Here is a 115,343-nt window from a genome sequence, read left to right as displayed (position 1 = left end):
AAAAAAACCACCAATTAATCCACTAATCCAAAACTCAGAATCTTCAATACTCCAAGGGATTACAATTATTCCTATAACAATGTAATACCATCTATTTATTTGCTCTTTTTTTTCCAATATTGGCTTCATTTCACCTTCTATTAATAATTGAATTTTATTAGAAATTTCTTCTTTGACTCTATTACATTCAGTATCATAAAATTTTTCTTCTTCAATTTTTCTTAATTGTTTTTTATAAATAGATTCTGCTAGATTTAATTCATGTTGTTTTTGGATATTTGCAATTTCAGCAGCCTGTTTAGGTGATTCTCCATGATTATGGATAAACCGGCTAATTTGTTCAGCAACTTGTTCGAGGGTTTGTCCTTTAAAATTAAATTGCTCGCTATATGGAAGGCGATATTGTGCGAAGTGTTGAAAAATCCGTTGTTCTAACCAATACCCATCTTCAACTTTCCATTGGTGGCCTACAAGCCATTTCCCAACGACACCAGTTCCTTGACTGATTTCATCGGCTCTTATTTGTGGAGTTCTAGTTGTCCAACCAATCTTATAGATATGAGTATTATATTCTTTATATAAAATTTCATTATAAAGTATATATACATACTGATTCGCTATACTAGAATATGTAGTTTGATTTTTAATATTATTATTTTCAGAAAAAAAAGATTCTGAGATTCTTGTATCAATTATTTGAGTTATAGCCTTACCTATAGCTTCTTCACTAAAATCGCCAAAGGTTGATTTGCTGAGATTAATAGCCTTAATCTTGTAATAAAATAAATGCTCTCGAAGTATTGTATCGATTAATCTATCAAATCCATTAATCAAACCTTCTTCGCTCATATCATCAAAAACTTTAATTGATAAGTTATTAAGTATATTGGGGTTCGCATATGGATTAAGTATTTTATGGAAATCCTTATATTGTGCTGTATAATATTGCAATAAAGAAAATGTCTTTTGTGTGATTAATTTACACATGCTATTGGTAAAAGAACTATTACTATACTTACCAAAAACATTTTTATTATTAGTCATACAACTTTCCGCTTACAAATAATTTTAACTTCTTCTTACTCGTTTAGGTCTTGATGCACCTAGCGGCCTAAATGCATCAATAACTAAACCAACGAGTTCCATACCATCTTCGAATTCAATTATATTTGGTTGGAAATTTGGATTAAGTGCTTGTAAATATTTACGTTCGTCACTTTCTATAATTAATTTTTTAAAAGTTGCATCAGTGTTATTTCTAACAACAATCAAATCCTCAGAGAGAAGATCACTTACTTGGAATTTAGGGTTTACTAAAATGTAGTCCCCATCTATGTAAGTAGGAAAATTACTTATACCAACAACTTTAAGATAAAAACAACCATCAGGATCATCATGACTTAATGGCGGTAACCATTCATTAATTTCTGAGAGATTAATTGCTTCTACAGATGTCATTGCACCTGCTTGAACCCAAGATAGAACTGGTAATAATTTAGCAGTAACAGGTGCAATATTATTATCTAGAGCACGTAAATCTGGATTTGATGAACCATTTGTAAAATTACCAGAATTATTTTGTTGGTCTAACTTTATTTCACCGTTTCCAGTTGCTAACCATACAGGATTAACATTTAGATGTTTCGAAGCACGTAAAAGATTTTCACCTTCCATTGTTTTAGATTTACCTGAAAGCCAATCACTCACAGAAGGTGGCTTAACACCAACAGCTCGCGCAAGCTCAACACCCTTAATTTTTTTGGGTGGTAAAACTTCCATAGCATATTTAAGTCTTTCAGCAAGTGTCTTCATAAATAACTCTCATATCATTAGGAAATCCTAACATGAATTAAATTAGGTGTGCCTATTGATTAATTATAAGGAATGCCTAATAATTGTTTTGTTATAGGAGAGCAACATGAATGACAACCAACTTATAGAAGCTTTAGGTGGATGTAATGCAGTTGCACGGCTATTAGGTATTACAGGACCTTCAGTTAGCGGCTGGAAAGCTATTCCTACTGATAGAAAAATTCGCCTAGCCGTGATAGCTGAGGATCGTGGTATCTGTACACGAAAAGACCTTTTCCCAAGGGATTATCAAGAAATTTGGATTGAGTTAAGAGAGACAGTTCAAAGTTAAGAGGAAAACTTATGCATACAGAAATAATGATCGTATTCAGTCGCAAACTGTTGGCGCCCATGTCAACACGCGTGCCACTTGAAGTACAAGAATTAATAGATTCGTTGGCTGAAAACCAAGGTAGTGATCGTGCGAAGTGGTTAAGAGATGCCATAGATAAAAAGATCGAAATAGAGACAGGTCAATCATCATCTGAGCATGTAGAAAAATCAAAGAATACAAAGTATTCCAGCGTATTCAGGAATGTATTCAACTTTTTCAAAGCATTAAAAAAGCCCGATGGATCAGATCGAGCTTCAAGCATTCATCATCTATCAGGAAAATGAACATGACTAATTTATTAGAACATACATGCGCAGGCAAATGCACTGAATTTAAAGAAGAACAGTGTAAGCATTGTTTGATTGCTCAAGTGGAAAAGCGCGAGTTTGATTTAGGTGTGGCACCTGATGCTGTTTACGTGAAAGGCAATGACGTAGAGAAATACCATAAACGAGCAATTGAATCAAAAGGTGAAGTGCCATGAGTTTTGAGGTCACTTTTATTCACTTTACAAGGCATATCTTATAACTCAATAAAAGGAGTTAGTTTTACATGAGCAGTTTCAACTTTGTTAAAGCTGTACGCCAAATCTCTATGCCACCAACGACTAAGTTGGTGGCAATAACACTTGCTTCATATGCTAATTATGAAACTGGTGAGTGCTTTCCATCTGTTCAAACTCTCATGGAAGATACTGGACTATCAAATCGGGTAGTTGGCTTACACATTAAGCACATCGAAAAATTAGGAATATTGGTTGTAGATCGCTCAAATGGTCGTCGATCATCTTATCGTTTTGATGTGGAAAATCTTAAAAAAGTAATAATGTTTAGTCACAAACTAGCAAATGCAAGCAGTGACTTTAAGGATAAAACCAGTGACTCTGACGACATTAAACCAGTGACTCTCATGCACCAACCAGTGACTTTGGTGCAAAAAGCAGTGACGCAGAGTCACACTAACTACCAAGAACAACCAATAGAACTACCAAAAGAACGTAGTAGTAATACGCACGAGGAAAAAATTTCACCACCTCCAATTCATTTTGTTCAGTACCACAATTTTGATCTTGCCAAAATCTCAGTGATTGAACTTGGTCAAAAATATCCAACACTGAAATCGGATTTTATCGAGTTGTCTAAACCAAGACATCCTGATCTTGAGCAACAGGATATTGAAAATTTGTTTGATGAATTTGGAGATTGGTTTGCTTCATCGAATGACTACGGTAAGCAAATATCCAAATCTGCTCAAAAGTGGGCGGTATCTTGGCTAACATGGGTAAACAACAACAAACACAAGGTCATTGCTCGCAAAACGAAAGTAACTGCGAATGAGCAAACGATTGTAAAACGACAGGTATCAACACAACCATCGGCATATCAAGCTAAACAGGAAAATGTAAATCGTTGGAAGAATTACGGTAAAAAAATCCGTGAAGAACGATATCAGGAATCATCAATTATCGATGTGGTACCAGTAGCTACAAAGAGCTTTCTGATTGATGAGGTGGGTCATGCGTGAGTTCACCCTTGATGAAGCGCGTCGCTTAATTGACAAAATGCGAATCCGATACGGTAAGAAATTTACTGATCAATGGGCAGCAGTTGATGAAGCTGAGCTTGAGCAAGCAATGATTGAGGATTTTTCAGGATTAACATCATGGCAGATTGAAAATGGGTACAACCGAATGCTTCAAGAACCATGGCCACCATGTATTCAAGATTTTAAGATTTGGTGTTTACAAGGTTCACATTGGCTGACTGAAAATGAAGCATGGCAACAAGCATTGGCATACGAGAAATCTGGACAAACCATTTCCATTAGCAAACAGGTTTTAAAGACGCTTAAAGAATTTAAGAAAGGATTTGATGAGATTAATCCACGTGCTGAATCACAGGCTAAGGCATTCAAAGATATGTATATACGCAATGTATCAAAAGCAAAATTGATGGGGGATATTCAGACATTTACTGATACAGTTGGAACATTAAAAACACCTAATGACGATGCTAGAAAGACTACAACTTGTCCACCTGAGTTGATGGCTCAGATGCAGGCTATTAATAAAAACACCAAGGCAGGTAGAGCATGAATTTATCTCCAACTCAAATCAAAAGACTTTTGCATCAACGCTACAATAAACCCAAAAAGCCAAAGTATGGGAATCATAAAGTTGTAATCGATGGGGAAAAGGTGGCTGACTCTAAACATGAATATCGTCGCTTAAATGATCTCATCGTCCTACAACGTGCTGGAGAAATTAAGGATTTACAGACTCAGGTTCGATACAAGCTGATACCAGCACAAAAAATATGTGGTGTGAAAGTACGTGGTACCGATTATGTTGCGGATTTTGCTTATTGGACCAGTGAAGGACAGTTTGTTTGTGAAGATGCCAAAGGTCATAAGACACCAGATTACATCATCAAACGTAAGCTGATGAAGATGATTCACAATATCGATGTTGTTGAAGTTTAATTGTAGAAATATGGAGTAAGGCTATGACTATGAAGTCTGATGATTTACGTACAAACGCTCAAATTGTTATGGAAGCAATAGAGGATCTACATTCTCAAGAACAGATTGTTACTCGAACAACACTGGCTGATCTTACAAATCTAAAATTATCAATTATCGATGACAGACTTTCATATTTGGTAGACACTGGACAGATTATAAGAGTACAGCGTGGTGTTTTTGTTCCTGCAATCAAGCATCGTACAGCGCGGTTGATGTCTAAAACAATATTGCCTGATGGTACTGTTAGTATTGAGATAGGCAGCGTTAATACTGCTGTTTTAACTCTCACTCCAAGAGAAGCACGCAATCTGGGCAACTTATTGATAGGCGAAGCAATGCAATACAGCAACATTGAGTTAGGCCATCATATGGCAATAATCCAAAGTGAAGTAGCTGGGCAAGTACGTAAATTATCAAAACAGGTAGGAGATTTATTGGATGTAGGGAAGCAGGGAGAGTTGATATAAATTTTAATAATTTTTTAAAGACAGTCTTTATTCATTACATTATTATAATTGGGTAAGACTTTCTTTCAAATGGGTTTGAGAAAGAAGTTTTACTTATTATATAGGATAAATAATTATGCTTGCTAACTTATTTCAAATTAAACAATTTCAGGAATTTTTTAACGATAAAGAGTTGATACTTGAAAAATACGGGAAAAATGAATTTCAGGAATTTTGTGAAAAATTCAGATCTAAAGAATTTCAGGTCGGTTTATCAATATGGCATCAAATTGCCAGTCGGCAATTGGAAAACGTTAACCCCTATGCTATTGCTAATTTTATTTCATCACCACCAGTTTCATTATGTGAAGAAATTAATAAAATTGTAGGTAAGGAAGTAATTAATGATATTTTATATTTTTATGGTCGAGTTAATGATAGTTCATTAGAATTCAATGATTTCGCAGAAATTCTATTAATTGTGACATCTAATAATGAATTATTAATTGGAGATATTGCTTTTTCTAATCCTTACCAAAGAATTGTAAATCCAAGGTATATATATCAAGAATTTAAAGGCTTAGGATTTTTGGGTGAGTTTATGGGTATTGTTGAAAACTATTGTAATGAACAAGGAATAAGAAGGTGTTTTTTAACAGCAGCAGCTTTAGACTTGGTTCCATTATTTGAGAAATATGGATACAAAGTACAAGAAGATCCAATGTCTCAATTTGCCTTAAAATCAGGGGCATCTATTCCAATGTATAAATTATTTGATTAAATAAATTTTAATTTACATTTTAGCCAAAAAAGCCCCTAAGATTAGACTTTCCTACCTAAAAACTTGATCAGTAAACCAATATGAGGTTTGGTGATCATCAATTTTAAATTATACTTTTTTAATTTTAAGGATAATTAATTTGAGAAATCGCAATAGTGTGCTAATGCATTATTTAGTTGCTCCTCAACTATTTAACGATAAAAATCAGTTAATAGATGAAGTAACCAAAGAATTCCATGAATGTGTTTTAAAAATGAATGTTACTTCAGATTTATTTATTATTGACCCTTATTTTTATTCATCAACATTAAACGAGGACTTAGATGAGAAAATTGGAAAAGCTAATTTTTTTATTTCTATGTTCAAGCCTTGCTTAGAGGGTGTAGAAAAAATGGTTATTATTTTTAGTAATAAAATTGATCAAGAATTTAAAACTTTATTACATACAGAAATTAATAAAATAAACCCAAATTTGAAAATCTCATGCTACAGATCTAATAAGTTTCATGATCGTTTTGTATTTAATCCATTATTGGTCAATGGGATATCATTGGGAGCATCATTCAATGGACTTCTTAAAAAAATAAATAAATTTGATAGTATGTCAACTGAAGAAGCAATCGTATTGGAAAAAACACTTCAGGTTGAAAAATTTCTTTAAGTTCCCCCTCTAAGGTTCGACACTCCAACCAAATAAAAAGAATATTGCCATATCAAGGGGTTTACATGATATGGCTGAAAAAAGACAAAAAATTGACTATGACCGCATTGAACGTGGATGGAGAGCTGGGATTCTCAGTCCGCGTCAATTAGCTGCTGTGTATGAGGAAGAAACTGGTCAGAAAGTTTCTCATGCTGCAATTATTAAGCATTTTACAAAGCTTGGAATACCACGGAACCTAGCAGAAAAGATTAAAGCCAAGTCTGATGCAATGGTTACGCAAGCAATGGTTACGGAAGAGGTTACACCTGTAACCATTAAACGTGACAAAGAAATTATTGAAGATGCGGCAATCCAGTTAACCCATGTCCGTATTAATCAACGCAAGGATATTCAACGTTCTAGACGAATTGCAATGAGTCTTTTTGATGAATTAGAGCAAATGGTTGGTGAAGATCATGTTGATTTACTGATTAGACTTGGTGATTTGATGTGGTGTCCTGATGACAAAGGGAAAGATACATTAAACGACATATATCAAAAAGTAATTTCAATGCCCGGTCGTGTGAAGTCCATGAAGGATTTAAGCGACACACTTAAAACCTTGATTGCTTTAGAGCGTCAAGCATTTGGACTTGATGATGAGAACAACAAACCAGTTGATGCATTAACTTCCTTACTTGAAAGAATTAGTACAGGAAACAGTTCTGCATTTAAGCCAATTGCTGATGATCCAGAATATGGAGCATCTACGTGAATAAAGCGAATAATCACCCACATCAATTTAATTTCATGCGCGTACACGCTTCAAAAATGCATAAATATTGTGCAAATTGGAGTGAAAATTGATATATAACACTAATTTACAGCCACTACCAACGAACAAGGAAGAGTTAGAACGCTGCCTTGCTGATCCCATTTGGCGTATTTTTAGTGGGTGTTTGTATAAAATCAAAATTAAAGGTGATGACTTCGTAAATGAGTTCGGGCAAGTCGAAGAAGCCCCTACATATGAGTTACCTTTTAAACCAAATGATGCACAGAAAAAATTTCTAAATCGCTTGTGGTACCGCAATATTATTTTAAAAGCGCGTCAGTTAGGTTTTACTACACTGATTTGTATATTGTGGCTTGACCACGCTTTATTTAATGCAAATCAGCATTGCGGTGTTATTGCCCAAAACCTTGAGACTGTCAGTGATATCTTTAGCGATAAGATTAAATTTGCGTATGACAATTTACCGCCTGAAATATTAGAACGCTTTCCGCTCAAAACAAATAATGGTACTGAGATGGAGTTCGCGCATAACGGCTCTAAAATCTCTGTGGCTACATCATTCCGTGGCGGTACTCTACATCGCTTACTTATTTCTGAATACGGTAAAATTTGTGCCCAATCGCCAGGTAAAGCAAAAGAAGTTCGTACAGGTTCATTACCTGCAGTACCAACAACAGGAATATGTGTAATTGAGTCAACTGCCGAAGGTCGAGGTGGTGACTTCTTTGATAAGGTTCAGATTGCTCAAAAGAACTTTGCATCACGTAAAAAGCTTACACCTAAAGACTTTAGGCTGCATTTTTATGGTTGGTGGGAAGAACCGAAATACCGTATCGATTCTTCAGAAGTGGTTATATCCAAAAAAGATCATAATATTTTTGATCATATTGAAATCGTTGTATCCAAAAACCTAGGTAAAAGGATCAATATTGATCCAGATCAACGTGCTTGGTATGTATCAACACGTGATAACGATTTATCTGGCGATCAAGCTTTAATGTGGCAAGAGTATCCGTCATTCCCAGATGAGGCTTTCCAAGTTTCCACAGAAGGGAACTACTATGCCAATGACATGCTTGAGCTGCGTAAACGCGGTGGTATTACTCAAGTTGAAGTCTTGGATATTCCTGTAAATACTTTTTGGGACATTGGTAATCATGATGGTTGTGCTATTTGGTACGAGCAGATACTAAATAATCAAGATCGTTTCATTGATTATGATGAAGATCATTTTAAAGACCTACGCTTTTACGCAAAACTGATCAAAGATAAACCATATCTCTACCACACCCATTTTTTACCACATGATGCAGCACATCAACGACTTGGCGACTACAACAAGTCAGTATTAGAAATGCTTGAAGAATTATTACCAGGTCATAATTTTGTGGTCATTCCACGCATTACCTTACTCACAACAGGTGTTCAGCAAACACGCAGGCTTTTGAAGAATGCTTGGTTTGATGAAGAACGATGCAAATTAGGTATTGAACGCATTGAAGGCTATAAGAAGAAATTTAATCACCAAGCCAATATGTATATCGATCAACCTGATAAATCAAATGGATGCTCAGAAGGTGCTGATGCACTTAGACAATGTGCGCAGGCTAAAGAAGCAGGGTTACTTGGTGACTACGTCTATACGTCTAGTCGTACTACTGATAATTCAAGTACAAATAACTATGAACAGCAATCAAGCTATAGAGAAGCACCACCAACAGATTGGCGAATGTAAGGATTTTAAATATGTTTGATCATGATACTACTGAGATTGAGCAAGCTAATCATGATGATGATGCTTTGAAGCTCGATGAACTTACTGAAATTATGTACGAAATTGAGGAACAACCTTACTGGCGTCATACTGCAGATAAAGAAATGGATTACGCGGATGGTAATCAGCTTGAAACTGAATTACTCAACCGTATGAAACAGATCGGTATTCCTCCAGCAGTAGAGGATATGATCGGCCCTGCATTGCAATCTGTAGAAGGTTTTGAGTTGCAAACACGCACAGATTGGCGTGTAAAAGCCAATGGTGATACAGGCAGTGATGATGTAGCAGATGCTCTAAATTTTAAATTGAATCAAGCTGAACGTTTATCTAAAGCGGATAAAGCCTGTAGTGATGCCTTCCGGCCTCAGATTGGTTGTGGTATTGGTTGGGTTGAAGTTAAGCGTGAACAGGATCCGTTTAAATTCCCATATCGCTGTACAAAAGTCCATCGCAATGAAATTCATTGGGATATGAAATCTACTGAAAATGATTTAAGTGATGCACGTTGGTTACGTCGTACTCGTTGGATTCACCCAAAGCGTTTAATGAATGCCTTTCCTCAACATGCTGAACTCATTCAAACTGTAGGTCGGTATGGTGGTTCATGGTGGCAAGAAGCTGGTGTATTGGATGGTGGCGATAGTACAGGTCTACAAAATGCATGGCTTGATTCTCGTTCATACACAATCAGTGAGCAGTATTGGTATAACCCAACATCAAAAGAAATCAATGTTGCTGAGGTTTGGTACCGACGTTGGGTGCGTGTACCAGTACTAAAATTCTCAGATGGTCGTGTAGTTGAATATGATTCTTCAAATATGAATCATGACATTGCCATTTTTCAGGGAATGGCGCACGTTGAACTTGCAAATATATCAAAGGTGAGACGCTCGTATTGGTTGGGACCTCATTTGCTATTTGATGGACCTACTCCATATTCACATCATTATTTCCCTTATGTACCATTTTGGGGAGCGCGTGAGGACAATACCAACATTCCTTACGGCTTTGTACGACGAATGAAGTTCAGCCAAGACAGCATAAATTCAGGCATTTCTAAATTACGTTGGGGTATGAGCGTTACACGTGTTGAACGTACTAAAGGCGCGGTTGATATGACAGATGAGCAGCTTCGTCGCCAAGTTGCTCGTCCTGACGCAGATATTGTATTGAATGCCAACCATATGGCAAAAAATGGCGCCCGTTTTGAAGTGAAACGTGACTTTGAATTATCACAACAACATTTTCAATTGATTAATGATAACCGTGCAGCAATCGAGCGAGTCAGCAATATAACATCTGGCTTCCAAGGTAAAAAAGGAAACGCGACATCGGGCAAACAAGAGCAGTTGCAGATTGAGCAATCCAATCAAACTTTGATGAAAATCATGGATAATTTTAGAGAAGCCAGAACACTGATAGGTGAAATGCTTCTTTCTATGATAGTTGAAGATATGGGAACCCGTGAGCAAACTGTGATTATTGAAGGTGATGCAATCCGTGAAGATCGTACTGTAGTAATCAACAAACCCGAAGTTGATGAAATGGGTTATCCATATGTTTCGAATGATGTGCAACGTATTCGCTTGAAAGTAGTACTCGATGATGTTCCAAGTTCTACAACATTCCGTGAACAACAATTGAATGCTTTATCTGAGATTACCAAGTCATTATCTGCTGAAATTCAAACAGCTGTATTGCCATATGTAATGGCATTGACTGATATTCCATTTAAGAAAGATATTATTGAATCAATTCGCGAAGCTACTCAGGCATCTACACCAGAACAAATCGAGCAACGTATTCGAGAAGAAGTTAAACAAGCACTAGCACAAGCTGGTAATGATATTAAATTACGTGAACTTGAACTTAAAGAGCGTAAAGCTGGTAGTGAGATCAAGGAAATAGATGCTCGTTCAGTAGAAATTGGAGTGAAAGCGGCATATGCAGCAATGCAAGCTGGTGCACAGGTAGCTCAAATGCCACAAATTGCGCCAATTGCAGATGAGGTCATGAAAGGTGCAGGTTATCAGCGTCCAAATCCAATGGGAGATGATCCAAACTTCCCAATTGCCGAGCAGACTGCAGCTAGTGATATTCGTAGCCCATATATTCAAGGTCAAGGGGCGGAAGTAGGGAGTGAAGGGCTTGCAGAGGTTCAACAGAATACCAGTCCAATGGATCCACCTGTGCCAAGTCAGGTGGGTACTGGAATGCAAGGGATCGAAACGGTAAGCATAGGGGATAATATTTGAAAACTAAGTTATTGAGCTTAGATATTTTTCAATTACCTGTATATTCATTAAGTCTTTTACTGCATAACCTACACCAGTAGCAGTTGGATACACAGATGCAGCATTTACATTATAAAGCTCACAGAGTTTCAAAAGCTTGTGAGCTTCAGAATAGGGTAAAGTCCATTTATGTAGATACTTTGAATAATTCAAATTTGTTGTATCAAGAGTTTTATCTTTTGAAAATTCAAGAGGTTTGCAAAACCACTCATCATCATTATCATTGATTTCTTTAGAGACATGACGAAAAATTGTAAAACAACCTTGTTGTGCTGCAATGTGAAAATTTACATTGCTAGGGATACTAATAATATCAAAGGGAATAAGACTTCTGTTCGAACTGTAATTGAATTGTGTATTGTGGTTGTATACTTTTTTAGACTCTAAAATCCAAATGGCTAATCTTTGTTTTAAATCCGGTTTAGTATTTTTAACTATAGCATCAGCAATGCCTTTAACAGCCTCACTTGAACTAAAGTAAGCAGCAATAAATGATCTTTTGCTCCAATCGAGTAATCTTGTTGAAACTCCGTAATGTTGAGCAAATGCTAAAATCTCATGATATTTATCAGTGGGCCATTCAAATAAATCTTTATCATTTGCCCCTGATAACATTTCATCTAATGATTTTTTAGTGCTTGCAATATGACCAGGGACTTGGATTCCCGTCTTATCGCAGTATTCCAAAAAGTGTACAAGCATTTGAACTTCAAATTTTACTTGATCCCTAATTGTTATATCTACAGCGGTTCTAGATGCGTTAGGAGATAGCTTCCAATCGGCATTTCCCTGACCTCGAAATATTGGGTTTAGATCATCTCCAATTTGATTATTAATTTCTTCAGGTCTTATTGCGTCCCAAATTTCTTGGGCAGTATCAAAGTGGCGTTGTTTGTAATTTAGCATATGTTATATTTAACCTTTTGAAAAATAATATTTTAAAATATAAAATTTTAATTATCAACTAATTGAAACTAGATAAATGAGTTCACCATCTAGGGCATGACCTATTCCATTCATGACTTAATAATTGAGACAGTCAAATCGACTGTCTTTTTTATTGTGGGCATAAAATGTTAAAGAAATTATTACCTTTCGCTATGTGTGTATACGTTGGCACTAAATCCGTATTGGCAACAACTATGACACGTGGTGAATATAATCATTATCGAAATTGGACCATATTCCAATATTGAAATTCGTCCTTAATTTGTATTGTGCATATTATTTTTAGTGATATTATTCAATAGATCAAAGGGTTGATGTAATACTTTATAAAATATAGGATTAAATTTGAGTATGAATTCACTAGGTATTAGGGTTGAACCTAAAAAAGTAACGTTTGTAGTTATTGATTATACAGATAGTGAGGCAGATATAGTCAACGTAGAAACTATAAAAATACCATTAGCTTTGGATTTTCCAGCTAAATTAAAATATGTCCGAAATACGGTTCTTGATATTATTCGAGAATACAATATTCAAGTAGCAGGTATAAGAATAGCTGAAACAGTCTCTGAAAATGTAAACATAAATCGTCTTCATATTGAGGGTGTTATTCAAGAAGCATTTTCTAGTAGTAGTGTAAATAGTTATTTTACAGGTCAGGTAATGTCTATTTCAAGAAAACTTAATATTAATAAAGAGTTATATAAAGATTTATTAAAAAGTAAATCGCAATATGCCAAAATTAATAGATGGGCTTTATGCACTAATTTAGAAAGCAAAGAAGCCGCACTGGTTGGCTATGGAGCATTACTATGATTTACCCATGTCAAAAAGCAATTGTATCTTTTCAAAAAACTAAAGAAATTGGTGCTGAAGGTAAGAATTCAAAGGTTTATATAGCACATGATAAGAATATTGATGGGGAATTAGTAATTAAAGAAATTGAATATCGAAAAGATGATAAGACAATTGTAGATATAAATGATTTTTATGATGAGGCGAGAAAATTATTTAAAAGTTCTCACCCGAATGTAGTACAGCTTTATTACGCTTGTGAAGATGATAGAAATATTTATATAGCTATGCCATTTTATAAAAATGGAACAATTAAAAGTCTATTAGCAAAAAGATATTTAACATCTAGAGAAGTGATTAAATATGCAGTTGAATTTTTAAGTGGTTTGCATAATATACATTCGAAGGGATTAATTCATTTTGATATTAAACCTGACAACATAATGCTTTCAAATAGAAATGAAGCAATGGTTTCTGATTTTGGATTAACTCAATTAGTAAATGATGATGGGCTTGCATGGGTATCATCAGTTTATACAAGAATTATCCCGCCTGAGTTTATAGATGGGTATTCGAAAGGGGATTTAAGCTTCGACAGGACTTTTGATATTTATCAAGTTGGAATAACGCTTTATAGAATGTGTTGTGGAGATACTGAATTTTATAAACAGTGGGATATGTTAGGTTCACAAGATAATTTCATTAAATCCTTAAAAAAAGGCACATTTCCTGACAGAACAAAATACCCTCTGCACATCCCAGAAAAGTTAAAAAAAGTTGTTAATAAGTGTATGCACATAGATTCAACTAAAAGATTTCAATCCGCTTTAGATGTTATCAATGCTATCGCTGATATCGACTCTAACCTTTTGGATTGGGAATATGAAATTGGTAGTGTTGATATAAAAAGATGGAAAAAAACAGATAAAAAGGGTAATTTATATGCATTAGAAGTTAGTACTGATGGCAAATCTACAGCTATGAAAACAACTCCTAATTCAAGTCAGAGAATCACTGACTTCTGTATTAAAAATATAAGTGATGAAGATATCGGTTCATTCTTAGACGGGATTGATTAATCATGAAAAATTTAAGTCATGAGCAGAAGGAGGCGGAGTTGTTGAGCCGAAACAAGTTATTACCGCCTTTAAAAATTGAAGGTAATACTAAAAAAAAATCAACTAAGCCTCCTTCGAATTGTCCTGGCTTAAAGAATATTGATCTTTATAGTGGCAGCTATATAAATTTAAAAGACTAGACTTCTAAAACCACCTTTGGGTGGTTTTTTTACACCCCCTGTAAGGCTAACGACATCATATCTAAATCCTAGACACTTGTCTCATGTTGAGCAATCGACAGCTAAACGCTAGTAACTCTAGCCATTCGCCTTAGCGGTCACAGCGATAAGTGATAGGAAAGACATGGAAATTACAGAGCAACAACAACAGTTGATTGATGAAAATGGTGGGAAACTTACACCTGAACTTGCAGGTCAATTGATAGATCAAGAGCTTCATGGCGATACCGCATCTAATCCTGCGGAAAATGGTAGTCAGCCAGCAACTACCCAAGAACAGGAACAAGCCAATACACCAAAAACTGAACCGACAGCACAACAGCAACCTGATGAAAGTCAGTTGAATGATGAAAATGCGGTGGTTCTTGCAAAAGATGGTAAGCACACTATTCCATTCGAGCGCCTTGCTAATGCACGCAAGGGTGAGCAAGAGTGGAAGCAAAAGTATGAAGATGCGCAAACAGAGCTTGCAAAGCTTCAAACAGATGCACAGCAACGTATTGATAAGGGTCAAGCACCTACAGCACAAGATAACCAAGTAGCTATTGCTCAAAAAGCCATTGATGAAGGTGTAAACCCTGCAATCTTTGGTGATTTTAGTGAAAAAGCTTTAGCTGAAGGTATTCAAAAAGTTGTAGATATGCGTGTTTCTGCAATGGTTGATCAACGTGTTAAAGACGCATTGGCACCATTTCAACAGCAACAAGCAGTTAGTGCTGAACAAGCACACTTTACTGAAATCTTTACGGCACACCCTGACGCGGAATCAATTGTTGAGTCTAAAGAGTTCAATGATTGGATGAGTGCTCAACCGGGTATTACGAAAAGTGCTTACGAAACAGTCTTAAATGGTGGTACAGCTTCACAGGTTGTAGAGCTCTTAGGATTGTACAAATCTGCAAATCAATCAACTGAACAAGCTGCAAAACCCGATGCGGTGAAAGCAGCAGCGCAAGAAGCTGTAAAAAACGCTCAAACACAAGTACCACATAGCCTTTCAGATTTGCCTGCTGGCTCTCCTGCTGGTGTTTCTCGTGATGAACGCATTGCCAATATGACACCTGCGCAAATGATCGAAGAAATGTCCACATGGACTGAAGAACAGCGTGAGCAATATCTGAATCGTCGTGTGTAATTTAAATTGTGGAGAGTCGACATGACGAATAAAACCAATGCCGCTTATGGTGATAAAACAAATATGGTGACACAGGCCGTTGGCTTGTTCGCTACCCATATGCAACGCAACAGTACTCTTAATCTTTTAGCAGGGAAAATGCAAAAGGGTGAAGCTGGTGCTGATGCAACTTTGCGTAAACAAACAACACAGCATATGCCAATTGTACGTGTACAAGATTTAGGTAAAGGCCGTGGAGATGAAGTAACGTTCCATTTACTTAACCCTGTTGGCGCATATCCAATCATGGGTAGTGCTCATGCCGAAGGTCGTGGTGTGGGAATGTCCTTGAATGAAGATCGTTTACGTGTAAACCAAGCACGTTTTCCAGTGGACTTGGGTAATGTGATGTCACAAATCCGTAGCCCAGCTGATTTACGAAAACTTGGTCGTCCAGTCGCTCAAAGCTTGATGGATCGTTATTGCGATCAATCCACTTTAGTTCATATGGCTGGTGCACGTGGTTTCCATGACAATATTGAATGGGCTATTCCAACAGATAACCATCCTGAATTTAAAGAAATCATGGTTAACCGTGTAAAAGCTCCAACAAAAAACCGTCATTTCCTTGTGGATGGTTCAGGCGTACAGCTATTCAAACAAACTGCAGATGAAGTTCAAATTGAAACAGGTGATCTATTTACGATGGATGCTGTGGATTCAATGAAATCTGTTTTAGATACGATTGCATTGCCACCACCGATTTGTAAATTTGAAGGTGATTCAAATGCTGACGATTCACCAATTCGAGTGTGGTTAGTTTCACCAGATCAATACAACAAATTTGCTTCACAACCTGGTTTCCGTTCATTTCAAGCAGCAGCTTGGGCACGTGCAAGCCAAGCTAAACAACACCCATTGTTTACTGGTGATGTAGGTATCTGGAATAACTTTATTATTCGCAAAATGCCACGTCCTATTCGCTTCTATGCAGGTGACATAATTAAATATTGTGCTGCGTATGATTCAGAAGTTGAGTCTAGCGCAATTGTGCCAGCAAGCTTTGGCGATAAATTTGCAGTAGATCGTTCAATCATCTTAGGTGGACAAGCATTAGCGGAAGCAATGGCTTCATCTGAGCATTCAGGCGCACCATTCTTCTGGTCTGAAAAAGAGCTGGATCATGGCGATAAGTGGGAACTACTTATTGGTGCTGTTCGTGGTGTATCTAAAATCCGCTTTGATGTGAACACAGGTGAGCGTCAAGAATTCACAGACTATGGTGTAACCGTAGTGGATACAGCCGTTCCGATCTTTGGTCGTGGCTTGTAAGTGTAAACAGGGTATGTCCAATCAGGGCATACCTTTTATATTTGGTTTATTGGAGTTTGCAGTTATGGCTACGATTAAGCGCAAGACAGCCCGTACTCGCCAATTTGGTGGGTTTAGTCCATTTGGTAATGCTACCAGTTTGGTTTATTCACTTTTAACAAATTCTACAGGTGCAGTAATTGATTCGGATTCTACTGCTGCAATCGCTGTAGGAGATGTAATTGATTTGGGTGAGTTACCAGAAGGCATGCAACTTGAAGATGCACAAGTCATTGTTTCAACGGGTATGACAGAAGCAATTAAGGGTAATTTAGGATTTAAATACACTGGCAGTGATTCAGCTGATGTACCTCAAGATGCATCTTATTTTCTAAAAGATGGTGACTTAGCAACAGTAGGTCGTGTTCGTGCAAATGGTTCAAAGTTGGTCACTTTACCAAAGCCCACACGATTAATTCTAACTGTATCGGGTGCAGCAAATGCAAAAGCATCTGAAATTCAGATCATTGTAACGGGCGAATTGAAAGGTCCCCGTTAATTTCAATCTGAGTTAAACCTTGGCGGTGTGAGTGGTTTGACTTGCATCGCCTTTTTTCAAGATAAAAGAAAAGGAAAATGAGATGAAAACTTTAGCTATTGCAATGATTTGTCACTCTATTAACGCTGCATATTGCCAGTCGTTAGGTGATGATAGTCAAGTCGCATGGGATGATACACCCGAAACACATAAGCAAAGTTTAATAGCTGGTGTAGAAATGCATTTAGCAAATCCACAAGCTACACCTGAACAATCACATGAAAGTTGGTATCAACAAAAAGAAGCGGAAGGCTGGACCTACGGTGAGTTTAAGAATTTAGAGAAAAAGGAGCATCCTTGTTTCTTACCCTATGAAGAATTGCCTCTTGAACAAAAGGCAAAAGATTATTTATTCCGTTCAACAGTTCATTTAATGAAAGATCTGCCTGATGTAGAAGAATATTTAGCATTGGCAGATGAAGTTAAAAATTTACGTGAAAAAGTTCAAAAGACTGCAGTTATCTCACCAGTAGCTATTCAACAAGCACAAATTGCACTAGAAGCTGCTAAATCAGTTGGTTCAAGTGGCATTGCTATTCAATATGTAGGACGAAAAGACCAACATATAGATTGCCTTTACGGCTCTAATTTAGTTTTTGCACACAGCCAAGTTCGTATTGTGCCTAGTAATATTGCGAGTAATTTGTTGAAGCATCCAGAATTTCAACGTTATGAACAAGCAGATTTGAATGCTTCGGACTCTGATACTCAACAATCAGATGATACATCGTTGATTTTAGATGAGTCCAAAAAGAAACAGGAAAAGGATGATGAAAACGAAGCATTGATCATGGATGAAATTGATATTGTTCAACGAATTACAGATAAAAAAAGTTTGGTTGAATACGCTAAGCATAAATATGATCAAAGTTTAAAATTAAATAGTAGTGTCAAGACATTACAGGATCAGGTAGTTGATTTAATTAAACGTTTTGGGGTGGTGTAATGCAACTAAGCCAATTGATTCAACGCTTTCGTACTTTAGCAAATGACAAGGTTGAGCCTTATTTCAATGATGATGAAAGCGTTATTGATTGGCTTAATGATGCTGTAAACGAAGCATGCATACGTGGACGTTTGTTGCATGAAAGTCAAAACAGAGATGTATGTACCATTGCTGTAAGTCCTTCTACTTCCGAATATCCAATACATCAATCATTATATGAATTAAGCAGAGTGTGGTTTGAACCGGCAAATGGCATTTATTGTTCATACTTAGCTTTAATGTCTGCTGAAAATTTAGATCAGCGATATAAATGTGATAATTGGAAACGCATGAAAGGCGTGCCACAGTTCGTGATTCAAGATGATACAAAGCTTCGGCTTGTACCAATTCCAACTATTGAAGGTGAATTACAGTTAGAAGGGTATCGAGTGCCATTAATAGTGATGGAAGATGATACAGATAAGCCAGAGATCAACCAAATTCACCATGTTCAGTTAATTCAGTGGGCATTACACAAAGCTTATAGTGTTCCGGATTCAGAGTTTTTCGATCCAAATCGTTCGGCTTTAGCAGAGCAAGCATTTACTGATTACTTTGGTCCACGTCCTGATAGTGACTTAAGGCGAATGACGCGAGAAGATATACCTCATGTTGTGCAACCGTTTTTCCCTTAAGTATCCAAAATTATTAAACCCCTGTAAGGCTCATAGCTTTCAGGGGTTTTCTACATAATGAGCTATGTTTATTTGAATATGCACAAGATGGGCAAACGAATTATTGATTTAAAGACAGAAGACATGCTTTTTATTGGCGATGCCAAAGTTCAATTGATCAAAAAATCAGGGCAGTTGGCGCGTCTTTGTGTTGAAGCAGATAACCACATTGAAATTACACATAAGCGCATGAGTGCTTCCGATTCAGATACGGAGAATCAAGCACATGGCAAACACACTCTATGAGAAAGGCCGTCAGCGCTTTTTGGAAGGTCAATTTAACTGGCTAACTGACACTATCAAAGTTTATTTAGTCAGCACAAGCGCTTATACAGTGAATGCTTCAACACATGAATTTATTTCTGATATTTCGAGTTCAGCGCGAATTGCGGGTCCTGTAACTTTAACAGCCAAATCTACAGCAGGTGGGGCAGCAGATGCCGCAGATGCAACATTCACAGCAGTATCAGGTGGTGCGATTGGTGCAATCGTGATTTATGCAGATACAGGAACAGAAGGTACAAGCCCCTTGATTGCCTATCTTGATACCGCAACAGGTTTACCCATCACACCAAATGGCGGTGACATCATCGTGACTTGGGACAATGGCGCAAACAAAATTTTCAAACTTTAATAGTGAGTGTTTCGCATGAGTGAAAACAATAAGCCTGAACAAATCATTATCCAAATGTCAGGTGTAGAACCTGAACAAGTGATGAATGGTGCATTAAACCTTCAATATGATTGGGGGAAGCTTTTAGGTCTACCTCCATTTCAGATGTATTGTTCTGAAATCAGCGACAATGACATTTTGTATGTGGAAAATTGGATTGAAGATTTAGTATTGGCAAAACTCAATGAGATTGGTGAAAATCCTTTTTTCACTCAGTACAGTGAATGGCATAAAAATAAAGGCTATTGGAATAATGAAGATGTTTTTGGAGGGCTGATTTCAGTTGATTGATTATGGAGTTATTAAAAACAGGGTTTTGTGATCCGAATAATCTCAGCCAAGCCTACGTACTTTATGATATGTCTGTAACCTTTACAGACATTACGCAAATGGTTGATTACATAAAAGCGAAGGGAGAGACGGTTTCGACATCGACAACTGGGAATGTTGGCGACCATTATATTTATTTTAATGCTCCAGGTAACTCTTTATCATTTTGGGGAAATTTCAATAGTTTTTTTGGTGTCAGTGGCGATGGTGGTGCGCTACTTTCACAAACTGCATTTGGTGGTGGAACATATAAATTACAGGTTCCCACAGGTGAGTTTCTTTTAAATAATTATTCTTATATTAGTCTAAATAATTCTGCCTCATTATATTTTCATCTTAATCCATCAACTGCAGATGTAGCTGGCAACTATACTTGTATTCGATACTCAAATGGTTGCTATATCAACTTTCATTCAGACAGTGGCGGTTCTGAAATGCATTGTTTTTTAGAAAATACAGGTGATCTTTATTTCGGATTTACCACCAACAATAGACCAATCGGGTTTATTCCACCAAATGGCACAGCATATAACCACATTGCAACACTAAAAAACTTAAAACTTTATTGTATACGTTCAAGTGCTTTAACCATGAATGGTAAAGTTTTAGATGCTTCTGGCCAACCAGCATCAAATTGTAAGGTTTATATTTACAACAGATTAACTGGAAACAAAGTTGGTCAAGCAATTTCTAAAGCGGATGGAACGTATAAATCATTATGCGCAGCTAAAATAGGTGAAATTTTATTTGCTGTATGTCTCGATGATGACGTCCTCCCTGATTTTGAAGGAATCGTAATAGACAGAATTAATGTGAGTTGATTCTATGCCTATGGAATTAGATTTTCGATCTAAGAAAAAAACGGCAGGGGTCAAGAAAGATCAACCTGTTGACTTCAATACTCAATATGAATCTATTGTTCCACAGATCAACGTCATTCAACCTAAATCAATACTTCCTCCTTATGAGCGAAGTATATTTAGTTACCATGCAGTTAAAGCAAACGCATTTACCACTAGATCAGTTGAAGTCAATTTAAACTTTAAAAAGAATAAAGACGCGTATTTTACTTTACCCCAAGATCAAATTAATTTTAAGTTTGGTACAGACAAACCGCCTGAAGATATCGTGATATATGCTGGAGGTATTCCACCTCTTGATTTATCTAACAACCATAAAGTATTTAATTACAATATTTATATTAAACCGAATGGATTAATTGCCATTAATTTTGGTATTGCGTCTCTAATTCTTTATCGCAAGTATATTCAAGCTTTAGGATTTAACTCACAACAGATAGGTTCTTTAGGAATCTATAATAAATATAAGTTTGTAAAGCCAAATGGATTAAATACACAGGTATTCGGTCAATTTACAGTTCAAAATCTCAAAAGGTTTTTAATACCAATAGGTTTAAATGCTGGCTTATTTGGTAGCCAAAAGATACAAAGCCTACGCTCATACATTAATTTAACTGGTACTAACTTCGCTAGATTTGGTGGATCGCGTATAAGTCACAAAGAGCAATTTGTGACAATGGCAGGGGCAATTGATTCATTTCAATCAGGCACGCAGTTAGTTGCATACTCTTTACTCTACGTGGAAATGAAAAGTAATGATATGCAACGGTTTGGTATTGCATGGGCTTCATTTTCACCAAGATATATTGAGCCACGCGGAATCTATGAACAATATCCTTCAAATCATTTAGTCAGCCCTAAGATTACAATTTATCCTGAAGGTTTGAATGCAACACTGTTTGGCACAAGAATAATTCCAGAAATCCAAAGTATCTATTGCCAAGGATTGGATACAATTTATGGATTGGCTGGGGTTAAAAACTATAATCAATATATAAGCCCTAAAGGGTTTTTAGGCTTTGGTGAAATAGTAGAGCAGCAATGGGGTCGTTCTAAAATTTGGAATAGAACACAGTTCATTATCCAAGAACATGCATCAGATGATGGTCTAAATCCTCCAATGCCATCAAAATTGGCAACAGTATTAAACCGAAATAGAACATTGCAAATGTTTGGGGTATTACATCAGCGTTTCGGTTATCAGCAAGTAGAAAATGGTGCCAGAGCCTTGCTACCATTAGGCATTCAATCACCAATTGAAAGTGAAAAGACCAATTCATTTATAGCCTTTAGGATTAGAAAACTTCCTTTACCTTCTATAGATCCTATAGCCATATCATCATGGACTAATGTTCGTTTAGGTGCGAAATTATTAAAACCATCAGGCATATCAGCATCAAGATTTGGCTCAGCGAGTGTTGAAAATACGCGACGTAATTTCAGATTTATTGGTTTAGGTGTTCAATCAATCTATGGCAATACAATGGTAAGTGAAGCCATTCGTACATTGAGTTTTGAGCAACGATTTACGATCGCACCGCCTATAATTTCGTTGCCCGAAGTGAAATATGCCCGTCGGTTTATTGAGTTTTTTGCTACTGATCCAATGTCCAAATATGGTCGTGCTGAGGTCGTAAGCAGATTTAATAAAATTTATCCAAAATATGATTATAAAAATTTAGTCGGTGAACCTATTGTCAGAAATCTGACCCCTGAATTACGTCATAGAGGATTAGACTTATCCGAATTTGGTAATGCTTATATAGGTCTGTATACACGTCATATCCTTTTTGAAGGTTTTAATTCATTGTTATTGGGTGGTCATACCATCGCAGATAGAAAGCAGTATATAAACGCTTCAGGCATTGCAAATCCTGAAATTACTAAATTTCATAAGTTAGAAAAAATTGGTGCTGGGAAATATATTACTCAGATTGTTGATTTAAATAATTTTGGAATTGAGACAGAAAATTTTGAAACTGATCCTAAGAAATGGCCTGTCATTCATCAAAATGTAATTCGCCCAAACTCTACCAAAGAAATGACAATATTTGGTACAGCCGATGTACACGCTAACTCAATAAGAGTAGAGCCGGGTTATTGGGAGAGATTGTTTGGTGTAGCAATCGTTACACATAAAAATCGAAGCATTAACGTTGCTGCATGGACTGAAAAATTAGATTTAGGCAAACCAAGAATTTCACCACATACAATTTATGCGGTTGTTGAAGCGCCTGAACAAGCAAAAATAAATCATCCTCCACAACGATTACATTATGTTGATGGATTGGATAGAGAACCAGGTGCAATTTTTGGGAATCCTGAAATCTCCCATTTTCATAGAAAAATAAATGTTGCAGGAAAGGATCTATCTTTATTTGGTAATTCAGAACTACGCCAAACCATGTTCGAAATTAAACCAAAAGGATTTAATAGCCTTAAATTCGGAATCATTGCACCAATTGGTAACCAAACCATTAGTTTTAGACGTGCGTTGGATATGAGTAGCTATGGTTCTTTCTCGATACAGCATATAGAACCTTTTAATAAAACGATTAAACCACTTGGATTGAACTCGTTATTGTTTAGTAAGAATGAAATTCAACTATTTCACCGCAATGTCATGATGGCTGCTTTAAGTTCACTTTCTATGGGAACACTGAAACAAGATGATAAGCCTTATATGTGGCAAGGCTTGCGAATTGGACCTCATATTCCAACCAACATTGGAGGAGGGGAGCAATCGACTTATGGCAAAGCTTGGATTTCAAATCGAGTTAGAGAGGTCGTACCTGTAGGCTTAGATTATTCCTTGGTCAATGTTTATGATTATGGAAACTTTGATCAACGTATGCGTGTAACGCTCAGAAAAGATGAACAAATCATACCAGCACAAGTAATTCATATGAGTGGTTTGGATGGTTTGAAAATTTCTGCCTCAGACATTAAAAATCGTGTCCATTTCATACGGCCAGATGGTAATTCTGAACAATATCGCAAAGGGGCATTTTAATGAAATTACTTCCAATAGCTGGAATTAACAATGTGGCAAATGAGGATGCTTTACAAATTGGTGGAGATAATCCACGATTGTTTGTGAAGGATGCAATCAACGTTGATATTTCAGAAACAGGCCGTATAAGTTTAAGAAAATCTGAAAGACAATTAACAGAATTAAAATATAAGAATATTTGGCAAAGCCCATTACATAGAGATGTATTTGCGACATTAGATCGGCAGCTGGTGAAGATAAATACTTTAGATTGGTCGAATGATGTATTACTCGATCACTTAAATCCTGAATATATTTGCTATGAAGTTTTGAATAATCTGATTTATATATCTACAGTTAGTGGCATATTTGTTTACAACGGTTTTCAACTTGAGCCTTTAACTGTAGATAACCCAGCAAGTCCATTGTTAGAAAGCCGAATTGAAGGTGGAACATTAGGGACTGGTGATTATGTAGTGGCAATTTCATACTCTCGTAATGGTAAAGAATCGGGATTATCGGAACATGTACAAAGCCATATTGATATTTTAGGAAATGGGGACGTGCTTCAAGGAAGCCTTATTGTACAGTTACCCTATTGTCTTGATGCTTCAATTTCTGAGGTGAATATCTATTGTTCAGCTCGTAATGGCTCAGAATTACGTAAATATGGTTCATATCCAATCAGCACCTCACAAATCATCATTGATCGAGATGATCATTTGGGACGTGCCAATCAGTTCAACACTATGTCAGCCATGCCGAGCGGTAAGTTTATGAAGTATTGGCAGGGTAGATTACTGACTGCAGAAAAAAATATTCTAAGATTCTCTCAGGCAATGGCATATCACTTACATGATGAACGACATGATTTTATTATGTTACCTCAGCGTATCAGTTTTATTCTGCCAGTGGATGGGGGAATATGGGTAGGACAAGTTGATCATGTCGTTTTTCTCAGTGGTGCTGAACCTTCAGAAATGACATTCGTTAAAAAAACAGCTCATTCACCTATACCTTATTCTGCTGTAGAAGTAGATAGTGATTTAATTGGTGCTGATATATCCCAAGGTGGAGGAAAGACAGCCCTTTGGTTGTCTGAAAATGGTTATGTTCTAGGTACAAGTACTGGTCAAATTATCGAATTGCATTCCTCTGTACTCATGGGAATCACAGCAAAATCGGGTAGGTCTGTAAGTCTAGGGAGAAGGCTAATAACTCTTGTAAGTTAAAGGAAATTAAACTTCAACGAGTTCAATCATGGAAAATGTGAATAGCGATTTACTCTCAATTGGTGAGTATTATGACCGCGTGAATGGTGGCGAGTGGCAACGCATTCCAAACCTCAACCCAATTGAGGGCATTGCACATATGCTAAATGTAGCAATGGGCGCTAAAGCTAAACCTGCAGGTTATTACATTGCACTATTTTCAGGTAATGCTGCACCTGCTGCGAATTGGACAGCTGCAAATTTTGCATCTGTAGCATCTGAAATTGTTAGTATGACCGAAGGTTATACAAGTGCGACACGTCCAGAATGGAAACCAAAAGACACTTTGACAAATGCAATTGATAATTTTGAGACAGTTGCTTCTGTGACTATTGCGACATCATCACAACTCAATGTTACTGGTGCTGCGATCCTAACCAATAATGTTAAAGGTGGGACTACTGGGGCCTTAATTTCAGCATCGAAATACCCAGTCACACGTACATTCCAGAACGGTGATGTTTACGAAATTGGTTATCGAATTACTATACAGAGTTCATAATGTTAGAGCCACGTCCTTATGGGTTGGCTGTGTATGGAGGCGATCTAACAAATGAAGATCGCCTTTTTATTGATGCCTACACCAAGAAAGTCGCCAATATTAAAGAAGTTTCAAATCTTGAATCGATTCGTTATACACGCACATTACCCGATGGTGGATATGTTGTCATACAGGATATGGGTGGCGTCTTTCGTGCGATTGCATTTAAAGACAAGTTAGAAACCTTACCAAAATTCGATGGGCTGGCCACATCTAAAATTCCCATGCTTTTCTCAGGGGCAATTACCAAATCCATACTTCGCAATGGTGAGGGACTTGAAATGATTTTAACTGATATGACATGCCGTCGTATTGGTAACTATAGTGATCTGACAATTGGTAAAAATCAAATACTTCAAAGGTTAAGGTGTAAGTACACTGAATTATTTAAAGTGATGTTTGTACCCGAATTTGCTCAGTCATTTCCAGAAGAACAATTGCTGTATACGCAATATCACGCTTTAAGACCAACTTGGTATAGCGGTGCAATGAGTGAAGTTGTTCAAATTGTTGGTGGCTTTGGTCGGCAAAAATTAAAAGAATTACCGGATGAACTTGTTGAACAAGCTGAATTAAAAATTCCTGAAAAATATAGAATTAAGATAGAGAAAGAATTAAAAGGTGTTCGATTACCAGGTTATTCAGGAATGCCTGATGAAGATGGACGGATACTCTATGACCCAAGATTTCATAACACCAACTTAATTAGTTTCGATCAAGAAGGATACCCTTGGCTGATTCAAATCAGCCCTAGTGGTGTATGGGCAATGCCTTTACCGATCATTCCAGCAACGCGAACTGAGGCTTTCCGAGAATATATTGATGAAGTTGATGATTCTGAAATTATTAAAATTTTAGATCGCTTTAAAGGAATACCAAGCGGTGAAACTTTCCCTCAAGGTGACGATTTTTACCGATGGGAACGTGCAGGGGTAATCACAAAAATCGGGGATGCTTCTGCATTTTACCGACATTCAGCATATTCCACTGTTTGTGGCTGGTCTTGTAATACTGATGGAAGTGAAGCAATCAATACATGCTATGACTATGCAGATAGCGGATATTGTGAAGGGTATACATTCCAACTGAGTTTAAATATGGGGGTTGTAAAACAACAAGGTTGGCTTTCAGAAAAAAATACTAATCAATTGGAAGATTTTCAAAATAACCAAGTATCAAATTATCTATCAAAACTATTTGATTTAATGAGAGATGAACCAACAGAGCCGAAATTTATTGCGATCAAATATAAATTAAGACGAATAGATATTTCACAAATTCTAGATCGAGTTCACGTCATCCCCAATCAAGGTGAAATAGATTATTGGGATAATTTAGTCCTTGAGCCGCTTGGTCATCATACCGGGCGAGTATCTTTAATGAATCATGGAATACTTTGCAATGGTATAAGAATCAAAATACCTGAAGCTATGCTATTTCAAGGCTGTATTTCACTAAATTTTCTACCTAATGATCCTGATCTTATAACTTTCCCAAAATTAGATACGATTGTATTTGCCTACTATGTAGATGACACACTCAAAGTCATTAAAAATTTTAATGATGAAAGTAAATTTTACAGGGATATAGAAGGGAATTTTGAGGAGGGAATGACAGCAGGCAGCTGGGAGCAAAAAGAAACAATTGGGTATTCAGGTTTATATGGTGAATTTTATTCTTCTGATTTCGATGATCGTAAAGAAATTGCACCACTGACAATAATTACAAAAATTGAAGGCCGAGATAAAGGATATGGGCAACCGTTGGCAATTTATCACTTTTACTTTTGGACAGATGGGTATTTGAGCCGTTTTAGATACTATACCCATAAAACCAATAAGCACACTTCAAATGGAGAGTTTCTACAGAACGCATTCTTAATACCTTATTTCAATCGAAATATGGCTATTTATGCAAAGCGAAATGGCTTTGCTGGTGAAGTTTTTGAAGAGTCTTTAGCCATGCATGAGGTGGTTGATCCAAATATTTACACAATGTGGACTTACGATTGGTCATGGCACAACTTTGATAATGGTATCAAAAAAACTGGTCGTCCATTTCCTGTAGATAGTGTTCCTGTTTGGGCAGAAGAACATGTTAAATGGCCGCCAACTGTTTATTCATACTTTGCTGATGAAGGACAATGGATCCATGGCTTACCTGCAGATGTAACCAACTTGGTCAATCCACCAGATGGAGGTATTACGCTAATACGATATGGTGGTACGCCCCCTACAGTTGAGGAATATAAAGAGTTAGAAGAAAAAGAAGGTAAAACTGAAAGTCAAATTCATTGCTCAATTTTCGACAATCCGAGTTTATTGAACAAGAAAGAACATAATGATTGGTTTTATACCATTTCACCTGACAGTTATAACAATGTCTTTTATGAAGATGGCTGTAAGGTTGTATTTGGCAACATCTCTTATGCGAATATCTCTTTAAAGAACGAACATGGTCAGCGGTATCGATTTGGTTATACCAAACTTGCTGATCATCAATCAGCACATCACTTTATAGGGGTAATCAATGAGTAGATATCGTGATGATTATTTGGATATTGCCTATATTAGTGATCAAACTTGGATGATCACTAAAGGTAATGTTGAAGATATTTCTTATATTACCAGTGATTTAAAACATGTTATTCGAGTTTTTCATTCTGATGAGTTAGTAATTAGTGATTTTATTCAAGATCATTATTTTGCTGCATTTTTTGATAATTTATTAATTCAAGATTTCATTGTTGATAAAAAAATTGCTTTTTCTGAGATTAATGAAACATTAAATCTATCATTTTCTATCAAAGATCGATTAATCCGTAGAGAGTTTCTAGAAGATAATTTACTTATAACGGATGAAATTTTAGATAAAAATAAATCATTAATTACAGATTATTTGTTAACTATTGATCAGTACAACACTCGTAAACTATCTTCTCACTATGTATTTGAAAAGAATACATTAACTGATTTGATTAATGGTCGATTATTCGCCAAATCAGTAATTGATGATGAGTTATCTATCACAAGTAGTTTTCAAGAAAAACTATATTCAAAATCAAATGATTGGTTAAGCATTCAAGATGAGTGGACTGGTAGAAAAATTCATCAAGATTTAATTGAAGATAAACTTAAACTCAGTACTACTGTTGTTAAAAAAGTTATTGATAAATTTGAAGATTTACTTTCTTTTGGTGAAATCTATTCTGGACGCTTAATTGTAAAAGAACAGATTCATGACAAGCTTACAATTCAAGATGAATTTACATCACCTAAACCAACGAAATCATATTTAGAAAGCCATTCAATAATTAGTGATAGCTATATTGATCATCTATTTGCGAAACAATGGATTTTCGACAGTGCTTTTATTGAAGATGAAATATTTAAAGGCCAAGGTCATGGCGGTGCATGGACTGCGAATGTTGATAATTGGGCGATGAGTCGTTATGAAGATTACAACTTTACTGAGCTTTGTGTAATTGATAATAAACTTTACGGTGTTAATGATTCTGGAGTGTTCAGTATTGATTCAAATAAATATGTACAAGGAAAAATTAACACTGGAAAGTTAGATTTAGGCCAAGAAAAATTAGTCCATCCCATTGGCGCATATCTTGAATATGAACTTTCAGGAATATCAAAGCAAATAGAGGTTGGTGTAAGTACAACTCAATCGGGTAATGAACAAATCTACTTTTATAAATTACCCCAAGAAGAATCTAATCATTTAACAAATGGTCGTGTCTTATTTGGACGAGGTTTGCGCGGTCGTCATTTTGCCTTTGAGTTTAAAATCTCAGGCGACCATGGGTATATCAATGACTTAAATATTGATATAGCAGCTACAAAACGGAGAGTTTAAGATGACAGTTACAGTCCCTCAAATTGATATTGTGACACAAGAAGTCACTTCAAAACTTGATTATTTTGAAAGCAAAGTAAATGGTTATGCAAGTGATGTTTCTAAAGCATTGGGCAACATAACAGGAATTACGGTACCGAATGTTAAACCACCTTCAAATTTAGCAAAACCAGATGAATCAGGATTTGAGCCACTTGCTGGACTAACAATTCCAGAACTGAATATTGATAAGCCTTCTGCGCCAGTTATTGATTTAAATATACAAAAACCGAATGACATGGTTAGCCCTGTGTTTACAGGTTTAGATATTAGTATTCCTGATACACCTGTCTTTAGTGAAGATTTATCTACACCTAACTTTCTAGATCCATCTCTTATTCCCGATTTAGATATTGCGATTAATTTACCTACAGCGCCTATTTACAATGTTCAAAGTTTTGATGGTGGTACTGTACCCGACAAAATTAATTTAACTGATTTATTAAAAGATTTAGATTTAAGTGATTTAGATTTACCTGAAACACCTGTTACTCCAATTCTTAACATTCCAGAAATGCCAAGTTTGGCAATCATTGAAGCACCTAGCCGACCTGACATATCTGATGATGTTGAAATGCCAGATGCACCAACAATAGTCCTTCCCGAAATGGATGCTATTGAAAATATTGTATTGCCTAATTTTGAATACAATGAAATACCAGTATTTGAAGGTGAGCCACCAAGATTAGATATCGTCATTCCTGAAATTGATAGTCTGATTGCCAATGCCAATACAATAATCGGTCAAGATTATTATGCCCATAATCCAGACAATGCAGTTCAACCTTTAGTATTGGAAATTCGATCTTGGTTAAATGGTAGTAATGCTGGCCTTGGATTACCTAAAGCGGTTGAAGAAGCTTTATTTAATCGTGCGCGTGAACGAGATAGCGTTGAAACTGAGCGGGCCATTCAAGAGGTGACTGATCAATGGGCGAGCCGTGGTTTTTCCATGCCACAGGGAGCCGTACAAAAGCAGATTTCAACTATACGCGATCAAGCAAAACTTAGACTATCTGATTTAAATCGAGATATTTTAATTCAGTCGTTTGATAAACAACTTGAGCATATTCGCTTCTTGACTGAACAAGGCATGGCCCTTGAAAAAATGAAGCAAGATATGTGGTTGGCTTTTGTATCAAATACATTGGAAATGGTTAAGGTTCAGATTGATGGCAAAATCAGTTTATTAAATTCACAGATCAGTATATTCAATGCTCAAAACACAGCTTTTGAAAGTTTAGTTACTGTTTATAAAACAAAAATTGAAGCTGCGATTTCGCGTATTACCGCATATAAAGCTATGCTCGATGCTCAATCTGTTGTGAGTCAAATCAACCAACAGAAGGTTGAGATATTCAAAGCGAAAATTGATGCGGTGATGTCCAATGCAGAAATTTATAAATCACTCGTTCAAGGTGCAACAGCACGTGCAGGCTTAATTGCTACAAAATTTGATGCATATAAATCAGAAGTTCAGGCGTATTCTGAACAGGTCAATGCCGAAAAATTAAAAGTAGAAGCCTATGATTCTCAAGTTAAAGCAGAATCAGCTAAAGCATCTATGTATGAATCGTTAGCGCGTATGTATGCTGCAACTGTAGATGGTGTATCTGCTAAGGCGAATGTTAAATCTAAGCAAATTGAATTGAATCTTGAAGCTGCACGAGTCAAAATCGCAGAATATCAAGCCAATGTCGAAGCTTATAAAGCAGAAATTGATGCAAAAATGGGTGTAGTTCAGAGTAATACTTCTGCCTTTAATTCCCAGGTTGAATTATTTAAAGCAGAAGCATCCATAGAAACATCGAGGGTAACAACTCAAGCCAGTGTAATTGATTCACTTACTCGGACTAAAATTTCCTTTGCAGATGCCCAAGCAAAGTATGCTGAAATGCGTATGCACGTTGGCATCGCAAATAGTGAATCATTGGCAAGATTTGCAGATATGCGTACACGTGTTGCGATTGCGGTATCAGATGCTCATTCTCGGTATGCTGATCTCAGTTTAAGAACCATAATAGCAAATGCTGATGTATACAATCGCTACATTGAATCTCAGTCACGTGTATCTATATCGAATGCGGAAATGCAAGCACGTTACGCTGATATGCAAAGTAGATCGAATATCGCTTATGCTGAAACACACTCACGTTATGCAGATATGGTTTTACGCACTCAGATTGCTAATGCGGAAACTAAAGCACGTTATGCGGATATGAATGTGCGTACCAATATTGCATTCTCAGAAATGCAGTTAAAAGAGTATGAGGCAAATATGCAGAATGCTATCCAACAAGCCCAGCTTGCATTAGAAGCTGCTAAAGCTGTTGGACAGTTCTCTTCTCAATTGGCGGCTGGTGCTATGTCAGCTATGCATGTTTCAGCTGGTATTAGTGCTAGTGCGTCAATAGGTGGTAGTGTTTCAGAGAGTTCAAGCACTAGCACGAGTCATAATTACAGTTATTAATGCATTCTTATGAATGCATTAACTTATAAGAAATTAAACTAATTCTATGTTCTCAATAGATTCTATTTTAACATCAGATTGTTGATAAATATCTTTTAAATAATCATCAATTTCTAAACGTGACATAGACTTAATTTCATCATTTAAGAATTCAGATTTTTTGATTTTTATTGATACTATTCCTTGAACTTTTATTAATACAATTTCTTCAACTTCATATGTATGATCATTCCAATCGCCTATAGATAAATGGCTATCATCAAAATTATCATCAGCAGCAACAGCCCAATATTCTGACTTGCTAATGAAGTATTCAATAGAAACTTCAATTTCTAAGTCAAAAGGAAATCCAATTAGATCATCACCATAATGAGTGGGATCATCGAAATTAATGTTGATATTATTACCATCATAATATGAGGTGATTGTTGCTTCACCATTATGTTCATTTGAATTAGGAACACCATAAACGCTTTTATATACAATAGATTCGCCTATTGTGTGTTTTAAAAGTGAAGTTATTGATTGATCTGATTGTTCAAACTGACGAATAAATTTTATTAAATCTGTGCTTATTGATTGTAAGTAATCTAGGTTTTTTAAAAGAGGTTGAATTAAATCACTATTTACAAATTGATGGATGTCATCATACATATTGAAATTATCATTGTTTTTAAAAGTATTTTTAATTTTTTTATCGCTAACAACTATTATTAATAAATCATTGATTACTGTTTGTATCTTTTCAAAACTTCTGCATATAAAACTATCAGGTATATCCAATCGATTTTTAACACTGGTTAAAGGTGCACTTCCTTGAAAATAAGCCTCTAAAGCAAGTACAGCCTCATTTGAATCAATTCCATAAATTTCACCATTTATTTCTTTAATCCATTGTTCAGAAAATCTTTTAGCGTCACTATGAACATTTTCTGTAATAATATTTAAAGAATTTTCAATCTGTAAAAAAAATTCATTTAATTCTTTGTTTTTGGGAATTTGACGAAAATCTTTAAAATTTTTAATAATTTTTTGAAAATGCTCTAAATAGAAAGCGGCTTGCTGAGTCTCAATTTCCCTTTTAACAACATGTGGAATGTGGATTGTAATAAGATTTTCACTTACTAATCTTTTTAAAGCTTTGTAATTAATATTATTAATCGATCTATTTTGGCCTATTCCACTTGTATCAAAAGCAACATGGATCATGATATTCGCTACTAAGTTGAATCAAAAGAATGATATTAATCATTATTTAATAATTATTTCAAGTAATATTTCAAGGCTGTAAGTCTAACATTCATAGCTAATTATGGATAAACATACATGATATTTATATTGGAATATGTGTCATGTATGGTATGCAGCGCCCAAAAAAGGATAGCCAATCTGAACTTATTAAAGGGAAAGGTACAGGCACATCTGACAGCATTAAAAAAAATGTACCTGAGGGCAGTTTTATTATGCCTGCTGATTCGACAGAAAAAATAGGTCCCCAAAATCTAAAAAATTTGGGCAGCCCCCAATCAGTTAATCTCAGTAACGGTGAATTCCAAATCCCACCTGAACAAGTTCATCAGGTTGGTGTGCAAGCATTGGAACAGATGAAAGATTCAACACATACGACTGTTGATCAACCACAATTGGGTTTTAAACCAGGTCAAAATAAACCTGAATTATTTTTTGCAAATGGCGGTTTAGTTACAAGTCCATATCCAAGTGCAGATGATATTCGAAAGGCACAGCAAAATAGAATTGGTGGGCCACAAATTCGTGATGTCACACCAATTAATCGTCAACTTCCAGCACCATCAAGTACATCGCCTGTGAATCCAGTTAGTTCTGTACCATCACAAGGTGGAGGTTTTGGAGCTCGTGCTTTAAGTGGATTGGGTAATGTTGCAAAAGGGGTAGGTGTTTTACATGGTGTTGGTTCTATGATTGGTGGTGCGGTCACTGGATATAATACTCCTACAGAACAGTATGCTGAACGTATGGGTTTAGATCCAAACGCAGAGCGTGGATTGATTGCAGATTTGGGGCTGCGTACCGCGGGAGTAATGTCGGATGTAGGTAATGCGGCTAGTTTTGGCATTTTAGGTCGTAATTTCGCTGATAAACAACGCATCAATGCTGAAAATGCAAATGATGCTCAACAGAAGCGCTATGATGACTGGAATGCTAAAAAGAATAATGGCAATAATTCAGTCCCTAATCCATTTGCAAATGAAACAAAACCTGTAACAGCAACAAATACTGTGCCTGCAGCAACACAAAATACTCAGCAACAAGATCCGTATGCTATTCAGCAAAAAGGTAATAGTTTTAGTTATGCCAATCCGGGTGCTGCATCCCAAGCTCGTGCGAACGGAATACAGGAAGGTGAAGGTTTAGGATTTAATATTCGTCCAGCAAATGACCCAAAAGGCGTTGCTAATTTCTTGAAGGATACTCGTGAAATGGGTCCAAATGAACAACAAATACAGAATGCTGTTGCGCAAAGAGAAATGAATTTAGGTATACAAGGATATGGTGGCTTTCAAAATCCAACAGCACTGCAAAGAACTGAAGAACAAGAAGCTGAACGTCAGCAATTACTGCGTATGGCTTCTACTCCTATTGCAGGTGCACGAGGCATAACAGCAAATCAAACCCGTATTTTAAGTGAATTACAGCAAGGTGATGACAATAGATCACAGCAACGTTACGTAACCGATGCAAACAATGCAGCCAATGTAGCTCAAACAGGTATGCGTGAGGCCGGTCAAACTGGTCGAACAGCAATGCAAGAGCAGGGAACGAATAACAGATTTAATGCAAATCTTGGATTCGATGCACAAAAGTTTCAGGCCACTAATGATTTGGCTAACCGTGAGTTTAATTTAAATTCCGCTGAAAAAGGATTTGGTATGAGAAATTCAGCACGTTTAGAAAAACTATATGAACAATACGATACTGCTAAAACAGATGAAGATCGTAAGTCAATTCAAGAAAGGATCAGTCGTTACACTGGTGGAAAAGTCGAAAGCGGAAAAGATCGATACATTACTATTGGTGGAGGACAAGTTTATGACAACCAAGCTGGTTTAATAAATCAACCACAGCGATTGTTTGACACCCAAACTCAGAAGTTTATTGATACTCCACAAGGGCAAAATCAACCAAGTGAAGGTAATTACAAAGAAGGTCAAGTTTATACAGATGCCAGCGGTAATCGAGCTATATACCGTAATGGGCAATTTCAAACCGTAAAATAAACATTTATATGATTGAGAAGCCACATTGAAGTGGCTTTTTTAACATCATATTAATTACATTTTTTCTGATTATCTATTTGCTGGCAAGTACTTTCAGTATCCTTAATTGGATTTGCTGTTGGAGAACTATTTTGATTTAGTTTAGCTAATTCTAAATCCCTTGCTCTTTCCATTGCTTCCTTTGTAGGCATAGTCGTATTAGGTCTGGGTCTATAGGCAACAATCTTTTTTATGTCATCAATCCTACCTACTTCTTGACCATCAGGTGGTACTTGACGAGAGTATTTAAAATTTCCTTTATCATCTATCCATTTATAAATGTTTTTGGCATAAAGCGTTGTACTATAAAGTGAAAAAAGTATAAAACTAATCTTTAAAGTTTTCTGTAATACACTCATGTCCACCTCAATTTAATAATTATCTAAAGTAAAAATAATTTAAATATTTTTGCAAGTCTATAGCCCCCTCTAAGGTTAGACCATTTCCAATATAAAAATCATTATTGATACATATTATTAGGAGTGTGTCATGTCTGATACTCAAGATAACAACAAGTCTAAATTTTCTTTTGATCCTTCAACAGCTAAACCGGTTGATACAGCTTCAGTTGCTAAATCAGATGGTTTTACCTTTGATCCAAGCACAGCAATAGAAGATAAAAAAGGAATTAAAGGTCATGCTCAGGACATAGGTGCATCATTGATGGGTGGTCTTGCTGCTGTGCCAGACACCCTTGTTGGTTTAGCTGACATGTACACAGAAGGTCGTGCTGGTAAAGCTATTGATGATAATCTTGGGAATTACTATAAACTTGGAGACGCTCAGAAATATTGGCAAGATCAAAAAACAAATGTTGCTAAACAACAACAAAAGCAATTCCAAGATGCGGAAGGAGTTGTAGATAAAACAAAAATAGCGCTTCAAAATCCATCAATGATCACAAATGCTGCAGTTGAATCACTGCCTTCTATGTTCCTTGGCGGGGCGCTTGGTAAAGCAACCAAAATTGCTAATCCGATTTCAGCTGCTGCAGTCGGTGAAGGTGCAGTAATGGCTGGTGCTCAAGCTGAACAAATTCGCCAGAATTCCGATGATAAAATGCTTAACAATGGTCAAGAAGCTGCAGCGTTTGGTACCGGTATTATTGGGGGTGCTTTAGGTGCATTTGGTGGCTGGGTTGCAAATAAAGTTTTTAAGATTGCCGATATAGATACTGCAATGCAAACAGGGCGTTTAACTCGTGACCAAATTGGGGAAGCTGTTCAGCAAGTTAAAATTAAAGATATACCTTATGCTGCATTTAAAGGTGCAGTATCTGAAGGATTTTTAGAAGAACTTCCACAATCGGTTTCAGAGCAGATTATACAAAACTTGGCACTAGATAAGCCGTGGTATCAGGGAGTAGACGATGCAGCCGTTATGGGCACGCTTGCTGGTATAGCAATGGGTAGTTCAGTAAACAGTATTGGTAAAACGAAGGAGCTATGGAATCAAGAAAAAATTAAAAAACAAGAGCAGATACAATTCGATATACAAGAAAATCAAAATAGAATTGAACAAGAAATTCGTAAGCAATCTGAAAGGGCTCAACAAGAAGTATGGGATAAACAAGATAGTCAAACACAGCAGGCTCGAACTCAATACTTCAATGAACGATCACAACAGGTGCAACAAGACGATTGGAATAGAGAAGATATTTATAATAATCAGCGATTTTTAAATCAGCCTACTGAGGAAATGGGAGGTAAAGGAAATCTAATAGGTTTTAATAATCAAGATTTAACTGGTCCAATGGATAATAGTGAACCTAATGATCCTGATAAGCCTCCTTCACCAAATGGCTTATATTTGGATGAACAGATAAATACTTTTGAAAAACCATCTGAACGATTAGGTTTAAATCCTGACAATGGCCCAATGTCATCTGCTGCTGCTTTAGCAGTAGATAATGGTGTATCTCAATCAGTTGCATCCTTACATGATGCTGCTTCCACTACTTCGAGTGTGGAACAAGATAATGCTGGCACAAATTTTTCTGACAATACAGCACAAGCCATTCAGTATGGTATGGGCGAAATAGCACAAGGTGCAAAGGAAGCGGCACTTGAAAATACAATTAAACGTCTTGAAAAAGATGGCGAAGTTCAATTATTCAAAGATGATTCCATTGCAAAAGCACTTGAAGATCAAAATTACAATGTCCGTTTAAATAATGATGGTTCTGCATCAATTATAGATGTCAAAAATCCAGCAACCAATCAATGGCATGGTATCGAGCGTACTGATTTAAGTACAACAAGTACACCAACTTTAAATATGGCTGATACTCAAGATCAAAGTTTAGAAAGTAATACATCTCAGGAACTTGCCACTTTACAACAACGTTTTGATGAAGCAAAAACAGTTCCTGAAAAAGCAAAAATTCGTAAAGAAATAAACCAACTTCAAAATAATGAATTACAACTAGTTGCAAATTCTAATGAAAGATTACAGACCATCGATGGATCTGAAAACAGAAATTCGGAAGTACCAGATTCAACAGGAAATCAATTTACGACAACATCAAATACACCAACAAATGATGTTGAAAATGTACCGAACGAAAATGCGAATAAGCCAAGACCATTCTCCAATGATGTCACAAATCAAATAAATCAACTTGAGCAAAAGTTATCAGCGGCTAAATCTGTTCCCCAAAAGGCAAAAATCAGGAATCAGATTAATCAACTTAAATCTCAACAAATAGAAAACAGTGAAAAGCCAGAAAATACAGTATTAAATCCTGAACAGATTAAAACACAATATGGTGATGCACCTGAAAGTGTAATGTCTGATATTGAAATTTTGGGCGATGATTTCACCATAGATTTGCGTGAAGATAATAAAAAAAGTAATGCTCTAAATAACCCCAATTACAATGCTGTGCAAAAAGCTGATGGTTCAGTGGAAATCGTTGGTATGAAACACCCTACAACAGGTGAGTGGGTGGGTAAAATGCCTATAGAAATTGGTGTTGAAGACAATGCATTTCAAGCAGAACCAAGTTTAAAGAATAATAATGGCATTATTAAGCCCCTCATTGTGAATAAAGTATCAAGTATAAAAGAGCAAAAAAAATTAGATTCCACATTGAACGACATTAGCACCATGAATCGCGCTCAACGTGGATATGATTTAGCAAAGAAATTAGGTAACCAAATTATATATAGTGATAATAAAGGAAAGATTGATACCGCTGATATTGTTTTAAAAATTATAAGTGCTAAAGGGCACAATTTCTTTTTAGCATTGGGTACTGACAAGGAAAGTTTAGGTAAATATAAAGTAATCTCCAAAGATGGATTAACTGTAGGTGGGTTTCATCGATCAGAAGCTGATGCTATAAAATCATTTAACAAAAAAATTGAAAGTGTTACTGACCAACAGTTGCAGGAAGCATTTAATAAAGCTGATAAAATTGTACAAGATAGTGGTAAATCTCAAGAAGATTTAAGACAGAAATTTGAGCAAGATTTTTATAAACGTAAAATAGAGCCGAATAAAAAATTTGAAAAACAAATTTCATCTGAGAAAGAAAACAAGACCTCAAAAAAACCTAGTCTGGATGAAGCTAATAATATAAATAACCAAGATATTTCTGCCAGGAATGATTCACACAAACCACTTTATAGTAGTAGTGAAAACAATACCGGATCTACAATTCAGCAAGTACGTGATGTATTGATTAAGCGCTTTGGTAAAGACACCATCAAAGAATTAGAACGACAAGGTAAGCTTGAAATCATTCAAGAATATTCTGTAGATGGAGTAGAAGGTTTTTACCATAACGGGAAAGCTGTTCTTGTTGCATCCAACTTGACAAATGAAAGTGCCATTCCAACATTCTTGCATGAGCTGGGTGGGCATGCCGGTTTTCAAAACATGATGAACCACGAGCAATACAATGAATTGATGCGTCAGTTCGATAAACTTGTTGAGCAAGGAAATCCTGTTGCTATTGCAGCAAAAATACTTGCTGAACGTGAACAAGGGTCAGTGCGCCAACAGCTTGAGTATTTACCATATCTATTGACACTTTCATCAACAATGCAACAGCGCAATGTTGTCCAACGCAATGCATTAAAAAAATTGATTCAGAATATTGTGTCATATGTTAAAGCTTGGGCTTTTGATAATTTTGGAATTAATCTAAATCTGAATCCTGATGATATTTTGGCATTGTCTGAACGAATGGTTAAGAAAATCGAGCATCAATCATCTTTAGATACTGTTCGTCAGAAGTATCAAGGCACTAGCCAGTGGAAGACTGCTCCTAATGGAGCTAAAACGAATTTAACAGAACAACAATGGCTACAAGTCCGAACACCTGAATTCAAAAAATGGTTCGGGGATTGGGAAAATGATCCCAAAAATGCATCACAAGTCTTAGATGAGAATGGAGAACCAAAGATTGTTTATCATGGTACCAATAAAGAATTTAACGAATTCAGAAAAGGGCATGGGTTACTGGGTGATGGAATCTATTTAACTGATAGTTTCGATACCGCTGATATGTATGCCAACAATCGTGGTAAGAATGGCTTTGTATTACCTCTATTTGTGAATATTCGTACTGCATTTAAAACCAAGGGAAATATATCGCGTGATCAGGTTATAGAAGCAACAGATTCAGGAAAATATCAGGGTGTAGTTCATCAATTTGAAGATCAAGAGTTTATTGTTGCTCTTGAACCAAATCAGGTAAAAATTGCAGAAGGCAATACTGGTACTTTCAATAGTGAAAGCGCTGATATTAGATTTAGTCGCAGTTCCAACTATGATGATATTACCAATCGTATTGCTAATGGTTTTAAAATCCTACCCAAAACAGGCGATTGGATTAATAAAAAGGGGGTCGATTGGTTAAAAATTGGATTGGGTCTTTTGAGTCGTCGACACTTAACTGAGGTTTATGGCAAATTATTACCGCAACTAAACAAATATAATGAACTTGCTGCTCAAATGGATGCCGATAAAAATGATATTGCTGCTGAAGCGGATAACATTGTGCGTGAATGGTCTAAATTAAAGGATGAAGAAACTTTAGCAAATGTAATGCATGAAGCAACTTTGGCTCAAATTGACCCTGCTAAACCCTACCAACAGGGTGATAACAAAATTAAATACCAACAATTACTTCATGCTTATAATAATTTATCCCCTGAATCTCAAGAAATGTATAAAAAGGCTCGAAATGCCTACAGTAAACACTATGCCAAAGTTCGTGAAGCGATTAGAGAGCGAATTTTAAGGTCTGCTTTGAGTAGTCAGAAAAAGGCAGATTTACTCAAAAATATTGAGGGATCTTTTGGTCAAATTAAAGGTGTTTATTTCCCATTAGCTCGTTTTGGGGAATATATCATTGTAATGCGTAATAAAAATGGTGATGTAGAAAGCGTCAGCCGTGCAGAAACTTATAGTGAAGCCGAGTCTGTACGCTCAGAGTTAACGAAAAAATACCAAAAATTTAAAGTTGATAAGGTCAAATTAGATAAGGAATATAGTGCAAGTCGAGATGGTGTAGGGCGTGGCTTTATGTCTGAACTTTTTAATGAAGTTGAAACTTTAGGTCTAAGTGCAGAATCACGGGCAGAATTTGAAGACACGTTAAGTCAACTTTACCTATCATCTATGCCAGACTTATCTTGGGCAAAACATGGTATTCACCGTAAGGGTACAGCAGGATTTAGTCAAGATGCTCGTCGTGCATTTGCTCAGCACATGTTTAGTGGTGCAAATTATTTGGGGAAACTGCGCTATGGGGATCAGTTAGCCCAGCAACTTACTAATATGCAGAAGCATGCAGACGATGAATTTAATAAGGACATTGGTTACGATCAGCGTTCTGCACAGCGTGTTATTAGTGAAATGGAAAAAAGACATGCACTTTTAATGAATCCTAAAGGGAATCCATTATCAAGTTTCCTCACAAGTGTCGGTTTCATGTATTACATGGGATTATCTCCTGCTGCTGCCATGGTCAACTTATCTCAGACAGCATTGATTGCTTATCCAATCATGGGTGCGAAATGGGGTTTTGATAAAGCTGGAAAGGAATTGCTAAAAGCATCACAAGACTTTGGAATTGGTTTAAAAAATGGGTATAAAACGCCAGACTTTTCAAGCTTAGAGGGCTTTAAAAATAGTGTTGGTGATATCTATAACCCAGATATTGTATCAATGTTAAAAGGTGATGAACTAGTTGCGTATGAAGAAGCTGTAAAGCGTGGTGTGATTGATGTTACGCAGGCTCATGATTTAGCAGGTATTGCTCAAGGTGAAGACAGTAAAGTTATGTGGTATTTCCGACCTGCTATGCGTTTGGCAAGTGGCATGTTTCATCATGCTGAGCGTTTTAACCGTGAAGTAACTTTCATTGCAGCCTATCGCCTAGCACGTCAACATGTTAATACTAATGGTTCAAAGGCAACACACAGTGAAGCTTTCGAACAAGCAATCGATGCTGTATATAAAGGTCATTTTGATTATTCAGCAGGAAACCGAGCACGTTTTATGCAGGGTAATATTGCAAAAGTGGTATTACTATTTAAACAATATGCTCAAAATATGATTTATACCCTGGTACGTAATGCCCATCAGTCAATTTATGCGCTCGACCCTAAAGATCAAAAAGAGGCTCGTCGTGCTTTAGCTGGTATTTTGGGTATGACGACCTTGGCTGCTGGTGCAATCGGATTGCCAATTACAGGAATGCTTTTCACTGCCTCTATTTTAATCGCAAAGAAAAGTAAACTCGGTTCTGCTGCATTTTTTGCAGCTTGGGCTGTTGCGTTCTTTGGGGCTGCGGATGGTGACGACGATGATCCTTATGAATTGGAAAGTGTAATTAGAAATTGGTTGGCAGATATTAACCCTAAATTTGCTGATTTAGTGTTTGGTGGTGTTCCTCGTGCATTCAGTCCAGTGGATTTATCAGGTCGAGTTGGTTTAAATAACTTAATTTTTCCTGATGTTCAGGATGGGCTTGAGGGTGCAGATTGGGCAAAGGCAATGCAATCGGCATTACTTGGACCTGTAGTTGGAATTGGTACAAATGTTGCCAAAGGTTTTCAGGAAATAAACGACGGTGATTATGGTCGTGGCATAGAGACCATGTTACCAGTAGTACTAAAGAATGCGATGAAGTCAATCCGATTTGCAAATGAGGGTGTATTAACTAAAAATAAGGATGTGATTCAGCAGGGTGTAAACGGGGTAGGTATATTTTCTCAAGCTATTGGTTTTTCTCCATCCGATGTTAAAACATCTATGGAAGGACGTTCAGCAATTTATAAATACAAAACTAAACTTGAAAACCATCGCAAGGATTTAATGCATAAATGGGTCACTGCTAGGCAGAATGATGATAGTGATGGGATGGATAAGGCATGGGCAGAAATTCAGGAATTTAATTCCAACGTTGTTGAAAACAACCCAAGTATGAGAATTAATCGAATGAATTTAATACAAAGTTATAAATCTACTGAACGTAGAGCAATGGAAACTGGCGATGGTGGTGTATACCTGACAAAACGGCAGAAAGGTGCTGAGGAGCAAGGTGGATTTGCTTTTAATCGCTAATTGCAGAAGCCACCTTAACAGTGCCTATACTCATTAGACTTGATTTATATAGAATTCTTCTTGAGACTTACTAAAATCAATAAAGTCAGATAGCATTAACTTTATGATCTTTATTAATCTTTCAAGACTCAGCATGGCAAGATCAGGAAGATTATAAGCATCTCGAATTAATTGTATTTCACTTTCATAAATTGTTTTCACAGCTTTGATCATGACTAGTAAATCTTGAGCTTGTCCATATGCCAAAGAGAACCCTTCTGCCACATCTAAAGGGTCATACAATTTGACTTGTTGTTCTGTTTGTTCCATACTTTTCAACGTTAATATTCCTATATTGACTTCTCAAGACCCTGAACTTTGGTCGGGGACGGGTTCTTGATTTAACTTCATTAGCACATATGAGAATCATACTGTGCGACCTCTAAAAAACGATTTAAGAAAAACTATCTAGATTATAACACCCACTTCCTGCTTTAAATTTAAAATGAATCTAGCATCAAAATAAATAACATTCAATTTCAATTATTCTGTTTGGTTAATTTTTATACTGTGTGTTTTTTTGAATCATGGCATAAGTCAATATTTTAAGCTTAATTCTATTGTAATAGTTCAAAATCTAAAGATATTTCAAAGCTGAATGTGGGATAATTTGATTTTCAACAATTAAGCCATTGAAAATATTGATAAATTATAAAAAATTAATTATTGCACAAACTTAATCTTAATTGGCTTATGAAAAACAATTTTAGTAATACAATAGGTAAAACTTTTCTAATTGGTTTTAAGGAATGTTTATTAAATTGTTTAATAGTTTTAAGAATTAAAAAAATAATGTTTTAGTAATTCTTTTATTAACTTTAATTAGGGATTTTAAGCTAACTTTTATTAATGGAAAAAGAGTATTAAGAGTTATGTTCTCTTAAACCTAAATGATTATAAGTTAAAGGGTATTAAACAATAAAATTAATTATAAATTGTATTATTATTTTATTAACATTCTATATTTCCCCCCTGTAAGCCTAGTGAAAGTGTTAAAGAAATTATAAATTAAATCATTGTTTTAGAGTGTTTAGGGGAATGTAATGCAAGAAAATACTATTCCATGGATTATCAAAGTTGTACCTGCTGTTGTAGGGGCAATTCTTGCTTTAGTATTAAGTGGTGACATTGATAAAGAGGGAAAAATTAAAGTCTCTTTAGGTGTAATTGGTAAGTTTTTAGCAAGTGTTACGGTTAGCTTATACGGGGGTTCAGCCTTTATTGAGCATTTTAATTTATTAACCAAATCGATTATGTATCAGGGTTTTGTAATGCTCATTTTTGCAGTATTTGGACTATTAACGATAGGTATTGCATATCAGTCAATTGCATTATTAAAAGGTAAATCAATTGCAGAAGTCATTAGCGAAATTAAAGCTGCTTTTATTGCAATTTGGGGCAATGGTAAAGGAGGGCAAAGCTAGTGAGTAGTCATCAAAATGAACAAATAGCACAAGCTTTTTCATGGCTACGTGCAATTTCTGGTGGGAAGCTAAGTCAAGAGCAGGTTATAGCTGGAGATCAAATCATTGCTAAAAATGGTTTAGACGTATTTGCTCAATTGATTGGCTTTGAAATGTCTACAGCTTTAGTCTCTGGACTACTAGACATTTCTGAAAATGGCTATGCAATCATTCGAGATGCTGAAGGGTTTCGTTCAACAGCTTACTTAGATACTGGAGGTGTTTGGACAATAGGATTTGGTACCATTAAATACCCAAATGGAAAATCAGTTAAAAAAGGTGATAGATGTATGAAAAGTGAAGCTGAACTTTGGTTGAAAAATGATTGTGTATGGGTTGATGCATGTCTTGATAAAAACATCAAAGTTAAAATTAATCAAAATCAGTTTGATGCATTGGCTTCTTTTGTCTATAACATCGGTGAAACTGCTTTTATCAAAAGCACAATGCTTACGCTCATTAATCAAAATAGCATGACTTTAGCAGCGAGCCAATTCGATCGTTGGGTATTTGACAATGGAAAGCGTATACAAGGGTTAGTTTATCGTCGCGCTAAAGAGCGGAAGTTGTTTGAGGAAACCTTTAATTATTTTTAAGGTGTATTAGCATATGAAGAAAAATGAGAGCTTATAACTCTCATTTGTAATATTTTACAAGTTTTATTTTTCAAATATTACAGGGTCTTTGATTTTTCTAACTATTGGTATAATTTCTTTTTCATGGGAATTACACTCATAATAGATAACATCATCTTTATCTATTTTAGCACAAACAACAATACCTCTAGGGGAATCAGAATATGTATCAAATGCAAATTTGCGTGCTATATCTAAATCTGTTGTCCAATGTTGAGTGAAATCTTTTTTTTCAAATTCAATCTCAGACATACCACGGTAAATTATAGTTTCCTCATGAACTATATCATTATTAAATTTAGGGAAATCTTCCTTAGATAAAGTTACCTTCAAAGTCCCCCATTCAGCTTGCTTACCTTGAAAAAGCCCCAATAATCCATCAGTATTAAATAAACATATATTAGTAAACATTTCATATAAACAATTATATAATTCTGAATATTCATTTACACTGATATTATTCTTATCACAGAAATCTAAAAAATTTTTCTTATTTTGTATTGTTGATGTGTTTAGTTCTGAAATCAATTTATCAAAATACGATATATTCTTATCAAATTTATCTTGTAGATCTCTTTGATATTTCATAATATCAACTTTCATTTTAGAAAGTTGGCTTAATGATGCGGATGAAAACATAACTATCCTTAAAGTATGAACTATTTTGATTTTCTAGATTAAAAAATCGAAATTTAAATGGTAAATCTTATTCAAAAAAACTTGATATTTCCACAAAATAATCAATTATTTTACATTAAAACGTTCTAGAATTCAGCGCACTAGAACGGTTTTTTATAAAATATCCATATTACACGGTTATTATTTGATTAATGTATTATGAGTAAGTTAAAAATATTCATTAATTTAAAGATTATTTGAATATGACAATTAAAATTAAAACCATAATTACAATGATGAGCATATTGTTTGAATTTGTTTGTTTAATTGGCGTTTGAGAGTTCACAATTTTATTTTGTAATTCATTGTTTTTGTTTTCAAGCTCTAAAACATTAGCTTCTAAATATTTAAAATCTTGCCTTAAATTTGAAATTTCCAACATATCGAGGTTATTTTGCATCAATTGTTCTTTAAGATGATTTCCAGCATCAGTAGGGGTTGTCGCAGAGTAATCTACGACAGCATTGACTAAATTATTATCAGAGCTGTGTCCAATTCCTGCAATACGATAAGATTTAAGATCAGCAATTTTTTGTAAGACCTTATCTTCATCAAAAATCATTAAATCGTTAGTGTCACCACCACCACGAACAATAGCTATTACATTACCTTTAGCCATATCTATGGTTGCCAATAATTGATTTAGATCATTAAAACGTGTTTTCAGCTCCTCAATTTTAATGTCGTGTTTAATTTCACCTAACGCTCCAAGGAAATCTTCATGCACTTGTGCTGTGCTAGAGGATGAATAAATTAAACTTAAAGTTATTTTGCTATTTTCTCTAGGAAAGCGATTAGGCTTTAAATCTAAGCTTTTTAAGATAGTAGTGTCCTGATTGATATCAGAAGGTATTTCTTCATTGCTCAAGGTACGGATTGAAATAATATTGGCAGCCATCTCTAATGACTCATTTTTATAGTCTTTTGTAGGCTGGCAGAAACAGACCACTTCAACAAAATCATCATCTTTTATATTTTCAATAATATGTAGGTCAGATTGAGCACGTACTTCAACTTTCCCGTCCGTTAAAATAATATTGTAGATCTTATTCTTGTAATTTTTCTTCTTAGCATTTTCTAAATTTTTTATCTGAGTCTTAATTTTAACCATCTGAAATGACTGTAAGTTACTGATAGTCTCCAAATATTCAATTTGTTGTCTACAAAGGTGTTGAAATTCTGCTAACGATAAATCTACATCGGTTGTCATTACTAAGCCTTGTTACTAAAGTATTTATATTTGATTGAAAAGATTTTCAAAATTATTTGAAAGATACTATTTTTCTTCGTGCATTTTGTACCATTTCCAACAGCTAGGCAATGAGATGCTTGACCATCGACATGCTGGTGTAACCATTTCTAACGAGTTTGGCATGATTACTTTCTTTCCTGAGTCTATATTTGTTAGCGAGATCCACAGACTACTTATTTAGATGAAAGAGAATTCCTAAACAATAAATACTTTTTAATCCTATTTGATGCGATTAACACTTTCATAAAAAATTAATTGTAGTATATTTAATATGTTGTTTATTAGTAAATTATTATAGATAAATATGAGGTATTGCATGAAAAAAATATTTTTTTTGAGTTTTATTCTTTTGGGATCTGTACATGCTGCTAATGCAGAAACACTTATTCCAAGAAGTGTTGATGGCGACAAAGGTAAATATTATTTGCTTGAATCTAAACGGAATGGAAATATCATCACTGCAATTCACAAGCGTGTAGGCGTATATGATACCTACTACACCAAGACAGAGACTAATTGTTCTACTATGAAAATGCGTGAAATAGGCGGTAGTGATGTTTCGGTGAAATCTATAAAAAATAGTCCAACCAAATGGTTCGATTTAGTTCCTGGGTCAAGTAAGAGTGATCTAGCAAATTTTGTATGTAAGAAACACAAATAGGTTGTTTGCTTATTATACTTTTTGTGAAATTTACTCAATGCAAGCAAGGTTTATAAGTTTTTGCGTTGCTTATTTATAAAATTTTCGATATAGAGAAAGAACCAATAATGTTTGAGTTTCTTAAAAATTTATATTTTTTCAATAAACCAGAATGTAGAGAGTCACTTGTGATCAATTATATATCAAAACCCAATAAGCATATTGAAGAATATTTAGATTACTATTGTGATGATAGTTTAAATGATTATGCCGTATTGATTAATGGTAGTTGGGGATCTGGAAAAACATGGTTTATTAAAAGAGTAGAAGAAAAGTTAAAACAAAAAGGATTTAAAAGAGTTATCTATATAAGTTTAAATGGTATTTCAAAAAGAGATGCGATAGATGATGAAATATTTTGTGCTTTGCATCCTATATTAAGTCACCGAGCAACAAAATTTTTTGGGAAAGTTGCAGCAGGATTAGTAAAGGCATCAACAAAAATTGATCTAACAAATGGTGATGAAAAAAATACATCACTTTCAATTTCAATCCCTAACCTTGATGTCAATTCGGCTTTGAAAGAAGGAGAAAAATTAATACTAATATTTGATGATCTTGAAAGATGCCAAATGCCTATAGCAGAAATACTTGGCTATATTAATTATTTTGTAGAACATACTAATTCTAAAGCTATAATTCTTGGAAATGAAAATGAAATCCAAAAAAATGATAAAGACAAAAAATATGATAATGAGAAAGAAAAATTAGTCGGTACAACCTTTGCTTTCCACGGTGATGCAACGAATGCTTTAATAAGCTTTATAGAAGAACTTCCTCGGTTGGATGTGAAGCATATACTTAAGAAAAAGGTAGATTTAATTATTGAAATTTATAATTTATCTGATTATAGAAATATAAGGACACTTAAACAAACAATTAGGGAATTTGTGAGATTTTACAAGCCTGAATTTTTTAAAGATGACAGTGATATTTTTGACTTAATATTAAAATACTTTTTAATATTATCTCTTGAATATAGAAATTCAGGTTTCTCGGATGGAGTTTTGAAATTTAAGAATGAAAGTTCTGAAGATAATGCTAATAATAAGAAATTAACATTTGAAAAATTTTTATCTAAATATGGTTTAGATAAATATAAAGGTTATATTTTAAAAGAAAATACATGGAGTAATATTATTGTTAACAATATTATTGATGATGAGTTAATAAGTAGTGACCTTGATGAAAACTATTATAGGGCAAAATTTGAGAAGCCGATCTGGTATCAACTAATGAACTTTTATGATATGGAGGAGTCAGATTTTTATGACTTAATTGAACAAGCTAAATCAAAATTAGAAAAAGAAGATTTTATAAATTGGGAAGATATTATACATACTTTTAGTATGTTAGTTTATTTTAAAGAAAAATCAGTTATTGATGTTAACTTAGATATTTTAAAAAAACATGCTTTAGATTCATTTTACAAAATAATCCCAGTTAACGAAAATATTAAAAGCTTGAGAGATATTGATTTTAGGGAGCATGCTTCTGGCTACGCATTTTATGCTAATGGTATTGATTATTTTAATAAGTTCTTAGATGAAGTAAGTATTGAGTATGAGAGAAAATATGAGCATAATTTGGAGGCTAAGATAGCAGAATTATTGGATTTAATGAGGGAAGATCCTGACTTGTTTTATCATAGAATAAATTTAACGAATAGCAGTGAAAATTTATTTTTTAATGTACCTATATTAAATAAAATTAATGCAGTACGGTTTTCAGAAATTCTTTGCAATTTACTAAAATCAGAATTGGTTGTTGTTTTGACTGCCTTAAGAAAACGTTATCAACTCGTAACACAAGATCCAATTTACCCAAAAGAAAAAGATTGGATCAATGAGGTTGTTAAAAATATAAATGATGTAATATTACCTGCTTCAAATCGATTAAAGAAAGCAAAAATTGAAGTGAGAATTTTACCTATATTCAAAGAAATTCATGATACTGCGTATGTTGGAAATTAATTCCAAAGTTTAAAAAAGCACCGTAAGGTGCTTTTTCTCATAGTTCGCCTAAGAAAATAACTTTTCTATCAGCGATCCATTCAACGCCGCTTCTTTCATTGACATTGATTAAATAGAAATAATTTATAAAGAACCACCCTACATGCTCACTAAGACTAAAACCAAATTTATTCGGATAATCTTCCAAGTTATAATATGGCATTTCAGTTTTTCCAATAAAATGGAAACAGTCCTTTCCTAAATTATTTAATACAGCTTTATTAAGGCTCATTGTGATTTTTAGACCAGTTTGAAAATGAGTTAAATTATTTTTTACTATTTCAACTAGATCATAAGGAACTTCAAAATCTGGATTCGCATAAATTCTACAACCGAAAGATTTTATGAAATACTTAAACAGATTAGTTTGTTGGGAAGGGAAATCATCACCATATACTTCTTCAAAATCAATAAAACGTCTTTCTAAAATTAGTTCACTATTTTTCAAAACATATTCAATAAATTTATCATATGCACGATCATAGGGTTGACTCAGAGTATTATTGCATTGTTTACATAAATCTTTTGGATTTTTAATTACATCAGAGTTAGCACCTTGTAATTTAGTTTCTTTACTATTTTTAATAGTGGATTGGTGGATATTCTAATTGGTGATATGAGCCTTTGCCGTATGCACGCACAATATCTGACTTTTTTAAAGCGTTTTCTGAGGTATCTGCTACATTTTCTTCACATATCCAACATAAGCGATAGTCGTTCATCTAGTTAATCCCTAAAACTCTCACTTCTAAAAATAGAGTATCAATAAGAAATATTTATACCAGTCAAATGATAAAAATACTAAATTTTCAAAAAATTGCTCTAAGGTGCTTTTTCTTCGGGCATTTTGTACCATTTCCATCAGATTGGCAATCAAGTGCTTGACCATCGTCATCACGGCCTAAACTTTTCCAACCTGTTTGACCTGATTTTTTGCGTTGTTCATACCAAGCCTGAGCCTCCTTTTGTGTTTTAAAGTCAGCGCACTTTTTGGCATAGGATTGAATGGAAGCGAACCCCAAAACTAAAATGAGTAAAAATTTCATAAAATATTTTAAAGTTAGAATATTGCGTGAAGTCGAGCAACTCTTTGATTGTTCGCTTGCTAAAAAGAAAATTTTTGCAGAGTATATAGCTCAAGCGTTGGATGTAAATGATGGCTTTCTTGAAAATTTGGTTGGAATGGAAATTCCAAGAAAACCAAGAGTTTTAAGAATTGTAGAAGAAAGCGCCTAAGGGCGTTTTTTTGAGAAGAAAAAATGTGTAGAAGGTAGATAATATTGATTCAATGATGTTGCTATTTGCTATCTAAGGTATTGATTATTGATTTAATTTTGTTAAAATTGTTCCAAATAATTACTATCTGAAGTTTTGAAATGCAACAAAAAATATACGTGTTAGATCGAAATATTGTTTCAAGAATTAAAGATCATCTCAACGGCCGTTTAGCTGATAATAAAATGGATACTATCGATAATTTGAAATCAATAGATCACGAAAATAATATTATAAGTATTTTGCCAGCTATTGATGAATCTACATTGGGAAGAGGATTAAATATTGATGATAAAGAACATTTTATAAAATCTACTTCTGAAGAGTTAGAAGCAGTAAAAACTTTTTTTAAAAAGGCGAAAACTGAATCTAAATTATTTGATTCCTGCGAGTGGAATTATGAAAAATATTTTGACTTGATTGCAATGGATTCATATAGTCATGAAAACTTCATAAATAGCAGTAAATTAATTCGTAAAGCTTTAGATTTATATGTTGAAAATAATGAAAAAGGCCTAGTAAATGATTATTTTAATTTAATATTTCAATTTATTAATTCATTTACAAAAGATGAGCTCAAGAGAGGACCTTTATTACATTGTTTAGCGTTTCTGGCTAATGCTGGAACTGATAATTGTTTTTCTCATATGTTTTTAGGTAAAAAGTTTGCAAATAAACTTAAGTCAAATGAAAAATATTTAGACAATAGAACATATAATGTTTTTATGGATATTGCATTTTCAAAGCATGTAAGTTTTTTAAAAGCTTATGGGATACCTATTGATATTGAGTTAAAAACAGCTGATGAGGCTCTACTTGAAGTGATAAGTAAAACTCAAATTAATTCAAGTAAAAAATTAAATAATAGTTCTGAATATAATGAGATAGCATATCAAGTAACAATGGATAAAAATCAATTTTCGAGATTTTCTGATGATCAATATGATTTTTTAGCAGATGTAGCTTGGAATGAAAATGTTCATTTTTTTAGCGAAAATGATCAGTTAAGAATTTCTTTAAGACCTCTTGAAAAGCACAAATCCTATCCTAATAGTAATATTTTAAATACAAAATTATTTATATATTTTATTTATCAAGGTTTAGCCGATGTTGGGAAATTATTAATTAATGTGGATTCAAAAGAGCACAGTTTTTTATTAAATGAAGAAGATAAAAATTATGCTTTAGATGATCAATATAAAAAAGATATACTTAAAGAGGCTATAAAAATTACCAACAAAGTTATTGAAGATAATAATTTGAATATTTTAAAGTATACAAAAAAGATGGTACCATGGTGTTAGAACACAGGAATTAAAAAAGCACCTTAAGGTGCTTTTTTCATAATTAAAATAAGACAGTGTTACTTTCATTCAAATAATATGATGGTATGTAGTATGTCTCTTCATTAATAATTATATAAGTACCGCCAGCAAACATTGGAACTCCCTGAAGCATATCTACTATAGGTTTGTTTTCAGTATTTTGATAATATATCGGACATACTTGGCAAATTATCAGGATCATAGACGTAAACGTTATCAACTCTATCTGTATCTGTATCTGTATCTGTATCTGTGTGTTTTAAATTTGATAAATCTGCGATAAGTAAAAAAGGTGACTCAAGGCATATTATGTATTTCAAAAATTTTCAATTGATGTAAAAACTAATAATCAAATAGTGTTTATTCTAACTCGATGCTTTATCTTAATTTCTTCATCGTTATATTCATCACTTGTAAAATAAAATTCATGAGAATCAAATTGCGTAAAGTCTGCTGTTAAAGAAAAAGCTTCATGTAAATAGTCAATAGAATTATCAAGAAATATAGTAGGTTCAGGAAGATTTTTTAACATTTAAGATTTTTCCAATATTTTAATTGATTTCATATTAAATTTAGATATCCAATATTCTATTAGATAAAAGCACCTTAAGGTGATTTTTTATTATTGTTAATATAATTACTACCTATAATATCTCTAATACTATCACATAGTTCATAACGAATTGTAATAACTTCATTCTCTTTTTCCATTAAATTTTTCAATATTATATTAGCTAATTCATGGTTATTTATACTTTCCAATCTAGTAATTTGATTTCTTTCAACTTGATTATAAATTGAATTTTGTAATTTTATTAGTAAATTTTCTAATTTTTGATCAAGTATATTAGGTAAGAAAATTGCATTTTCATAATATTCATTTTTAAATTGCTCAAGGATGGTTTTGCATTTTTCTACGGTTTCAGATTTTTCTCCCAGGTTTCTATTATTTTCGCGCAGAGCATTCTCAAAACTTAATAAGGTTTTATATATACCTTTAAGTGAAGTTAAGCGATCTTTATATATTCCTGAATACGCTATTTCAAGCATAATATTTTTTTGCTGTAAATCTGATTTTAAATTTTCATTCTCTTGAGTATATTGTGCCTTTATTTTCTCAAACTCTGCATTCAAATTAGCCTTTTCTCGCTCTAATATAATATTCAAATCTTTTTGCAATACTAGTTCATCTTTTTTAATAAATTTTATAATTAAAGTATTTATTAAATAGTATAATGCTGGGAGACTTGCAAAAACACCACTATACTCTTTGATAAAACCCCATAAATTAAATAAATTATCCACTCAAAATATCCTGCAAAAAATTTTAATCTGCTACTAATTTAATCCTTAAAACGACAATTTTTTGGATTAGATTCTCATATAGTATATAAAAAGTAAGCGGTGACTAACTTTTAATTATTTTTATCATGAAAATTTCCCATAAATTAATCTGTAATATGATCTTCAACAACCAACCAACCAAGGCTTCCTTTACCATTATCAACAATATCAATATGGTGTCCGCCTTGATGAACATACACTTCTTTTGTCCAAAATGATAATCTATGCCTAAATGAAGATTCCGCCAATGCATTTAAAGATAACTGAATATCTTTTCTTAAATCACTTAAGTTTTGAGAATAATCAAGATCCAGGACGTTTACTAATTTCCCGAAAACTAATCGTTTAATGCCATTTTCAAGATTAATAACTTTTACTTCTGAAAAGTTTGAAGAGCGAGATTCCTTTTTAACTAATGCTGTTTTTAGCAATTCAATAAAAGCACTGTTCATTGAAAGTTCATTTTCTTCTGCAAAGTCTGTTACATCTTGATGAATATCAGGGGGTAAGCGGACTTGTGTTTTAATAAAGTTAGTCTGTTTTTGCATGATTCTCTCCTTGAGCTTGACACTAATTATAGGTGCATGTAAATTAATGTCAATGCACCTGAATTTAGGTGCAAAAAAAGCCCCGAAACTTTGGACGGCTACGGGGCTAGTTACCAATCTTCTGCGAGAAAACTGATATGAATAGTTTAACATTATCTTTTAATGAAACAATGTTTAATGTCGTAAGATATGAACAGGACGTCTGGTTAACATCATCTGAATTAGCTAAAGCTTTAGGCTATAAGCAAGAAAATGCAGTAAGTAAGATTTTTAATCGTAAAGCAGATGAATTCACTCAAAGAATGACAATGTTGGTTGAGAATCCTCAGCTACCCAAATTGGGTATGCGGATCTTCTCACTTAGAGGTTGCCATCTTATTGCTATGTTTGCAAAAACTCCAATTGCTAAAGAATTCCGCAAATGGGTACTCGATGTTCTAGAAAAAGAGGTACATAAACAGCAAATCGACACTCGAGTGAAAATCAACGCAGAGCAACAAACCATACTCAAAGAAATTGTAGAAAGGCGTTCAGAGGGTAGTGTTAAGAAACGGGCTGAACTTTGGAGTAGACATAATAAGCATTTCCGTATACCACGCTATAATGAACTTTTGGCTATCCATTTCCAAGATTCTGTAGACTATCTCGAAACCCTAAAGATTAAGGCAAAAGGGGATATTCATATAGATGAAAATCAATCAATCAATATACTTTGTGGCCAAGCTATGCTTTTTCACGCATGGTGGAGAACACACAGTCCGACATTGGGCAAATTGAATCCATTACTGGTGTCTATGTTGCATGACCACATGTTTTACATGACTTATGCCATATCTGATTTATGCAAAAAATATGAGGTTGAACTGCCAGCCTATGATTATGAAAACATGTTTGAGCTTAATGTTTTACCGCATCAAAGATATTTATTGCTAAAATAGAAATTAAACCGCCTTTGGGCGGTTTTTTATTTAAAATCATATAGATGAATTGCAGTCTACAAATTTCATTACAATTTTCAAAATTATTTTTTGTAGACTGATTTGTAGACTGTTGACCTGCAAAAGTAAACAAATGACAGCAATCCACTACAACTATTAATTATGGTAACATATTGAAAATCCAAGTGAATGCAACGATATGCAAGCTATGCCAATCCAATACAGACTGAGTGGATTCTACTTTTGGTATTATTCAATAGTTGGAACTTTTTTACCGTATTGGAGCTTATATCTTCAAGATCAAGGATTTAATTATCAAGAAATAGGATTACTGTCCTCTATAGCCATTTTAACCCGTATATTTGCACCCTTTATTTGGGGATTTATCGCAGACAAAACGGGCAAACGAATGTTATGGGTACGTGTGGCAACATGGATGGAAGCTACAATCTGGTTTTTGATTTTTATTATTCCCAACAATATGCAATCAATTGCATTTCTGATGTTGATTTTTAGCTTCTTTCAAAATGCCATACTTGCGCAATTTGAAGGTGTAACGCTGTTTTGGTTGGGTAATCAACATACAGCATTGTATGGAAAAATTAGAAAATGGGGCTCTATTGGATTTATTATTGGCGTATTTAGTATCGGTGCGATTTTAGAATTTATTGCAATTCAATATTTACCGATGATGTTGTTATGTATTGCATTTACAGCTTTTATTTGGTCCTTTTCGATTAAGGAACCTAGCGCAGCACCAAGTGCACAAAAAATATTAGAGCCATTACTTCCCATCCTAAAAAGACCTGTGGTTTTTTCATTTTTTATCATTGAATTTATTATGCTTTTTGCACAAGCACCATTTTATAGTTTTTATAGTAATTATTTAAAGCTTGCTGGTTACAATACAACTCAGATTGGCTTTTTATGGTCAGTTGGTGTGATTGCTGAAATTATCATGTTTAACTATGCAAATTTCTTCCTAAATCGTTTTTCATGGCGAAGCTTAGTCGCGCTTTGTTTAATCATGACCAGTATTCGATTTATTTTGGCAGGTTTATTTTCAGAAAGTTTCATTATTCAATTTATTTCTCAAACGTTTCATGCATTTAGTTTTGGTTTATTTCATATTATTGCAATGCGGGTCATTTTGCAGAACTTTGCAGCCAAACAACAGGGCAGAGGACAAGCGCTATATAGTACCATGTGGGGACTTGGTGTTGCGTCAGGCAGTATTTTAGCTGGGCAATATTGGGAAAAATTATCAGGAGAATATATTTTTATCCTTGCTGGACTTTCAGCATTGCTTGGTTTGCTATTGATTAATTTTTTACCTAAAACATTACAAACGATTCAAAGATAAATGAATCTCTTTGCAGAAAAGAGATTCAGCACATCCAAATCGATACTGTACGGATTAATTTAGTAAATAGACAATGAGATGTACAATAAAAGGTCCAACCAATACCATAAAAATACCAGCTAAAACCATGGTTAAACTAGCAATAACACCTTCATCTTTATCACGCATATAAGCTTTACTTGTACCAAAACCATGTGCTGCATTACCCAAAGACGCACCTTGCGCAAAGCTTGATTTCAGTCTTAATCCACCCAATATCAAATCACCAATTAACATACCAGTCACCCCAGTAATCATGGTGAATAAAATCACCAGTTCAACAGAACCGCCGATATGGGTTGTTAGTTCCATTGCAAATGGTGTAGAGATTGAACGAGCCATTAGACTATAGGTTGTTGTTTGGTCAAAATGAAATAACTTGGCAAGGTAGAATGCACTGATCATTCCAGCAAGCATACCAATGACTACACCCATTGAAATTGAAATGAGATGTTCTTTAATGATTTGGCGATATTCAAAAATTGGGATTGCAAAGGCAACAGTTGCAGGCCCTAACATCCATATAATCCACTGACTATCAAGCATATAAGTATCATAAGAAACATGTGCTGACAGTAAAATGATGATTAAAACAATCGGAACCAAAATTGCTGGAGATAAAATTAAATATGGAAATTTACGATAAAGTTTTTTGACCAACACATACGCAACTAATGTGATCACTAGGCAAAATATTGAAATGGCAGACATTATTTATCTCCCTGTAATACATGTACGGTTTTATGAACATGACGTTGTTTCAACTTCCGCTCTAGTTTAAAACCTATATGCACACTATAAGCAGTAAATACCATCACACAAATTGTACCCAGTACAACCACCACAATCAGTTGCCAACCCTCAGTCATAAATAGGTTTTTATATTTCATTAACCCGATAAAACAAGGAATAAAAAATAGTACCAATTCACCTAGAATGAAATCTGAGCCTAATTTAATCCAATTTAACTTAAAAATACCTGTCATGAGCCCAATCAAAACCATAAATAAGCCAATCACAGCTGCCGAAATAGGTAAATTAAATTGTTTTTGAATGATTGAACCAATCCACCAAATCAAAATTAAAAGCCCAATTTGCAATGTGACTTTATAGATTGATGAAATTTGATGGCTTTGAGTACTCGTAGACATTTTATTGCAGATATTTTAAAAAGATGAGTTATTTTAGTTGCAAACATCACATCATATTATGAATAATTAAATCATAATTATGCGTTTTTGGAATAATTAATGGACATTAAAAATCTTAAAATTTTTGTAGAAATTGTCAATTGTGAAAGTTTTACTTTGGCTGCTGATCGTTTGTTTATGTCACAGCCTACAATCAGTAAATCAATTAAACATTTAGAAGAAGAACTTGGTATAGCTTTGTTTAAAAAAGGTGAAGCTGGAAGAAAAAGGGAAGTTGTGCTTACTTATATTGGTGAATTAATTTATCAACATGCTTTAAATATCTTAAATGAACAAAAGCAAATATTTGATAATATAAATCAAGTACAGCAGTTAAAAAAAGGTAAATTAACCATAGGCTTACCACCACTAGGTTCGGTATTACTTAGTCCTTTAATTGCTTTATTTCACCAAAATCATCCCGATATTCAATTGAAATTCTTAGAAGTCGGTGCCAATGGTATTGAGGAAGCAATTGCTGATAAAAGTATTGATGTTGGAATTTTACTCGGTAATTTAAGGCCAAGTTTTGCGGCAATTCCTGTGATAGATTCACCAATGTGTTTATTAGCAAAGAAAAATTCACACTGGAATCAACGAGATTCAGTAAATTTGCATGAACTTAAAGAAGAAACTTTTTTACTTTACGCTGATTCTTTTACATTAAATAAGATGATTATACAGGCTGCAAATTCTGTAGGTTTTGAACCAAAAGTCGTATGTAAAAGTAGCCAGTGGGACTTTATCACCAAAATGGTGGAGTTTAATATGGGGATCGCTATATTACCCAAAATTTATTGTGATCAGCTAGATCAGGGGAAGTTTTGTTCAGCAATCCTTAATGAGCCTAAATTACATTGGACATTGAGTATGGCTTGGAATACGACTGTAGCAATGAGTCCAGCAACCAAAGCTTGGTTAATGATTGTAGAAATGCATCGAGATAAAATTCATTTTTAGATTAATTGATAGCTTTAAAGTCTTAATAAATTGAGCCTAATGTGACTAAGGCTTATTTTTTTAAGTATTAAAATTATGTATATCAATTTATTAGTTTATTTGATTTCGCATAATGTATATTATGTTAAATAAGATATCCAAGACTGTGACCTACACAACGCTATTGTTGCCACAGCTCAGCATCTCTTGGACTGGTATTCCACCGGTATACACCAAGAATCTTTTCATATCTGGTTGGTATCGAGAGCCTTCCTCATTAGTAAAAGTAGCAACAGCGATTGGACGTAATGAAAGAGCTCCAGCTTCACGGTAAGCCCTTTTGACTACTAATTCTATATTTAGAACAAGTTCCTTTATCCACTTAACAATTAAGTCTCGGCCTTTCTTTTCATTATTGGTTAATAAAATACGTATCCGTCCCGCAACGTCCGAATCAACACCTATTTCACTTAATTCATTATTTTTTTAATAAGAAGCTCACCATCAATTGAAAGTTTCTTTTGCAATGACTTAACATCATCCATTTTAATATATCCATAATATTTGCCGACAAATGATATAATATTTCTTTAACTTGATTTTTTTTGATTAAATGAGTACTCATACAAAATTTTATTGCGTATTCATTCGAATTAGTAGAGTAAATTATGCCACAAGTTCAACTTGATCAATTTGATCTAAAAATCCTTAAGATTATTCAGGAAGATGCCCGAATTGCTCAAAAAGATTTAGGTGAACGCGTAAATTTATCTACAGCCGCAGTAAATAGACGCTTAAAAAAATTAAGTGATGATGGAGTAATTAAATCCTATACAGCCAATATTGAGCCAGTTTTTATAGGTCTACCCATTACTATTATTACTATGGTTGAAATTTTAAGTGAACAGCTTGAACATTTGGATATTACAAGAAAGTTATTTTCAAACTGTGAATACATTCAACAGTCTTATTATGTCGCTGGCGAATGGGATTTTGTTTTAATTTTTCAAGTCAAAGACATGGATCAATATACTGATATTTCTGAAAAACTATTTATAAAAAATAATAATGTAAAACGTTTTAAAACACTGGTAGCTATGAAAAAAGATAAAGCTTCACTTTCAATTCCTATTTAAATAAAAAGGCAAAGCAGTGATTTGCTTTGCCCTTTTACTCATTAGACTAAACTATAAAAAATTGCAGAAACTGTAATTATCCCAATCAATGTAACAAAAACATTACTAGCTTTATTACGATATGCTACAAGTGAAGGAATCTTATGTATAGCATACATAGGGAGTAATAAAACTAAGATTGCTCCGGTAGGCCCACTAATACTCACAATAATATCGAGAATACTTGGATTTTTATAAGCAATAAACCAACAGGTCAAAATCATAAATATAAAAATAATTTTATCGACAGTTCCTTTGGTTAGCTTAATTTCTTTCGTTTGACATTGATCAGAAATGATATCTGTTAATGTCTCATGTGCACCAATGTAATGTCCTAAAAAAGATTTCATAATGGCAATGAAAGCAATTAGAGGAGCAGCCCATGCGATTACAGGAGTGTCAAAATGGTTAGCAAGATACGAAAGAATCGAAATATTTTGTTCTTTTGCAGATGCTAGGTCTTGAGGAGATAAACTTAATATACAGCTATAGACAAAAAACATGACAACACACACCATCAAGATATAACCATATCTTTGAATTTGTGCACATTTTTTATCAGCTTCTATCTCACCATATGTTTTACGTTGCTTGACTACAAAAGGTGAAATAATCGGATAATGATTAAATGAAAGGACTAAAACCGGAAATGTCATCCATAACGTCATCCAGATATTATTATGATTATTTGAAGTTAACGTAAAATTTTCAAAGATGGCAGTATTCCATTGAGGAATTAACCAAATAGCCATAAAAATTAATGATATAATAAATGGATATACCAAAATACTCATTACCTTTATTGTAATATCTTGACCAAAACGGACAATAAATAACAAAATGAAAATTAATATAAATGACAATAAAGCACGTGGCGGTGCAACCAAATGCAATTGGTGAGTTATGAAAGACTCAACTGTATTTGTCACTGCTACTGCATATACTAATAAAATCGTATAAATTGCCCAAAAATAAATTAAATTAAAAATACGACTAGCAGTAGTTCCCCAATACTCTAAAATTACTCCAGTAATACCACTCTCTGGTTTACTCGATGATAAAATGAATCGAGCAAATGCACGATGGGCAAAAAAAGTAATTGGGTATGCTAACAGTGTAGTAATTAACAATGGAATTAGACCGCCAATTCCTGCATTAATGGGTAAGAATAAAACACCAGCTCCGATTGCTGTTCCAAACAACCCTAACATCCATGTAGTATTTTGCGAATTCCATTTATTACTATCCAGATATCCTTTCGTCTGATTTAAAATGTTTGACATAATTCTTGCCTCTGAAACTTATTTAGGTTTTCGAGGAATGGAAATGCCTTAGAATGCAGAACAGTGAAATATCTCATTATAAAAATTGAATATAGTTACCCATGGAGTAAATTTCAAAAATTTACTCCTCATTTATAATTCAATTTGTTTAACGTTATTCTGCATTAAATGGACATAACAGTTCCTTCTGTTAAATCATTAGAAATACGTTTTTGTATTTCTTCCTTTTATTAAGGCAAACGGGTTCTGATAATTTCAGCAAAATATTGGGCACCAACGCTTAATATATCGTCGTTAATGTCATAGTTAGAGTTATGAAGAGGAATAAATCCCTTTCCATCTTCTTCAACACCATTTCCGATAAAAGCGAAACAACCTGGTACTTTTTCTATAAATGCTCCAAAGTCTTCTGAAGCCATCATAGCTTGAACATTTGCATCTACTTTTGATTCACCCACAATATTCATTGCTGCGTTAACGGCAGTATTAACGCAAGTCGTATGATTGACGGTTGGGGAAAATTCATGTGTATATTCAAATTCACATTCGGCGTCATGCATTTTGCAAATGCTTTCACAAATGGTACGCATTCTATTTTCTAACATTGCCTGTACATCTGGGGAGTAACTACGCGTATCTCCTGTAATAACAACATTGCTAGGAATTGCATTACGAATACCATCAGTATGAATTTCTGTACAAGAAATCACGGCAGGAACGCTTGGATCAAGGTTGCGTGAAATAATAGTCTGGAGAGCTAAGATAATCTCGGCTGCAATCACTAAAGGGTCTTTGCCCATATGAGGTCGAGCTGCATGTGTTCCTTTGCCTTTAATTTTAATTGTGAAATTATCTTCACTTGCCATAATTCCACCCACGCGCGTGCAAATGCTACCCGCTGGTAAGCCTGGCCAATTATGCACACCATAAAACTCATCGATTGGAAAGCGTTCTAACAACCCCTCACTCATCATGGCTTTTGCACCGCGGCCATGTTCTTCTGCGGGCTGAAAAACAAATCTAACCGTTCCATTAAAATCACGATTATCAGTTAATAATTTAGCGGCACCTAACAGCATGCTCATATGACCATCATGACCGCAAGCATGCATTTTTCCATGATTTTTAGAGCAATAAGATTTACCGGTCGTTTCAGTGATATTCAACGCATCCATATCAGCACGTAGGCCAATAACAGTAGGATTATTCCCAACGGTTAAGTTCGCGACTATACCTGTTCCACCAATTCCGGTATGAACATCTAAACCCATGTTCTTTAGTTGTTGAGCAATATATTCCGCTGTAGTAATTTCTTCAAAACCCGTTTCGGGATTAGAATGAAGTTCGTGTCTCCAACGGTGTAACTGTTCTTCAAAACTTATTAAGCTCATACTAATTCCTTGTCTATCTAAACGATCTATATTTGATTAAATAACACTATGGTTAGTAAGGATAACTTCCTTCCCACACCACTTTTCTATATAGATCGGTATTTGTGTCACCTTCCGTACTAAAAATCAGTACAACTGATTCATCATTTAAACCTAAACTTTTTTTTAGACATGCCTGTTCTGGGCTGTTACTAAGTGCATAAAGTAATCCTAGATTAATTGCACCAGAAGGGCCACTCGTTATGGGTTCATCACCCTTTAATGGATTACCTAAAATTCTCATTCCAGTCGCAGCAATAGAATCTTCGACTTTTGCAAAAGCAAACGTACAATCTTTTAAGATCGGCCATGTAATTGGATTGACCTCACCACAAGCCAAACCAGCCATAATTGAATTTAAGTCGCCATCGACTGCAATAAGCTGTCCAGATTTATCTTGTGCAGATTGATAAACACAATCGGCTGTAACAGGTTCTGAAACAATGGCTTTAAAATTTTGGATACCAAGTGCATCAACCAAATACCCTAGAATTCCACCAGCCATCGCCCCTACACCTGCTTGAAGCATAATATGGGTAGGTACTAAATCTTTAAATTCATTAAGTTGTTCTACGGCTTCATCAGCCATAGTCATATAACCTTGAGAAATCCATGTCGGGATCGTCTCATAACCATCCCATGCCGTGTCCTGCACAAGAAGCCATCCATTTTCATGGGCTGTCTTGTTAGCTAAACGAACGGTATCATCATAATTCACATCTGTGACGATACAATCTGCACCTAACGCTTTGATTCTTTCTACACTTGTATTTGCAGCACCTTTAGGCATAAACACAACTGCTTTTTGCCCCATTTCTCTCGCAGCCCAAGCAACGCCTGTCCCATGATTTCCGGCTGTAGCAGTGGTAAATACAACGGGTTCTTTCAGCAAAGTTTTAATATTTTTTAAATCAAACTGATTCATATCAATATTTAACTTTTCAGCAAGTAATTTAGCTAGCGCATATGAACCACCAAGAACTTTAAATGCATTTAAACCAAAGCGTCGTGATTCATCTTTAACTAAAATGTTTTTTAAACCTAACTTTTTAGCTAAATATTCCAATGAGATTAAAGGGGTGGGTTGATAACCTTCTATTTTACGATGCAAATTACGGACTTTGCAGGCGATCTCCTTATTAAAAAGTGGGCTACTCTTTCCTGAATACAATTCGTTATTACTAATACTAAACATGCTCTATCTTGCTCTTTAAATCATGTGAAAAAATGGTCCTTAACTCTATTCAGGTTTAAAAGCGATAGCTTCAATTTCAACAAGTGCATCTTTAGGTAAACGAGCAGCTTCGACACATGACCGTGCAGGTGGATTATTTGTTCCGAAAAACTCTAGATATATTTCGTTGAATTCTGAAAAATCAGCCATATTTGCTAAAAAGCATGTTGTTTTGATCACGTATTCAAGCGAAGAACCTTGAGCCTCTAAAATACTTTTAACATTGAGTAATGATTGATGTGTTTGCTCACGAATACCACCTTCTGGAAATTGCATTGTTTCCGGAATCAAAGGTAATTGCCCTGAGGTAAAGATTAAATTTTGAAATCCAATACCTTGTGAATATGGACCAATTGCTTCTGGTGCATTTGTAGAACAGATAATTTCTTTCATTTTCATCCTCTTTGCACTCTCTTCATAATTTGAAGTAAATCCAAATTTATAAGAGGGATATTCCATAATATTTCTGAGATAAAACTGTCGATTATCATGCTTATGTTTGTTCAATAACCACTACAAAAGATATTTTCTCAACATCTTCTAGTCCTGAACCTATAAGCATTTCATCGCTTAGTGAAAGTAGAATGAGCTGCGAAATATCCAAAGTCAAAGACAATGAGCTGACAAGATTAAAAAACATTTTTTTTATATATTTGAGTACTTTTAGGTCAATAAAATTTACTTTTAAAGGGGGGTAATGAAAAAAAATTTCAACCTTAATTTCTCTTGTATTTTTTTAATTAGGAAAGATTTAGTCACTTTTGTGACATAAATCTGGTTTTGGCTAAAAAATTAATTTTTTTTATCTATTTCAGGAACCTATAATGTAACTTTCACTCGTTCAAGTACAACAGTTGTCTTGAACCACTCAAGTGAAAGTCTCCTGTAATTTCAGCACACATCAATAGTAAGATAAGCTGTAATTTTCTATGTTAATTACGCTTAAATTCCAACCCTCTCATTTTTCAAGTAGCTCAGGTTATAATGGTGGTCTCCCAAAATATGGTTGATCTATTATGAACGCCTCCAATGACCCTCTACACGGCAAAAAACTTGCTGACATTTTGGATGAATTATTGGATTACTACGATGGCTTTGAAGGCTTAAGTCGTAAAATTGAAATTAGATGTTTTTGCATAGATCCAAGTGTTAAGTCATCATTGCGATTCTTACGTACTACACCATGGGCACGTGAAAAAGTAGAAAGCTTATATTTGTATGTCTTACGCCAAAAAGCCAAACAGAAATCCTAGCTCAGCATTTTAATGAATGGTGGACTGCCACAACTCCCCTAGACAAATTTAGTCTATTCTTAAGCCCTTTTTAGTAGGAAACTTTGTATTCATAGCAAGGTTCATGAACCAAATATTTTATAAATTATTATTGTAGTGTTCTAAGTAATTAAATTTATTGTTTATTAAAAAATTTAATTGTGAGATAAATTCTAGGTGAACATAAGTTAAATAAAATATCCTGGACTGTAGCTTGAGTAGCATCGCTGCACAAGTCACTGTTTGTAGCCACAGCTCAGCAACGTGAATCTAGATAATTTTATTCACGTTACTGACTATCTTAAGCAACATAATTTAAGATATGCAGAAATCAGATTGCTACTCGACTTTGTATAGTTATGACTTCAATGTACTTTCATGTTTGCTTCAGTTAAATAAGCTTTCTTCGATGTCTTATTCCATAAACACAGTTCTTGCCCTGTTTTGTTTTTCATATGTGCTTGCGGATATTTTCCTTGAATCAAGAGTGCGGAATATCCAACACGATCATCAAACAGCATGACATTGCTTACTGTCTTGGCATTTTTAAGTTGACTGGCTTTTATACAAGCCGTTTTTATTTCTTGATCATGCTTGTTCCATGCCTGCTCGGAACTCCCGAAAGCTACGCTAGTCGCAGCAGAACTTGCCACAAAACCTAAAATAGAAAGATATTTTAAAAATATACGATTTCTCAATATCATGATGATTGTCCTGTAAATTCGAGTGTCTGGATCTATACTGAAACAATCTGATGAGAGAATCTAGCAATTTATACATGCTGTAACAGCAGATAATCAGGATTACACATATCTCTGAAAAGTTGTCTGTGATTTAAATTTTAAATATAGATCAAAGACTTAAAAATAGCTCTATTCAATAGAAGCATTATCTAATTCATGTGATTCCATAGACTGATCAATAATTTCTCATGTCTTATCGGTTACGGAAATTATAATTATGACTACTCATTATAGTTCTAATTTTGCTGTGTGGCCCTGTCTATGTGATGCTATAGTTTATGATCTTGAAAAGTCCATCCCTTTTAAAATATATATCTTGCGCTTTATCTATTTTTATGTATGATTGAGTAATCACTCAATTAATATATTTATCTATGGCCCGTCCTCGTAGTGAAGATAAACGTAATGCAATTTTAATTGCTGCTATTGAAACATTGGCAGAACTTGGAGAGCGTGCATCTACTTCAAAAATAGCCAAAGTTGCTGGTGTGGCAGAAGGTACTTTATTTACTTATTTCAGTAATAAAGAGGAATTACTCAACCAATTATACCTTTCGCTAAAGGCCGAGCTGCGTCAGGTCATAATGCTGAATTATCCGAACAACTCAGGCCTACAAACCCAAATGTTTTATATATGGCAAAGCTATCTGGACTGGAGTTTAGATGCCCCACTCAAACGTAAAGTGATGGCGCAGTTGTCGACTTCAGAACAAATTACAGAACAGAGTAAACACATTGGTATGCAAACTTTTTGTGATTTTACGAAGACTATTCAAGAAAATATTGATGATGGAAAATTAAGAGATTATCCACCCTTATTTATCGGTTCGATTTTGGGTGCACTTGCCGAAGTCACACTCAACTTTATTGCCCAAGACACTTCTCAAGCTGATCTTTATCGAAAGTCCGGTTTTGAAGCGTTTTGGCATGCAGTTTCAATGTAGATAAAGACTAAAGTAAGAATGTGCAGCATTCTTATTTTTTAAATTAATTAATGAGTGATTAAATACTCATTTAAATAAATCAAAATAAGCACTTATCTCAAGTTCTTATTTACAGACATAGGTTATTCCACTCAAGGAAAATAAAATGACAATTTCAAATGCAACAGACTTGCCTTCTCCCTTCATGTCATCACAGCAACACAATGGGAAATTTAGCAATACACGGCCGAATTTGCACACACATTCTTTCGGAAAAACGCTAGGCTTAATGTGGAAATTTTTATTTAATAAACCCAAAAATACGGTGCCAAATCGAGAAATTCCTGTTTTAAGTTTATCAAAAGAACAACTCATGAGTGCCCCAGACTGTTCTCTATTTCGTCTTGGGCATTCGACTATTTTATTAAAATTGCGTAATGAATTTTGGTTAACCGATCCTGTTTTTTCTGAACGCGCCTCGCCTTTTCAGTGGATTGGCCCTAAGCGTTTTCACCAACCACCAATTAGTATTGCGGATTTACCTCCCATTAAAGGTGTGATTTTGTCGCATAACCACTATGACCATCTCGACTACCATGCAGTAATCCAACTCAAAGACAAAGTTGAACACTTCTTAACACCACTTGGTGTCGGTGACGCACTGATTAAATGGGGGGTGCCAGCAGAAAAGGTCCAGCAACTTGACTGGTGGGAAACAATCCATGTGGATGGTCTTGAGCTAATCGCCACCCCTGCCCATCATTTTTCAGGCCGTGGTATGAGTGATAGCAATGCAACGCTTTGGGCATCGTGGGTAATTATTGATAATGATTTACGGATGTTTTTTAGTGGTGATACTGGTTATTTCGATGGGTTTAAAGAGATTGGAAATCGTTATGGTCCTTTCGATCTTACCATGCTAGAAACTGGGGCCTATGATCCAGAATGGCCAGATGTTCACATGCAACCTGAGCAAACGTTACAAGCACATATCGATTTAAAAGGACGTCATTTGTTGCCTGTACATAATGGGACTTTTGACTTGGCGCTTCATGCTTGGGATGATCCATTTGAACGGATTGTGGCTTTGGCTCATCAAAACCAATTAGCGATTAGTACGCCTCAAATGGGTGAAGTATTGAACTTAAACGAGCCAAATGTCGAAAATTATTGGTGGCGTTCATAATTTTTTCGATCATTTTTAAATTATTTACGTCCTTTAATTCTCTTTTAAATGTATTTATATTCAGTGATATAGCCTTATTATTTTAATCTATATTTTCTTTTCATAAAACTAGGACTAACTTTGTCTTAGTTTTATTGTTGACTTAAAACACAGACTACATTAGTCTGTGTTTGTAATTGATCAATTATGAAATTAAATGGCTTATATTACTAGTAGCGTCGAGTATGCGATTCACTGTCTTCTTTTTCTTGTGAACAATGAAGATAAACCTTTAAGTAGTAAGGATCTTGCTGAATTACAAGGAGTTTCTCCGAGTTTTATGGCCAAGATTTTTCCTAAACTTGAAAAGGCAGGTCTTGTTGTTGCTCAAGAAGGTATTCGCGGCGGATATTTACTCGCTCGATCTGCTCAAGAAATTACTTTTTTAGATATAGTGAATGCAATCGAAGGTGAAAAATCGCTTTTTGAGTGCCAAGAAGTTCGTGGTAAATGTGCGGTCTTTAACAATGCCCCACCCGATTGGGCAACCAGTGGTGTATGTGCAGTACATGCAGTTATGTTACAGGCTGAAAAAGCCATGCGAGATGCTTTAGGTGCTCACACACTTGGTGATATTGCAGACCGTTTTGGTCGTTATGCACCCGACGTATTTTTTAGTGATGTAAATGGCTGGATTAATGAACGCATAGAAGGAAGAACAGCAAAAATGCGGAAAAGTAAAATATCACGGGATACTCCCGACTAATGAGCTTATAGGCTTTCATCCCTAAGGTAAAACTTCTCTAAACGTTTTAAATGCCTTCTCAGATTTTTCGGACAGTCAGAGAAAGGATTCACTCACCCAAAATTTTGGGATGAGTAAGAATTTGTATGTCCGAAAAATCTATCAAAAGGATAATCAAATGAGTAAGCGTATTATTATTGCAGGTTCTGGCTTTGCTGGGTTATGGGCAGCACTTGCCGCACAACGAGCAATTTACTTGACTTCCCAACAACAAAACATTGAAGTGATGATGGTTTCCCCTAGTCCAAATGTGGATATTCGTCCTCGACTTTATGAAGCTGTACTTGAAAATATGTACCCTGATATTTCAGAGTTATTAAGTATAGTAGACGTTAAATATGTGGCTGGCTGGGTAAATGAAATTGATACTACTGCCCAAAATCTTGTAATTACCACAACTCACGGCGATAAACAGACTTTAAGCTATGAGCGTTTTATTCTGGCAACTGGAAGTACTACTTTTATGCCACCTATACTGGGGCTGACTGAATTTGGATTTAGCGTAAGTACATTAGAAGATGCTGAAAAACTTGACCAACATCTTAAAAGCTTAGCCAATAAACCTGCAAATGCAGCACGTAATACCGTCGTGGTTGCAGGCGGTGGACTGACTGGGCTTGAAACAGTGACCGAAATGCCTGAGCGCCTACGTAGCATTTTAGGTGAAACTGATATTCGTGTGGTTTTAGTCGATTCATCAGCAGAAATTGGTGCAACATTGGGTGACGAAGCTGCGGCGGTAATTCGAGAAGCGCTGAGCGAACTTGGCATTGAAGGTAAAGCTGGACTACGGGTTACTGCACTTGATGCTTTTGGGGTAACACTTTCTAACGGCGAAAGAATTGAAGCAGAAACTGTCATTTGGACTGCGGGCATGCGAGCGAACTCGCTGACCTCTCAAATTGTAGGTGAAAAAGATAATTTAGGTCGTATTTTAGGTGATGCTTATTTACATGCACCAGAGGCAAAAAATATTTTTGTGACGGGTGATACTGTAAAAGTTCCAACCGACAATATAGGTAATTTTAACGTGATGTCATGTCAGCATGCCATGAGCCTAGGCCGTGTAGCGGGTTACAATGCTGCAGCAGAATTGGTTGATTTGCCATTACATGCGTATAGCCAACCAAAGTATGTGACTTGTGTCGACTTAGGCCCATGGGGAGCACTTTACACTGAAGGATGGGATCGAAAAGTTCAATTTGTGCGCCATGAGGCGAAAAAAATTAAACAAGAAATTAATACGGTATGGATTTATCCGCCAGTTGCAGATCGTGAAGCTGTTTTTGCTATAGCAAATCCTGATTTTGTAATTGTTCCTTAAAATTAGTTTTATTAAAGCAGATCATTTTATTTAACTCTCCCAAAAGCAAAACTAGTGATGGTTTTGCTTTTAGTTTTTTTGAGACATTAAGTTATGAGTTTTTAAACTCTTTTATTATCGCTAAAGCCGTTTTTTTAGCAGAAAATGTGTTTTATCCTGTAAAATATCAATGCACCTGAAACGTTTTATCCAAATATCTACTGCTGTTGAACACAAATATCAACTTCAATATGATCACTGGGACGTTAACTTTGACCTATAGCAATTACAGAGTCCCCTTGCTGAACCGCTGCTTTCACAATTTCAACACCCTTTCCGCGCGTTGTATTTATCACAAACCAAACACGTTTCCTTGCGTTACTCTAAACATTCAATAAAAAACAGGCCACTTTAAAGTGACCTATTGAATTACTTTAAATGCAGAGTAATTAAAGTTTTGTCGTAAAGAATGGAACAAGTTGACCAATTGCCTCATCAACAAAATTCAATTTGTCATACAGTGACATATGGTTTGCCCCTACAACGACATAGAGCTGTTTATCTGTACTCGCTGCACGATTAATTAGATCTTCACTCATCCACTTACTGCCCGCGTTACTCCCTGCAATTGCGAGTAAAGGTTGAGTAAAGAAGGCTTCTGCTTTGTTGTATGCATCATAAGTAATGATTTGGGTTAAACTATGTGCTGTTGCAAAACCCGGTGCATTTGGATGCTCTGCTCGTGGAGTATGGTAATACTCCCAAGCTTCACGCAATTCTTCGTTCGGTGCATCTTCTTCTTTCAATGGAGCAAGCGGAATAGTTACAATCTCTGCACCACTCGCATCTGAAGTTCGAGCATCTGTACCTGCTTGGATATAGGGAATTGCATCTGCGTCTTTGACATTGTTCTCCCATCCGTTACGGAACATTTGGCCAATGTTGACTGCACTCACCATACCTACAGCTTTGATACGACGATCATTGATTGCTGCGTTTGCGGTATAACCGGCACCTGCACAAATCCCCATCGCACCAATACGGTTATTGTCGACATAAGGTAATGTTGTTAAATAATCAATCACGGCACTGACGTCTTCAGTACGGATATAAGGATTTTCTAACTGACGTGGTAAGCCTGTACTTGCACCTTGAAAAGATGCATCATAAGCAATTGTTACAAAGCCATGTTCAGCAATCTTACGAGCATATAAACCAGCCGTTTGCTCTTTGACACCACCGCCAGGATGGCTCACCACAACCGCAGGATAAGTTTTGCTTTCATCAAACCCTTCAGGGAAATTAATTACTGCTGCAAGTATAATTCCTTGACCATTTTGATTCTGAATACTGATTTCTTTTGACATTTTAGTATTCCTCTATTGAACTTTTTATATTTCAAAATTAAAGATATTCTTTAAAAAATGGGATTGCTTTCGCTAATGCTTTAACAACAGGTTCTGGTTGGTCGTACAATTCGTAATGTGATGTATTTTCTAAAACCAACAACTCTTTTTGTTTCGATGCTGCACGACATACAATTTCATGACCATCTCGGTAAGCTCCAAAAGCTCCTGGTTTGTCACCGATTACAACCAAAATCGGTTGGGTTAATAAGACTTCAGCTAAGTGAAATGCATCCCAACCCAAAGCCACACTCATACGAGAAAGTAATGCACTGGTTGCACCGTTTGGCTGCTGACCACGAGCAGTTTTGTAGTAGTCAGTCGCTTCTAATGGGTCAATATCGGTAATTCCAGCTTTTTTACCCTCCTCTACGGATGGAGGAAGTAAATCATTCACTAATAATTCTCCACCACGAGCTTCGGCAGTACGTTGTGATCCAATTGCCTCAAGCCCTTCAATCAAAGCCTCACCTGTTCCACCATAACCTTCACGGGTCATACGGCCAAAGTTCACGCCAGTGATTGAAGTCACTGCTTTAATACGTTTCTCTGTCATTGCCGTGTTGAGTACATAAGCACCACCACCACAGACACCTAAAGCACCAATACGATTTTCATCAACGAAATCTTGAGTGACCAAATAATCTACGGCATAACGGATATCTTCTACACGGTGATATGGATTTTCTATAAAACGTGGTTCACCGCCACTTTCACCTTGGAACGATGCATCGATTACTAGAACTACAAAACCTGCCTCAGCTAGGGCTTTACCATAAATATTGCCAGAAGTTTGTTCTTTACAACTTCCGATTGGATGAACACTGACAATGGCTGGATATTTTTTACTTTTGTCAAAGTCATTAGGAAAAAGGATATTAGCTGCTGATTCCCATGCTAGATTTTTATATTTTACAGTTTGCATATGGAGTACCTCATTCGTTAATTATGCTTAATTACCATCTACTTTAGGTTGGTTACCTATCTTTCTATGTATTCAGTATAGGATGACGAAACCTGATTGAATTGCCTAATTCAACGGATAATTTGCCTATTCTGTTATTTATATAATTTTTTTAAATTAAATATATTTTTCAATATCTTAAAAAAATAAAACCCCACTTCTTTCTTAGAAGTTGGGCGAATATAAAAAATTTTCTGTTAGTTCAAGCTAAGAGTAGGTTTTGGATATCTTTTTGGGGTGAAGAACCAAACAAGCGTGAGTATTCACGGCTAAATTGAGAGGCACTTTCATAACCTACTAAACTTGCTGCATGACCTACATCTACCTCACCATTTAACATCAAATGACGGGCTTCCTGTAAACGGAGTTGCTTTTGGTACTGTAATGGGCTCATACCCGTAATCTCCCGAAAATGTTGTCTAAACGTCGATGGACTCATAAAAACAAGATCCGCAAGATCATCCATTTGAATTTGTTTAATAAAATTATGCTTCAACCATGATACTGCTTTTTCGATCTTGCTATTCATAGAGCCAACTTTAATTAATTGACGTAGATAAACACCATTGGGCCCTGTTAATAAACGAATCATTATTTCTTGCTGAATAATAGGCGATAACTGAGATAATAAAACAGGCTCATCAATTAAATTTACCAAACGATTTATCGATTCGATTAGAGCATAGTCAATAACTTGAACACCGAAAGAGGGTTGTATTTTCTCCTTAAAATCCAATTGCCCCAGTTGAGAAACTATTTTCCTAATCATTGCTACATCAAGTGAAAGCATTAATCCCAAAAAAGGTTTATGGCCAGTAGTACAACGAGTATGACTAACAACTGGAATATCAATCGTTGTCAGCATTGATTGTCCTGATGTATATGTAAAAATTTCTTCCCCAATAATGACTTGCTTTTCGCCTTGTAGAACAATACCTAAACCTAAGTTATAAATACAATGTGTCGCACTTGGGTTGGAACGTCGATGCAAGGATAATGTAGAAATTGCTGTTTGGTGGTCGCCATCAGTTTGACTGAGGCGATCGACATTCTTTGCCAATGAAGTAATGACATCATTTGTAGTTTCATCGTACATTTTTGTCTCCTTGACCAGTCAATTCAAAATCTAGTCTGTTTAAGACTTCTCTATTTGCTTAATCGGAAACCAGCCTTTTGTTGCCTCGATCACCTGCTGTAACTTTTCAGGAATCACAAGTTCAGGCATTTTTTCTAAATCCAATTGAGTTTCAATTTCATCAGCACGATCATTTTGGGCTAACTGTACCCATTCTGGATTTATAATTAGCCCTTTACCTACAGCGACTAGGGGGAGACCCAAACCCAAAGCCTTTTCAGCTTGATCAGGAATTAGAATCATACCTGCAGCCATAATAGGTAATTGATCACCAACATAATCAATTACCTGTTTAATAATAAGTTGTTCATCAATAGTATCGACAGGTTTTGAGTTAAGTAAGTCAACTAATGAAACATGAAGATAACTAATTTCAGCATCTATTAAACGACCAATGAGCTGTAAACTATCAGCTATACGTAAGCCTTTTTCATCATATTCCTCAATAGAAATACGATAGCCTAAAACAAAAGGTTTTTTGGCACATTGCTTAATCACACGTTTTACTTCTCTAACAATCTCTAGAGGAAAATGCATACGTTTTTCTAGGGAACCACCCCATTCATCGTCACGCTGATTAAATTGTGGGGAAAAGAAATTTTGAATTAAAAACCCATGTGCTCCGTGCAATTCAACTCCATCAAATCCAGCTTCAATCGCTCGACGTGTCGTTTCACCAAAGGCATGGATTACCTCTAAAATTTCATTATGGCTTAAAGCACGACTTTTCAGTTGACCATCATTAAATGGTCCAGCAGGTGCAGCTAAAGCGCTTGCACTTACCAAATCAGCATGAGGTATCAAACTAGGTACAGCTTTATTCCCTGCATGGAAAATCTGCAAAATGGCGGGAGCTCCTCCACTTTTAGCTGCTTGTGCAAGTGAGGTTAAACTTGGGATAAAATGATCGTCATACGCAGCAAATTCATTGGTAAAACCAATTCCATTTTCCTGAACATGCGTACAACCTGTAATAACAAGTCCTATATCTTGAGCACGATGTCTTATATATTCGAGTTCTTGCTCAGAAACCGTTGCATCTTCATTTCCAGACCACGTCGTCATAGGCGCCATGACAATTCGATTACGTAAAGAAATCCCATGAACTAACTCAAAAGGTTTAAATAAAGTAAGCTTGCTTAGCGACATCTCAACTGCCTTAAATAATAAGTTGAATATTTATAAGCAGTATAAAAAATGAGAAAACTTTAACATTGCCTAAAATGACGAGTTATTTGCCTATTATATTTAATTCGGCAAAATTCAATTATGAACTCTGCTTTAATCGCTGCACATCACGTTGAGGTGACTCTCCAAACAAACGACTATATTCTCTACTAAACTGAGAAGCACTTTCATAACCGACTAAACTCGCTGCACGTCCTGCATCCAAATTTTGATTTAACATCAAATGACGAGCTTCCTGTAAACGGAGTTGTTTTTGGTATTGTAATGGACTCATTCCTGTAATTTCGCGGAAATGTTGTCTGAAAGTTGATGGGCTCATAAATGCCCGTTCCGCCAAATCATCCATCCGAATCGGTTGTGTATAGTTATTTTTCAACCAACTCACAACTTGGTGAATCTTTTGATTTACAGATCCTGTTTTGACGAGTTGTCGTAAATAAATACCTTGTGAACTATTTAATAGTCTAACGATAATTTCTTTTTGAATTAAATGTGCTAGATGAGGAATCATAGCAGGCTCTTCGAGGACTTTAACCAATCTCAATACGGCATCTGTAAGAGGATCATCTACCCAATCTACTGAAAACGAATCATGAATATCCTCTGAAGATGAATGTTCATCTTCGATTGGCATATTTGCTACAACCTCATTCAGCATCTGAAGATCGAGTAAAAGTAAAACAGCTAAAAATGGTTTATGCGAGGAGGCTTGTACAACATGTGATGTTGCTGGTAAATCAATCGTCGTCAACATACTTTGTCCTTCAAAGCATTTATAGACTTTATCTCCAATCACAATTTCTTTTTGCCCTTGCAAGATAATACCTACACCTAAATTGTAGACACAATGAGTGCTCTCCGTTGGGCTTATTCTGTTATGAAAAGAAAGTCCTGAAATACTAGAAACATGATCCCCCTCTGTTTCAGCTAAATGTGAAACAGCGTGGATCAGTTGGGCTATATTTTTATTTCTTTTAGTAACGACGAGGGACATACATCTACAGCTCAATCAAGAATTTAAATTTTTTACCATGAATGCTTATTACAGTATATATTTTTTTAGTAACCATCAATGCTTAATTAGATATAAAAATCAATATCTTAAGTTTTATTTTATAATTTCCCCATGAATATGCTCCTTTCATCAATCTTTTAGCTGCAATAATTATTTCTTGTTGATTAGTTCCATCTCATAAAGTTAAATTTAAGTAATTAATTTAAGACCGATATTATTGAGTTATCTAAAATCACTAATTGAAAAATGAATAGTTATCAGTGTCCAATTCTTAGCCATTATTTTGGTTCAAACAGTACTTTACAGAGCAAGTTCATGAACTTAGTTTTTTATTATTTCAAATTTAAGACATTTATTATTGTTTTTTTAATATTTTTTAAAATAAAAATATGGATTCAGATTCAGGCAAACATAAGTTAAATAAATAACACGTGTCATTTTATACATTTCTTCTTATATAAATTAGTATTCATGCTTTCATCCGTCAGGCATTATCACTTTAACTCTATTGCACTATACTCAAATATAGAACTACATTTTTTGTAAATACTCGATAATTGCTCCAGCAGTAACACGTGCAGAAAATGGATTCTGACCAGTAATCAAATTTTGATCTTTAACAACATTTGGGGCAAAAGGAATGAACTTTCTTTCATAAAATGCACCATGTTCTTTTGCCCGTTGTTCTGCATTATATGGAACTTTTTTAGCCACACCTGCTAAGACTTCTTCACCCCACGCAAACCCAGTCAATTTTTTATTTCTAATTAAATATTCGCCATTCGAAAGCCGAATATTTAATAACCCGCAATAACCATGGCAAACACTAGATACTACCCCACCGTTTTCATAAATATTTTTGGTAATTTCTTGGAGTTCTAGATTATCCAAAAAATCCCACATTACCCCCATGGCCACCCGTGTAATAAATCACATCGTAATCTTGCTAATTGATTTCAGAGGGCTTCTTTGTATTCTCAAGTAATTTCATAAAGCTTGGATCATTTTTACGTTTTAATACTGATTGATCGGCAACAAAACGTCCTAATGATTTAGGTTCAATTGGTGAATTTCCACCGAGTGGACTTACAATATCTTGAACATAATGATTTTTTTCAAACTCATCGTAAGCATGAGTAAGTTCTCCCAACCATAACCCTGTAGGATAATTTATACCCTCATAGTTATCGACATTAGTGACAATATGTAATATCCGTTTTGTCATAGCAGCCTCTATTTTTCATTTTTATTGATCTTGCTTTTAACACACTATAAGTCTAAAGTTGGCTTTAATGTCAAGTGAAATTAAGTGAAATGAATATAAGCGAGCTATCAAAACAAAGTGGGTTAAGCACACCGACGATTCGCTACTATGAGCAGATTAAGCTGCTTCCAAAGGCAAAACGCAAAGCAAATGGCTATAGAGAATATAGCGAAAATGACCTTAAACAACTTTATTTAATTCAACAAGCTCAGCAAGTTGGTTTTTCTTTAGCAGAAATAAAATCATTTTTGCCATCTAACGTGACAACATGGAATCACGATATTTTGATTGGCTTACTGGAAAGCAAAATTAAAGATATTGAAGATTTAGAGCAAAAATTAGCAATGAGTAAAAATAATCTGCGTACTATGATTAATGCAATTAATAACAAACCTGATGAAATAACTTGTGAGGAAAATGCGCAACGTTTGCTGAATCTTTATTACGTTAATGATCAAGCCTAAGTATTCCATTTGTCGCTAAATCATAAAAGCTATTGACCTTAAACCGAACTTTAAACATAGCATTGGAGACAGGTAATTTATGAGGAACCTGTCATGTTTAAATCTTGGACTCTTCAAAACTGGATCATTGGCTTTATTACACTAATTTTAGCCAATACTTTCGCTTATGCATCTGAACCAACTAAGCATTTAGCATCGAATGGAAAAATTTTAGTGGTGATGACAAATCACTTCGCCTATCCCAATCGTAAAGATACGACAGGCTTATGGTTGACTGAACTTACCCATTTTTATGATGTTGCACGTGCTGCTGGTTATGAAATGGATTTTGTAAGTCCTCGGGGTGGCAGTGTTCCGCTCGATGAGCGCAGTTTAAAAGTAATCTATTTAGATAACGCAGCAAAAATTCATTTAGCTAATCCTGAATTTATGCAACATCTCAAAACAACGCTCGAACCAAAAGCAATTGTGCCATCTAATTATAAAGCAGTGTATTACACAGGTGGTCACGGCACGATGTGGGATTTTCCTAATAACCAAGAACTAAAGAAGATCAGTGAGACAATTTATCAGCAAGGGGGTGTAGTATCTGCGGTGTGTCATGGAGTGGGCGGATTATTACCATTACAGGATCATAAGGGCCAATCACTAATTGCGGGGAGAACAGTAACTGGTTTTGCAAATATTGAAGAGACTCTATCAGGGATGAAATCTCAAGTCCCTTTTCTACTTCAGAACCAATTAATCGAACGCGGTGCTAAATATAAGCGTTCTTTGGTTCCGTTCACCTCTTATGTGATTGCTGATGATCGAATCATTACTGGACAAAACCCTCAATCAAGTAAAGAAATTGCGGAGGCTGTAATACAACGCTTAAAAACCATGCATTAATCCATTTTACACTTGTCCTCAAAAACCAGATTATGTAAATCTGGTTTTTTTATTTTAATAACTGTAATAAACAAAAAAAAAATCAATTAAAAATCATAAAAAGCTTGACCTTAAACCTTACTTTAATCTTAGCATTTAATTAATGTTAATAGGAGGAACACCATTATGTTCAATCAAATTAAATTCCGTCGCTCAACTGCTACTGCATCAATTGGTATATTCTTAAGTTTATCTGCTCATGCTACAACACCCAATACTACCTCTAGCAATGTTGAGAATAGTGATCAAAAAACCACCGTAGTTGAATTTGGACCATATAAAGTAAATGTACCTAAAGGTGGTTATTACGATCGTTTCCGCATGAATCCAGACTTGGATGAAGTTGCTAAAGACCCCGCTGCTGGAAATATCGATTATTTCCGTACTATCCCTAAAAAAATGGTAGAGACTCGTGTTGGTAAAGTTTGGTCACCAAATTTTTATTATCGTACCAGTAATGTACAACTGTTGATGCTTGCTCCAGTATCCAAGTTAAAAGCAAAACTTCCTGCTCCACTTGAGCCATTACAACCTTTCCCTGGCTATGGCTTAGTTTCTCTTACGTTCTTTTCTTATGCTGTAGGTGATGTCGATCCTTACGATGAAGTATCAGTCGCTGTAGTTGTTCGTCAACCTGGTGCGCATAAGTTTCACACTACAGAATTGTTAAGTTCAATGCGTAACCATAAATACTATGGTCATGTTTTAGCATTGCCTGTAGATACAGAAATTGCCCGTGTGCGTGGTGTGTATGGATATCAACTCCCTAAATGGCTGACAGCAATTGATATGACGATTGGTAATAAAAATGTTGAAGCTCAGATTTTGAATACTGATGGTAAACCAGATTTGAGTTTAATTGCACCGTTACCAAAGATTAAGCGTGTCAAACCACAATCTCATATCGAAACTAAAACGATGTTTAATCTAGTTGATGGCCAATGGCATAGTACATCTGTAGAATCTAATACACTTGCCTTTGGACAACAGCTATTTCCGAGAAATGTACAACTTGTTCGAAATGGCGGTCCTATAACTAACCTACTTGATGAGCTCGGTGCTGGTAAAGTATTACGTTTAGATGTGGTCAAAGATGCTCAGTTGGCTTTAAATATGCCAATACCATTGAAGTCTTTAGGTAATGAAAACAACAAAAAGTAAGTCATATTCAAATTAAAGTACTTCCTAGCGAGGTACTTTTTTGTTTGATCTAATATTGATACTCATTTATTATTTTTCAACTAATAAATAGCTTTCAAGATGATTAAAATATTTTTAGTATTTTAATCATAGCGAGATAAGATAAATTTAAATAGCTATATTTAATATAAAATTTTCATCATTTAAAAACTAAAGTAATAAAAAAACCAATTCTAAATAAAATATTTGGAATTGGTTTAAATTAAGAAGGATCACAAACATTTAAGAAATATGATAGATCCTATCCCGAGTACGTCTAAGAAATTACAATATCACTTGAACCTTCGATCTGAGTCACTAGGCTGTAGCCCATTAACTTTGCTGGAGTATATGCTGCCCCCTTAACATCATGCTCAAGTAAATAACGAACGACTGTTAAAGCGCCATTTACGGTTAAGCTATAAGCATTTTGAGTTTGTATTCGTGCTGTTTTTATTACACCTTTTTGATTTCTTGCTTCGCCCCACACATAAGTCGGCAATTTAGCGCGTAATTCTTCATCAGGCCCTACCACAGATTTTTCAATAATTGATTTCATCAAGTTTTGTACTGATTTAAGTTTGAATATAGGACGTATGCAGTTCAACATTTTTGCACCAAAAATCATGGACGTTGGTGCTGGTACAAAAATCTCGATATTAGGAATACCAGTGGTATGAAAAGCTGTTGAAACATCCCCCCAAGGGACACTCATTGCGCTCTTCTTGCCATCACCAAAATCTATTTGACGTACGTGATGTGCTAAAGCTACGGTAGTGATTTTGCCATTTTTCCTTATTTTTCCGCCATCTGCCATGCCTTCTGTGCTGGTTTTGGCTGTGCCTGGTGAAAGTCCTGTTTTTGAATCAAAACCGAGTGCTAGATGAGTCGCATCGGGTAAAGCTTCTTTCAAGGCAGCAGCAACACAATCTGTTGGAATCACATCGAAACCTACACCTGGGCACAACACTATATTTGCTTGTTGTGCCTCTGACGTTAGTGATTGCGCTAATTCAAATACAGCAATTTCACCTGTAATATCCAAATAGTGAGAACCTGCTTTAATACAAGCTTTCATCATGGAATGTGAGGTTGCGGAAAAAGGGCCAGCACAATGCATGATTAGCTTAACACCATTTAATTGTTCGCTCACAGCTGTAACGTCATCTAGACCAAAAGCTTTGTATTCAAGGCCTAATTCTTGAGCAAGTTGTTGTACTTTGGCTTGTGTGCGTCCTGCTAAAATTGGCTTAAGACCTAAACGGACAGCTTCACGGGCAATTAACTCGCCCGTATAGCCATTTGCACCGTAAATCATCCAATTGGAATCATTTGTATTTATCATGAAATCTGTCCTCGGTATTTAAGACGAAAATGCATAATCGCGCATTCGCTTTTTATATTGATGAGTACGACGTGCCATCGCTGCTTGTTGTATTAGTAATGCCCATAAAGGTGAGACTTTAGGGGTTGGTTTTTTGCCCAGACTTAACCTCCGTAGTTGGAATTTAACTGTCGCCATACTCGCAAGTGACGCTAAGGTTTTATTGTCCCAAGTAATTGGTTTTAATTCAGGTGCTACGTTTTGTCCTTGCCTCCATTTATTTGGTAAGTTTGGATCAATCGCCAATGCAGTCGCAATACCGACCATATCTACACCACTTTCAATTACTTTTTCAGCGACTTGTTTACGACGTATTCCGCCTGTCACCATGACAGGCATATTTGCAACTTTACCAATCTCTTGGGCAAATTCTAAGAAGTATGCTTCACGGGCTAATGTACGATCATCTCTTGATTGACCTTGCATCGCTGGTGCCTCATAACTACCACCTGAAAGCTCTACCAAATCAACAGCCAATTTATTAAGCATGCAAACGACTTGTTGTGCCTCCTCAGCACTGAAACCTCCACGTTGAAAATCAGCAGAGTTAAGTTTCACTGCAACTGTAAATGTTGGTGAAACCACAGCACGGACTGCTTTGACAATTTCAATTAGGATTCGTGCGCGATTTTCCAATGAGCCACCCCATTGGTCTTGGCGTTTATTGCTTAAAGGTGAGAGGAATTGACTCAATAGATAGCCATGTGCAGCATGGATTTCAACACCAGTGAATCCTGCTTGCTCACCTAAACGTGCAGTATTTGCAAAACGTTGGATGACTTCATCGATCATGTCTTGAGTCATTTCAATCGGAATACTAAAACGATCAGACATTTTCCCTAAATCTAGTCCTACAGCAGAGGGTGCCCATGTTTCCTGTCCTAAATTTGATTGCATTTGGCGACCGGGATGATTAATTTGCAACCAAACTTGCGCACCTTGTGAGCGCCCTATCTGTGCCCAACGTTTAAAAGTATCTATAAATTTATCATCTTCTAAAACCACCCCACCTGGTCCTGTCATAGCACGACGATCAACCATAACATTTCCTGTAATGATGAGCCCTACTCCACCATTCGCCCATGCTTGATATAAATGCATCAGTTTTTCTGATGGTGCATGGTTTAAGTCAGCCATGTTTTCTTCCATGGCTGCTTTGGCAATTCGATTTTGAATTTGGGAGCCATTTGGTAAAACTAATTTATCAAACACTTTCATTTCGGTGTCCTGTTTTGGTATGGTTATACTTTAAGATTAAAGCCAACTTTAATGTCAATGGATTTTTTTGAGTTAATTAATATAATTATCAAAATATTTATTAATTAATAGCTTATTAAAAAATTTGTGCTTCTAATTTAAAAAGATAGAGGCTTTATTTGCCTCTATCTTTTAACATGCTTAAGGTATGACTCATACTCACCATTCACAAATAAATGCTAATAAATCAGGATTAATAACATCTGCATTCACAGTGGGCATTCCATCTGAAAAACCTTTATAAATTTTTAAAGTTCCATTTTGTAAGAGTTTGGCAGACAAAGCCCCAGCGTTTTCATAAGGTACGATTTGGTCATCATCACCATGCATTACTCATACTGGAACAGAGATCTTTTTTTAAATCTTCTGTAAAATCAGTCTGAGAGAATGCGACAATCCCATCATAGTGTGCTTTGGCCCCACTCATCATACCTTGACGCCACCAATTCCAAAAATAGGTTCAGATGGCTCAACACCATCACGCTTGAACCCATAAAACGGTCCTGCTGGTAGGTTTTAATAAAACTCAGCACGATTTTTAAAAAGCTAATGATGCAAAAATTGCACAATTTGATTACTAATTTATGTTGTCGTCAATGTTGGTAAATTGGATAAATACGGCACTATCTCTTCAGATAGTTATTCAATATTAAGATTAAAGCTCACCTCAAGCTCAATGCTTTTAGTCAGTTTTGATTGCAAAAGTTTAAGTTTAAAAAATTGATTTTTTAGTCAGTCTGCTGATTGTTGAATAGAAAAAGATTTATTTATTCCCCGTATTTCCTATCAAAGTTTGCTTATACATTTCCTACACCTCTACAAATTATTTTTTAATTTTTGATTTATTTCAGTTGACATTAAAGTCGACTTTAATCTTATAGTTATCTTAACGAGTTACACATTCATGTAGGCATTAATCGTTGTCTTCATATCGTGAGGTGAAAAAATGAATGCTTTAAATAAGACCCATCCAATTGAAAATTTGAATAAAATTTTGGATCAACAACGCCAAGCTTTTCTCCGATCAGAGCCAACAACTTTGTCCCAAAGAAAAGCAAATTTAAAAAAATTACGTGTTGCATTGCTTGCAAACCGCACTGAATTGCAGACCGCCGTAAGTGAAGATTTTGGACATCGTTCACATCATGAAACGGATGTGATGGAGTTGCTGGGTATCATTCAATCTATAGATTATCTGACTAAAAACTTAGGTCGTTTTATGAAAGCTGAACACCGCCATGTCAGTTTATTTTATCGTTCTGCGACTGCCCGTGTAGAATATCAACCTAAAGGTGTCATTGGTGTTATGGCACCTTGGAATTACCCAATATCATTGACATTGATTCCATTAGCGACTGCTTTAGCTGCTGGGAATCGAGTCATGTTAAAACCATCAGAATTAACGCCTCGTACCAGTGATGTCATTTATCGAATGTTGGCAGATATATTTCCACTAGATGAGGTTGCAGTTGTTCTTGGAGGGCCTGAAATTGGTGCAGAATTCAGCGCCTTGCCCTTTGATCATCTTTTATTTACAGGTAGCACACCTGTTGGTCGTAAAGTGATGAAAGCTGCAAGTGATAATCTTGTCCCTCTTACGCTTGAGTTAGGTGGGAAAAGTCCTGTGATTGTCGCTAAAGGTCATGTCAATTCAAGAACTTTGACGAGTATTACTTATGGAAAATTGTCTAATGCGGGGCAAACTTGTGTTGCACCAGATTACGCCTTGGTACATGAAGATGATCTAGAATCATTTATTAATCAATATGATAAAACAGTTAAAAAATTCTATCCAAATGGTCCTGATACCTTAGATTACACTTCCATTGTGAATGAACGACATTACAACCGTTTGCAAAATCTGATTAAAGATGCTGAGAAAAATGGTGCACGTATTGTTGAAGTAGGTATTAGACCTGAATCTGTAATTAATAGACAACGTACATTCACCCCAACTCTTGTTATCGGTGCAAAAGATGATGATGCCATTATGCGAGAAGAGATATTCGGTCCAATTCTTCCTGTTCGTACATATCGCAGTGTTGATGAAGTGATTAACTATATTAATACGAGAGATAGACCCTTAGCTCTTTACTATTTTGGTGAAAAAAATGCAGATTGCAAAAAAATACTAAGTCGTACTACATCAGGGAATGTAGGCATTAACAATACCCTTATCCATGTTGCGCAAGATGATCTTCCATTTGGTGGAGTAGGTCCAAGTGGCATGGGAGCCTATCATGGAATTGAGGGCTTTCGTTCGATGAGTCATGCCAAAGGTGTATTTGATCAAGGCCGGTGGAACTTTCCAAGTCTGCTCCATGCTCCTTTTGGTAAATTTATAGCATTTGCATTAGCGATCACTTTAGGTAAGAGACCTTCTTCAAATTAATTTTATTTAAAACGAGATTGACGATTCAAAATCCCATTTCCAACAATGATAAGGAAAAGACATTTATGAAATGTATTACATTTAATGGTGCAGGCGGTCCTGAAGTTATTACAGTAAGTGAACGTCCTATTCCTGAGCTAAGTAATGATGGCGTCTTAATTGAAGTGGTTGCTGCTGGTATTAACGGGCCAGATGTAATGCAGCGACAAGGTTTATATGCTCCGCCTCCAGGTGTGACAGACATCCCTGGTTTAGAGGTCTCAGGTGTAGTGAAAGCAGTAGGTTCATCTGTACGTAAGTTGAAAGTTGGTGATGAAGTATGTGCTTTGGTACAAGGCGGTGGTTATGCTGAATATGTGATTGCACATCAAGATAATGTTTTGTTTATTCCTGAGGGTTTAACCTTAATAGAGGGTGGAATTCTGCTGGAAACATTTATGACAGTTTGGTCTCATCTATTTCAACATGCAAAATTTAGAGAAAACAGTTCTATTCTAATTCATGGTGGCACTTCTGGCATTGGAACTACCGCAACTATGCTGACGCGAGCCTTTGGTGCTACACAAATTTTTACTACAGTTTCTAGTACTGCACACCAACGAGCAAGTCTAGAACTTGGCGCTGATGTTGCGATTAATTATAAAGAACAGGATTTTGTTGAAGAAATAAAAAAACATACCAATGGTCAAGGTGTAGATTTTGTCTTAGATATTATTGCAGGCGATTACATTCAGAAAAACTATGAGGTTGCAGCTATGAATGGCACTATTTTACAAGTTGGTGTCCTAAAAGGGCTTGCAGAAAAAGTCAATATTTTCCCAATGTTGGCAAAACGTCTTACTCATACTGGCGCAACGTTACGTTCCCAATCTGCTACAGCCAAAGCTGAAGTTATGGCTGCCCTTCAGGAAAAAGTTTGGCCTTTAATTTCAAAAGAACAACTCAAACCGATACTTTATCAATCCTTTGATCTTGAAAATGCGCGGCAAGCTCATGAATTGTTACAGCAAGGAAAACATGTTGGGAAGTTAGCATTAGTTATCAAAAGATAATTTAAAAAAGGGAGTTAAGAGAAGATTCTCATAACTCCTTTAATGATCTTAGTCTAAGTGGCAAAGTGTGTTGAGCTCGTTATCGATGGATCAAAAATATCATAAATTATGTCGAATCAATGTTTAACTACAATCCGTTTTGAGTATTGTTAAATCATAGTATTAATATTTAAAAAAACTGATGGTATAAAATTTCTCTCACCTAAATAGATACTACAGTTCATGAACTTTGGTTTTTAATTTAAGGTATATTTTGTTATAAGCAATTGAATTAAAATGATATATATGGTTTTTAGCCTATAAAGTAGATTTTAGGTGAACATAAGTTAAATAAGCTTTCTTCCAAGTCTTATTCCATATACAAAACTCTTGCCCCATTTTGTTTTTCGTATGTGCTTGTTGATACATTAACTTTATTGAACACTTGTGTATCACTAATGTGGAGGAAAGATCAAAATTTTTAATATTTAAACTTTTTATTTAATAAACATATACATCCTTTTTATAAATTTTGTCTTATCTTTATTATAAATCCTTAACTTCAAGTGATCTCATATGACTAAAAGAACAATAAATATTTACGGAGCTAGGCAAAATAATCTAAAAAATCTTTCTTTGAAGATTCCCAAACATGAAATTGTTGTTTTTACTGGAGTCTCAGGTTCAGGAAAATCATCATTAGTTTTTGAAACTATTGGTGCTGAAGCGCAAAGACAGATCAATGAAACTCAAGACAGCTTTGTTCGCAACCGTCTGCAGCATTTTGGAGTTGCGGATGTTGACAAAATCGAGAATCTCAATGTTCCTGTGATTATCAACCAAAAACCATTAACAGGAAATATCCGATCAACCGTTGCAACAATTACAGACATTTATGCAAATCTTCGCCTATTATTTTCACGTATGGGTGAACCTTTTGTTGGTTATTCAAATGTTTTTTCTTTTAATCATCCCAATGGTATGTGCCCACAATGCGAAGGCATAGGTCTAGAGCAAATAATTGATATTTATAAAATATTAGATTTAAATAAATCCTTGAATGAAGAAGGTGCTATCAACTTCCCTACCTATCAACCCACTGCTTGGCGTTGGACGAGATATGCTGATTCTGGTTATTTCGATTTAGATAAAAAATTAAAAGATTATAGTGAAAAAGAATGGGATTTGTTTTTGAACGCTCCCCAGCATAAACCTTTAAATCCAAAAAGTGAATGGAAAAAAACGGCCCTTTATGAAGGACTGATTACCCGATTTGAACGTAACTTTTTAAAAGGTGAAGCACAAGAACGAAATCGTTATCGAGAAAAACTTGAGCAGATTATTAGCACCAAACCATGTTCTTTATGCCATGGACAACGGCTTAATCAAAAATCTTTATCTTGTAAAATTCATGGTAAAAATATTGCTGATTGTACTGCCCTATCTGTGTCAGCGCTTTTAGCGTTTATAGAGTCGATAAAAAGTGAGAAATTTGAAACTGTTTTATATGAGATCATTAACAAATTAATGAACTTAAACTTGGTCGGCCTCAGCTATTTAAATCTTAATCGTGTAAGCAACACCTTGTCTGGTGGTGAGTCTCAACGAATCAAGATGGTCAAACATTTAGGGAATAGCTTAGTCGACTTACTGTATATTTTTGATGAGCCAAGTGTGGGGCTGCATCCAAAAGATTTAGATAATATTATTAAAATCATTCAAAAAATTAGAGATAAAGGAAATAGCGTATTGCTTGTTGAACATGATCCTGATCTTATTAGAACAGCTGATCATGTTATTGATATGGGACCACTTTCTGGCGCAAACGGTGGTCAGATTATTTACCAAGGAACATTTGCGGAATTAAAAAACTCGTCTGGTTTAACAGGTCAATTTTTTAGAAGACCCAATACCTATAAGAAAATCCCACGTGTCAGTCATGAATGGATTTCGATTAAGAATGCCCATTTATTCAATTTGAAAAATATTGATGTAGCTATCCCTAAAAATTGCTTAACTGTTGTTACAGGAGTTGCAGGTTCAGGAAAAAGTACTTTAATAAGTAAAGTATTACCGCAACAATACCCTGAAACGAAAGTCATTGATCAATCTGCAATTACTGCAAGTATTCGGTCAAATTTACTTACCTATCTAGACCTTCTTGATCCGATTCGTCAACTATTTGCAAAAGCAAATAAAGTTAGTGCTAAGCTGTTTAGTTTTAATAGTGAAGGGGCTTGCCCTCAATGCAAAGGATCAGGTATCGAGAGAATTGAGTTGGCATTTTTAGATGATGTAGAAATGACGTGTGACTTATGCCATGGCTCGGGATATAAACCAGAGGTGTTAAAATATTATTATAAAGATAAGAATATTGCTGAACTTATGAAAATGACTGTCAGTGAAGCTAGTCATTTTTTTGAAGATTACAATTTACAGCAGCAATTTAATTCTCTAGTGAGCTTGGGTTTAGACTATATTGCAATTGGCCAACGCTTAAATACTTTCTCTGGAGGTGAGCGTCAAAGACTAAAACTCACAAAGCAGCTCAATGAAACAGATAATGTTTTTGTATTAGATGAACCAAGCACAGGCTTACATCCTTCTGATACTGAACGATTGATCGAGTTATTAAATAACTTAGTTGAAAAAGGCAATACCGTCATTGTTGTTGAACATAATTTAGATATCATGACTCAAGCAGATTGGGTGATTGATATTGGCCCATTGGCTGGAGATAACGGTGGTGATTTGGTATTCTCTGGAACAATTAGCGACTTACTCTCATTTGAAAAATCCTTAACGGGGCTCTATTTAAAAAAATATCTAGAGCTGTAAAAATATGAATAGTCACTTTCCAAATGTATAGTTTATATAGAATTTAGCTAACTAACAACATAAAGCCTTTAGGTGATGAACTAAACTTAGGTAAACATAAGTTAGATACTGTATGCCTAACTTATTAATTAATAGATTGTTATTTCGATTTAGCAAACATCACTCATTATTTTTATGTAGCATATTGGTCAGAAGCATGTTTAAACCTAACTCAAAAATTTGATCCTGATCTTCTATTGTCCAATAAGATTTAGCATCTTCCAGTAAAGTATATTTGTCTAATTTTAGATTTTTACCTGCTAGCCGATATCCCTTAGCTTCATCAATTCCTACACCTATTAAGTAATAATTTAAAATTCTTAAAAAATAACTCGCATTTTTTACACCTAAATTGGCATTGTTGAAAACAAGCAAAATACTATTCATAAAGTTATATCCAATATCTGTATTCAATGGATGAACAGCTAAGATAGGAAAAAATTTTGGATATTCCTTAGATAATTTTCTCCATTGTTTTGCTATATACATCAATTGTTCTTTTGGATCGTCTACTTGCTTTTTTAAATTAATTTTTGAAATCAAAAAATCTACGATTTGATCAAGAATTTGTTCTTTATTCTTCATGTGATAATAAATACTCATAGCTTCACAATTGAGCATTTGAGCAAGTTTACGCAGACTGAAACCTTCTATACCGTTCGTTTCTATCATCTGTAAAGAGGTTTGAATAATTAAATCTCTCGACAAATTGACTCTTGTTTTTTTATGGTTCTCTGTTCGATTTGACATAATAGTGTTTACCTTATAATCTACCTTACAGTGTAAGTTTAGCAAAAAAAGGAATAAAAATGAAGTACACATTACATCGCTGGGAGTATGAAGGGAATTATTTGTCCTTTAAAAATTATAAAATCTTTTACAAGTTTTCACCTAAACTGAATGCCCAAACGATTTTATTAATTCATGGTTATCCCACAAGCTCATTTGACTGGGCTAAAATCTGGGATACTCTAGCTGAGAACTATCAAATACTTGCTATCGATTTACTTGGATTAGGATTCTCTGATAAACCAAGTAAATATATATATTCTGTTCAAGATCATGCCGATCAAGCTATTGCCTTGATTGAGTATTTGAAGCTAGAGGAAATTCATTTAGTCGGTCATGATTTAGGTGTAGGAATCATTCAGGAATTGCTCGATCGACAGCAGAACAACCTTTTAGCATTTAAAGTTAAATCTTCTATTTTTATGAATGGTAGTTTATTTCCTGAAGTATATCGCCCTCGCCTAATCCAAAAACTTATGGCGTCTATTCTTGGACATATAATAATATATTTCTTATCTTTTCGTGTTTTCTCAAAAAATATGAAAAATATGTTTGATCAAAAGAATCAGCCAAGTGAGTTAGATTTAGAACAATGGTATCAACAATTAATTATGAATCATGGGAAAAAGAGCCTAGTTCAATTAAACCGTTCAATTTTCGAGAGGTTTAAACACCGTGATAGACTTGTCAATGCTTTGATTAATAGCCAGATTCCTTTATTACTCATCAATGGGAAAAGTGATCCTAATTCTGGTGAACATATGGCGCAAAGATATATAGAAATCATTCCTAATCCCAAAGTAATTGAAATTGAAGATTGCGGACACTGGACTCCTTGGGAGCAGCCAACCATCGTAGGAAAAGAAATAAAAACTTTCTTAGCTTCATTTTGAATATCGATTGATTGTTTGAGCTGCTTATCTGAAATCAATATTATCAAATGGTTATTTATTTTTTATACTGAGTATCTTCTTTATTGGAAGATACTCAATTTACAGTGTAAATTTATGAAATGTTAAGAGTATTATTAAGTTAATTCTTTGAAAGAACTCATCATAAAAGTAAGAAAGTAGATTTGAGCTAAACTTAAGTTAACTAAGTCTTTGGTAGCATCTTGTTTTATCAGTTTTTAATCGTTTTTAAATCTTATCTTAATTTAACTTTGCCATCAGTATCCAAGGCATTCGGATACTGATCATTTTCTAAAATATCCTTTACATATTACTATTATCTAATTTTTTCTATAATTACTTTATCTATATCAAAAATTCAAAATATCTCCGATTGCATTGTTTATAACCCAAAATCAAATGTAACTATTATCTTGCAAATAGTAATGATAAAAATTCCACTAAATAAATGAGAATGATTATTGATAATTAATTGTGCATATGTTACTTTTTGTAACGCTTTTTTGCCCGTAACAGGTTTAAAGCAATAGAAAGACAGAAAACCCGATAGCGCGCATTTTTTATTATGGAATTTATCTTATGTACACCTTCTTCCCTCTAAGACATGCATTCAAAATGCATCCTTTAGTACTTTCTATGGCTTTAACTATTCCATCTGTTGTTTATGCAGAAGAAAAAACAGAAACAGTGGCTTTACCAACAATCAAAGTACAAGCAGAAAGCGAAAATTCAGCTATTACAGAAGGAACTCAAAGCTATACAGCCAAAAAGACAAATACTTCAACAAAATTAAATTTGTCTCTTCGTGAAACACCTCAATCTGTCAAAGTTTTAACACGTGAATATTTAGATGACCGAAACATTGATTCTTTTCAAGATTTAATGAATACGATTACAGGTGTTTCAACATCGCGTACCGATGAACGTCAGTCTGTTTATGCTCGAGGATTTCAGGTCGATTACTATTTAATAGATGGAATGCCGAGTACCACAAACTTAGGTGCAGGTGATCTTGATTTAGATATTTATGATCGTGTAGAAGTTGTTAAAGGTGCAAATGGGCTTACCACAGGTGCTGGTAATCCTGCAATGGGACTAAATATGGTCCGTAAACATGCCAATGCAAAAGAGTTGACGGGTAATCTGAGCACTTCACTCGGTTCTTGGAATGCATGGAGTAGCTCTGCGGATATCTCTACGCCACTGAACGAAGATGGTTCACTTCGTGGACGTATGTTCGTCAAACATACTGATGAAAAATCCTTTATGGATTTTTATGAAAAAGAACGCAATGTATTTTATGGTGCGATTGATTACGATTTGAGTGATAAAACTAGTATGTCACTTGGTGCAACTTATCAAGAGTTACAACGTGATGGCATTCGCTGGGGAGGCACTCCAGCATTTTATGATGATGGAAGTCGTACTAACTTTGATCGAAGCTTAACGGTAACTGCACCTTGGACATTTTGGGATGTAAATACCACAGCAGTATTCGCCAATTTAAAACAGAATTTATTCAATGATGTTAATTTAAATGTTGCATATACCTTTCGTAAAGAAGATGTAAATACCCTTCTGCTTTACACTGGCGGTCAAGTAAACAAAGCAACCAATACCAGCCCACTAAAAAATAAACCTGATCCTAAGACAGGTAAAATCACAGATAATGTTTCAGTATATGGCTCAGAAGCAAGCAATGAAGAAAATAATATTGATCTTTTCATCAACGTGCCTTTTACACTATTTAACCGCCCACAAGAAATAATTATTGGTGGTTCATGGAACAAAAACGAGAAGACCAAGGATATTTTTGGGGGATCCAATACTAAAAATGAAGTCGAGAAGTATTTAGGCGGTCCGCTCGACTATAACAATATGGCACAACCACTACTTCAATCCGTCATTTTGAATGGTGTAAATGCTCTGAATCAAACGACTCAAACTTCGGCTTATATTTCTGGTAAATTTCAAATTCTCGATCCATTAAAAGTGATTGTAGGTACACGTTTATCTAATTGGAAATATGAGTCTGAAAATGGTGTAGGCAATCGTGAATTTAACAACGAAGTCACGCCTTATATTGGCGCTATTTACGATTTTGCAAAAGATCACTCAGTCTATGTCAGCTATACAGACATATTTAAACCGCAAAGCCGTAAAGATGTAAATGATCAATATCTAGATCCTGCGAACGGTAAAAACTATGAAACAGGATTAAAAAGTGAATGGTTTGGCGGACGTTTAAACACAGCTTTATCAGTATTCCGCATTGAACAATCTAATTTTGCTGAAGCGATACCAGGAGGATTTATTGTTCGTAATGGTGCACTAACCACTGATCAAGCTTATCGTGGTGTAGATGGAGTTGAAAGTAAAGGTTTTGAGTTCGAAGCAGATGGTGAAATTAATGATCACTGGGGCGTTAATTTTGGTATTGCTAATTTTGAAGCAAAAGATGCAAAAGGTGTAAAGGTTAATACAACGAATTCACGCACAACATCTAATCTATTTGTGAAATATAAAGTAGATCTATGGAGTGCTGGACTCGGTTTAAATTACAAGAGTAAATACTATACGGGTACTGGAAATACACGTATAGATCAAGATGCTTTTGTACTTGCTAGTGCGATGTTAGGTTATCAAGTTGATAAAAATATTAAGCTTCAGCTGAACGTTGACAATATTTTTGACAAGAAATACTACGAAGGTATTGGTGCAAACTCAATGAATTGGGGTACACCAAGAAATGCCACATTAAGTGTCCGCTATAATTTTTAATACATTTTAAATTAAACCCTCTATTTTATTAGAGGGTTTCTTCTATAGTCTTGCTATATTGCATATTTAAGGTCTCATTTTACTATAATGTATAATGAAATTAAGCTATCGCACGCTGAGCAATAGTTAGTGCCTCCTCCAAATCCGCTTTTAAATCGTCTACATGTTCAAGTCCAGCATGTAGACGTACCAAATATCCACGACTAGGCAAATGACTTTGAGTTCGATAAGGCGTTCCAACTGGCAAAATCAAACTTTCAAATCCACCCCATGACAAGCCAATGTGGAAAAGCCTTAAAGAATCAAAGAAAGCCTCAACAAAACATGGATTGTTTTGTTTTAAATAAAAAGAAAATAAGCCTGTAGACCCAGAAAAGCTCTGTTGCCATAGTTTGTGATATGGATTCATTGCTAAAGCAGGATGATTTACCACATCAATTGCTGGATGTTCATTTAGATAATGAGCAAGTATCACGCCATTCTCTTCATGTTGTTTTAAGCGGACAGCTAAACTCCTTAATCCACGTGAAGCTAAATAAATATCATCTGGACTTGTCGTTTCACCAAAAAAATGCACAACTTTGTTTAATTGCTCAATCGATGCTGCATTTGCTGTTGCAGTTCCCATGAGAATGTCAGAATGCCCACCAATATATTTTGTGACAGCCTGAATTGAGACATCGGCACCATGTTTTAAAGGTTGAAAAAACAATGGCGTTGCCCAAGAGTTATCCACTAAAACCTTGGCATTCATAGCATGGCTTATTTCTGAGATTGAAGCAATATCGCTAATTTCAAAAGTAATTGAACCCGGTGACTCTACAAAGACCACACTGGTTTTTTGATTAATTTTGCTCTTTAACTCGTTTAAATCACATGAGTTAAAGTATTCAACATGGATTCCCAGTTTGGGCAACATACTGTCTGCAAAACTTCGTGTTGGCCCATAAATATTATCAGCAATCAGAACGTGATCACCTGCTGCAACGAATGCCATTAATGCATGTGTACAAGCCGATAGTCCAGATGGAAAAACCATGCATCCTGCCCCACCTTCTAATGCATTAATTGCACTTTCAAAAGACTTTGCTGTAGCAGCACCAAAACGGCCATAATGTTTATAAACACCGCCATTTTGCTTATGATCCTCCCATTCTTTAAAACTATCGACAACAATAGTTGAGCCTCGATAAACAGGTGTATTCACCAAACCATCAAAACGCTGAGGGGTTCTTCCCAAATTTATGACTTGTGTACAAAAGTGATTCATAGCAGCACCAGCATGATTTCTAAGAAATATTTCTACAACCAATGATAGATAAAATCCATAGAATTTTTATTTTAAATAAATCACTATTTTTTAAAAAATATAGAATATAAATCCGTATTTTAACATTTACTGGGAATTTTATTCCCTTAATGACATGATAAGGTAAATACTGATAATCTGGCTGAGTGATATGTTCAGTGCTTTATTGAATAATTTTTAAGGCTTATTTACCTTTCTATAGTCATTGAGATAGTTCGATTCCTTTGTAAAAAGCATTTCACAGATCAAAGCCTAAAAGAAATATAGACTATTGAAGACTTTGGTTTTTATGGAAAAAAATCAATGCTCAAAGAAAATTTAAAGGTAATTCAGTTGTATACTTAATTTGCTCCATTGCAAAACTCGAACTCACATCAGTAAGACCAGAAATTTGAATTATTTTTTTATAGACTTTGTCATACTCAAGAACATCGGGTACAGCGACTTTTAACAAATAATCAGTCTCTCCAGCCATCCGATACACTTCTATAACTTCATCGATTGTGTGGATATGATTGTGAAATTTTTGAATCCATTCTGCATTATGTTGTGCTGTTTTAATAAAAACCATAACAATCACGTTGATATTTAACTTTTTACGATCTAATAAAGCAACTTTAGCGCGAATAATTCCTTCTTCTTCCATTTTATGAATGCGTCGCCAACAGGCGGTATTACTTAATCCAATACGATCTGCGATATCACCAATTGCACAGGTACAGTCTTTTTGCAAGAGTTCCAAAATTCCACGATCATATTTATCTAGCTGTAATTTCATGTAGTTCACTTAAGTAAATTAAAAATAGTGACTGATTTATCGATGATTGGAATCGTATTCTATTTTTGACCAGATAAATAGATTTTTAATCCTAAATGATTACGCAAAAGCATAGTTTAAATAATGAATAGTTCTGACTCTATCCACTAATTTTTAACGCATTGTTCATAAGAATACGGCGTTACAACGCTTGGAAAAGTTCTTGTAACGTTTGTATAAACCAAGTTCGGGCTTCTATATCATCTCGATGGTTATACCAATTGGTACTCACATTAAAGGGTTTAACTGAAAATGGTAATTCAAAAATGTTCACATCACCATTACGTGCATATACTTTTGCTGCTCGTGAAGGCAAGGTCACCAATAATTCAGAACTGGTCACCACATCTTGTAAAACACTAAAATGAGGAAGCTCAAGCATGATTTTTCTTTTTAAGCCCAATTCCTTCAGCCTTTGATCAATTTCAATGTGACCCGTTGAAGACTTAATAGCAGCATGATTTTCTTGAAAATATTGTTCTAAACTCAGTGTATCCCTGATACGTGGATGGTACTTATGCGCAATGCACATATAGCGTTCTTCAAATAAATTACGTGATTCAATTTTAGGCATAACGGTATAACTACTATTGAATACAGCAACATCTAAAAAACCTTCAGTCAGCCAGTCTTCTACTTTATGCGATTGAATTTCTTCAATTTCCACCTTAATAAATGGTGCTTCTTTAGAAAGGTATTGAATTAAAGAAGGTAGTAAACATATTTCACCCAAATCAGATAAGCCTAAACGAAATATCCGAGTTGACGTTTTTGGGTCAAAGTATTTAGAAGCTGTAACTGCCATTTCAATATCGGTAATTGCTTGCCTAAAGCTCGGGTATAAACTTTGTGCCAACTTGGTCGGTTTGACTCCAAATTTGTCTCGTTCAAATAAAGGATCATTTAAAAATTTACGTAGGCGATTTAGATTGTAGGTGACAGATGGCTGGCTTAAATTGAGGCGCTCAGCTGCATGACTAATATTTTTAGTTTCAAAAACGATAATAAAAACTTTAATAAGACTTAGATCAATCAATTGTCATATCTCTATTGAATGAGGGAGGTAGACCTCCCTGCTCTACTTTTAGATTTGTACCGCTTTCACCGCCAATTTTGTTTTTTTCAACTGTAAGCGAATCATTGAAACACTCATTACCGCAATAATACAAGGGATTGATAATGCGATAAAATTATAATTAATGGGCAGACTTAAGCTTAACAGCCAACCACATAAGATTGGCCCTAAAATTGCGCCTAAGCGCCCCACACCTAAAGCCATTCCTAAGCCTGTTGCACGAATATTGGATGAATAAAATTGGGACATATACGCCAATAATAAGATTTGCCCACCAATTGATGCAGCACCTGCAACCGCAATACAAAAATAAAGAATGACCATTGGTAAATTATAACTCAGTAAGATTAATGCGATCGCGCCACTTAAAAACAGTGAGCATAATACCTTTGCCAGATTAAAACGATCCGCTAAGTAGCCACCACAAATTGCACCAAGCATTCCACCAATATTTAAAGCCAATAGAAAAACCAGACTGGTCGATAAGTCATAGCCTGCTTCTACCATTAATTTAGGCAACCAATTACCTAAAGCATAGACCAGTACAAGCGCCATAAATACGCTGCCCCAGAATAAGAGTGTCACCATCCCACAATTTTCTGCAAATAAATCCTTGATCGGGGTTTTAGAGGTAGATTGATTGTCTTGATGAAGACCAATTTGAGTCTGAGACGTATAGGTAATATTGCCGTCAATTTGTTTAAGGATCTCAATGGCTTGGTCAGTTTTATCACGGCGCACCAAATAATCAATCGATTCGGGTAACAGCTTCCAGATTATGGGAATGAGTAAAAGTGGCGTGCCTCCTAGAATAAACATGATTTTCCAACCAAATTGCGGAACTAACCACATTCCTAATAAAGCTGAACACATCCCACCGACTGCATAACCACTAAACATTAAGGAAACCAAGGTTGAGCGTAGTTTTTTAGGTGCGTATTCAGTCATCAAGGCGATTACATTTGGCATGACCCCGCCTAACCCCAAACCAGCCAAAAACCGAAAAACTCCAAAACTTTGTGGATTATTGGCATAACCACAAACTAAAGTAAAACCACTGAATAAACAGATACATAAAATAATTAATTTTTTACGGCTGAATCCATAGCTTTCTAATTTATCACTCAGGCTACCGAAAATAATTGCACCAAACATCATCCCAAATAGGGCGACACTGCCCAGAAATCCAGCCGTAATACTGTCAATTTTCCATTCTGCCATCAACTTGGGTAAAGCAACACCGTAAATCACTAGATCATAACCATCAAAGATAATGATCAATGCACTGAGTAAAATCACCCGCCAATGAATGGCTTTTAATTTGGCATGATCAATAATTTCATTTGCATTTATGCTTTGCATAATAGACCTCCCTGGTCATATTGTCCTGTTTGTAATCTTTGTTGTTTAAGTCGTCATTTCAGTGTGCTGTAGTTGTTTTGCTAATGCTGCTTTGGCTGTCTGAATATCATTTTCAAGCGAATGCTGCCACAACCAGTCAAAACGCTGTGTCAAATGTTGGCCTATTGATTCAAAATCAGGATATTTCGATGAATATAGCTCATAGATTTCACCTGATTCACGCGAGGTATTTTGAACTTTCACGGCGCGCGCTAATCGAACTTGCTCATAGATTTCCGATACAGCTTTGATAGATTCAGATGTCAACCTAGGGTTTTCTAATAATTTAGCTAAAATCAAAGCATCCTCTAAACCTTGTCCAGCACCAGCACCTTGATGCGGTAACATGGCATGAGCAGCATCGCCAATCAAAATCACATTATTGTTTTTGTTTATATAGGTTTCTAAAGGTTGAATTTCATGTAATGCCCAAATGGTTGGTGAGTCGATCAGATCCAATAATGCCTTACAACTCTCGCTCCAGTCTGCAAAATCAGCCAGCATGGCTTGTTTTGAAACAGGAGATGTCCATGGTGTATTCTCTGCTAATACAGTTTGCGTGCGATCTGACTTAAACGCAACAATGTTAATTTCTTCACCCTGACGGATTGGGAAAGTTAAGATATGTTTATCTTTCCCTAAAAGCATTTGTGGTACATCGGCAATTTCTGCATCATTTCCCAGTTTTGCAATGGCTTGCTTAAAATCTTGAAATTTAATAATTCCACGATATGCCCAAGTCCCTGAAAACTGAGGTTCAACACGCGCTAATTGATTAGAGTCAAGCACATGATTTCGAACAACTGACCGAATTCCATCACAACCAATCACATAATCAAATGTAATATGTTGACCATCGATAAAGTGAATTGTCGCTTGTTCTTCATCTGCCTCAATTTCTTGTACACGTTTATTAAAATGTACATTTGTTAAAGGCACCAACGGAATTAAACGATCGAGAAAATCTGCACGATGTACCGAAGATTGTCCGACTTGTGGCGCAATCGATGCAGCTAGATACTCATCGGTATAACCATTACGCCATTGAAACCAAATATCGGTGTATGGTGCCTTTACCTGATCGGCAATAGATTCATACTCTTGGCTTAAACCTAATAATTGAATGGCTTTAACTGCGTTGGCACCAAACGAAATCCCTGCGCCAATCTCGGAAAACTGTGATGCGGACTCAAAGAGATGTACATCTAAATGTTTATTTTTGAACAATTGAGTGGTGAGTGCTAATCCAGCAATACCGCCACCAATCACAGCAACTCTAATTTTTTTGTCCATTTTTAGCATTCCTTACTAAATTGCTTAGAATTCTATAATTGGTTATTTTTTAGAATAAATCCAATTTATATTTTTAGGTTTGTACTATCTATTTTTTTGATATTTATTTAAATAAATCTCTTTCATAAATGAAAAAGTGATCATGTAGCGTGAATCATATTGTGATTGAAAATCCCTTCTCCCTTTGGGAGAAGGCAAGGATGAGGGGGATTTTATGTTGATTTTTAGCTTTAAAAAAGTCTTATGAAATAATATTAAAATATTGATATAACTAAATTAGTTTAGTTAAAAACCCACAATCCACGAGAGTTGCGCTGTACGTGGTGCACCAAGAAATAAATAGTCATCGCCTAAGAAACTCCCCGCATCGCGCCAGTATTTTTTATTAAACACGTTATCAACATTAAATCGAAGCGTATTGTCATAACCATAAGCACGGAAGTTATAAGCTGTACCTACATCAAACACGCTATAGCCTGATACTTTTACTGTACCTGTTTTATTGGCATATTTACTGCTGCTGTATTGCATGCCAGCCAATAAACGTAAGCCATCTACTTGTGGTACTCGATAAGATAGATGATTAGCAAAACGAACACTTGGTACATTCTGAGTTTGATGACCTTGATAATCAGCCACTTGTATTTCTTTTAAACGTGAACGAATTAAAGCTAAAGAAGAAGTCATATCTAAATTTTGCCCTAAGCGTCCTTGTAAGCCCAATTCCAAACCAAGATTATGTTGCTTACCATCCGTGACAAAGTATTTGTCTGCGTTGGTGTATTGATTGTCTTGGGTTAAATCGAACAACGCCGCGGTAAACAGTAATGTTTGCCACTGCTGCTTAAGACCCAATTCATACTGAGTTGAATTTATCGGTGCTAACGTTTTAAAAGCATTACCTTCAATACCTTGATCAGGAATACCAGTAGCAAACCAAGGGGCTTGTCCGCCATCACTTAATCCTTTGGCATAAGAAGCATAGAGATGAGTCTGTTCCCAAGGTTGATACATCAACGCAAACTGCGGTAAGAAACGATTGAAATTGGTCTCTCGGATGTTGTTTGCATCTTCATCATAGGCATTTTCATTTAAGTGCATTAGTTTGCCACCCAACAATACTGACCATTCAGCGTTAAAGTCAATCTGGTCAAGTAAGTTCAATGCAGTTTGTTGACTGTCTAATGATTTATAATGTTTACCTAAAGTTTTGTCAGTAGGCGCATACGTTATAGGATCATTATAAATATTTCCTGTAGATTCAGAACCCTTAACTATAGGCTCGTTGATTGCATTATATTGTATATGCCGTTTGCTTATATGTGACAGTTCTAAACTCAGCTTATGTTGCCAAGCCCCTGTGCTAAACTTGCCGTTTAAGCCTGCTTTAAATTGATTGGTTAAGAAGCTGTCGTCTGGATTACGGAAATCATAAATATCATAGTTACCATTTTGGTCAAAGGTATTACCTAAACTTGTCGTTTGACAAATACTGCTACCACAACCCCACGGAAATGCTGAATAATCATCAATCACGACACGGCTTTGTGAAGCAGACAGATTTGTTGTCCAGTGGTCATTGACTTGGTAAATATATTTTAAGCTGGCATTTAGACTTTCATTGGTCACTGGTTTACTCCAGCTTTGATAACCAAGTAAACGGTCCCATTTGACGCCAGTGGGTACAGTGGTACCATCCAGTAACTGATAACCTGCGACTGAGCGCTGACGTTGATGCTGTGATTCAATATCAAATTCTAATTTTGACTGATCTGAAATTTCCCAATCTAAAGCCAAAGCACCAAACAAACGCTTCCCATCTGCATGCTCAACATAAGGATGAATTTCTTCTTTGGCCAGATTCAGTCGATAACCAAACTGCTGATCGTCTCCAAACAAACCACCCAAGTCAGTTGCGACACGATTGCCACCATGACTATCCACTTCAACGGTGATAGCACGAATGTCTTCTGGACGTTTAGTGACATAATTGATAACACCACCCGGTGTTGACATCCCACTTTGGATTGCACTTATACCCTTTAGAATTTCAACTTGTGCCTTGTTCTCTAGTGCCACATTTTGCTCGCCACGCAACAAATGACCATTGAGTAAATAACTTGACCCTAAATTCAGGTTAAAGCCACGCATAATAAAGTTTGGATAATAACCAATGGGTGCATAGCCATCGCCGATGGCTGCATCATTTTTAACAACATCCGTCAGGGTTTTTGCATGTTGGTCAGCGATACGTTCCGCGGTGACTGTACTGATAGATGCAGGAATCTCAGCAAGATTTTGCTGAGTAAATCCTGATAAATTTACCTTGGGTTGATAATAAGCAGTTGGTGTTGTTTCTATTGTTTGAACGCTTACTTTAATCGTTTTAAGTTGTTGGGTATCTTTTTCAGTATCAGCATGTGCCAATGCTGAACTTAGCCCTAGACATGAAAATGAACCAACTGCCAATAATGCTTTTTGTAAACGAGAAAATGGATACGTTTTCACAGTAATTGTCTAACCCCAAAAGATAATTTTACAGCCTAAATTTATGCGCATGAGTATTCACAATTTTCTTCGATTGAACAAGCATTTCTATAAGATATTTAAGCTTTAAAGAACACCTTGATATGACCTTAAAAATAAATATGCATCTTAGAAGAAAAATTAAAACTTTGCTAAAGCATCAAGATGTTGCTGGAAATCACCTTCTGTCCCCGCAGCATTTACATGTTCGAAGTAATCATACCAACCACTTGCTTCAATACCTGTTAACAATGCATCACTTATACATTGTTACTGCTGATCTATGCCTAAGCTTTTGAAGATGAAACCAGATATTGATCTAAATTTTTAAGGGAAAAATCGATGATTTGCAAAAGCATTTGTTCTGAATAACCATCTCTAGCTTGAACAGATAATCCATGTAGCACTAGTCCGTAATATTGCCCTAATATTTCAGGTTCGGCATGTTCTAATAATTGTCCATCTGCTTTCGCCTGTTTAAAGCGCTTAACCAGACTTTGACCACGTTCAATACGTTGTTGCTTCATCCAGTCTAAAAGACCTTGATTTTCCTGACTTAATACACTTGCAGATGATACAACCATACAGCCATATGAATGTTTATTCTGGGTATAAAGTTTGATTGCATCTTGAAATAATTGGCTGATCGCATCCTTAATATTTGCTTGTTGTAAAGCGTGGATCGCAAAGCCGCCTTCATTTTCTTCGTAATGTATAACAGCTTCTCGAAACAACGCCTCTTTCGAGCCAAAGGCTTTATAAATACGCGCTGAAGCAATACCTAAGACCTCGACTAAATCTGACATCGAAGTCCCTTCATAGCCATGTTGCCAGAAAAAATCACGCGCTTGAATCAGTGCTTTTTCTCTATCAAATTCTCTTGGTCTACCAGCCATAACGACGCTTCAATCCGATTTAGTATTTTTTATTATCATTCGAAAAAATAAATTTCGCAAATAAATCAATAGGATTTGTTGGAAAGGCTGCCCTTTTTCAGATTCTTTTTTAAAAACTTGTTGTTTTTATTCAAAAGAAAGCCTATTGTTTGTCAATCGACAACTAATTGAGTTTAGCTATGCAAACCATCAAAGGTCCAAGTATTCATCTCGCACAATTCAGTGATGATATTTTCCCATTTAATAATTTAGAGAGCATTGCTGCATGGGTTTCCGATAAAGGCTTTAAAGCTGTACAACTGCCAGCATGGGATAAGCGTTTATTTGATGTTAATTTAGCAGCCACAAGCCAAGATTATTGCGATGAAATACAAGGGGTTTTACAAAATAATGGTTTAGAAGTTAGTGAGTTGACAACGCATATTTTTGGTCAACTTATGGCTGTACATCCAGCTTATGATGCTTTGTGTGATGGTTTTGCACCTTCACATTTACATGGAAATTCAATAGCTAGAACTCAATGGGCGGAACAACAAATGTTGGCTTCTGTTCAAGCATCTGCCCGTTTAGGTTTACAAGATATGGGAACTTTTTCAGGTTCACTGGCATGGCCTTATATCTTTCCTTTTCCTCAACGCCCTGCTGGACTTATTGAAACCGCTTTTGATGAACTTGCACGTCGTTGGATGCCGATCCTCAATGCTTGTGATGAACATAATGTCAATTTGTGTTACGAAATTCATCCTGGTGAAGACTTACATGATGGTATTTCCTTTGAAATGTTCTTAGAACGAACACAACACCACCCACGTTGTCAGATTCTTTTTGACCCGAGTCATTTTATTCTGCAACAACTGAATTATTTGGAATACATCGATATCTATAAAGATTTTATTCGGATGTTTCATGTTAAAGATGCTGAGTTTAATCCGACAGGACGCCAAGGGATGTATGGGGGCTATCAAAATTGGGGAGATCGTGCAGGCCGATTCCGTTCAACTGGAGATGGTCAGGTTGATTTCAAAGCAATTTTCTCAAAATTGACACATAACGACTATCAGGGCTGGGCAACTTTGGAATGGGAATGTTGCTTAAAAAATAAAGAGGATGGTGCAAGTGAAGGTGCTGAGTTTATTCAACAACATATTATTCATGTTACTGATAAAACCTTTGATGATTTTGCCGCAGCGCCTGTCAATCAATTGCAAATAAATCAACTTTTGGGTATCTAAGGCAGCGATTGGAATTCACTATGACAACCATTACAACACATGAAAATTTAGTCGATCAATTTCAGCATCATTACATTCATATAGACAGTAAAAAACTTCATTATGTCTCTACAGGCCGTGGTCCTGTCGTATTACTTATCCCCGGTTGGCCACAAACATGGTACGCATGGCGAAATGTGATGCGTGTCTTGGCGGCCAACGGTTATCAGGCAATTGCTGTAGATCCACCGGGAACGGGATATTCTGTTCCGCTGAATGGGAGTTATGATACCGGGCGAATTGCGACAATTTTATCCAGCTTAATGTCAAAACTTGGACATGATCGCTATTCAGTGATTGGTCACGATATCGGGATGTGGGTTGCTTATGCACTTGCAGCTGATTTTCCCCAATCTGTTACTTCTCTGGCCGTGACTGAAGCCGTTATTCCCGGATTGGCAACGCCACCGCCTATTTTTGTTTCGCCTGATGAAAATATTTTTCTATGGCATTTTATGTTTAATCAAGTGATGGATTTACCTGAAGCTTTGGTCAGTGGACGTGAAGAGACTTATCTTAATTATATTTTTGATAAGTGGTCATGGCATAGAGATAAAGTCGCTGCTGAAACGTATATTGAGGCTTATAAGGTATCGGGACGTTTAACGGCAGGTTTTAATTACTATCGCTCAATCCCCGAAACTATTCGTCAAAATAAAATCCGCGCAACTAAAAATCTAGAAATGCCTGTATTGGCAATTGGTGCAGAACAGGCAACCAATGATGCACCTTATGAAACAATGAAAAAAGTTGCACCGCATTTAACCAGTGCAATTGTGAAAGATTGTGGTCATTTTATTATGGAGGAACAACCCGAAGCATTTTGTTCCCTGATTTTAGAATTTCTCCAATAGGAGCAATAAGATGCCTTTAGATCATCAAATTGCAGACTGGCTTAACACTAGACCTGCTGCAACAGCTGCCAATACGCTTGGTGAATTAAGAGCGCAGGTAAACCAGGACATCATACAACAGCAAGGTATTGAGCAAGATCCCAGCTATCAATCCAGTTTTTGGGTCACAACCTCTGATCAAGCTCAAATCCAAGTTCGGGTATATACGCCCTATGCTATGGTGCAGCTACAAAGCAATCCAGCTTTAGTATTTGCCCACGGCGGTGGATGGTGTTTGGGGAGTTTAGATGCATGGGATCGTTCATGCCGTTTACTGGCAGAATCAACACAGCATGTTATCTTTTCAGTGGATTATCGCCTAGCGCCTGAATTCAAATTTCCAGTACCGCTGACAGATTTTTTTACAGCACTTCGTTATATTCAAGAACATGCTTTAAGTTTAGGGCTTGATCAAAATCGTATTGCTGTGGGTGGTGATAGTGCGGGCGCCAATCTTGCAGCGGCTGCATGCTTACTCGCTAATGCGCATCCAGAAATCCAGATTAGTCAACAACTGCTATTTTATCCAGCCTTAGATGCTACGATGCATGGCACATCCTATGAAACTTATGCAGATGGCTATGGCTTAACCACTGCAACAATGACATATTGTTGGGATCAATATCTAAATAGTGATTCTGACAAAACCAATGAGTTGGTGAGCCCCCTACTGGCACAGTCATTACAAGGCTTACCAGAGGCAAAAATTTTTGTCTGTGAATATGATCCACTGCGTCATGATGGCGAACAATATGCTGAAAGATTGAGAAATGCTGGTGTCTCGGTGAAATTTCATTTTCTAGCAGGAATGATTCATGGTGCAATCCATATGACTGCAATCACAGATAAAGCCAATGCTATATATGATAAGATTGATTTATAGTTGGTTTTTGATCATTGTAAAATAAAAAGGAAATCACATGATTTCCTTTTTTGTTGCCATTAAAAGTACCTGAATGTTTGTAAAAACAAAACTGATATACGCATTAAAAATATTAACCTAATTCAGCCAAGATTTTATCTAGAGTCGCATTCTGTTGTTGCCATTTCGGCTGTTTATCTTTGTCAATAATTAATGCACGTACACCTTCAAGAATATCACCATGTTCAAACCAGATATCCTGTAAATTTCGTTCCAGTTGCATACATTGTTGTAATGACAATCCCCGTCCTAAGTATTGCAGTCTTAAACTGGTCTTTTTCGCCAGCCAAGAACGTTGTTGCAAAGTGCTTAGGACTTTACTTGCCCAAGCTTTATGCTGTTGATCTTTTTCATTTTCAAGACTTTTTTCAATATCTTGCAAATTTTCAAAGCCAAAATGCTTCCGAATGTTTTCAACGGATGTACTGAGTTCACTTGCTACAGGACGGGTAATAAATTTAGAAATTATCTGTTCGATCTTATCTTTGCTTAAGTTGCTTGATTGACTCAGGGCATCGAATAAAGCATTAAACTGTTGGCTAGGAACATGATAATCAATCAAATCTAAATACAAGGCATCACTGCTGCTGATCTGATCGCCTGTGGTTGCCAGATAAACCCCAATATCATCTAAACGCGACAAGAAATGGGTTGCGGCAACATCAGGAAAGAAACCAATCGCCGTTTCAGGCATGGCAAACCGTGATTTTTCACTGCTGATAATAATATGACAGGCTTGTGCCAGACCAAAACCGCCGCCTAATACATAGCCATCTAACAATACCACAACTGGTTTTTTTGACGCGCGAATGCTATTCAACATGTCATATTCAGCGATAAAATAGCACTTATGTCCATCTGTACCATTTTGATAACAATCGTAAAGATAACGAATATCACCACCTGCACAAAATGCTTTTGGGCTATTGGATTTGATCAGTATCGCTTGAATGCCAGCATCATTTTGCCAAGTTTCAACTTGTGTACGGATACCATTGATCATATCCAAAGTCAGTGCATTCAGGCTGGACACTCGATCTAAGGTAATCACACCCAGAGCTGCGTGCTGTTCGACGATTAAATGATTTTCAGTATTCATCCCATCTCCGTCCTGTTATTGGTTTTTAAAGTTGGCTTGGCGTTTATCAACAAAGGCTTGCATGCCTTCTTTTTGATCCAAAGTAGCAAAAATTGAATGAAAGGTTCGTCGTTCAAAACGTAAACCTTCCGCTAAACTCACTTCAAAGGCACGATTAATTGATTCTTTGATCATCATTGTCGCCACCAATGATTTTTCAGCAATTTTTTCAGCAGCACTTAAAGTCTGGGTTAAAAGCTCTTCGGGGCTAAAGACGCGGGCAACTAAACCACTCAGTTCTGCCTCAATTGCCCCCATTTGTCGAGCGGTTAAACACATTTCCATCGCTTTGGCTTTACCTATGGCAAGGGTTAAACGCTGCGTCCCCCCAATGCCAGGAATCACGCCTAAAGTGACTTCAGGTAAGCCAAATTTGGCATTATCCGCACAGTAAATAAAATCACACATCAGTGTCAACTCACAACCACCACCCAAGGCATAGCCACTGACAGCAGCGATTAAAGGTTTACGGCGTTGTGCAATTCGATCAGCAAGATTAAAAAAATCATCAAAATAAATATTGGGAAAGTTCAATCCCGCCATTTCTTTAATATCAGCACCTGCTGCAAAGGCTTTTTCTGAACCAGTCAGCACCATGCAACCAATCTTCTGATCTTTTTCTAAATCATCTAAAGCTAAATTCACTTCTTGAATTAATTTTGAATTTAATGCGTTTAAAGCCTTTGGACGATTGAGTCTAATTAAGCCTACGCCTTTATGTTTTTCCAGTAAAATTGTTTCAAATTGCATATTCATTTCCTTATCTATTTTATCCCATCATCTGATACACAGCGATTGAATCTATTTATAAACTTCGCGCAATCACCAAGCGCTGGATGTCACTAGTGCCTTCATAGATTTGGCAAATACGGGCATCACGATAAATCCGTTCAATTGGAAAATCTTTTAAATAACCATATCCGCCGAAGACCTGTAAAGCTGCTGAACACACACGCTCTGCCATTTCAGAGGAAAATAATTTTGCCATAGAGGCTTCATTAAGACAGGGCTTGCCTGCTTCTTTCAATCGTGCGGCATGATGGACTAATTGACGAGCTGCTTCGATTTCTGTTGCCATACTGGCCAAACGAAAGGCGATTGCCTGATGCTCAAAAATCGGCTTTCCAAAAGTAATCCGTTCTTTGGCATATTTGCTGGCTTCTTCTAAGGCCGCACGTGCCAAACCCACCGCTTGCGCAGCAATACCAATACGACCGCCTTCAAGATTAGACAGTGCTATTTTAAGCCCTTCACCTTCTTGACCTAACATTAAGCTTTTATGTACCCGCACATCAGTCAATGCAATTTGGCAGGTATCTGAAGCATGCAATCCCAGTTTTTCTTCAGTCCGAATCACTTCATAGCCCGCAGTTTCCCGTGGTACAATAAAGGCACTGATACCTTTTTTACCAGCACTTGGATCGGTCACTGCAAATACAATAATTACACCAGCATTATTTCCTGAAGTAATAAATTGTTTTGCGCCGTTAATAATCCAGTCCTCACCATCTTTGACAGCTCGGGTTTTCAGCGCTGCTGCATCAGAGCCTGTATGCGGTTCGGTCAATGCAAAAGCACCAATCATTTCACCTTGCGCCAAAGGTAATAAATATTTTTGTTTTTGTTCTTCACTACCAAATTTAGCAATCGGAACACAACCGACTGAGTTATGTACACTCATAATGGTGGAGGTTGCGCCATCGGCCGCCGCAATTTCTTCAAGTGCAAGGACATAGGCTAAGTTGCCGGTATCTGAACCACCCCATTGCTCTGAAATCAGCATCCCCATAAAACCTAATTGCCCCATTTGTGACAAGGTCTCTTTTGGGAAAATACTATGTTTATCCCATTCTGCTGCATTCGGTTTAATTTGTTTTTTGGCAAAGCTTTTCGCCATGTCCTGAATCAATAATTGTTCTTCAGTAAATTGCATTTCAGATTCCTTAGCATCATTAAACGTCCTACATTCGGCAAGATTGCTCTATATAGGACTCTACTCACCAGCTTTATGCGTTTAATTGTTGTTTAGCAATCTCTTGATTACGCAGTAAAAAGCGTTGAATTTTGCCACTTGGTGTTTTTGGCAGTTCATTGACAAATTCTACTTGTCTTGGATAAGCATGGGCAGACAGACGTTTTTTGACAAATTGTCCAAGTTGTTCAGCCAATTCCTCAGATGGTATTTTATTTTCTGCCAAAATCACAAAAGCTTTAACGATTTCCGTTCGCTCTGGATCTGGTACTCCAACAACAGCGGCTTCAATCACTGCTTCATGTTCAAGTAATGCACTTTCTACATCAAAAGGTCCAATACGATATCCAGAGGTGGTAATCACATCATCACTACGTCCAACAAAGCTCATACTCCCATCTGTATGTAATTCAGCAGTATCACCGGTCAAATAATAATTTTTGATAAACGGTGATTTACGACTTTCTTTATAGCCACCAAACCACATCATCGGTGATTGACTGATATCTACCGCTAAAATTCCAGCGGTATCGGCAGGCAACTCATTCCCTTGATCATCCACCACAGCGACACGATAACCTGGACTGGCAAAACCAGCAGCGCCAGCACGGACGTCATGGTTTAAACCATGATGGTTGCACACCACCATGCCCACCTCAGTCTGTCCATAATGATCAAAAATAGGTGCATCAAGCACTTGCTTAAACCAACGAAAAACTTCTGGATTTAAAGGTTCTCCTGCACTGCTCACAACACGAAATTTACCCTTTAGTTGTGCCATTTGAGTGGAATCTGCGGCCATCATCATCCGATATGCTGTAGGTGCACCTGCCAAATTGGTAATTTTATAATCATCAATAATTTGACATAAACTGTCTATGCTAAAACCACCTTCATAAAACAAAGTGGCATGACCTAACAACAAAGGTCCTGTGATACCGTAATAAAGTCCATACGCCCAACCTGGATCAGCAATATTCCAAAATGCATCATCTGCGCGTAAGCCGATCGCATCTTTCATATAGTTACCAAAAGCAATTAATGCTTTGAGTGGGACTTCTAAAGGTTTTGCAGGTCCAGTGGTGCCTGAGGTAAACATCAGTAAAAATGGATCCTGAATGCTTTGCATGACTAGATCACAGTGCTCAGCGTGTTGATTGAGTTCTTTCCAAAAATCTAAATCGCCTTGTTGTACACCATGACCCTGTTGATCAGCGACGGTCATAATTTGTGGACACTGTGCAACTTCATCCAGTTTGCTACGATTGCCGATATCAGTCACGACTAATTTACTTTTTGCCAGCTGAACTCGATGTTCAATCGCCTTTGGCCCAAATGCAGTAAACAGCGGTTGATAGACTGCACCAATTCTCCAAGCAGCTAGAATCACCACCAATAATTCGGGAGTTCTTGGTAATAAACCCGAAATACGATCACCAGCTTGAATACCCTGTGACTTTAAAAAATTGGCAAACTGACTCGACCATTTTTTCAGTTGAGTAAAGGTATATTGTTCTTTACGACCATCTTTACCTTGCCAATATAGCGCAACTTTTTCATGATCTGCTTCCGCATGTCGGTCACAGCATTCATAACAGGCATTCAATTGATCAACTGATCCTGAGAGCATTTCTTTAACAACACTATCTAAATCAAATTTTTTAGCAACATCCTGATAATTCAACATATTATATACTCCGGCCTGGATTTATTGTTATTCATGACACGAGTGAATCTATGGATTTTTCACCACCCATTGGTGGTGAAATTAACTATGCTTCGACTGATGATCAAGCTTCTTTAGGCAAATATTGCTGAATGATGCTTGAGAAGTCGAGTTGAGCATTGCCTTGCATACACAATTGCTGATAAAGCTGCTGTACCAAACCGCCTAAAAGCAAAGGTTGTTTGACTTGACCTGCGGCTTCTACAGCCAAACCCAAATCTTTAAGCATCAGTTGAGAGGCAAATCCATCACTATAACCGCGTCCAGCGGGTGCATTGGCTGAAATACCCGGCCACGGGTTGCACACTTCCGAGCTCCAGCAACGACCGCTGGAACTATTGATTACACCTGCCAACGCCTGTGCATCGATACCGAGTTTAGCCCCTAGCGCCATGCCTTCAGCCACTGCGGCCATTGAAATGCCTAAAATGAGATTATTACAAATTTTAGCAATTTGCCCTGCACCCACTTCACCACAGTGCACGATGTTCTTGCCCATGGGTGCAAGCACAGATTTTACTTGTTCAAAGGCTTTATCATCAGTTCCCACCATAAAGGTCAGTGTACCTGCTTGAGCGCCGATCGTGCCACCTGAAACAGGTGCATCGCAAATTTGAATCCCTTGATCTATACCAATTGCAGCAATGTCTTTAATGGTTTGCGGATCAATGGTACTACTGTCAATACATAAGCTACCTTGTTTAAGGACAGTAAGTACCCCATTTTCCCCCAAATACACTTCTTTAACATGCTTTGCTGCTGGCAGCATAGTGATTACGACATCTGCATTTTCTGCTGCTGCCTGCGGACTATCACAGGCGATTCCACCTGCTTCGGTGAAATGTGTGATTGCAATATCACTTAAATCAAAGCCATAAACTGTCAAGCCTGATTTGAGTAAATTATGGGCCATTTTACCGCCCATATTACCTAAACCAATAAATGCAATATTCATCCTTGAACTCCTGTATTAACGCAAGCTGATGGTGGTATTCACTTCACCTTTTTCTTGTGTGTCTTCGAACCAACGACTGGTAATGGTTTTGGTTTGAGTATAGAACTGTACTGCTTGTTTACCATAAGGTCCTAAGTCCCCTAATTTTGAACCTCTTGACCCTGTAAAGCTAAAGAATGGAACCGGCACGGGAATTGGAATATTAATGCCCACTTGACCAATATCAATGGTGCTTTGGAAAGTACGTGCTGTTGCACCACTTTGAGTAAACAATCCTACACCATTCCCAAATGGGTTGGCATTAACCAATTCAATGGCTTGTTCAAGCGTATCAACATGAATAATGGCTAAAACAGGGCCAAAAATTTCTTCAGTATAGATACGCATATCGGTAGTGACTTGGTTGAATATGGTTGCACCAACAAAATTGCCCTTTTCATAGCCATGTACTTGCACATCTCGACCATCAAGTAAGAGTTGTGCACCTTGTTCAATACCACTATTAATCAAATCTATAACACGAGCTTTTGCACGTCGAGAGATCACAGGACCAATATCTGTTTGCGGTTCATGCCCTGCATTCACTTTGAGTGTTTTGGCTTTTTCAACCAACTCATCCACCCAGTGTTTAGTTTCACCGACCATGACAGCAACTGACAATGCCATGCAACGTTGTCCAGCTGCACCAAAAGCAGCGCCGACTAAAGCATTTAACGTTTGTTCTTTATTGGCATCTGGCATTACCACAACATGGTTTTTTGCTCCCATCATCGATTGCACACGTTTACCATGCTGACCTGCTAAGTTATAGACATGCGTTCCTACTGCTGTTGAACCTACAAATGAAATGGCTTTAATGTCTGGATGCGTACATAGACGATCAACCACTTGTTTGCCACCATGTACTACATTGAGTACACCAGCAGGTACACCAGCTTGTAATGCCAACTCAACTAGCATCATGGTTGATAATGGATCTTGTTCAGACGGTTTAAGAACAAAGGTATTACCGCAAACGATCGCCATTGGAAACATCCATAGTGGAATCATGGCAGGAAAATTAAATGGGGTAATTCCAGCACATACCCCCAATGGCTGTTGCAAGGTATAAGTATCTACACCACGAGCTACACCTTCAGTATATTCACCCATTTGCAAGGTACCAATCGAGCAAGCATGTTCAACTACCTCTAAACCACGTTGAATATCACCTTCTGCATCAGCTAAAGTTTTACCTTGTTCTGCGGTCAAGACACGTGCGATATCTTTCATATTGTCACGAATCAAATCTTGCAGTTTCAGCATGATCCGCATACGAGCTTGAATTGGTGTGAAACGCCAAGTTTTAAATGCTTCTTGTGCAGCAGCAATAGCAGCATCAACTTCGTCTAGAGTTGCCATCGGGACACGACCAAGTACCTCTTGGGTCGCGGGATTTAGAATGTCTTGCCACTCAGTAGTATTTGATTCGGTAAATTTTCCATGAATTAATAATTTAGCCGTCGTCGAATGAATATTTGACATTGTGTTCATAACCTCTCCATAGGCAATATTTTTTGTTGTTACATTCTTAGAAAATAGCCTAAAGCAGTATTTTCATCAGTGCTGTTTCAAATCAAACTAACAAAGAAAATATAGATGACCAATAGAAATTAACGCACAATGAATGTGCAAATATGCACAAGGATGTTATACACAATGAAAGTCGATTGGGATCACCTACAGTTTTTTTTAGTTTTAGCGCGTGCCAAGACTTTAACCAATGCAGCCCGTATTATTGGAGTTGAACACAGTACTGTATCTAGACGAATACAAGCGCTAGAGCTGTCTTTAGGAACGCCGTTGTTTAGACGAGAAGCCACAGGTTATGAACTAACTATGGAGGGCTTAGCGTTAGTTCCTCGTGTTGAGCAAATGGAACAAGCGTTTTTGCAAATTGAAAAGCCCAACTTACCATTACAGGGGCATGTGCGAATTGGCACACCTGAGGGTTTTGGAACAGCGTTTTTAGCACAGCTATTGGCACAACTGTCTAAACAATACCCTTTACTTACAATTGATCTTATCCCAGTTCCAAAAATGATTAAGCTGTCGCATCGTGAAGCTGATATTGTGATTTCTATTGACCGTCCTAAGTCAGGACCTTATATCATTACTCGTTTAACCGATTATTGTCTTAAAATTTATGGTAGCAAAAGCTATTTAGAAAGCACTCAAGCGATTAAAAAACTTGAAGATTTAAAAAACCATCAGTTTGTAAACTACATTGATGATCTAATTTATAGTCCTGAACTGTATTGTTTAGAACGTCTACCCTTACAGCTCAATGCAAATTTTAGAAGCAGCAGTATATTGGCCCAACAAGTTGCTGTGAGTGCAGGTGCTGGACTGGCAATTTTGCCGAAGTTTTTGGCAGAAAATAAATCAGAACTTAAACAGGTGTTACAAGATGAAGTTCGTTTTATTCATACTTTTTGGATGTTGACTTTAGTTGATTTACAGCATGAACCACGGATTAAATTGGTCTGGGATTTTTTAAGAACACAAGCTGATAAATATCAAAATTTATTGATGGATTAAGCATTTTGGACGAATTTAACTTTGTTCAAGTTATTCATTTCATAAAATACATACTAGATCTTAAATTTATTTTTTTCCAAAAGTATTATCTGATAATTTCATCTTCATTGAGAATAATAAAACTCCTATAGAATTAGAACTTCTATTATTCACCCGAAAAGTCCTTAAAATCATATAAATTTATAGATTTTTTATTTTACTCTCACATCCCTCTGATGCTGAAGATTTCTTGATCATATCCACTATATTTGCAATACAGTAGATGGTATTTAATTGAACATCCGCATTATCATAACTACTTGCATGTTCATAACCATTGATAATAAATGTTTCAATTGGACTACGACCATCAGCACGCACATCCTGTCCTGACTGATAACAAACCGTTCCATCTCCCTTTGAGGTTGGCTTAATATCTAAATAAAACGTGGCTTTATTGGTTTTAGAAATTTTTGACTTTTCATCTAGCAAGACTTCCCTTATGCCATCTTTTTTATAGGCATTGTCTAGTAAATTATGGATTTTCGAACCTTTTATGCTTAATTCAGCATCATCTTCCTGAACACGTGTTACATCATCTTCTTTTCTATCACTTCGATCTTTTATATCTGGGAGTTCAATTAAATTTTTTTTGCCATATAAAGTCATTAATTCAATTAGTTCATTTTCACTGCTAATATTTAACTCTTCTTTGCAACGCCACACCACTTGACCAAATGCTTTAAACCCTTCGTCAGCACCATAGCTTGCATAAGTATTGGCATGATAAGTATCTTTTATATGATCATGTAATTCTTTAACTGTTTCTATATTCTTTATATAGACATCAAAAATACTATCATATCCTTCTTTATCTACCGTTTTTGCAATCAATCCAGCTGGGTCAATAAAATCAGGATTGATCATCGCCCACCAACAGTCTTTTCTTTGGTAGATTTCAGTATAAGGGTCAGCAGTTTTGGGTAATGTGGCAGTCATTTCACCTGTAGGTGTTTTCGCTTTAATGACCAACCATGCTTGAGGATTTTTGGGAAAATCCACAGCATTGTAATAATTTGAAAAAGGCAATAACTCTAAGCCACCGGGCGCATTTGCCAATGTTGCGGTGAGACGTTCAGAAGTATTCCCAAACATAAATTTGGTTGCCCAAGCCACAGCACTTTTGAAAAGTCCTGTTGAGGCTTTCCAACCATCCCAGCCTACAGTGAGGCGTTGATATACTGCTGGCGCACCACTGGCAGGCATCGCACCATGTACCACACCAGCAATCTTATCTTTGACCTTAGCATTTTGGATCAAGGCGCGAGTCACTAAGCCACCCATAGAGTGGCTAACAATAATAAATTTTTTAAATTTTGCTGTAGGAAATTCTTTTTTAACTTGCGCCATAACTTGATTATTCAGTCGGTCTGCAACATGATCTGCTGACTTCATATTACTTTG

The 115,343-nt window shown here is 35.8% G+C and carries 103 protein-coding genes and 2 pseudogenes (2 of these 105 cut by a window edge); 59 read left to right on the top strand and 46 right to left on the bottom strand.

Going from position 1 to position 115,343, the window contains the following annotated elements:
• Together WFN33_RS02485 and WFN33_RS02480 are read right to left on the bottom strand one after the other, a co-directional pair.
• Positions 1 to 1,044: the 5' portion of a GIY-YIG nuclease family protein gene (locus WFN33_RS02485; RefSeq protein ID WP_336951224.1), read on the bottom strand. It extends 150 nt beyond the left edge of the window; 1,044 of the gene's 1,194 nt are visible here — the first part of the coding sequence; the start codon lies at positions 1,042 to 1,044; its stop codon lies off the left edge, out of view.
• A 24-nt stretch (positions 1,045 to 1,068) separates the two neighbouring features.
• On the bottom strand, positions 1,069 to 1,812 hold the full coding sequence (locus tag WFN33_RS02480; protein WP_336951222.1) for a LexA family protein: 744 nt from the start codon (positions 1,810 to 1,812) through the stop codon (positions 1,069 to 1,071).
• A 106-nt stretch (positions 1,813 to 1,918) separates the two neighbouring features.
• Here WFN33_RS02480 and WFN33_RS02475 point away from each other — a divergent pair, with 106 nt between their 5' ends.
• The 12 genes from WFN33_RS02475 (at position 1,919) to WFN33_RS02420 (ending at position 11,406) form a co-directional block, all read left to right on the top strand.
• Complete coding sequence (locus WFN33_RS02475) at positions 1,919 to 2,143, top strand: Cro/CI family transcriptional regulator (protein ID WP_336951220.1); 225 nt, start codon at positions 1,919 to 1,921, stop codon at positions 2,141 to 2,143.
• Positions 2,144 to 2,154: 11 nt separating this feature from the next.
• A complete protein-coding gene (locus WFN33_RS02470; RefSeq protein WP_336951219.1) occupies positions 2,155 to 2,469 on the top strand; it encodes a hypothetical protein in 315 nt (104 codons plus the stop codon).
• A gap of 2 nt (positions 2,470 to 2,471) precedes the next feature.
• The gene (locus WFN33_RS02465; protein ID WP_336951217.1) at positions 2,472 to 2,669 is read left to right on the top strand and encodes a hypothetical protein; all 198 of its coding nucleotides are present in this window, start codon (positions 2,472 to 2,474) and stop codon (positions 2,667 to 2,669) included.
• Between the two features lie 68 nt (positions 2,670 to 2,737).
• Positions 2,738 to 3,709, top strand: coding sequence for a helix-turn-helix domain-containing protein (locus WFN33_RS02460; protein ID WP_336951215.1), 972 nt, complete (start codon positions 2,738 to 2,740; stop codon positions 3,707 to 3,709).
• Positions 3,702 to 4,280 carry a hypothetical protein gene (locus WFN33_RS02455; protein ID WP_336951213.1) on the top strand — a complete coding sequence of 193 codons (579 nt, stop codon included), beginning with the start codon at positions 3,702 to 3,704 and terminating at the stop codon, positions 4,278 to 4,280. Before WFN33_RS02460 ends, WFN33_RS02455 begins: the two co-directional genes overlap by 8 nt.
• Positions 4,277 to 4,666, top strand: coding sequence for a DUF1064 domain-containing protein (locus WFN33_RS02450; protein ID WP_336951211.1), 390 nt, complete (start codon positions 4,277 to 4,279; stop codon positions 4,664 to 4,666). The genes WFN33_RS02455 and WFN33_RS02450 overlap by 4 nt, the downstream gene beginning before the upstream one ends.
• A 29-nt stretch (positions 4,667 to 4,695) precedes the next feature.
• The gene (locus WFN33_RS02445; protein WP_336951471.1) at positions 4,696 to 5,175 is read left to right on the top strand and encodes a hypothetical protein; all 480 of its coding nucleotides are present in this window, start codon (positions 4,696 to 4,698) and stop codon (positions 5,173 to 5,175) included.
• 115 nt (positions 5,176 to 5,290) lie between these two features.
• The gene (locus WFN33_RS02440; protein WP_336951209.1) at positions 5,291 to 5,935 is read left to right on the top strand and encodes a hypothetical protein; all 645 of its coding nucleotides are present in this window, start codon (positions 5,291 to 5,293) and stop codon (positions 5,933 to 5,935) included.
• 163 nt (positions 5,936 to 6,098) lie between these two features.
• Positions 6,099 to 6,596: a hypothetical protein gene (locus WFN33_RS02435; protein WP_336951207.1), complete on the top strand. Its 498-nt coding sequence runs from the start codon at positions 6,099 to 6,101 to the stop codon at positions 6,594 to 6,596.
• 70 nt (positions 6,597 to 6,666) lie between these two features.
• Positions 6,667 to 7,353 carry a hypothetical protein gene (locus WFN33_RS02430; protein ID WP_336951205.1) on the top strand — a complete coding sequence of 229 codons (687 nt, stop codon included), beginning with the start codon at positions 6,667 to 6,669 and terminating at the stop codon, positions 7,351 to 7,353.
• Between the two features lie 88 nt (positions 7,354 to 7,441).
• The gene (locus tag WFN33_RS02425) at positions 7,442 to 9,109 is read left to right on the top strand and encodes a terminase (RefSeq protein WP_336951204.1); all 1,668 of its coding nucleotides are present in this window, start codon (positions 7,442 to 7,444) and stop codon (positions 9,107 to 9,109) included.
• A gap of 11 nt (positions 9,110 to 9,120) precedes the next feature.
• A complete protein-coding gene (locus WFN33_RS02420; RefSeq protein WP_336951202.1) occupies positions 9,121 to 11,406 on the top strand; it encodes a portal protein in 2,286 nt (761 codons plus the stop codon).
• 3 nt (positions 11,407 to 11,409) lie between these two features.
• Here the strand turns inward: WFN33_RS02420 and WFN33_RS02415 are convergent, their stop codons facing one another.
• A complete protein-coding gene (locus tag WFN33_RS02415) occupies positions 11,410 to 12,351 on the bottom strand; it encodes an FRG domain-containing protein (RefSeq protein WP_336951200.1) in 942 nt (313 codons plus the stop codon).
• Positions 12,352 to 12,744: 393 nt separating this feature from the next.
• On the opposite strand from WFN33_RS02415, the gene WFN33_RS02410 reads away from it, so the two are divergent.
• From WFN33_RS02410 to WFN33_RS02325, 18 genes are all read left to right on the top strand, one after another.
• Positions 12,745 to 13,209 (top strand): hypothetical protein, encoded by a 465-nt coding sequence (locus WFN33_RS02410; RefSeq protein ID WP_336951198.1) that lies wholly within the window; start codon positions 12,745 to 12,747, stop codon positions 13,207 to 13,209.
• Complete coding sequence (locus tag WFN33_RS02405) at positions 13,206 to 14,267, top strand: serine/threonine-protein kinase (RefSeq protein ID WP_336951196.1); 1,062 nt, start codon at positions 13,206 to 13,208, stop codon at positions 14,265 to 14,267. Before WFN33_RS02410 ends, WFN33_RS02405 begins: the two co-directional genes overlap by 4 nt.
• A gap of 2 nt (positions 14,268 to 14,269) precedes the next feature.
• Positions 14,270 to 14,446 carry a hypothetical protein gene (locus tag WFN33_RS02400; RefSeq protein ID WP_336951194.1) on the top strand — a complete coding sequence of 59 codons (177 nt, stop codon included), beginning with the start codon at positions 14,270 to 14,272 and terminating at the stop codon, positions 14,444 to 14,446.
• A gap of 163 nt (positions 14,447 to 14,609) precedes the next feature.
• Positions 14,610 to 15,620, top strand: a complete 1,011-nt coding sequence (locus WFN33_RS02395; RefSeq protein WP_336951193.1) for a hypothetical protein — start codon at positions 14,610 to 14,612, stop codon at positions 15,618 to 15,620.
• Positions 15,621 to 15,641: 21 nt separating this feature from the next.
• A complete protein-coding gene (locus tag WFN33_RS02390) occupies positions 15,642 to 16,931 on the top strand; it encodes a phage capsid family protein (RefSeq protein ID WP_336951191.1) in 1,290 nt (429 codons plus the stop codon).
• Positions 16,932 to 16,995: 64 nt separating this feature from the next.
• On the top strand, positions 16,996 to 17,469 hold the full coding sequence (locus WFN33_RS02385) for a hypothetical protein (protein WP_336951189.1): 474 nt from the start codon (positions 16,996 to 16,998) through the stop codon (positions 17,467 to 17,469).
• Positions 17,470 to 17,551: 82 nt separating this feature from the next.
• A complete protein-coding gene (locus tag WFN33_RS02380; RefSeq protein ID WP_336951187.1) occupies positions 17,552 to 18,454 on the top strand; it encodes a RyR domain-containing protein in 903 nt (300 codons plus the stop codon).
• Positions 18,454 to 19,128: a phage adaptor protein gene (locus WFN33_RS02375; RefSeq protein ID WP_336951185.1), complete on the top strand. Its 675-nt coding sequence runs from the start codon at positions 18,454 to 18,456 to the stop codon at positions 19,126 to 19,128. The genes WFN33_RS02380 and WFN33_RS02375 overlap by 1 nt, the downstream gene beginning before the upstream one ends.
• A gap of 57 nt (positions 19,129 to 19,185) precedes the next feature.
• Positions 19,186 to 19,413 carry a hypothetical protein gene (locus WFN33_RS02370; protein ID WP_336951183.1) on the top strand — a complete coding sequence of 76 codons (228 nt, stop codon included), beginning with the start codon at positions 19,186 to 19,188 and terminating at the stop codon, positions 19,411 to 19,413.
• Positions 19,394 to 19,801 carry a hypothetical protein gene (locus WFN33_RS02365; protein ID WP_336951181.1) on the top strand — a complete coding sequence of 136 codons (408 nt, stop codon included), beginning with the start codon at positions 19,394 to 19,396 and terminating at the stop codon, positions 19,799 to 19,801. The genes WFN33_RS02370 and WFN33_RS02365 overlap by 20 nt, the downstream gene beginning before the upstream one ends.
• A gap of 15 nt (positions 19,802 to 19,816) precedes the next feature.
• Entirely contained in the window at positions 19,817 to 20,131 is a 315-nt protein-coding gene (locus tag WFN33_RS02360) for a hypothetical protein (RefSeq protein ID WP_336951179.1), read from the top strand.
• Between the two features lie 2 nt (positions 20,132 to 20,133).
• Positions 20,134 to 20,991, top strand: coding sequence for a carboxypeptidase-like regulatory domain-containing protein (locus WFN33_RS02355; RefSeq protein WP_336951177.1), 858 nt, complete (start codon positions 20,134 to 20,136; stop codon positions 20,989 to 20,991).
• A 4-nt stretch (positions 20,992 to 20,995) separates the two neighbouring features.
• A complete protein-coding gene (locus WFN33_RS02350) occupies positions 20,996 to 24,043 on the top strand; it encodes a hypothetical protein (protein ID WP_336951176.1) in 3,048 nt (1,015 codons plus the stop codon).
• The gene (locus WFN33_RS02345) at positions 24,043 to 25,254 is read left to right on the top strand and encodes a hypothetical protein (protein ID WP_336951174.1); all 1,212 of its coding nucleotides are present in this window, start codon (positions 24,043 to 24,045) and stop codon (positions 25,252 to 25,254) included. The genes WFN33_RS02350 and WFN33_RS02345 overlap by 1 nt, the downstream gene beginning before the upstream one ends.
• A 28-nt stretch (positions 25,255 to 25,282) precedes the next feature.
• The gene (locus tag WFN33_RS02340) at positions 25,283 to 25,795 is read left to right on the top strand and encodes a hypothetical protein (RefSeq protein ID WP_336951172.1); all 513 of its coding nucleotides are present in this window, start codon (positions 25,283 to 25,285) and stop codon (positions 25,793 to 25,795) included.
• Positions 25,795 to 28,371: a hypothetical protein gene (locus WFN33_RS02335; RefSeq protein WP_336951170.1), complete on the top strand. Its 2,577-nt coding sequence runs from the start codon at positions 25,795 to 25,797 to the stop codon at positions 28,369 to 28,371. Before WFN33_RS02340 ends, WFN33_RS02335 begins: the two co-directional genes overlap by 1 nt.
• Entirely contained in the window at positions 28,364 to 29,701 is a 1,338-nt protein-coding gene (locus WFN33_RS02330; RefSeq protein WP_336951168.1) for a hypothetical protein, read from the top strand. Before WFN33_RS02335 ends, WFN33_RS02330 begins: the two co-directional genes overlap by 8 nt.
• A gap of 1 nt (position 29,702) precedes the next feature.
• Complete coding sequence (locus WFN33_RS02325; protein ID WP_336951166.1) at positions 29,703 to 32,210, top strand: hypothetical protein; 2,508 nt, start codon at positions 29,703 to 29,705, stop codon at positions 32,208 to 32,210.
• 33 nt (positions 32,211 to 32,243) lie between these two features.
• Here WFN33_RS02325 and WFN33_RS02320 read toward each other — a convergent pair whose 3' ends face one another.
• Positions 32,244 to 33,419 (bottom strand): PIN domain-containing protein, encoded by a 1,176-nt coding sequence (locus WFN33_RS02320; protein ID WP_336951164.1) that lies wholly within the window; start codon positions 33,417 to 33,419, stop codon positions 32,244 to 32,246.
• 143 nt (positions 33,420 to 33,562) lie between these two features.
• On the opposite strand from WFN33_RS02320, the gene WFN33_RS02315 reads away from it, so the two are divergent.
• Positions 33,563 to 35,467, top strand: a complete 1,905-nt coding sequence (locus WFN33_RS02315) for a hypothetical protein (RefSeq protein ID WP_336951162.1) — start codon at positions 33,563 to 33,565, stop codon at positions 35,465 to 35,467.
• Positions 35,468 to 35,517: 50 nt separating this feature from the next.
• Here WFN33_RS02315 and WFN33_RS02310 read toward each other — a convergent pair whose 3' ends face one another.
• Positions 35,518 to 35,865: a DUF4124 domain-containing protein gene (locus WFN33_RS02310; RefSeq protein WP_336951160.1), complete on the bottom strand. Its 348-nt coding sequence runs from the start codon at positions 35,863 to 35,865 to the stop codon at positions 35,518 to 35,520.
• Between the two features lie 130 nt (positions 35,866 to 35,995).
• Between WFN33_RS02310 and WFN33_RS02305 the strand changes: the two genes are divergently transcribed.
• Positions 35,996 to 43,087, top strand: coding sequence for a PLxRFG domain-containing protein (locus tag WFN33_RS02305; RefSeq protein ID WP_336951158.1), 7,092 nt, complete (start codon positions 35,996 to 35,998; stop codon positions 43,085 to 43,087).
• A 33-nt stretch (positions 43,088 to 43,120) separates the two neighbouring features.
• On the opposite strand, the gene WFN33_RS02300 is transcribed toward WFN33_RS02305, so the two are convergent.
• Complete coding sequence (locus WFN33_RS02300) at positions 43,121 to 43,396, bottom strand: hypothetical protein (RefSeq protein ID WP_336951156.1); 276 nt, start codon at positions 43,394 to 43,396, stop codon at positions 43,121 to 43,123.
• 773 nt (positions 43,397 to 44,169) lie between these two features.
• Between WFN33_RS02300 and WFN33_RS02295 the strand changes: the two genes are divergently transcribed.
• The gene (locus WFN33_RS02295) at positions 44,170 to 44,550 is read left to right on the top strand and encodes a hypothetical protein (protein WP_336951154.1); all 381 of its coding nucleotides are present in this window, start codon (positions 44,170 to 44,172) and stop codon (positions 44,548 to 44,550) included.
• Positions 44,550 to 45,185 carry a lysozyme gene (locus WFN33_RS02290; RefSeq protein ID WP_336951152.1) on the top strand — a complete coding sequence of 212 codons (636 nt, stop codon included), beginning with the start codon at positions 44,550 to 44,552 and terminating at the stop codon, positions 45,183 to 45,185. Before WFN33_RS02295 ends, WFN33_RS02290 begins: the two co-directional genes overlap by 1 nt.
• A 63-nt stretch (positions 45,186 to 45,248) precedes the next feature.
• Here WFN33_RS02290 and WFN33_RS02285 read toward each other — a convergent pair whose 3' ends face one another.
• Together WFN33_RS02285 and WFN33_RS02280 are read right to left on the bottom strand one after the other, a co-directional pair.
• Positions 45,249 to 45,863: a hypothetical protein gene (locus WFN33_RS02285; RefSeq protein ID WP_336951150.1), complete on the bottom strand. Its 615-nt coding sequence runs from the start codon at positions 45,861 to 45,863 to the stop codon at positions 45,249 to 45,251.
• A 232-nt stretch (positions 45,864 to 46,095) separates the two neighbouring features.
• Positions 46,096 to 47,112, bottom strand: a complete 1,017-nt coding sequence (locus WFN33_RS02280; RefSeq protein WP_336951148.1) for an exodeoxyribonuclease VII large subunit — start codon at positions 47,110 to 47,112, stop codon at positions 46,096 to 46,098.
• 358 nt (positions 47,113 to 47,470) lie between these two features.
• Here WFN33_RS02280 and WFN33_RS02275 point away from each other — a divergent pair, with 358 nt between their 5' ends.
• Positions 47,471 to 47,815: a hypothetical protein gene (locus WFN33_RS02275; RefSeq protein WP_336951146.1), complete on the top strand. Its 345-nt coding sequence runs from the start codon at positions 47,471 to 47,473 to the stop codon at positions 47,813 to 47,815.
• Between the two features lie 107 nt (positions 47,816 to 47,922).
• Complete coding sequence (locus tag WFN33_RS02270; protein WP_336951145.1) at positions 47,923 to 49,827, top strand: P-loop NTPase fold protein; 1,905 nt, start codon at positions 47,923 to 47,925, stop codon at positions 49,825 to 49,827.
• A gap of 37 nt (positions 49,828 to 49,864) precedes the next feature.
• Here WFN33_RS02270 and WFN33_RS02265 read toward each other — a convergent pair whose 3' ends face one another.
• The 3 genes from WFN33_RS02265 to WFN33_RS02255 form a co-directional block, all read right to left on the bottom strand.
• Positions 49,865 to 50,314, bottom strand: a complete 450-nt coding sequence (locus WFN33_RS02265) for a hypothetical protein (protein ID WP_336951144.1) — start codon at positions 50,312 to 50,314, stop codon at positions 49,865 to 49,867.
• A 133-nt stretch (positions 50,315 to 50,447) separates the two neighbouring features.
• Positions 50,448 to 50,588, bottom strand: coding sequence for a hypothetical protein (locus WFN33_RS02260; RefSeq protein WP_336951143.1), 141 nt, complete (start codon positions 50,586 to 50,588; stop codon positions 50,448 to 50,450).
• An 87-nt stretch (positions 50,589 to 50,675) separates the two neighbouring features.
• Positions 50,676 to 50,912: a hypothetical protein gene (locus tag WFN33_RS02255; RefSeq protein ID WP_336951142.1), complete on the bottom strand. Its 237-nt coding sequence runs from the start codon at positions 50,910 to 50,912 to the stop codon at positions 50,676 to 50,678.
• Between the two features lie 22 nt (positions 50,913 to 50,934).
• On the opposite strand from WFN33_RS02255, the gene WFN33_RS02250 reads away from it, so the two are divergent.
• Both WFN33_RS02250 and WFN33_RS02245 read left to right on the top strand, forming a co-directional pair.
• Entirely contained in the window at positions 50,935 to 51,102 is a 168-nt protein-coding gene (locus tag WFN33_RS02250) for a hypothetical protein (protein ID WP_336951141.1), read from the top strand.
• A 140-nt stretch (positions 51,103 to 51,242) separates the two neighbouring features.
• Positions 51,243 to 52,445: a hypothetical protein gene (locus WFN33_RS02245; protein WP_336951140.1), complete on the top strand. Its 1,203-nt coding sequence runs from the start codon at positions 51,243 to 51,245 to the stop codon at positions 52,443 to 52,445.
• Positions 52,446 to 52,815: 370 nt separating this feature from the next.
• Here the strand turns inward: WFN33_RS02245 and WFN33_RS02240 are convergent, their stop codons facing one another.
• From WFN33_RS02240 to WFN33_RS02230, 3 genes are all read right to left on the bottom strand, one after another.
• Positions 52,816 to 52,998 (bottom strand): hypothetical protein, encoded by a 183-nt coding sequence (locus tag WFN33_RS02240; RefSeq protein ID WP_336951139.1) that lies wholly within the window; start codon positions 52,996 to 52,998, stop codon positions 52,816 to 52,818.
• A 74-nt stretch (positions 52,999 to 53,072) separates the two neighbouring features.
• Positions 53,073 to 53,771: a hypothetical protein gene (locus tag WFN33_RS02235; RefSeq protein WP_336951138.1), complete on the bottom strand. Its 699-nt coding sequence runs from the start codon at positions 53,769 to 53,771 to the stop codon at positions 53,073 to 53,075.
• A 143-nt stretch (positions 53,772 to 53,914) separates the two neighbouring features.
• Positions 53,915 to 54,358 carry an Arc family DNA-binding protein gene (locus WFN33_RS02230; protein ID WP_336951137.1) on the bottom strand — a complete coding sequence of 148 codons (444 nt, stop codon included), beginning with the start codon at positions 54,356 to 54,358 and terminating at the stop codon, positions 53,915 to 53,917.
• A 137-nt stretch (positions 54,359 to 54,495) separates the two neighbouring features.
• On the opposite strand from WFN33_RS02230, the gene WFN33_RS02225 reads away from it, so the two are divergent.
• Together WFN33_RS02225 and WFN33_RS02220 are read left to right on the top strand one after the other, a co-directional pair.
• Positions 54,496 to 55,296, top strand: a complete 801-nt coding sequence (locus tag WFN33_RS02225; protein ID WP_336951136.1) for a BRO-N domain-containing protein — start codon at positions 54,496 to 54,498, stop codon at positions 55,294 to 55,296.
• A 199-nt stretch (positions 55,297 to 55,495) separates the two neighbouring features.
• Positions 55,496 to 56,659, top strand: a complete 1,164-nt coding sequence (locus WFN33_RS02220) for an MFS transporter (RefSeq protein ID WP_336951135.1) — start codon at positions 55,496 to 55,498, stop codon at positions 56,657 to 56,659.
• 54 nt (positions 56,660 to 56,713) lie between these two features.
• On the opposite strand, the gene WFN33_RS02215 is transcribed toward WFN33_RS02220, so the two are convergent.
• Together WFN33_RS02215 and WFN33_RS02210 are read right to left on the bottom strand one after the other, a co-directional pair.
• Entirely contained in the window at positions 56,714 to 57,409 is a 696-nt protein-coding gene (locus WFN33_RS02215; protein ID WP_336951134.1) for an LrgB family protein, read from the bottom strand.
• Positions 57,409 to 57,849, bottom strand: a complete 441-nt coding sequence (locus tag WFN33_RS02210) for a CidA/LrgA family protein (protein WP_336951133.1) — start codon at positions 57,847 to 57,849, stop codon at positions 57,409 to 57,411. Before WFN33_RS02210 ends, WFN33_RS02215 begins: the two co-directional genes overlap by 1 nt.
• 99 nt (positions 57,850 to 57,948) lie before the next feature.
• Between WFN33_RS02210 and WFN33_RS02205 the strand changes: the two genes are divergently transcribed.
• Positions 57,949 to 58,848 carry a LysR family transcriptional regulator gene (locus tag WFN33_RS02205; RefSeq protein ID WP_336951132.1) on the top strand — a complete coding sequence of 300 codons (900 nt, stop codon included), beginning with the start codon at positions 57,949 to 57,951 and terminating at the stop codon, positions 58,846 to 58,848.
• 647 nt (positions 58,849 to 59,495) lie between these two features.
• The gene (locus tag WFN33_RS02200) at positions 59,496 to 59,963 is read left to right on the top strand and encodes an Lrp/AsnC family transcriptional regulator (RefSeq protein WP_002065492.1); all 468 of its coding nucleotides are present in this window, start codon (positions 59,496 to 59,498) and stop codon (positions 59,961 to 59,963) included.
• Positions 59,964 to 60,004: 41 nt separating this feature from the next.
• On the opposite strand, the gene WFN33_RS02195 is transcribed toward WFN33_RS02200, so the two are convergent.
• The 4 genes from WFN33_RS02195 to WFN33_RS02180 all read right to left on the bottom strand — a co-directional run bounded on the left by WFN33_RS02195 (position 60,005) and on the right by WFN33_RS02180 (position 64,342).
• Positions 60,005 to 61,285, bottom strand: coding sequence for an aromatic amino acid transport family protein (locus WFN33_RS02195; RefSeq protein WP_336951131.1), 1,281 nt, complete (start codon positions 61,283 to 61,285; stop codon positions 60,005 to 60,007).
• Positions 61,286 to 61,515: 230 nt separating this feature from the next.
• On the bottom strand, positions 61,516 to 62,676 hold the full coding sequence (locus WFN33_RS02190) for a M20 aminoacylase family protein (RefSeq protein ID WP_336951130.1): 1,161 nt from the start codon (positions 62,674 to 62,676) through the stop codon (positions 61,516 to 61,518).
• Positions 62,677 to 62,728: 52 nt separating this feature from the next.
• The gene (gene dpaL, locus WFN33_RS02185) at positions 62,729 to 63,910 is read right to left on the bottom strand and encodes a diaminopropionate ammonia-lyase (RefSeq protein ID WP_336951129.1); all 1,182 of its coding nucleotides are present in this window, start codon (positions 63,908 to 63,910) and stop codon (positions 62,729 to 62,731) included.
• 45 nt (positions 63,911 to 63,955) lie between these two features.
• Positions 63,956 to 64,342, bottom strand: a complete 387-nt coding sequence (locus tag WFN33_RS02180) for a RidA family protein (RefSeq protein WP_336951128.1) — start codon at positions 64,340 to 64,342, stop codon at positions 63,956 to 63,958.
• 623 nt (positions 64,343 to 64,965) lie between these two features.
• Here WFN33_RS02180 and WFN33_RS02175 point away from each other — a divergent pair.
• A complete protein-coding gene (locus WFN33_RS02175; RefSeq protein WP_004720475.1) occupies positions 64,966 to 65,202 on the top strand; it encodes a VF530 family DNA-binding protein in 237 nt (78 codons plus the stop codon).
• A 383-nt stretch (positions 65,203 to 65,585) separates the two neighbouring features.
• Here the strand turns inward: WFN33_RS02175 and WFN33_RS02170 are convergent, their stop codons facing one another.
• Positions 65,586 to 65,924: a hypothetical protein gene (locus tag WFN33_RS02170; protein WP_336951127.1), complete on the bottom strand. Its 339-nt coding sequence runs from the start codon at positions 65,922 to 65,924 to the stop codon at positions 65,586 to 65,588.
• A gap of 413 nt (positions 65,925 to 66,337) precedes the next feature.
• On the opposite strand from WFN33_RS02170, the gene WFN33_RS02165 reads away from it, so the two are divergent.
• The 4 genes from WFN33_RS02165 to WFN33_RS02150 all read left to right on the top strand — a co-directional run bounded on the left by WFN33_RS02165 (position 66,338) and on the right by WFN33_RS02150 (position 70,180).
• Positions 66,338 to 66,907: a TetR/AcrR family transcriptional regulator gene (locus WFN33_RS02165; RefSeq protein WP_336951126.1), complete on the top strand. Its 570-nt coding sequence runs from the start codon at positions 66,338 to 66,340 to the stop codon at positions 66,905 to 66,907.
• 145 nt (positions 66,908 to 67,052) lie between these two features.
• Positions 67,053 to 68,072: an MBL fold metallo-hydrolase gene (locus WFN33_RS02160; protein ID WP_336951125.1), complete on the top strand. Its 1,020-nt coding sequence runs from the start codon at positions 67,053 to 67,055 to the stop codon at positions 68,070 to 68,072.
• 196 nt (positions 68,073 to 68,268) lie between these two features.
• A complete protein-coding gene (locus WFN33_RS02155) occupies positions 68,269 to 68,817 on the top strand; it encodes an RrF2 family transcriptional regulator (protein ID WP_336951124.1) in 549 nt (182 codons plus the stop codon).
• Between the two features lie 157 nt (positions 68,818 to 68,974).
• Positions 68,975 to 70,180, top strand: coding sequence for an NAD(P)/FAD-dependent oxidoreductase (locus tag WFN33_RS02150; protein ID WP_336951123.1), 1,206 nt, complete (start codon positions 68,975 to 68,977; stop codon positions 70,178 to 70,180).
• Positions 70,181 to 70,608: 428 nt separating this feature from the next.
• On the opposite strand, the gene WFN33_RS02145 is transcribed toward WFN33_RS02150, so the two are convergent.
• The 6 genes and pseudogenes from WFN33_RS02145 to WFN33_RS02120 all read right to left on the bottom strand — a co-directional run bounded on the left by WFN33_RS02145 (position 70,609) and on the right by WFN33_RS02120 (position 77,092).
• The gene (locus WFN33_RS02145; RefSeq protein WP_336951122.1) at positions 70,609 to 71,526 is read right to left on the bottom strand and encodes an alpha/beta hydrolase; all 918 of its coding nucleotides are present in this window, start codon (positions 71,524 to 71,526) and stop codon (positions 70,609 to 70,611) included.
• 37 nt (positions 71,527 to 71,563) lie between these two features.
• The gene (locus WFN33_RS02140) at positions 71,564 to 72,490 is read right to left on the bottom strand and encodes an alpha/beta hydrolase (protein WP_336951121.1); all 927 of its coding nucleotides are present in this window, start codon (positions 72,488 to 72,490) and stop codon (positions 71,564 to 71,566) included.
• A gap of 241 nt (positions 72,491 to 72,731) precedes the next feature.
• Positions 72,732 to 73,625 (bottom strand): AraC family transcriptional regulator, encoded by an 894-nt coding sequence (locus WFN33_RS02135; RefSeq protein WP_336951120.1) that lies wholly within the window; start codon positions 73,623 to 73,625, stop codon positions 72,732 to 72,734.
• Positions 73,626 to 73,664: 39 nt separating this feature from the next.
• Positions 73,665 to 74,813, bottom strand: a complete 1,149-nt coding sequence (locus tag WFN33_RS02130; RefSeq protein WP_336951119.1) for an NADH-dependent flavin oxidoreductase — start codon at positions 74,811 to 74,813, stop codon at positions 73,665 to 73,667.
• Positions 74,814 to 74,931: 118 nt separating this feature from the next.
• Complete coding sequence (locus tag WFN33_RS02125; RefSeq protein WP_336951118.1) at positions 74,932 to 75,846, bottom strand: AraC family transcriptional regulator; 915 nt, start codon at positions 75,844 to 75,846, stop codon at positions 74,932 to 74,934.
• Positions 75,847 to 76,398: 552 nt separating this feature from the next.
• Positions 76,399 to 77,092, bottom strand: a pseudogene (locus tag WFN33_RS02120) (type 1 glutamine amidotransferase domain-containing protein).
• Between the two features lie 89 nt (positions 77,093 to 77,181).
• Here WFN33_RS02120 and WFN33_RS02115 point away from each other — a divergent pair.
• The 3 genes from WFN33_RS02115 to WFN33_RS02105 all read left to right on the top strand — a co-directional run bounded on the left by WFN33_RS02115 (position 77,182) and on the right by WFN33_RS02105 (position 79,686).
• Positions 77,182 to 77,595, top strand: coding sequence for a MerR family transcriptional regulator (locus WFN33_RS02115; protein ID WP_336951469.1), 414 nt, complete (start codon positions 77,182 to 77,184; stop codon positions 77,593 to 77,595).
• Positions 77,596 to 77,688: 93 nt separating this feature from the next.
• Positions 77,689 to 78,486 carry a type 1 glutamine amidotransferase domain-containing protein gene (locus WFN33_RS02110; protein ID WP_336951117.1) on the top strand — a complete coding sequence of 266 codons (798 nt, stop codon included), beginning with the start codon at positions 77,689 to 77,691 and terminating at the stop codon, positions 78,484 to 78,486.
• A 165-nt stretch (positions 78,487 to 78,651) separates the two neighbouring features.
• A complete protein-coding gene (locus WFN33_RS02105; protein WP_336951116.1) occupies positions 78,652 to 79,686 on the top strand; it encodes an acetoacetate decarboxylase in 1,035 nt (344 codons plus the stop codon).
• Between the two features lie 295 nt (positions 79,687 to 79,981).
• On the opposite strand, the gene WFN33_RS02100 is transcribed toward WFN33_RS02105, so the two are convergent.
• The 3 genes and pseudogenes from WFN33_RS02100 to WFN33_RS02090 form a co-directional block, all read right to left on the bottom strand.
• The gene (locus WFN33_RS02100; RefSeq protein ID WP_336951115.1) at positions 79,982 to 81,049 is read right to left on the bottom strand and encodes a saccharopine dehydrogenase family protein; all 1,068 of its coding nucleotides are present in this window, start codon (positions 81,047 to 81,049) and stop codon (positions 79,982 to 79,984) included.
• Between the two features lie 18 nt (positions 81,050 to 81,067).
• On the bottom strand, positions 81,068 to 82,306 hold the full coding sequence (locus tag WFN33_RS02095) for an NADH:flavin oxidoreductase/NADH oxidase family protein (protein ID WP_336951114.1): 1,239 nt from the start codon (positions 82,304 to 82,306) through the stop codon (positions 81,068 to 81,070).
• 198 nt (positions 82,307 to 82,504) lie between these two features.
• Positions 82,505 to 82,882, bottom strand: a pseudogene (locus tag WFN33_RS02090) (alpha/beta fold hydrolase); the annotation flags it as partial.
• A 409-nt stretch (positions 82,883 to 83,291) separates the two neighbouring features.
• Between WFN33_RS02090 and WFN33_RS02085 the strand changes: the two are divergent.
• The 3 genes from WFN33_RS02085 to WFN33_RS02075 all read left to right on the top strand — a co-directional run bounded on the left by WFN33_RS02085 (position 83,292) and on the right by WFN33_RS02075 (position 88,606).
• Positions 83,292 to 84,737, top strand: a complete 1,446-nt coding sequence (locus WFN33_RS02085; RefSeq protein WP_336951113.1) for a coniferyl aldehyde dehydrogenase — start codon at positions 83,292 to 83,294, stop codon at positions 84,735 to 84,737.
• 65 nt (positions 84,738 to 84,802) lie between these two features.
• Positions 84,803 to 85,789: an NAD(P)H-quinone oxidoreductase gene (locus WFN33_RS02080; RefSeq protein ID WP_336951112.1), complete on the top strand. Its 987-nt coding sequence runs from the start codon at positions 84,803 to 84,805 to the stop codon at positions 85,787 to 85,789.
• Between the two features lie 555 nt (positions 85,790 to 86,344).
• Positions 86,345 to 88,606: an excinuclease ABC subunit UvrA gene (locus WFN33_RS02075; RefSeq protein ID WP_336951111.1), complete on the top strand. Its 2,262-nt coding sequence runs from the start codon at positions 86,345 to 86,347 to the stop codon at positions 88,604 to 88,606.
• A 159-nt stretch (positions 88,607 to 88,765) separates the two neighbouring features.
• On the opposite strand, the gene WFN33_RS02070 is transcribed toward WFN33_RS02075, so the two are convergent.
• Positions 88,766 to 89,395, bottom strand: a complete 630-nt coding sequence (locus WFN33_RS02070) for a TetR/AcrR family transcriptional regulator (RefSeq protein ID WP_336951110.1) — start codon at positions 89,393 to 89,395, stop codon at positions 88,766 to 88,768.
• A 59-nt stretch (positions 89,396 to 89,454) separates the two neighbouring features.
• Between WFN33_RS02070 and WFN33_RS02065 the strand changes: the two genes are divergently transcribed.
• Together WFN33_RS02065 and WFN33_RS02060 are read left to right on the top strand one after the other, a co-directional pair.
• The gene (locus WFN33_RS02065) at positions 89,455 to 90,327 is read left to right on the top strand and encodes an alpha/beta fold hydrolase (RefSeq protein ID WP_336951109.1); all 873 of its coding nucleotides are present in this window, start codon (positions 89,455 to 89,457) and stop codon (positions 90,325 to 90,327) included.
• A 597-nt stretch (positions 90,328 to 90,924) separates the two neighbouring features.
• Entirely contained in the window at positions 90,925 to 93,126 is a 2,202-nt protein-coding gene (locus tag WFN33_RS02060; RefSeq protein WP_336951108.1) for a TonB-dependent siderophore receptor, read from the top strand.
• 100 nt (positions 93,127 to 93,226) lie between these two features.
• On the opposite strand, the gene metC is transcribed toward WFN33_RS02060, so the two are convergent.
• From metC to WFN33_RS02020, 8 genes are all read right to left on the bottom strand, one after another.
• Positions 93,227 to 94,396 (bottom strand): cystathionine beta-lyase, encoded by a 1,170-nt coding sequence (gene metC, locus WFN33_RS02055; protein WP_336951107.1) that lies wholly within the window; start codon positions 94,394 to 94,396, stop codon positions 93,227 to 93,229.
• Between the two features lie 346 nt (positions 94,397 to 94,742).
• Positions 94,743 to 95,213 (bottom strand): Lrp/AsnC family transcriptional regulator, encoded by a 471-nt coding sequence (locus WFN33_RS02050; protein ID WP_336951106.1) that lies wholly within the window; start codon positions 95,211 to 95,213, stop codon positions 94,743 to 94,745.
• Between the two features lie 181 nt (positions 95,214 to 95,394).
• Positions 95,395 to 96,288 (bottom strand): LysR family transcriptional regulator, encoded by an 894-nt coding sequence (locus tag WFN33_RS02045; RefSeq protein WP_336951104.1) that lies wholly within the window; start codon positions 96,286 to 96,288, stop codon positions 95,395 to 95,397.
• Between the two features lie 48 nt (positions 96,289 to 96,336).
• A complete protein-coding gene (locus WFN33_RS02040; RefSeq protein WP_336951103.1) occupies positions 96,337 to 97,689 on the bottom strand; it encodes an MFS transporter in 1,353 nt (450 codons plus the stop codon).
• A 45-nt stretch (positions 97,690 to 97,734) separates the two neighbouring features.
• Positions 97,735 to 99,021: a salicylate 1-monooxygenase gene (gene salA / locus WFN33_RS02035; protein WP_336951102.1), complete on the bottom strand. Its 1,287-nt coding sequence runs from the start codon at positions 99,019 to 99,021 to the stop codon at positions 97,735 to 97,737.
• A 285-nt stretch (positions 99,022 to 99,306) separates the two neighbouring features.
• Complete coding sequence (locus WFN33_RS02030) at positions 99,307 to 101,529, bottom strand: TonB-dependent siderophore receptor (RefSeq protein WP_336951100.1); 2,223 nt, start codon at positions 101,527 to 101,529, stop codon at positions 99,307 to 99,309.
• 159 nt (positions 101,530 to 101,688) lie between these two features.
• Positions 101,689 to 101,799, bottom strand: coding sequence for a DUF6616 family protein (locus WFN33_RS02025; RefSeq protein ID WP_336951099.1), 111 nt, complete (start codon positions 101,797 to 101,799; stop codon positions 101,689 to 101,691).
• 35 nt (positions 101,800 to 101,834) lie between these two features.
• Complete coding sequence (locus tag WFN33_RS02020) at positions 101,835 to 102,443, bottom strand: TetR/AcrR family transcriptional regulator (protein WP_336951098.1); 609 nt, start codon at positions 102,441 to 102,443, stop codon at positions 101,835 to 101,837.
• Between the two features lie 179 nt (positions 102,444 to 102,622).
• Between WFN33_RS02020 and WFN33_RS02015 the strand changes: the two genes are divergently transcribed.
• Genes WFN33_RS02015 through WFN33_RS02005 form a run of 3 tightly spaced genes read left to right on the top strand, consistent with a single transcriptional unit; the run spans position 102,623 to position 105,490 of the window.
• Positions 102,623 to 103,675 carry a sugar phosphate isomerase/epimerase family protein gene (locus WFN33_RS02015; RefSeq protein ID WP_336951097.1) on the top strand — a complete coding sequence of 351 codons (1,053 nt, stop codon included), beginning with the start codon at positions 102,623 to 102,625 and terminating at the stop codon, positions 103,673 to 103,675.
• A 20-nt stretch (positions 103,676 to 103,695) separates the two neighbouring features.
• Positions 103,696 to 104,568 carry an alpha/beta fold hydrolase gene (locus WFN33_RS02010; RefSeq protein WP_336951096.1) on the top strand — a complete coding sequence of 291 codons (873 nt, stop codon included), beginning with the start codon at positions 103,696 to 103,698 and terminating at the stop codon, positions 104,566 to 104,568.
• Positions 104,569 to 104,578: 10 nt separating this feature from the next.
• Positions 104,579 to 105,490: an alpha/beta hydrolase gene (locus tag WFN33_RS02005; protein WP_336951094.1), complete on the top strand. Its 912-nt coding sequence runs from the start codon at positions 104,579 to 104,581 to the stop codon at positions 105,488 to 105,490.
• Positions 105,491 to 105,602: 112 nt separating this feature from the next.
• Here WFN33_RS02005 and WFN33_RS02000 read toward each other — a convergent pair whose 3' ends face one another.
• The 6 genes from WFN33_RS02000 to WFN33_RS01975 form a co-directional block, all read right to left on the bottom strand.
• The gene (locus WFN33_RS02000) at positions 105,603 to 106,628 is read right to left on the bottom strand and encodes an enoyl-CoA hydratase/isomerase family protein (RefSeq protein ID WP_336951093.1); all 1,026 of its coding nucleotides are present in this window, start codon (positions 106,626 to 106,628) and stop codon (positions 105,603 to 105,605) included.
• Between the two features lie 15 nt (positions 106,629 to 106,643).
• Entirely contained in the window at positions 106,644 to 107,417 is a 774-nt protein-coding gene (locus tag WFN33_RS01995) for an enoyl-CoA hydratase (RefSeq protein WP_336951092.1), read from the bottom strand.
• Positions 107,418 to 107,472: 55 nt separating this feature from the next.
• Complete coding sequence (locus WFN33_RS01990) at positions 107,473 to 108,600, bottom strand: acyl-CoA dehydrogenase family protein (RefSeq protein ID WP_336951091.1); 1,128 nt, start codon at positions 108,598 to 108,600, stop codon at positions 107,473 to 107,475.
• Between the two features lie 73 nt (positions 108,601 to 108,673).
• Entirely contained in the window at positions 108,674 to 110,326 is a 1,653-nt protein-coding gene (locus WFN33_RS01985; protein ID WP_336951090.1) for an AMP-binding protein, read from the bottom strand.
• A 103-nt stretch (positions 110,327 to 110,429) separates the two neighbouring features.
• Positions 110,430 to 111,320: a 3-hydroxyisobutyrate dehydrogenase gene (mmsB, locus tag WFN33_RS01980; protein WP_336951089.1), complete on the bottom strand. Its 891-nt coding sequence runs from the start codon at positions 111,318 to 111,320 to the stop codon at positions 110,430 to 110,432.
• Between the two features lie 15 nt (positions 111,321 to 111,335).
• On the bottom strand, positions 111,336 to 112,853 hold the full coding sequence (locus WFN33_RS01975; RefSeq protein WP_336951088.1) for a CoA-acylating methylmalonate-semialdehyde dehydrogenase: 1,518 nt from the start codon (positions 112,851 to 112,853) through the stop codon (positions 111,336 to 111,338).
• Between the two features lie 165 nt (positions 112,854 to 113,018).
• Here WFN33_RS01975 and WFN33_RS01970 point away from each other — a divergent pair, with 165 nt between their 5' ends.
• Positions 113,019 to 113,900 (top strand): LysR family transcriptional regulator, encoded by an 882-nt coding sequence (locus WFN33_RS01970; protein WP_336951087.1) that lies wholly within the window; start codon positions 113,019 to 113,021, stop codon positions 113,898 to 113,900.
• A 180-nt stretch (positions 113,901 to 114,080) separates the two neighbouring features.
• On the opposite strand, the gene WFN33_RS01965 is transcribed toward WFN33_RS01970, so the two are convergent.
• A protein-coding gene (locus tag WFN33_RS01965) for an esterase/lipase family protein (protein WP_336951086.1) crosses the window boundary here: on the bottom strand, positions 114,081 to 115,343 show its 3' portion. Its footprint extends 645 nt past the window's final position; the window shows 1,263 of its 1,908 coding nt (coding positions 646-1,908); the start codon falls outside the window, past its right edge; its stop codon occupies positions 114,081 to 114,083.

This window comes from Acinetobacter sp. AS167 (assembly GCF_037152175.1).
Taxonomy (GTDB): Bacteria; Pseudomonadota; Gammaproteobacteria; order Pseudomonadales; family Moraxellaceae; genus Acinetobacter.
This window is presented reverse-complemented; position numbering and strand designations above follow the sequence as displayed.

Excerpts from the sequence above, each read along its gene's own strand:
- WFN33_RS02480 (WP_336951222.1), bottom strand. The coding sequence starts at position 1,812 with ATGAAGACACTTGCTGAAAGACTTAAATATGCTATGGAAGTTTTACCA.
- WFN33_RS02475 (WP_336951220.1), top strand. The coding sequence starts at position 1,919 with ATGAATGACAACCAACTTATAGAAGCTTTAGGTGGATGTAATGCAGTT.
- WFN33_RS02470 (WP_336951219.1), top strand. The coding sequence starts at position 2,155 with ATGCATACAGAAATAATGATCGTATTCAGTCGCAAACTGTTGGCGCCC.
- WFN33_RS02465 (WP_336951217.1), top strand. The coding sequence starts at position 2,472 with ATGACTAATTTATTAGAACATACATGCGCAGGCAAATGCACTGAATTT.
- WFN33_RS02460 (WP_336951215.1), top strand. The coding sequence starts at position 2,738 with ATGAGCAGTTTCAACTTTGTTAAAGCTGTACGCCAAATCTCTATGCCA.
- WFN33_RS02455 (WP_336951213.1), top strand. The coding sequence starts at position 3,702 with ATGCGTGAGTTCACCCTTGATGAAGCGCGTCGCTTAATTGACAAAATG.
- WFN33_RS02450 (WP_336951211.1), top strand. The coding sequence starts at position 4,277 with ATGAATTTATCTCCAACTCAAATCAAAAGACTTTTGCATCAACGCTAC.
- WFN33_RS02445 (WP_336951471.1), top strand. The coding sequence starts at position 4,696 with ATGAAGTCTGATGATTTACGTACAAACGCTCAAATTGTTATGGAAGCA.
- WFN33_RS02440 (WP_336951209.1), top strand. The coding sequence starts at position 5,291 with ATGCTTGCTAACTTATTTCAAATTAAACAATTTCAGGAATTTTTTAAC.
- WFN33_RS02435 (WP_336951207.1), top strand. The coding sequence starts at position 6,099 with ATGCATTATTTAGTTGCTCCTCAACTATTTAACGATAAAAATCAGTTA.
- WFN33_RS02430 (WP_336951205.1), top strand. The coding sequence starts at position 6,667 with ATGGCTGAAAAAAGACAAAAAATTGACTATGACCGCATTGAACGTGGA.
- WFN33_RS02420 (WP_336951202.1), top strand. The coding sequence starts at position 9,121 with ATGTTTGATCATGATACTACTGAGATTGAGCAAGCTAATCATGATGAT.
- WFN33_RS02415 (WP_336951200.1), bottom strand. The coding sequence starts at position 12,351 with ATGCTAAATTACAAACAACGCCACTTTGATACTGCCCAAGAAATTTGG.
- WFN33_RS02410 (WP_336951198.1), top strand. The coding sequence starts at position 12,745 with ATGAATTCACTAGGTATTAGGGTTGAACCTAAAAAAGTAACGTTTGTA.
- WFN33_RS02405 (WP_336951196.1), top strand. The coding sequence starts at position 13,206 with ATGATTTACCCATGTCAAAAAGCAATTGTATCTTTTCAAAAAACTAAA.
- WFN33_RS02400 (WP_336951194.1), top strand. The coding sequence starts at position 14,270 with ATGAAAAATTTAAGTCATGAGCAGAAGGAGGCGGAGTTGTTGAGCCGA.
- WFN33_RS02395 (WP_336951193.1), top strand. The coding sequence starts at position 14,610 with ATGGAAATTACAGAGCAACAACAACAGTTGATTGATGAAAATGGTGGG.
- WFN33_RS02390 (WP_336951191.1), top strand. The coding sequence starts at position 15,642 with ATGACGAATAAAACCAATGCCGCTTATGGTGATAAAACAAATATGGTG.
- WFN33_RS02385 (WP_336951189.1), top strand. The coding sequence starts at position 16,996 with ATGGCTACGATTAAGCGCAAGACAGCCCGTACTCGCCAATTTGGTGGG.
- WFN33_RS02380 (WP_336951187.1), top strand. The coding sequence starts at position 17,552 with ATGAAAACTTTAGCTATTGCAATGATTTGTCACTCTATTAACGCTGCA.
- WFN33_RS02375 (WP_336951185.1), top strand. The coding sequence starts at position 18,454 with ATGCAACTAAGCCAATTGATTCAACGCTTTCGTACTTTAGCAAATGAC.
- WFN33_RS02370 (WP_336951183.1), top strand. The coding sequence starts at position 19,186 with ATGAGCTATGTTTATTTGAATATGCACAAGATGGGCAAACGAATTATT.
- WFN33_RS02365 (WP_336951181.1), top strand. The coding sequence starts at position 19,394 with ATGGCAAACACACTCTATGAGAAAGGCCGTCAGCGCTTTTTGGAAGGT.
- WFN33_RS02360 (WP_336951179.1), top strand. The coding sequence starts at position 19,817 with ATGAGTGAAAACAATAAGCCTGAACAAATCATTATCCAAATGTCAGGT.
- WFN33_RS02355 (WP_336951177.1), top strand. The coding sequence starts at position 20,134 with ATGGAGTTATTAAAAACAGGGTTTTGTGATCCGAATAATCTCAGCCAA.
- WFN33_RS02350 (WP_336951176.1), top strand. The coding sequence starts at position 20,996 with ATGCCTATGGAATTAGATTTTCGATCTAAGAAAAAAACGGCAGGGGTC.
- WFN33_RS02345 (WP_336951174.1), top strand. The coding sequence starts at position 24,043 with ATGAAATTACTTCCAATAGCTGGAATTAACAATGTGGCAAATGAGGAT.
- WFN33_RS02340 (WP_336951172.1), top strand. The coding sequence starts at position 25,283 with ATGGAAAATGTGAATAGCGATTTACTCTCAATTGGTGAGTATTATGAC.
- WFN33_RS02335 (WP_336951170.1), top strand. The coding sequence starts at position 25,795 with ATGTTAGAGCCACGTCCTTATGGGTTGGCTGTGTATGGAGGCGATCTA.
- WFN33_RS02330 (WP_336951168.1), top strand. The coding sequence starts at position 28,364 with ATGAGTAGATATCGTGATGATTATTTGGATATTGCCTATATTAGTGAT.
- WFN33_RS02325 (WP_336951166.1), top strand. The coding sequence starts at position 29,703 with ATGACAGTTACAGTCCCTCAAATTGATATTGTGACACAAGAAGTCACT.
- WFN33_RS02320 (WP_336951164.1), bottom strand. The coding sequence starts at position 33,419 with ATGATCCATGTTGCTTTTGATACAAGTGGAATAGGCCAAAATAGATCG.
- WFN33_RS02315 (WP_336951162.1), top strand. The coding sequence starts at position 33,563 with ATGTATGGTATGCAGCGCCCAAAAAAGGATAGCCAATCTGAACTTATT.
- WFN33_RS02310 (WP_336951160.1), bottom strand. The coding sequence starts at position 35,865 with ATGAGTGTATTACAGAAAACTTTAAAGATTAGTTTTATACTTTTTTCA.
- WFN33_RS02305 (WP_336951158.1), top strand. The coding sequence starts at position 35,996 with ATGTCTGATACTCAAGATAACAACAAGTCTAAATTTTCTTTTGATCCT.
- WFN33_RS02300 (WP_336951156.1), bottom strand. The coding sequence starts at position 43,396 with ATGGAACAAACAGAACAACAAGTCAAATTGTATGACCCTTTAGATGTG.
- WFN33_RS02295 (WP_336951154.1), top strand. The coding sequence starts at position 44,170 with ATGCAAGAAAATACTATTCCATGGATTATCAAAGTTGTACCTGCTGTT.
- WFN33_RS02285 (WP_336951150.1), bottom strand. The coding sequence starts at position 45,863 with ATGTTTTCATCCGCATCATTAAGCCAACTTTCTAAAATGAAAGTTGAT.
- WFN33_RS02280 (WP_336951148.1), bottom strand. The coding sequence starts at position 47,112 with ATGACAACCGATGTAGATTTATCGTTAGCAGAATTTCAACACCTTTGT.
- WFN33_RS02275 (WP_336951146.1), top strand. The coding sequence starts at position 47,471 with ATGAAAAAAATATTTTTTTTGAGTTTTATTCTTTTGGGATCTGTACAT.
- WFN33_RS02270 (WP_336951145.1), top strand. The coding sequence starts at position 47,923 with ATGTTTGAGTTTCTTAAAAATTTATATTTTTTCAATAAACCAGAATGT.
- WFN33_RS02260 (WP_336951143.1), bottom strand. The coding sequence starts at position 50,588 with ATGAACGACTATCGCTTATGTTGGATATGTGAAGAAAATGTAGCAGAT.
- WFN33_RS02255 (WP_336951142.1), bottom strand. The coding sequence starts at position 50,912 with ATGAAATTTTTACTCATTTTAGTTTTGGGGTTCGCTTCCATTCAATCC.
- WFN33_RS02245 (WP_336951140.1), top strand. The coding sequence starts at position 51,243 with ATGCAACAAAAAATATACGTGTTAGATCGAAATATTGTTTCAAGAATT.
- WFN33_RS02240 (WP_336951139.1), bottom strand. The coding sequence starts at position 52,998 with ATGTTAAAAAATCTTCCTGAACCTACTATATTTCTTGATAATTCTATT.
- WFN33_RS02230 (WP_336951137.1), bottom strand. The coding sequence starts at position 54,358 with ATGCAAAAACAGACTAACTTTATTAAAACACAAGTCCGCTTACCCCCT.
- WFN33_RS02225 (WP_336951136.1), top strand. The coding sequence starts at position 54,496 with ATGAATAGTTTAACATTATCTTTTAATGAAACAATGTTTAATGTCGTA.
- WFN33_RS02220 (WP_336951135.1), top strand. The coding sequence starts at position 55,496 with ATGCAAGCTATGCCAATCCAATACAGACTGAGTGGATTCTACTTTTGG.
- WFN33_RS02215 (WP_336951134.1), bottom strand. The coding sequence starts at position 57,409 with ATGTCTGCCATTTCAATATTTTGCCTAGTGATCACATTAGTTGCGTAT.
- WFN33_RS02210 (WP_336951133.1), bottom strand. The coding sequence starts at position 57,849 with ATGTCTACGAGTACTCAAAGCCATCAAATTTCATCAATCTATAAAGTC.
- WFN33_RS02205 (WP_336951132.1), top strand. The coding sequence starts at position 57,949 with ATGGACATTAAAAATCTTAAAATTTTTGTAGAAATTGTCAATTGTGAA.
- WFN33_RS02200 (WP_002065492.1), top strand. The coding sequence starts at position 59,496 with ATGCCACAAGTTCAACTTGATCAATTTGATCTAAAAATCCTTAAGATT.
- WFN33_RS02195 (WP_336951131.1), bottom strand. The coding sequence starts at position 61,285 with ATGTCAAACATTTTAAATCAGACGAAAGGATATCTGGATAGTAATAAA.
- WFN33_RS02190 (WP_336951130.1), bottom strand. The coding sequence starts at position 62,676 with ATGAGCTTAATAAGTTTTGAAGAACAGTTACACCGTTGGAGACACGAA.
- dpaL (WP_336951129.1), bottom strand. The coding sequence starts at position 63,910 with ATGTTTAGTATTAGTAATAACGAATTGTATTCAGGAAAGAGTAGCCCA.
- WFN33_RS02180 (WP_336951128.1), bottom strand. The coding sequence starts at position 64,342 with ATGAAAGAAATTATCTGTTCTACAAATGCACCAGAAGCAATTGGTCCA.
- WFN33_RS02175 (WP_004720475.1), top strand. The coding sequence starts at position 64,966 with ATGAACGCCTCCAATGACCCTCTACACGGCAAAAAACTTGCTGACATT.
- WFN33_RS02170 (WP_336951127.1), bottom strand. The coding sequence starts at position 65,924 with ATGATATTGAGAAATCGTATATTTTTAAAATATCTTTCTATTTTAGGT.
- WFN33_RS02165 (WP_336951126.1), top strand. The coding sequence starts at position 66,338 with ATGGCCCGTCCTCGTAGTGAAGATAAACGTAATGCAATTTTAATTGCT.
- WFN33_RS02160 (WP_336951125.1), top strand. The coding sequence starts at position 67,053 with ATGACAATTTCAAATGCAACAGACTTGCCTTCTCCCTTCATGTCATCA.
- WFN33_RS02155 (WP_336951124.1), top strand. The coding sequence starts at position 68,269 with ATGGCTTATATTACTAGTAGCGTCGAGTATGCGATTCACTGTCTTCTT.
- WFN33_RS02150 (WP_336951123.1), top strand. The coding sequence starts at position 68,975 with ATGAGTAAGCGTATTATTATTGCAGGTTCTGGCTTTGCTGGGTTATGG.
- WFN33_RS02145 (WP_336951122.1), bottom strand. The coding sequence starts at position 71,526 with ATGTCAAAAGAAATCAGTATTCAGAATCAAAATGGTCAAGGAATTATA.
- WFN33_RS02140 (WP_336951121.1), bottom strand. The coding sequence starts at position 72,490 with ATGCAAACTGTAAAATATAAAAATCTAGCATGGGAATCAGCAGCTAAT.
- WFN33_RS02135 (WP_336951120.1), bottom strand. The coding sequence starts at position 73,625 with ATGTACGATGAAACTACAAATGATGTCATTACTTCATTGGCAAAGAAT.
- WFN33_RS02130 (WP_336951119.1), bottom strand. The coding sequence starts at position 74,813 with ATGTCGCTAAGCAAGCTTACTTTATTTAAACCTTTTGAGTTAGTTCAT.
- WFN33_RS02125 (WP_336951118.1), bottom strand. The coding sequence starts at position 75,846 with ATGTCCCTCGTCGTTACTAAAAGAAATAAAAATATAGCCCAACTGATC.
- WFN33_RS02115 (WP_336951469.1), top strand. The coding sequence starts at position 77,182 with ATGAATATAAGCGAGCTATCAAAACAAAGTGGGTTAAGCACACCGACG.
- WFN33_RS02110 (WP_336951117.1), top strand. The coding sequence starts at position 77,689 with ATGTTTAAATCTTGGACTCTTCAAAACTGGATCATTGGCTTTATTACA.
- WFN33_RS02105 (WP_336951116.1), top strand. The coding sequence starts at position 78,652 with ATGTTCAATCAAATTAAATTCCGTCGCTCAACTGCTACTGCATCAATT.
- WFN33_RS02100 (WP_336951115.1), bottom strand. The coding sequence starts at position 81,049 with ATGATAAATACAAATGATTCCAATTGGATGATTTACGGTGCAAATGGC.
- WFN33_RS02095 (WP_336951114.1), bottom strand. The coding sequence starts at position 82,306 with ATGAAAGTGTTTGATAAATTAGTTTTACCAAATGGCTCCCAAATTCAA.
- WFN33_RS02085 (WP_336951113.1), top strand. The coding sequence starts at position 83,292 with ATGAATGCTTTAAATAAGACCCATCCAATTGAAAATTTGAATAAAATT.
- WFN33_RS02080 (WP_336951112.1), top strand. The coding sequence starts at position 84,803 with ATGAAATGTATTACATTTAATGGTGCAGGCGGTCCTGAAGTTATTACA.
- WFN33_RS02075 (WP_336951111.1), top strand. The coding sequence starts at position 86,345 with ATGACTAAAAGAACAATAAATATTTACGGAGCTAGGCAAAATAATCTA.
- WFN33_RS02070 (WP_336951110.1), bottom strand. The coding sequence starts at position 89,395 with ATGTCAAATCGAACAGAGAACCATAAAAAAACAAGAGTCAATTTGTCG.
- WFN33_RS02065 (WP_336951109.1), top strand. The coding sequence starts at position 89,455 with ATGAAGTACACATTACATCGCTGGGAGTATGAAGGGAATTATTTGTCC.
- WFN33_RS02060 (WP_336951108.1), top strand. The coding sequence starts at position 90,925 with ATGTACACCTTCTTCCCTCTAAGACATGCATTCAAAATGCATCCTTTA.
- metC (WP_336951107.1), bottom strand. The coding sequence starts at position 94,396 with ATGAATCACTTTTGTACACAAGTCATAAATTTGGGAAGAACCCCTCAG.
- WFN33_RS02050 (WP_336951106.1), bottom strand. The coding sequence starts at position 95,213 with ATGAAATTACAGCTAGATAAATATGATCGTGGAATTTTGGAACTCTTG.
- WFN33_RS02040 (WP_336951103.1), bottom strand. The coding sequence starts at position 97,689 with ATGCAAAGCATAAATGCAAATGAAATTATTGATCATGCCAAATTAAAA.
- salA (WP_336951102.1), bottom strand. The coding sequence starts at position 99,021 with ATGGACAAAAAAATTAGAGTTGCTGTGATTGGTGGCGGTATTGCTGGA.
- WFN33_RS02020 (WP_336951098.1), bottom strand. The coding sequence starts at position 102,443 with ATGGCTGGTAGACCAAGAGAATTTGATAGAGAAAAAGCACTGATTCAA.
- WFN33_RS02015 (WP_336951097.1), top strand. The coding sequence starts at position 102,623 with ATGCAAACCATCAAAGGTCCAAGTATTCATCTCGCACAATTCAGTGAT.
- WFN33_RS02010 (WP_336951096.1), top strand. The coding sequence starts at position 103,696 with ATGACAACCATTACAACACATGAAAATTTAGTCGATCAATTTCAGCAT.
- WFN33_RS02005 (WP_336951094.1), top strand. The coding sequence starts at position 104,579 with ATGCCTTTAGATCATCAAATTGCAGACTGGCTTAACACTAGACCTGCT.
- WFN33_RS02000 (WP_336951093.1), bottom strand. The coding sequence starts at position 106,628 with ATGAATACTGAAAATCATTTAATCGTCGAACAGCACGCAGCTCTGGGT.
- WFN33_RS01995 (WP_336951092.1), bottom strand. The coding sequence starts at position 107,417 with ATGCAATTTGAAACAATTTTACTGGAAAAACATAAAGGCGTAGGCTTA.
- WFN33_RS01990 (WP_336951091.1), bottom strand. The coding sequence starts at position 108,600 with ATGCAATTTACTGAAGAACAATTATTGATTCAGGACATGGCGAAAAGC.
- WFN33_RS01985 (WP_336951090.1), bottom strand. The coding sequence starts at position 110,326 with ATGTTGAATTATCAGGATGTTGCTAAAAAATTTGATTTAGATAGTGTT.
- mmsB (WP_336951089.1), bottom strand. The coding sequence starts at position 111,320 with ATGAATATTGCATTTATTGGTTTAGGTAATATGGGCGGTAAAATGGCC.
- WFN33_RS01975 (WP_336951088.1), bottom strand. The coding sequence starts at position 112,853 with ATGAACACAATGTCAAATATTCATTCGACGACGGCTAAATTATTAATT.
- WFN33_RS01970 (WP_336951087.1), top strand. The coding sequence starts at position 113,019 with ATGAAAGTCGATTGGGATCACCTACAGTTTTTTTTAGTTTTAGCGCGT.